Raw genomic sequence first — 86040 nt, 5'->3', positions numbered from 1 at the left:
TCGCGCGGCAGCTTGGCGAGCGCATCGCCTGTCTCGCTGCGATCGAGTTTGCGCGCGCCTGGCAGAGGAGTATCGCGGGTGGGAGAGGGTTTGATTGCGCGCCCCATTTCGCGCATCACAGCGTTCACGACTTTCTCGGCGATCTCGCGATGCGTCGTCAGCTTACCTCCGGCAACCGAGAACAATCCCGCGGCGCTGCGCAGAATCTCCTCCTCGCGCGGCACCGATGACGGCGCGCCCTTGCCTTCCGCAACCACCAGCGCGCGCAGACCGGCAAAGCTCGCGACGACGTCGTCAGCCGTGAGCTTGATCCCGGGCAGGCTCTCGCCGAGCACGCCGAGTAGGTAGGTGATGTCGCCGGGCTCGGCCGCGACCGCGGCCGGATCGCCGGTATAATCGGTGTCGGTCGTTCCGACCAGCACGTAGCGATCGTGCGGCATGACGAAGACGATGCGCCCGTTCGAATCGCCCAGCACCAGCGACTCGCGCACCGGGATCATTGCGCGCTGGAACACGAGATGGACGCCCTTGGTCGTGCGGATACTGGGATTCGCCGCGGGATCGTCCATGCGCCGTATATGATCGACCCAGGGTCCGGCAGCATTGACAAAATGTCGCGCGCGCAGCTCGCAGGCCGCGCCGCCGCGCAGGTCGCTCACACTCGCACTGGCGAGGAATCCGTCGCGCCTGGCGAATCCCTCGACGGCGGTGTAATTCGCGATCGCCGCGCCATGCAGGCTCGCGTCGAGAACATTCTCGAACGTGACCCGCGAGTCTTCCGCCCACGCATCGTAGTAGAGCGCCCCGCCCTTCAATCCGCTGCGGCTGAGTGTTGGCTCGTATTCGCGCACGCGCGCCGCACCGAGACTTTCATGACGCTCGCCGCGCGGAGTCCGCGCGAAGAAATCGTAGAGGAAAAGTCCCATCGCCATCGTGAAGCGGCCGAAGCCGCGCCCGCGATAGACGGGAAAGAGGAAGCGAATCGGCTTGACGAGATGAGGCGCAGTACGACGCCGCAGCCGTTCGCGCTCGCGCAATGCGTGAAAAACAAGGCGAAGCTGGCCCTGCGGCAAGTAGCGGAAGCCGCCATGAATCAGCTTCGACGATCGCGAGGACGTTGCGCCGGCGAAGTCGCCGCGCTCTATCAGCGCAACCTTGAGCCCGCGCATCGCAGCGTCGCGCGCGATGGCGGCGCCGTTGATTCCGCCGCCGATTACGGCGAGATCGAATTCTTGGTCGCGGAACCGCTCGAGACTGCGCTCGCGATTTAACCCTGACGCCACGCTACACGACGAATCTTCCGCTCAATGATGTTCGCTTGTCAGTAAGCGTCTGGCCCGGAGGAACGCTGTCCAACATGTCCCCCGCAACGTAAGCCTGATTCATGGCAATTAAATAGCGAAGCCGCCCCCCGCACGAAAGGGTCGAAGCGCGACTTCAAAATGGTTGCAATGAGTGCAACCAATTATCTGTGCCACGCAAGGCCTCATCTCCCACGACTGGTATCAAGCTCGACAGCCGTGCTCGATCGCGACTCAAAGCCTTGGCCCAGGCCAAAATCGGTCTCAGCAGTGGCTGATGAAAGAAGCGATCGAGCGCTACCTCACCGAAGAGGAAGAAAACGAGCGCGTCATGAGGGACACGCTCGAACGTCGGGAGCAATACCTCGAAACCGGCGAGACGATCCCTCACGCAACAGTTGAAGCCTGGTTGAAAACCTGGGGAACCGATCGTGAACGGCCACGGCCGCGCGCAAGGGACTGAGATGGTTGCCTAAAGCGCTCTTCGATCTGGAGAGATTACGCACATTTCTAGCTAAACGAAGTCCCGAGGCCGCCGCGCGCGCCTCCCAATTTTGATCGTGCGCAACGGGCATGGACGCGAACGACGAACGATGACCTGAGGCGCTCAACTCCGCGCGAGCGCCCGTACTACGGCGGCGGCCATTTCGCTGGTGCTGGCTTTGCCGCCTAAATCGCGCGTCAGGGTGCGGCCGGCGCGGAGGACGGCACTTACCGAGGCGCGGATTTTATCGCCTTCGCGCGGATGGCCGAGATAGTCGAGCAACATCGCGCTTGAGAGGATCGCGGCGACCGGGTTTGCGATGTTCTTGCCGGCGATGTCGTTAGCGGTGCCGTGGACGGCCTCGAAGATCGCACCCTTGTCGCCGTAGTTCGCACCCGGCACGAGGCCGAGTCCGCCGACTAGCCCCGCACATAGATCCGAGACGATATCGCCGTAGAGATTTTCCAGCAGCAATACGTCAAACGCGGCCGGCGCTGTCACGAGCCGCATGCAGGCCGCATCGACAATCTGCTCGGTGTACTTGATCTCGGGATACTGCTTCGCGACGGCGCGCGCGCATTTCAGAAACAGGCCGTCGGACAGCTTCATGATGTTGGCTTTGTGAATCGCGGTGAGCGATTTGCGGCCGGTGCGGCGCGCGTAATCGAAAGCGAACTTCGCGATTCGGGTCGAGGCCTTGGCGGTGATGATCTTGATGCTCTCGACAACGCCCGGCGCAACTTCGTGCTCGATACCGGCGTAGAGATCCTCGGTATTTTCGCGCACCACAGTCAGGTTCACGTTACGGAACGGCGACGGGATACCGGCGAAGCTGATCGTCGGGCGCAGGTTCGCGTAGAGGTCGAAGGTTTTGCGCAGCAGCACGTTGATCGAGCGAAAGCCCTCGGCGACACGCGTTTCGAGCGGACCCTTGAGCGCGACTCGCGTCCGCAACATCGATTGCAGCAAGTCTTCCGGCACGGGATTGCCGAAGCGGCGGAAGGCGTTGGCGCCGGCGGCCTGCCGATCCCAGTCGATTTTAATCCCGGTCGCCGCAATCACTTCGACCGCTGCGCCGATCACTTCGGGTCCCACGCCGTCGCCCGAGATCAGCGTCACCTGGTGGCTGCCCGCGGCCGCGCGCCGCGCCTTAATCAACTTTACTGGTCGCTTTCCGTTGCTCCGCACTGCACTCCCGTTTCCGGCGCTAGCTCTGATTCACGAGCCCGATAAACACGTCGGTGACGTTAGTTCCAGTCGGACCGGTGACGAGCGAGTCGCCGAGTTGTTTGAAGAAAGTGTATGCGTCCGCACGACGAAGCGCATCGGGGGCGCTCAGCGAGAGCGCTTCGGCGCGCCCGAGAGTGTCGGGGAACACGTAAGCTCCAGCGGCGTCGGTCGGCCCATCGATACCGTCGGTGCCGGCGCATAGCGCTGCGATATTCGCATTGCCGGCGAGCTCAATCGCAAGCGCGAGCGCCAGATGCTGCGCGCGTCCGCCGCGGCCCGAACCGCGCACGGTGACTACAGGCTCGCCTCCCGATAACACGCAGACATTCTTGTCGCGAATCGAGCGTAAATAGTGTGCCAGCGTGCGCGCGAGATCCGCAGCTTCGCCGGAGAGCGCGGGAGCACGCATCACGGTATGGCCGAGATCGCGCGCGGCGACTTCGGCGGCATCGAGCGCGGTCGAGTTGTCGCCTATGATCATGTTAGTCACGCGCGACATGATCGGATCGCCGCTCTTGACCGTCTCGGCGATCTCGCCCGCGACTCCGCGTTCGAGAGGATCGCGAACGGATTCGGGCGTGCGGCCCCATATAGTGCGACGCTTGAGCACTGCGATCGCATCGGCGAACGTCGTGGGGTCAGCCGCGGTAACGCCCGAGCCAATCGTGGCGAGATCGTTGCCCGGAACATCCGACAGAATCAATGTGAGCACTCGCGCACCGTTGATTGCCCGCACGAGCCCGCCGCCCTTCACCTGCGACAGATGCTTGCGCACGAGATTCAGCTCGCGGATGTTCGCGCCGGCGCGCAGCAGGAACTTTGTCGTCGCGATCTTGTCGGCAAGGGGAACATCAGTGACCGGCTTCACGAACATCGCGGAGGCACCGCCGCTCAGCGCGACGATCACGAGATCGTCGGGCTGAGCTTGTGACAGCATCGCAAGAGCGGCATCCGCAGCGGCGACGGATCGCTCGTCGGGCAGCGGATGCGCGCCAACCAGGAACCGCACTCTCGAATCGGATTGCGGCGTCGCTAATCCTTCGGGCACAACCGCGATTGCGCCGGTAAGCTTCGCGCCGATGCTCTTCTCAGCTTGCAGAGCCATCGCGCGCGCAGCCTTGCCGATAGCGAGGAGAAAGATGCGTGGTGATCCGGCGAGCATCGAGTCGATTTCGTCGCTGGCCAGCGCCTTCGCGATCAATGCTCCCGGCTCGACCGCATCAATAGCGGCGCGATAGATCTTTCCAAGATCGGCATGCGGCGGAGTGTTCGGCCTCGTCGCCATCTCAAATCTGCGGAGCGCTCTTCGAAATAACCTCGCCCGCACGGCGGGAGAGGTCGCGCGGCGCCGCGCTTGCGATTCTTTTTCGCAAGTACCGTGAGGCGCGGGTGAGGGTGCAGCGCTCGAAGCTCGCACCAATTCTCGCTGCGCACATTCTGGCGCGCTCACGCCGCGGCACCCTCACCCGGCCGGCAAGCAGCTTGAACTCAGACATCTCAAGCTGCTCGCCAGCCGACCTCTCCCGCTTTGCGGGCGAGGTTATTTCGGAATTCGATGCGGCAGATATCAACTTTTGGGGCGGAGGGTTTTGATGGTGCCGTCGGCGTTGGCGATTAGCACTATGTCGGACATGCCGATGAAGATTCCTGTGCCGACCACCCCTGGGATCGCGAGCAGGTCGCGGTCGAGCTTGGCGGCATTCGCGATCGGCTTCAGTTTGCAATCTAAAATAAAATTGCCGTTATCGGTCCGGAACGTCTGACCATCTTTCTCGCGCAGCAGCGCTTTCAGACCGAGCGATTTCACTGCGCGCGTGACAAGAGGCAGCGCGAACGGAACGATCTCCACCGGCAGGCTGCCGCGCGTTCCGAGGCGCGGCACGACCTTCTCCTCACCCACGAGCACCACGAAGCGGCGCGACGAGGCGACTACGATCTTTTCCCGCACCAGCGCGCCGCCATAGCCCTTGATCAGGTTGAGGCGCGAATCGACTTCGTCGGCGCCGTCGAAATCGATATCGATGCGAGCGACGTCGCTCAGCTCCACCACCTCGATTCCGACCGAGCGTCCAAGCTCCGCGCTCCCATTCGAGGTCGGCACGCCCCGCACCTTGACCCCACTCTCACCGAGCGCCTTGATGAATGCGCTCGCGGCGCGGCCCGTGCCGAGGCCCAGCACCTGGCCCGGTTTGACGAGCTTCAGCGCATAGCGCCCTAGAGCATCGAGTTGTTTTTCGCTCGCGGCAGGCATCGACAGTCAGTGAACTCTAGCGATGACCTTGCCGCAACAGGTTGATGAACTCGTGACGGGTCTCGACATTGGTACGGAACACGCCGAGCATCGCCGAGGTCGTGACAAAGGAATTCTGCTTCTCGACGCCGCGCATCCGCATGCACATGTGCTCGGCCTCGAGCACCACGGCAACGCCCAGCGGATCGATCTCATCCATCAAAGTACGCGCGATCTGCGTCGTCATCCGCTCCTGCACCTGGAGGCGGCGGGCGAAGATCTCGACCATCCGCGCGAGCTTGGACAACCCGACGATCTTGCGATTCGGCAGGTAGGCGACGTGCGCCTTGCCCATGAACGGCAGCAGGTGATGCTCGCAGAGCGAGTAGAAGTCGAGGTCCTTGCACAGGATCATCTCCTGGTAGTCTTCCTCGGTGAAGAGCGCGCCGTTGATCGCTTCCTTGGGATCCTTGCGATAGCCGGCGGAGAAATACTCGAACGCCTTGGTGACGCGCTGCGGTGTGCGCTCGAGGCCTTCGCGATCGGGATCCTCGCCCATGAAGCGCAGGATCGTGCGCACCGCCTCTTCGACTTTTTCCCGCTCGAGCTTTTCGCGCGACGCACTGGCAGATGGCTTCGCGTGGCCATTGGTGGCGACCCGGTTCATTTGAAGTTCTCCTTGCGCCAGGCGTTGAACTTGAGCGCGAGTTCGATAGCGAGCGACGGCCCTCCGCCGCTCATAATATTGAAGCCAGCAACCTCGCCTGCCAATGAAGTCATTAGCGCTAAATTGGATGCGAGAGAATCGGCGCGCACCTCTTCTTCGGACTTGCCCGCGTAGCGATCGAGATGCCCGCTCGCGCTCGAAAGGTCTTTCACATTGACCTTCATGTAGGCCGCCATCGCTTCGCGCTTGATCGGCAGGATCCCGAGCACGGTCTTGAGCTTGTGATCATTGGCGCGCGCGAGGAAACTCCGCGCCGTTTCGAGATCGAAGATCGGCTGCGTGATGATGAACTTTGCACCGGCTGTGGCGCGCCGCTCGAGCAGCTCGAACTCGCGCTGGATATTTTTGCGATTCGGATTCGCGACCGATCCGGCGAAGATCGATGGCGGGGATTTCAAAAGCGCTTTGCCCTCGCCAGTGTCGCCGCGATTCAAATCGGCGATCATCCTGAGCAAGCCGAAGGAGTCGATATCATGGCTCACCGCCACTGTCCCGTCGGCCCCGGGCGGGATCTTGTCGCCGGTCAACGCAACGACCGCGTCGATTCCAAGCGCGGCGCCGCCCAGGAGATCCGATTTCAGCGCGAAGCGGTTGCGATCGCGGCACGACATGTTAAGCACGACCGGGATCCCGAGACGCGCCTTGATAATCGAGCCGAAGACCAGCCCCGACATCTTCACCTTTCCGAGCGAATTGTCAGTGAGATTGATCGCGTCAACGTGCCCGACAACTTCGGCGAGGTGCTTTAGCAAAGGCTCGGCGTTGCTGCCGCGCGGCGGCGAGACTTCGATCCAAAGAACCGGAGCGCGGGAGTTCAGACTTTCGGCAAGTGAGGCCACGTGGTGTCCCGCATTTCGGGATGAGGCAGCCGGTCGGCGATGCTGGCGATCAGGCCTGGCGGCGCTCGCTCGCCTTTACCTTCTGATACTTACGGTAGTCGTACCCGGTCGCCATCGCCATGAGAAGGGGTTCCATCCCACCCTCGCGCTCGCGGCGTAGAACGCGCAGGCGATCGAAGAACTCGCGGAAGTCCTTGTTGGCGCGCTGAACATTCTCGCCGCCCTGCTGGAGGAAGAAATCGTGCAGGCGCGTGATCGTGAAGCGCAGCGAAGAGAACCTGAGCTCGTTGGGAAATGCGTCCCATTCGGCAAGCGATAGCGTGCGCACCGACTCGTAGCCGGTGAGCAGAAAACGGAAGCGATCGAGCGAGTACTCGCCATTAACGAAGCACAGCGCGTTGACCGCAGTCGCGATATCGAAGATGAACTTGCCGCGGCAGGCCGCCTCGAAGTCGAGGACCGCCGTCAATTTCTCGCCGCGAAACAGCAGATTGTCGGCGAAAATATCGCCGTGAATCACGCCCTTTGGCAGTTTGCCCTCGAGGTAGCGCGTCAGGTACTCGATTTCGTCGTCGAGCGTGCGGCAGATCTTGCGAAAATAATTCGGCAGCTTGGTGCGGACGGTCAGATAGAGATCCGCGATTCGCTCGAAGCTGAAGCGGTTGTCGATACCCTTCTTATACGCCTTGCCGATGACGTGCAGATCGCCGAGCGCGTGGCCGATGGTCTCGAGCTGAGTGGGCTTGAGCTTTTCGGCAACGATCAACCGCCCTTCCTGGTATTTGAAGAGCGAGACGCACTTGTTGTTGTAATTGCGATAGAAGCGCCCCATCCGATCCTGCATCGGATGCGGGCAGGGAAAGCTATGCTTGCGCAGGAACGACAGCAGATCGATTTCGCGCTTCAGCTCGTTCTCGCTCTTGACCTCGTCGATGCGGAGCAGGAATTTGCCCTTGGCGGTTTCGAGCAAATAGTTGGAGTTGACCGAGCCTTCGGTGATTCCGCTTGCGGAGCCGACGCGGCCTAAGCCGTAGTCATCTGCCAGCTCCTTGAGAAACGGTTTGCTGAGCTCGGTATATACTGCCATGAAGGCGCAACGAACTGAGGTTCGGCGCAAGTCTAGAGCCAACCGGATAGTTCGTCAACTAGGGTCCGAAAAATCTCTTGAACGATCGGTTTTTTCGCCGCGAGCGCCCGCTTTCGATTGCCAGGAACCAACGACGCGAATATGAGGACTCAGATGCCAACCTCGAAAAAGACCAGCAAGCAAGCAAAGCCCCTGACGAAACCCCTCGCGATCAAGAAGACTGCGGCGGACACCTCGAAGGCGAAGAAGGCAACCGTAGCGGGTGCCTCGAGCCTCGAAGGACGCAAGGCGCCTTCATTCATGCTCGCCGATCGCCAGGGCAATCGCGTCAAGCTCTCGGACCTCATCGCCAAGGGAAATGTCGTCCTCTATTTCTATCCCAAGGACATGACGCCCGGATGCACGACTGAGGCGTGCAGCTTCCGCGATAATATTGGCGCGATTCGCAAGCTCGGCGCGGAGGTCGTCGGCATCAGCGGCGACTCCGAGGCCTCGCATCAGAAGTTCACCGACAAATATGCGCTGAACTTCCCGCTGCTGGCGGATACCGATCTGACGGTCGCCAAGGCCTACGGCGTTTACAAGATGAAGTCGCTCTATGGGCGGCAGTTCATGGGCATCGAGCGCACCACGTTCGTAATCGACAAGTCGGGCGTCGTCCGCAAGGCATTTCCGAAGGTCAAGGTGAACGGGCATACCGATCAAGTAGTCGAGGCGCTCAAAGAGCTGCGCTGAATCCCGCTTCAGCAGTACGAAGCTCTGAACTCTTGGGGATTTTGAAGAGCCTCTCCCGTTGCGGATTGCCGCCATGGTAGCAATCGGGGGAGAGGCTATAAAAGGCGATCGTTCGCAGAGAGAAATTAAACAATCAGGAGGCGGCTTCGGTCGATGCGCCCTGCTCGAGCAGGTTTTCGCGCAGGAAGTTGCGCAACTCGGGCTCGACCCGCTTGCCGAGATCGTCGGACGCGGTCGGGTAGTAATACGTCCAGACCTTGGCGCCGCGAGCGCGGAGCGCGTCGGCCAGGCGCGCGGCCTGCTTCACCGGAATCCGGCGATCGCTCTGGCCGTGCATGATCAGCACGCTCACGTCCATCCGCTCCGGCATGTTCTCGATAACGTCACGGCGGCGCAGCGCCTTTTTGCTCGGCCATACCTCGCGCAGGATCGAAAGCTTGGTGCGCAGCGGCGCCTCGGGCCAGAACTGGACCATGTCATACGCGCCTGATTGCAGGATCATCGCGCGCGGCCGCGTGTCCGAATCCATCAGGAGACCCGCGGCGACGGCACCGTTGCCAAGGCCCCATACGCCAATGCGATTCGGATCGACGTCGTCACGCTTGGAGAGCATATCGAACGCCCGCCGCGCGGCCTCGACCGATTGCGGCCCCGCAAAGCGACCCGGCCCCGACGACTTGCCGTAACCCGGGATATTTACGCATGCGACGTGGATACCCATCGTCGACACGCGCTCGCTCATCCCGACGCACTGGTCCATCCGCTCCCCGCTGCCGTTGAGCACGAGCAGCGTCGGCAGCCGTCCCGGGTCAGCACTGCGCGTCAGGTATCCTTCGATATGGAACTGATGGGCGCCGAGGGCGATATCGTAGTTGAAGGGCTCGACGTTGCGATCGCGAAGAACGGAATCGCGTCCGAGGCGGCAGGCCGACAATGTAAAGATGATCGCAATCGCGGTGCACACGGCGACGGCGCGGCGCGCGATTTTGGTCACAGGATTTTTTATCTTGGACGGCAGAGGGTCGAGATCCGCCGCAGCAGACACTTCCCCATTAGTCCCCAAGCCTTGGGTCATAGCGAGCCGCATACTACAGCTTATTGTACGACTTTGGAATGATCGCGAGGTGGCAAGTCTTAACGCCGTGCAGTCGACAGGAGCATTGAATCGCTCCAACCTTTGGCTGATACTCCTTGATTCGCACGGATATTCAGGGCGGATTTACAGAAGTCATGGCAAATCAGGCGGCATCGGCAATCGATTGGACGAAAAGCGGCGGCGTAATCCCGGTGATAACGCAGGATTACGCGAGCCACCGCGTGCTGATGCTCGCCTACATGAACCGCGAGGCCTTCGAGGAAACGGTACGCACGGGCCGTGCCTGCTACTTCTCGCGCTCGCGTAACCGGCTCTGGCGCAAGGGCGAGGAATCCGGAAATTTCCAGACCGTGCGCGAAATCCGCATCGATTGCGACGAGGATACGGTCCTTCTAATCGTCGATCAGAACGGCGACGGCGCCGCATGCCACGTCGGCTACCTGTCAGATTTCTTTCGCAAGCTCAGCGACGACGACTGGAAGATCGTCGATGAGCGCCTGGTCGATCCCGCCAAGTACGGCCCCGGCTACGGGCATCATCCGGCCAAGAAAGCGGCCGAGTGATCGCGAATTAATCGTAGCAAGGCGGAGAGACTCTGATGGCGGCAAGTGAAAACGGACAGGTCCTGAAATTCGGCATCCCCAAGGGCAGCCTCGAGCAGCAGACGCTCGACCTCATGCGCAAGTCAGGATGGCGCATCAACGTCGGCTCCCGCTCCTACATCCCGAGCGTCGATGATCCGAGCCTGAGCTGCCGCATCCTGCGGCCCCAGGAGATGCCGCGCTATATCGCCGACGGCGACCTGGACGCCGGTATAACAGGCAGCGACTGGATCGTCGAAAACGACGTTAAACTCGTCGAGGTGCAGAGCTTCATCTATTCGAAGGTCTCGCTGCAACCAACCAGGTGGGTCCTGTGCGTGCCGAACAACTCGCCTGTGACGCGGCTCGAAGATCTCGAGGGCAAGCGCGTCTCGACCGAGATGGTCGCCTTCACGCGCCGCGTTTTCGCCGAGCGCAAGATCAACGTCGATGTCGAGTTCTCCTGGGGCGCTACCGAGGCGAAGGTAGCCGAAGGGATGGTTGACGCCGCTATCGAAGTGACAGAGACCGGCTCCTCGCTGCGCGCCAACGGCCTGAGAATCGTCGAAGAGCTGCTGACCTCGACGCCAGTGCTGGTAGCGAATCCGACCGCGTGGGCCGACGAATGGAAGCAATCGAAGATTCGTCAGATCGGCGTCCTGCTGCGCGGCGCCCTCGACGCCGAAAGCCGCGTCGGCCTGAAGCTGAACGTCGCGCGCGAGAACCTCGACAAGGTGATCGCGCAACTGCCGTCGCTCACCGCACCAACAATCTCCCAGCTCTACCCCTCGCCCCATCTCAAGGGCAAAGAATGGGTCGCCGTCGAAACCATAATCGCCGAGCACACCGCCCGCGAACTATTCCCCAAGCTCCTCGAAGCCGGCGCCGTAGGAATCGTCGAGTACCCGCTCAACAAGATCATCGGCTGACGCGAAAGTCGGCGGCACGGACGGAAGCGCGCTAAAGTCAGTTTAACCGTTTGACTGGTTGATATGAGTCGATTAGCTCAGAGTGGACGCTCCTCCGTCTCGCGATCCGCGAGCGGTGCACCGCTGCGACCTGATGTAGATATCGACGCCGACTTTTGCCAATGGCTCGATGCTCAGGCGGCGCCGCTACGCCGTCATCGCCCGGCGTTCCTCGATTGGGAGAACGTAGCCGATGAACTCGAGTCCACGAGCAAGAAAGATCGGCGAAAGCTCCGCAGCCATTTCGCGATCCTGCTCGCGCATCTGCTTAAGTGGCACCAGATGCAGGATCTCGGCCGCCGCGGTAGAAGCTGGAGGCAATCAATCCTGCTGGCGCGCGCGGGAATCGAAGACATCCTGAACGACTCGCCGAGCCTCAAGCGCACGCTCGACGAATCGCTCAAAGAGGCATATCGCCGCGCCCGTCGCTATGCAGCCAACGAGACCGGTCGAGCGATCGACAAATTCCCGAAAGACTGCCCCTGGCGCATCGAGCAATTAACCTCAGACGACTTCTTCCCGCGAGCCTAGATCTCCTCGCTGGATTGCTGCTGGAAAGCACTGAAATGCGAGGCGGCGAAAAGTACCCAGTTCCGATCGCATCCGCGCAGCGAGAAACACTGGTAAACTCTGACATTGCTCGCGGCATGGCGATTGCTGGTCCCCAATCACTATGCCCAACGAGAAAACTCACAGGCACCATCCGCAGGAACCTGAGCTGCCCCAGAATCCGGCGAACCCTGCCAGTCCGCACAATCCAATCGAGCCGCCAGATCCGCCTGTGCATCGGCCGCGCCCCGACATTGATCCGCCGTCGGACGAGCCGCCCATCCATAAAAGCTCGCCGGCGAGCTCGAAGGGTGCACGCGCTATAATTCTTTGAGCTCAGCGTCGAGACGTTCCGCCAGGAACAGCTTGAGCAGTGACTCTCTGAATCCCCGCCCGTTATTTCACGGGAGCGGGTGCGTGACGCGCGACCCTCGCGCGTCACGCAGGTGAGGGTTCTGAGCTGTCGAAACATCCGACGAACAGTGACTGCGAGTGCTCCAGTATCGCGATGATTCCGCACGCTCACCTGCCTTGCGCGCGATTCCGCGCACAAGGCGTTCCTCTCCAGTGAAATAACGGAGAGGGCTTTTCGGATTCCGCCGAGCACCCGCGTCGGTTCCATTTTGCAACTTAGTTGCCTCCTCTGATCCGTTGGCTTATAAGGCGATCGATGGCGTCCGCCCATATCGCTTCCCCTGCCGACGCACAGCCGTCGCGAGCTATTCGCGCGATTCTCGATCGCGCGCTCGCTGCCGATCGCCTCTCCGAAGCCGATGCCATCGCGCTAATCCAGTGCTCCGACGCCGATTTGCCTGCCGTTCTCGCCGCCGCCGGTGAGCTGCGCGATCGCGAGAAAGGCCGCGTCGTCACCTACTCGCGCAAGGTCTTCCTGCCCATCACCAATCTCTGCCGCGATCGATGCACCTACTGCACCTTCCGCAAAGACCCCGGCGACCCCGGCGCGTGGACGATGATGCCCGACGAGATCGCCGAATGGTCGCGGCGTGGCGCCGAGCTCGGATGCAAGGAAGCGCTCATGTGCCTGGGCGACAAGCCCGAGGTCGCATTCAAGGAATATCGCGAGACGCTCAAGTCGCTGGGCGTGCGCACGACGATCGAATACGTCGGCCGTGCCTGCGAGATCGCACTCGAAGAAGGATTGCTGCCTCACACCAACGCCGGCCTGATGACGCCGGACGAGATGCAGATGCTGCGGCCGCTCAACGCCAGCATGGGCCTGATGCTCGAGAGCGTGTCGCCGCGCCTGCGCGCGAGCGGCGGAGTCCATCAGGCGGCGCCCGACAAGGATCCCGCGCTGCGTATCAAGATGATCGACGAGGCCGGCGCACTGAAGATCCCGTTCACGACCGGGATCCTGCTCGGAATCGGCGAGACTGTCGCCGAGCGCGCGCAGAGTATCGTCGCGATTCGAGAGCTCAACGAGCGCCACGGCCATATCCAAGAAGTGATCATCCAGAACTTCCGCGCCAAGCCTGAAATCGCGATGGCCGATGCGCCCGAGCCCGACGCTTTTGAGATGGCGCGCGCGCTCGCGACCTCGCGCCTCGTGCTCGGTGCGAAGATGAACGTGCAGGCGCCGCCAAATCTCTCGCCCCGCCAGATCGAGCTTTTCCTCGAGGCCGGTATCAACGACTGGGGCGGTATCTCGCCGCTGTCGAAGGACTACGTGAATCCCGAAGCGCCGTGGCCGCATATCGAGCGCCTCGGCGAAGCATGCGCTCGCGTCGGTTTCGAATTGCGCGAGCGGCTGGCAATCTATCCCGAGTACATCAATGATGAGTGGCTCGACCCGGCGGTCGCGACCAATGTGCGCGCGATATGGGCTCGAACCGTCGGAGGCCAATCATGAATCTGGAGTACTGGAGAAACTACGTCGACGAGATCGAGGCGACGCCCGTCACGGCGCTGCTCGCGAAATCGTCGGCCCCGGTGCGCGCCGCGCTCGAGCGGAGCCTTGCGCGCGAGGAGCTCACGCCCGAAGAGGGCTTGATGCTCTACACCTCGACCGGAGACGACCTGCGCGCCGTTGTCAAGTGCGCCGATATCGCGCGGGCCGAGGACGTCGGCAACGAAGTCACCTACGTCGTCAATCGCAACATCAACTTCACCAATATCTGTTTCGTCGGATGCCAGTTCTGCGGCTTCAAGCGCCAGCGCTGGGAATCCGACGCCTACGATCACAGCGACGATAAGATCGTCAGCAAGGTCGCCGACGCCGTCGCGCGCGGCGCCACCGAAGTATGCATGCAGGGCGGGATCAACCCCGAGATGCCCGACTTCAAATATCGCGACCTGCTCGACGTAATTAAGCGCGCCTTCCCCGCTATCCACGTGCACGCCTTCTCTCCCATGGAGATCATGTTCGGCGCGCGACGCGTGCGAATGGACTATCCCGAATACATCGCGATGCTGCGCGAGCATGGCCTCGGCTCGATTCCCGGCACTGCGGCCGAAATCCTCGACGATAGCGTGCGCGAAATCCTGAGCCACAAGAAGGTCGATGTCGCGGCGTGGGTCGAGATCATCACGACCGCGCATTCGCTCGGCGTGCCTACCACCTCGACAATCATGTACGGGCATATCGAGGCGCCGCGCCAGGTCGTCAATCATCTGAACCTGCTGCGCACGATCCAGAAGCAGACCGGCGGCTTCACCGAGTTCGTGCCGCTGCGCTTCATCCATCAGAACACCGTGATGTTCCGCAAGGGGATGGTAAATCCTCCCGACAGCGGCACGCTCGACTTCCAGATGTACGCGTTCGCGCGGCTCTTCCTGCGCGGCTATATCAAGAACATCCAGACTTCATGGGTTAAACTCGGTGTTGATCTTGCCGCGCTGACGCTAAAAGCCGGATGCAACGACTTCAGCGGCACGCTGATGGAGGAGAGCATCACGGCCCAGGCCGGCGGCGAGTCCGGCGAGTTCGTGCCCGTCGACCTCATCGAAGACAAGGCGCGCGACATGGGACGCGTCGCCGTCGAGCGCTCCACAACTTACAAGAAGCTTTACGGCAGAAAGGCTCCCAATGGCGCGCGGCCCATCCCGGCTGCTCCTCTCGCGGCGGATAACCACGCTGGCGGGGGGAGTGGGTGCAGCTAAGTTCCTTCGCGGACTCGTTAAGCGCATCGACCCCGCGCGACTGACCGTTATCGTAAACACCGGCGACGACGAGGAGTTCTACGGACTCCACGTCTCGCCGGATATCGATACGGTCACGTACACGCTTGCGGGCGTGGTGAGTCGCGCCCAGGGATGGGGCCTCGAGGGCGAATCGTTCAACGCCCTCGACGCGCTCGGGCGCTTCTACGGCAAGCCGTGGTTCGGCCTTGGCGATCGCGATTTGGCGACGCATCTGTATCGCACACAGCGGATGCGCGTGGGCGCGAAGCTCAGCGCGATCACCAGCGAGATCGCGCGCGCGTTCAAGATCAAATCGACGATCCTGCCGATGAGCGACGATCGCGTGCGCACCTTCGTGAAGCTGCGCGGCCGCGATGCGATCCCGTTCCAGGAATATTTCGTGCGCGGCAGAGCCCGCGGTCACGTCGAGAAAATCGAGCTGCGCGGAATCGACAAGGCGCGCCCTGCCCCGCCAGTGCTCGATGCGCTGCGATCCTCGTCGGCGATCATTCTGGCGCCGTCGAATCCGTTCGTCTCGCTCGGTCCGATCTTCGGCCTGCGCGGCCTCCGCGATACGCTCAAGAAAAATCGCGCGCGCGTCGCCGCGATCAGCCCGATCATCGGCGGGAAGACGGTAAAGGGTCCCGCCGACAAGATGCTCCGCGGACTCGGAATGGAAGTGTCCGCCCTGGGCGTCGCACGGCTCTATCGCGATATCGTGGGCGTGTTCGTGCTCGATGAAGCCGATCGCGCGCTCGCGCCGAAAATCGAAGCGCTCGCGATGCGCCCCGTCGTCACCAACACCATCATGTCCACGCCCGAGCACGCCGCGCGCCTCGCCGACGTTGTTCTTACCGCTCTTTCGGTATAGTAGGCTTGCCTCTGATGAGATCGATCACAATCACCGCGGTCGAAGGAATCCCGATGGTCAAGGCCGGCGACGATCTCGCCGCGCTCATCGCCACGGGAATCGATTCGACCGGTATCAAACCCGAAGCCGGCGATATCGTCGTATGCTGTCAGAAGGTCGTTTCGAAGGCCGAAGGCCGCACTGTCTATCTCAAGGACATCGAGCCTTCCGAGTTCGCGAAGAACCTCGCCCAGCGCTGGGAGAAAGATCCGCGCGCCGTCGAGCTGGTGCTGCGGCAGACCAGCCGGATCGTGCGCAACGATCGCGGCGTGATAATCGTCGAGACCGGACCCGGATGGGTCTGCGCCAACGCCGGCGTCGATGAATCCAACAGCCTCGAAGATGAAACCGCGATCCTGCTGCCCGTCGATCCCGATCTCTCGGCCGCCAAGCTCCGCGAGGCGCTGCGCAAACGCTACGGCGTCGATCTCGCCGTCGTAATCACCGACACCTTCGGCCGCCCGTGGCGAGACGGCCTCACCGAAATCTGCCTCGGTGTCGCAGGCATGAATGCGATGCTCGATCTGCGCGGCAAGACCGACCTCGGCGGCCGCGAGCTTCATCACACCGTCGTCGCCATCGCCGACGAAATCTCCTGCGCCGCCGGCCTGCTGATGGAAAAGGCCGCCGCCGTTCCCGTCGTCATCGTGCGCGGCTACAATTACGAGCCCGCCGAAGGCAGCGCCAAGGTCCTGATTCGCCCGGCAGAGGCCGATTTATTCCGCTAACCTGTATCCAGTGAAACGAGCCAAAGCGACAGAACTTTCAGAGAGCTGCGCCAGCGACGCGATCATTCCCGCGCGCCTGGTGCAGGACGATCTCGCCACCACAGAAAAGCGCCTTGGAAAGTTGCTCGATTCCAACGAATCGATCATCTCGGAGATTTGCCATTACCTCGTCGATGCGGGCGGCAAGCGCCTGCGTCCGACTTTCATGCTGCTGGTCTATCGCGCATGCGGCGGCACCGACGAGGGCGTCGATTTCGCGATCGACGCGGGAATCGCGCTCGAGCTGATTCATTCGGCGACCCTCCTGCACGACGATATTGTTGACGGCGGGATGCTCCGGCGTGGCAAGCCGTCAGCATTCGCGCGCTACGGCTTCGGCCCCTCGCTGATCGCCGGCGACTACCTCTTCTGCCGCGCCTTCGAGCTGTGCTCGCGCTTCAAGGAGCACATGATTCGCACGGCAGCCGAGGCCTGCATCGAGCTGACCGAAGGCGAAGTTATGGAAGGCCGGATGCGTCACAACGCGGCGCCCGCCTACGACGATTACATCAAGGTCATCACGCGCAAGACCGCCTCGCTCTTCCGCGCCGGCGGCAAAGTCGCCTCCGACCTCGCGGGCGTTCCGCCAAAAACGATCGAAGCGATGACGCGGCTGGGCCTCACGATGGGCCTCGCCTTCCAGATGGTCGACGACCTCCTCGATGTGCTCGGCCCCGAAGAAAAAATCGGCAAGCCCGTAGGCTCCGACCTGCGCGAAGGAATCCCCTCGCTGCCAGTAGTATTGGCCGCCGCCAAAAACCCCAACCTGCGCCAGATGATCCACAGCGGCACCCAGATGGAGGGCGCCGCCTTCGACCGCGCCCTCGCAATCCTCCGCGACCCCGCAATAATCGCCGAAGCCCGCCGCCTGGCCAGCGAACAAGTCGCAATCGCAAGAGGCCTGATCTCAAGCCTGAAGCCCTCGCAATACCGCGACGGCCTGGCAGCTCTGATCGATGATCAAATAGATCGCGAAGTCTAAGCCGCAGCAGATCAAAAGTATCACCACAAAGGCACGAAGCCACAAAGGAGAAAATTCTTAAGGGACGCGGCCGCGGCGTCCCTCTTAGTGCCTTTATGTCTTACCTTAATGCCTTAGTGGTTAATCTTTCTGCCTCCTACGATCCCCGCTCACGCCATTCATTGAGCAACTCCGCCAGTTCATCGGCCGTACGCCCATAGTTATCAGGAATGATACCCTCATAACCCAGCCGCCGCCCCGGCCCGCGAAGCATCCTCTGCCCCTGGTACGAGGAATGAAAATCAAACACTACAGAATGCCTCAGGTCGGTCGTCCGCATCACGCGGAAGCGCACGATATCGCGCCAGCGAAAAAACGCCGACCGGAACGGCGACCGAATCGTAAACCCGTTGCGCTCAAGCCTCAGCCCTCCGCCGCCCCGAGTCAGGATCGTCGCGGCGACAAACACCATCACCGCAAAAACGATCGTGAACAGGACCCCCATAAATACCATCGACCACGCCGTCCCAAACCCGACAACGATCATGTAGATCCCAAACGCAACCCCGCCAAGGCCAATCAGCGCAAGCACGCCATATCGCAAAGGCCGCGCACTATAACTCAGTTCAAGAATTTCCGTCTGCGCCTTACTCATTTTCTGAATTGACTATTAGAGAAAACCCTTCTCGAAAGATCATCCGCAAGATCGAACAGTTCGCCCAGCCGAGCAAGCCTCGCCGAATAACCTCGCCCGCAAAAGCGGGAGAGGTCGGCTGGCGAGCAGCTTGAGATGTCTGTGTCTAAGCTGCTCGCCAGCCGGGTGAGGGTGCAGCGCCTCGAAGCCTTCCACAATGCCACTGCTGTTGCTTCAGCCAGTTCAACAGATTACCCCGTCAAAGACTCTGAACGCCCGCGCCTGCAACTTCCTCCAGCACGGGAAGGGAAACCAGAAAACCACGCCGCAACTTTGGCGGTTCGCAGTCTATTCTTTCAGGATGTTAGCACTGGTTTCATATCAAGCTCATTGCCTTCACGCCAAAGCGACCTTCGTCATGGTGAGCGTCGCTCACGATGACGGATTGTGAACACAGCCACACATGAAATTAGCCGATATTTAAAGTATTACTTGACATCCCCCACCTTAGTTCCCCTTTGACCAATAGCGAAAAAAAAGCGAATATAGGTCCATGGCTGCCGCGATCGCTAGCGCGTTGGATATCCGCTCTCTTGACCTCGCACTCCCGCAGCAATCGGCAGATTCCGGCAATCCTCAACGAACACTTGAATTTTCTGGCGTCTTCCACGGGCATGAGCTTACCCGCAAGGATCGCCGTCTAATCTCGGGGCTCGCCCCGCTCGACGCACTTCTCGAGGGCGGGATTCCGCGCGGCCGTATCAGCGAGGTCATCGGCGCGCCTGGCTCCGGCAAAACCTCGCTGGCCGCCGCCTTCGCCGCTTCATCTACCAGCCGTGGCGAGGTCGCCGCGTGGCTTGATGCGTCCGGCGCGTTCGATCCCGACAGCATGATGGCGGCGGGCGTCGAGCTGAAACGCCTACTCTGGGCCTCGTTCAAAAATACGCCCTCCTCCCGCCTCCCAGGCACGATGCCGTCGCGGCGCAACTCCGCGATCCTCAAAGCCGCCGAAATGATCCTCGCCGCGGGCGGCTTCGGCCTGGTCATAATCGACTTCGGCGAGGATACGCGCCCACTCCCGCAATCGCCTGCGCTTAGACTCGCGCGCGCCGCCGAGCGCAGCGGCGCCGCCGTGATCGCCCTCGCCGCATACAGGATGTGCGGGACGTTCGCCGCGCTCAGCCTCGCCGCGGGCCGCGCCGGAATCCGCTTCAGCCGCCTGACTCCCGCCTCGCCCGCGACCTTCGAGGGTCTATCGATCGAGGCCACCGTCGCGCGCAACAAGATGGGCGCGATGGGCCGCCGCACACGCCTCGACGCGCTCGTCGATCCGATCGCCGCCGACCCGCTCACGCCAATTGTCGCCCCCAGGGCCGCATCAACTTCGAATCTCCGACGATCGAGTTGACGAGGATTCACCATGGCCCGTATCGCATGCATCCTCGTTCCCGATTTTTCGATCGCGGCACTCATGCGCGCGAATCCCGCCTATGCCGACGCGGTGCTCGCGATCTCAACCACGCTCGCGCCGCATGGCGAGCTCGCCGCGGTTTCATCGCGTGCGCGCAAGCTCGGGATTCGCCCCGCGATGACGATCGCGCAGGCGCGCGCCGTTTCTTCCGATTTGCTCGTCGCGCTCCGCTCGCCCGCCGCCGAAAGCTCCGCGCATGCCGCGCTCGCCGACGCCGCCGAATCGGTTTCGCCCGCGGTCGAGCCGGGCCGCAATGACAATGGATGCGTCTGGGTCGACCTCAGCGGCCTCACTCGAATCTATGCCGATGAAAATGAAATCGCGGCTGAAATCCTGCGGCGGGTGCATCGTATGGGAATGGAACCCGCGGTAGGAATTGCCGCCGACAAGTCGCTCGCGCATCTGGCGGCGCGCGGCGGCGGCGTCCGCGTCATCGAAGCGGGCCGCGAGCGCGAGTTTCTCGACTGGATGCCGCTGGACATGCTCGGCCTTGGCCGCACCGCGCGCGGCGACGATCTCGAAACCACCCTCGCGCGTTGGGGTATCCGCCGTCTCGGCGAGCTGGCGCGGCTCGATCCCGACGCTATAGGCACGCGGCTCGGGCGCGAAGGCGTCGAGCTGATTCGGCTCGCGCGCGGCGCGGCGGCCTCGCCACTCGTGCCGCGCGGGCGCGCCGAAGTTTTCACCGAGGCGCTCGATCTCGAATACGGTATCGACAATCTCGAGCCGCTCGCATTCGTGATGCGCGCGATGCTCGAGCGGCTGGCCGAGCGGCTCGAAGTGCGCGGCCTCGCCGCGGGCGACATTCTTATTGCGCTCGGCCTCGAGGGTCATCGCACCTTCAGCCGCAACGTGCCGATGGCCGCCGCGACGACCGACGCGCGCGCGATGCTGACGCTGATCAACCTGAGCCTCGAGGCGGCGGCGCCGGAGGCCGCGGTCGAATCGATTCGACTGGAGATCACGCCGCGCGCGCCGCGGCCCGCCCAGGCCGACATGTTCCTGCCGCCTGCTCCCGCTCCCGATCGCCTCGAAACCACACTCGCACGCCTGGCCGCGCTATGCGGTCCGGACAACGTCGGCACGCTCGCCAGCGAAAATTCGCATCGCCCCGAGGCAATGCGAATCGCCAGCTTCACGCCGCCGCCCGCATCCCCAGTTTCAGAAAATGGCAATGCGAAAAACGTCACGCAGCTCGTGATTCGCGCGATTCGGCCCGCGCGCGAGATCGAAGTGATGTCCTCGCGTGGCATCCCGGAATTCGTGCGCGGCGACAACCTCGGCGCGCGTATCGTGTCGATCGCGGGGCCATGGCGGCGCGACGGCGAATGGTGGCGCGGCGCGCTCAGCGACCCGCCCGCGCAAATCGAGCAAGAAGAATTATCGGACAAGAAACTGTGGAACGCGATCCGCCGCCGCGGCGAAGTCAACGACGCTCTGCCAAGCTACCCCGGCAAGCAATGGAACGTAGCAGTTTCAACGCCCGCGCCCGGAACCTGCTACCAATCCGCCGCGCCTCCGATCGCATTAAATTTGAATCCGGCCTCGCCCACGTCCAACGAGCTGCGCAAAACCGAATCCCCACACGGCGGCCGCATGATGTGGAAGCATCCCAGAGACGTCTCCGCCGAAAATCTGAAATCTCTCGCCGCCGAGCACACCCAGAATGGATCGCACCGCAGCTCTACTCTTTCAGATCCCTCTCCTTCGTTATCTGAACCCTCTCCTTCTCCGTCTGTCCCCTCTCCTTACCCTAGGAGAGGGCAAGGGAGAGGTCCCACGTCGGCCGCCCCACTTCCATCAAAATTTTCAGCCAACCCTCACCCGGCGCAGACTGCGTCAGCGCCGCCCTCTCCCTGGTCAGGGAGAGGGACAGAATCGGCGCGCGACATGAGAGAAACACCACGCGGCTACATCCGCGAGTACTACGAATTCGCCCTAGAAGACGGCGGCGTATATCGCGTCTATCGCGACATAAAAACTGAACAATGGTTCGTCGACGGAATATATGACTAATGACTAGTTATCACGAAGCATCCACTCCGAAAAAACCCTCCCGGTCAGGGAGAGGGAATCAAAAGCCGGGAGCGGTCATGAGCAATAGCAATATGAAATCTCACTCGAATACATACTTCGTCGATTCAAACAAGGATGAATAGTTCATCCCTGAATTATCAATGTTTCACGTGAAACATCACATGCGAACTGAATAATCGTGCCGTCGTCCGACTATATCGAACTGCGCACGCGCAGCTCCTTCAGCTTCCTCGAAGGCGCGACCACGCCCGAGGATCTCGCCGCGCGCGCCGCCGAGCTCGGCTATCCCGCCCTCGCACTCGGCGATCGCGATGGTATGTACGGGCAGCCGCGTTTTTTCCAGGGCGCCAAAAGTGCCGGTATCCACGCGATCGTCGGCGCCGAGCTGACCCTCGATGACAACTCGCGCCTCTACGTCCTCGTTCCCGACCGCGAGCGCTATCGCAACCTCTGCCGGATGATTACCAACTCCAAGCTCCGCGTCCTCAACGAGGGCAGCGGCAAGCCGCCCGTCTATCCCGCCAAGGGCGAAAGCCGCATCACGCTCGACGAGCTGGAGCGCTTCGGCCCGGGCCTCATCTGCCTCGCTGGCGGCGCGATGAGCCCGCTCGCGCGGATGCTCGTGCGGGGCGCCGATCCGCTGCCGATGGCCGATCGGCTCGGCGCGATCTTCGGCAAAGGGAATCTCTACGTCGACCTGCAGCGGCATCTCGATGCGGCCGAGGAGCGGCTGAATCGCCGTCTCGCGGCGCTCGCCGCGGCAGCGAAGCTTCCGATCACGGCCACCAACGACGTATGCCACGGCGGCGCCGATCGCGAGCTGCTCGACGCTCTTACCTGTATCCGGCTCGGCACGACGCTCGAGGAAGCCGGACGTTCACTATGGGTCAACAACCAGCGCCACCTGAAATCGCGCGTCGAAATGACCGAGCTGTTCCGCGATTTGCCCAAGGCTGTCGCCGCTACGCGCGCGATCGCCGAGCGATGCGCCTTCAGGCTCACCGACATGGGCTATCGCTTTCCCGACTACCCGCTGCCGCCGGGAGAAACGCCCGACAGCTATCTGCGAGTACTCACATACGCGGGCGCGCGCGACCGCTGGGGCAACGCGCTCGACGATCGCACGCGCCGCCAGCTCGAGCATGAACTCGAAGTCATCGCACGCCTCAAGCTCGCCGGCTACTTCCTCATCGTCTGGGACATCGTCCAGTTCTGCCGTGAAAACCGAATCATGGTGCAGGGCCGCGGCTCGGCCGCCAACAGCGCGGTCTGCTATGCGCTCGCGATCACGGCCGTCGATGCGGTCAAGATGGAACTCCTGTTCGAGCGCTTCCTGTCGGAGGAACGCGGCGAGTGGCCCGATATCGATCTCGACCTGCCGAGCGGCGAGCAGCGCGAGCAGGCAATCCAATACGTATATCGCCGCTACGGCGAGCGCGGCGCCGCGATGACCGCGAACGTGATCACGTATCGCACGCGCAGCGCCGTGCGCGAGATCGGCAAGGTGCTGGGCTTCGCGCCCGAGCAGGTCGATCGCCTCGCCAAGCTCAACCAGGTTTACGAGTTCCGCGATCGTCACGACGACCTCGTGCCTCTCTTGAAGCGCGGCGGCGTCGATGCCGAAGCGCCGCGAATCCTGCAGCTCGTCGATCTGGTGCGGCGTATCCAGAGCCTGCCGCGCCATCTCGGGCAGCATAGCGGCGGCATGGTGATCGCGGCGCAGCCGCTCGACGAGATCGTTCCGCTCGAGCCGGCCTCGATGCCGGGGCGCGTCGTCGTGCAATGGGACAAGGACGATTGCGCCGACCTCGGGATTATAAAGATCGATCTGCTCGGACTTGGGATGCTGGCGGCGCTCGAAGAGGCGATTCCAATTATTCGCGAGCACGAGGGCGTCGAGATCGATCTCGCGCATCTGCCGCCGGACGATCCCGATGTGTATGCGATGATGCGGCGCGCCGACACTGTCGGAGTTTTCCAGATTGAGAGTCGCGCGCAGATGGCGACGCTGCCGCGGATGAAGCCGGAGAAGTTCTACGACCTGGTCGTCGAAGTCGCGATCATTCGTCCGGGGCCGATCGTCGGCAAGATGGTGCATCCGTATCTGGATCGCCGCAACAAACGCGCACCCGTTGAGTATGCGCATCCTTCGCTCGAACCGATCCTGCGCCGCACGCTGGGCGTCCCGCTTTTCCAGGAACAGTTGCTACGAATCGCGATGACTGCGGCGGGTTTCAGCGGCGGCGAGGCCGAGGAGCTGCGTCGCGCGATGGGCTTCAAGCGCTCCGTCGAGCGGATGGAAAAAATCGAGGAGCGGCTGCGCGCCGGAATGGCGCGCAAGGGCATGAGCGGCACGGTCGCCGACGATATCGTGCGATCGATCACGTCGTTCGCGCTCTATGGTTTCCCGGAATCGCACGCGGCGAGCTTCGCGCTGATCGCATACGCGTCGGCGTACCTGAAGTATCATCATCCGGCGGCGTTTTTCGCCGCGATGCTGAACTGCTATCCGATGGGCTTCTATCATCCCTCGACGCTGGTGAAAGACGCCGAGCGCCACGGCGCGTCGATTCTGCCGGTTGATGTGACGAAGTCCAACTGGAGATGCACGGTAGAGTGCGTCCCCTCGCCGTCTGATTCTGCTCCCTCTCCTTCTCCGTCTGCCCCCTCTCCTTATCCTAGGAGAGGGCGAGGGAGAGGTGATGCATCCGAACCTCCACGCACAGGTGCTGTTCCACAACCCGCAGTCAACCCTCAGCCGGCGCGCGCGCTGCGCGCGCCGGCCTCTCCCTGGTCAGGGGGAGGCACTGCCGGACGCGCCGCAGGCGCGCCCGGGTCACGGCGAGCTGCGCTCGCCGCGACGCCATCCGATGCTCTCCCTGCGGGAGAGCATCAAGCCGCACCGCCGCAGGCCGGGCCGCAGCGCCACGCGCTGCGGCTCGGCCTGCGTTACGTCGCGGGCCTGCGCGAGGAAGTCGGCAGTCGAATCGAAGCGGCGCGCGATACGCGCGCCTTCGATTCGATTGCCGACTTTTCGGCTCGCGTCGGCCTCAACCGCCGCGAGCTGGACGCCCTCGCATACGCCGGCGCGTTTGCCGCCTTCGGCGGCACGCGCCGCAATGCGCTGTGGAACGCCGCGGCGCTCGAGCGCGATCCGCAAAGCCTGCTCGCGCGCGCACGCCCCCAACCGGCGCAGTCCAATCTCCCCGCGATGGGACCGCTCGACGAAACGCTCGCCGACTACGCCGCAACCGGCGTCACCGCCGGGCCACATCTGATGACCTATCTACGCGCCAAGCTGAAAGTGCGCGGCGTGCTGAGCGCCGAGGAGCTCCCCCATGCGCGCCACGAGTCGTGGGTCAAAACCGCCGGCGTCGTTATCGTGCGCCAGCGCCCCGGCACCGCGAAGGGCTTCCTGTTCATCACGCTTGAAGATGAAACCGGCATCGCAAATCTGATCGTCACGCCCGACCTGTTTCAGAAGCATCGCCTGCTGCTACGCAGCGCCGGAATCCTGCTCGCCGAGGGTGTGCTGCAACAGGTCGACGGCGTCACCGCGATTCGCGCGCGCCGCTTCGCGGAAATTCATTTGCCCGGAACAATTCCGCCCTCGCATGATTTTCATTAATCGCGTATTTCACAAATTGGGGCGTGCGGGGTTGAACCAACCGAACGCCAACTGCACGTATCGGAGATTCACATGACGAAAGACGCTCAGCGCGCGAAGGCCCAGGCGTTTCGCGCGATGCATGACCGCTCGCGAGTGCTCGTGCTGCCCAACGCATGGGACGCCATGAGCGCGCGATTCATCGAAGAAGCCGGTGCGCACGCAATCGCGACCACGAGCGCCGGCGTGGCTTTCTCACTCGGCTATCCCGATGGCGAATACGCACCGCGCGAGGAAATCGTCAACGCCATCGCGCGAATCACGCGCGTTATCGATGTGCCGCTGAGCGCCGATATCGAGTCGGGCTTTGGCACGACTGCGGGTGAAGTTGGTCAAACAGTTAGTCAGATCATCGAGGCGGGGGCCGTGGGCATAAATCTCGAAGATTCGACCGGCGATCCCGCGCAGCCGCTCTATGATCTCGAGACCGCCGTCACCCGCGTCAAAGCTGCACGCGCTGCCGGCGACGCCACCGGTGTTCCGCTCGTGATCAACGCCCGCACCGACGCCCTGATTGCGATGAAGGGCGAGCGCGAAGCGCTTCTCGCCGAAGCGATTCGCCGCGCCAACGCTTTTCGCGAGGCTGGCGCTGACAGCCTGTTCCCGCTCGGTCTGAACGGCAACGACGAAATCGCGCGTGCCGTTCGCTCGATCAATGGGCCGATGAACCTGATCTTCCGTCCCGGCATTCCAACCGTCGCCGAACTCGCGAAGCTTGGCGTTGCACGGCTCAGCCTCGGCACCGCGATCACGCTTTCCGCACTGTCCGTGACGCGACGCATCGCGAATGAGGTGCTGACGAGCGGCACCTACTCCGCTCTGGGCGATGCCGTCAGCTATCCCGAAGCTAACAAGTTGATGGCTTCGCGAAACTGACCGACATCACTCGGGCATGAATGACGGGCTGCCGGTCTTTGCCGTCTGACCTCCGTCGGCGACGAACGCGGCGCCCGTCACAAACGACGCGAGATCGGAAGCGAGGAACAGCACCACGTTGGCCATCTCCTCCGGCTGGCCCAGCCGCCCCATCGGAATCGCCTGGTTGAAAGCCGCAGCGAAGCCCGGTTGCTCGAGCGCGGGCGCGAGCAGCGGAGTGTTGATTGCACCCGGGCAGATGCAGTTGGCGCGAATACCGTCGCGCGCGTATTCGACCGCCGCTACGCGCGTGAGATTGATCACACCAGCCTTGGCCGCGTTGTAGGCGGCGATTCCGTAATCGGCGCGCAGTCCGGAGATCGACGCGGTATTGACGATCGCGCCACTGCGCTGCGCGCGCATGATCGGAATCACGACTTTCATCGCGCGGAAGACCGCTGTAAGCCCCACGTCGATCATCGAACTCCAGACGCTGTCGTCAACGTCAGCAAGTCGCGACGAGACTGTCGTACTCGTCTGCGCGGCTGGCATTCCAAACGCATTGTTGTGCAGGAAGTCGAGGCGGCCGAACTCGCGATGCGCCCGCGTGATCATCATCTCGATATCCGCGCCGCGCGTCACGTCGGCGACGATCGCGATCGCCTTGCCACCCGCGGCGCGAATCTCGCCCGCGACCTTCTCGGCATTGTCGCCGTTGATATCCGCGACTGCGATCGCGCCGCCGCGCTTCGCAAACCCGATCGCCGTGGCCCGTCCGATTCCCGAGCCCGCGCCTGTCACCAATCCAGCCTTGCCGTTGAACTCCATCATCGCTGTCTCCGTCGCGTCCGCGTCGATGCGGCGCCATCCGCTCGGTAGCAGGCCGCGGGCCGTTTGTAAAATCGCTACCGCATCGGCTTGGGGATGCGCTACGCTCGCCGAGCTGGGATCAACTTCGCGATGCGAGTGTGAAAATGAGACTGAAAGGAAAAGTTGCGTTGATAACCGGCGCCGGCTCCGGGATGGGACGGGCGGCGTCAAAGATTTTCGCCGAGGAAGGCGCGCTCGTCGCGGCCGTCGACATCAATGGCGAGGCGGCCGCTGAAACGGCGCAGCTCGTGAAGAGCGCGGGCGGCAAGGCGATCTCGATGCGCGCGGATGTGTCGAACTCCGAGGACGCGCGCGCGATGGTAGATGCGGCGGTGCGCGACTTCGGCGGCCTCGATGTCATCTACAACAACGCCGGAATCGAAGGCGAGTCGGGTTTTCTCGCGCAGCTCAGCGAAGAAGCGTTCGACAAGGTGATCGCGATCAACCTGCGCGGCGTGTGGCTCGGGATGAAATACGCCCTGCCCCGCCTGATCGATCGCGGCGGCGGCGCGATTATCAACACCGCGTCGGTAGCGGGCCTGGTCGGAATCAAGGGCGCGGCGGCATATTGCGCGGCCAAGGCCGGCGTCATCGCGCTCACGCGCGTCGGCGCGATCGAATACGGCCGCTACAACATCAGGGTCAATTGTATCTGTCCCGGGGTGATTCACACTCCGATGGTCGATCGCATCACGGGACCCGCCGGAATCCGTCCGCAGTTCATCGAACGCAGCTCCGTATTCGGCCGCGTGGGCACTGCCGAGGAGGTCGCGCGCACCGCGCTTTTCCTCGCGAGCGATGAGGCGACATTCGCGAGCGGCGCCCCGTTTATCATCGACGGCGGATGGGTCGCGAGCTGAGGGAAGGTCATCATGGCAACACAACTAGTTAGCAGACGGCTCGAAGGCAGGGTCGCGATCGTCACCGGCGGCGCCAATGGCATCGGGCGCGCGATCGCGCTACGGCTCGGCTCCGAAGGCGCAGCTATCGCGATCGCGGATATCCAGACCGATGCAGCGCGGAAAACTGCGGCCGAGATCACGAGCCAGGGCGGGCGCGCGATCGGCGTGAAGCTCGATGTCACAAGCCTCGACGACGCCGTCGCGGCTGCCGACCGCGTCGAACGCGAGCTGGGTCCGATCGACATCCTCGTCAACAACGCCGGGTGGGACGAGCTCAAGCCTTTCGTCGATACGACGCCGGAGTTTTGGGACAAGGTGATCGCGATCAACTACCGCGGTGTTTTGAACCTGTGCAAGGCGATCGTGCCGCGCATGCAATCGCGCGGCGCAGGCGGCAAGATCGTATCGATCGCGTCGGATGCGGGCCGCGTCGGTTCGACCGGCGAATCGGTGTATGCGGGATGCAAAGCCGCGATCATCGGCTTTTCGAAAACGATCGCGCGCGAGCTCGCGCGCAATCAAATCAACGTCAACGTCGTATGCCCCGGGCCCACGGAGACCAACCTTCTTCGCGCTGCCATGGCTGGCCGCGAAGGCGTGCTGAACGCGATGGCGAAAGGTATTCCGATGCGCCGTCTTGGCCAGCCCGAAGATCTCGCGGGCGCGGTCGCGTTCTTCGCCTCATCGGACGCCGACTTCGCAACCGGCCAGGTCATCAGCGTGAGCGGCGGGCTTACGATGGTGGGATAAACCGTGTTGCCCGCGCGCATTGCAGGTGATATCTGAACGATAGTTCAGAACGAGGTAGTCGCCCAAGGTGGGTTCATGAGTCAGCAGGTGAGCGAAACCAGTCCGATCAAATTCACGAGTCCTGAGGGCCTGCCGCCGGACTACAAGGATCTGCTCGTCAGGATGCTCTCGATCCAGTCGCGGATCGAATCCGAATACATGCTCGCGCCCGAGCGCACGCTGATGAAGCCGCTCGCGATGGCACCGACGCCCGAGGACAAGGCGGAGTACGCCGCGTTCTGGTCCGACGAGGTGCGTCATGCCAGCTACTGGATGAAGCTGCTCGAGGACCTCGGCACCAATGTTGACGCGAAGTTTATGGCGACTCCGATGCCGATCTATATCTTCGAGCTGCGCGACCAGGCTGAGGACTGGATCGAGTACGGCCTGTTCAGTTTCTTCGCCGATCGCCAGGGCGCCTACATGGGCGGCGAATGGGTCGGATGCAGCTACGAGCCGCTGGCGAAAATTGCCGACCGTGTGCATCGCGAGGAACTCGGGCATGCCGCGCTCGGTTATCGCTTGATGCGGCGCTACATTCAGCGCGAGGGCGACCGCGGCCGCGCGCTGCTGATCAAGCATCTGGCGAGATGGTATCCGGCCGGGCTCGACATGTTCGGCAATTCGGGATCGAAGCGGCAGTTCGATTACGTGCGATGGGGCCTGCGCAAACGCACCAACGAGCAGATGCGCGACGACTTCACGGCCGAGGTCAACAACCTGCTAACAAAGCTCGATATCCCGATTCCCGACGCGACGGCGGGACGCCGCTACAGCTAGAGCAGCGCCGAGGAGTCGGGCATATTATCTCGACACCGACTCTTCGCACCGGGGGCATCATAACTTGCGCAAAACAATCGCCGAAGAAACCAAGCGCGTGGTGAAGCTGAAAGCCGCGACGCGCGCGCTCAAACCCGAAGATCGCTACGACGCGAACATCGATCTCATCCTGCGCTCCGCGGCGGCCGTATTCGCGGAGAAGAGCTTCGGCCTCGCCTCGATTCGCGACATCGCGGCCCGCGCGCGAATCTCGTTCCCCCGCATCTACTATTACCTGCGCAACAAGGAAGAGCTGCTGTTCCTGATTTCGAAGCGCGCATTCGAACAGTTGCTCTCGACCGCCGAAGAGCGTGCTGCGGAAGCGGCCGACGCCGAGCTGCGCCTGCGCGCCTTCATCCGCAACCATCTCGAATATCACATGACCAACCTGGCCGAGATGAAGGTGCTGGTGCGCGAGGCGGATTCTCTGACCGGGCGTTATGCGGCGGATATCGCGCGGCTCAAGCGCGATTACTCGCGGCTGTGCCGGCGGCTGCTCGATCAGTACGCGACATCGCTCGGCACGGTGCTCGATCGCGAGCAGGCGCGGATCCTGACCTCGCTGCTGTTCGGTGCGATGAACTGGTTCTACACCTGGTACGAGCCGTCGCGCGATTACGATCAGCGTGGGCGGATCATGGACGAATGCTTCCGCATGGTCGCCGGCGCGATCGGCGTCCGCGCATAGCTTCACTTGGAAAATGCTCGAAGGATGCAGTCCCTACCCTGACGAGTTCTCCGCGCGCTACGTGCGCGAGGGTTACTGGAGTGACGAGACGATTCAGCAAGCGATCGCCGAATCGGCGCAGAGAATCATGCGTGCGAATCCGCATGCGATCGCAGTAAGCGATTCGTCACGCGCGCTAACTTTCAGTCAGCTAGTGAGCGAAGCCGCCTCGACAGCGGCGTTGCTCGAGCGAAGCGGTATCCGCCGCGGCGATCGAATCATCGTTCAGTTGCCGAACTGCGTCGAGTTCGCGAGTTTGTTCCTGGGAAGTCTCGAGATCGGCGCAATTCCTGTGATGACGTTGCCGGCGTTCCGGCGTGCGGAACTTGAGTATCTAGCTTCATTTTCGAAGGCGAAGGCGATCGCGATTGCGCCAACGGTTCGCGGTTTCGACCACGCTGCGTTAGCGCGTGAACTGCGGTCCCAACTCGCCTCGCTGGAAACTATCTTCACGATTGAGTCTGCGCGCGATTGCGTGTCGCTTCGCGAGGAGATTGGCGGCGCGCCGTCGCTCGGTTCGCGACGCGGCGATCCATTCGATGCCGCCCTGTTCCTGCTCTCGGGCGGCACGACCGGGATGCCGAAGCTGATCCCGCGGACGCATGCCGACTATCTCTACAATGCACGCGCCTCGGTTCGCGCGTGTGGGTTGAGCGCGAATTCACGGCTCCTGCTTGCTCTGCCGGTTGAGCATAACTTCCCGCTCGCATGCCCCGGCCTGCTCGGCGCGATGCTCATTGGTGCGCGCGCGGTTCTTTGTGCGGCAACGCAGCCCGCGGAACTGTCGCGCACGATCGACGAACAACAGATTACTCACTTTCCGTGCGTGCCGACTCTCGCGATCGGTCTGGCTGCGCTTCCGCCTGAATCGCGACACGCTCTTCGCTCGCTTCGTGTGATCACTGTCGGCGGACAGCGGCTCCAGGAGCCGACGGCGCGCGAGTTGATGCGGCTCTATCCAGATCTCCACGTGCAGCAGGTTTTCGGCATGGCCGAAGGTCTTATCTGTATGACCTCACCCGATGACAGCGACGAAGTCGCATCGTGCACGCAGGGACGGCCGCTCTCGCCTGCCGATGAAATCAGAATTGTCGATGCTCTTGGCGAAGATGTCGCGCCAGGCGCGATGGGCGAGCTGTGCTGCCGCGGGCCGTACACCATTCGCGGCTATTGGAACGCGGCGGAACGAAATCGCGAGGCCTTCACCGACAACGGCTTCTATCGCACCGGCGACCTGGTGCGGATGCATCCGTCGGCCAACCTCGTGGTCGAAGGACGGGTGAAGGATCTAATCAATCGCGGCGGCGAAAAGATCAGTGCCGAGGAAGTCGAAGCGCATCTGCTGGCGCATCCGGCGGTTCGCGCTGTCGCCGTGGTGTCGATGCCTGATCCGACGCTGGGCGAGCGCGCCTGCGCGTTTATCACGATCGAAATCGATGCGGAGCAGCCGTCGCTGGAAGATATTCGCGAGCTGCTGTCGGCGCGCGGCGTGGCGCGCTTCAAATGGCCCGAGCGGCTCGAGATCGTCGCCGAGCTGCCGCTTACCAACGTCGGAAAAATTCAGAAGGCGGAACTGCGCCGCCTGATTGCGGAGCGCCTCGGCGCCGAAACCGCTTCTCAGGCCGAGCGCGCGGCGCGCTGAGCGAGGAGACTCACGATGGACATCAAAGAAGGAACGCGGCAACTCAAGGCTCTCATCGAACGCCTCGAGCGCAACGGGCGCACGCTCAAATCACATCCTACTATCGACAAAATCGAGCGCGGCGAGCTCACGATGCCGCAGCTGCGGCATTGGGCGACCCAGCTCTTCGCCGGCAACAAGGGCCACAACGCCAATATCCTCGGGCTCATCTACGCGAAGTGCGATGATTTCCCCGCACGCAAGGCGATCGTCGAGAACCTCATCGAAGAAGAGTTGGGACGCGTCTCGGGTGCCAACCGATCGCATCCTGAGCTGTACCTCGAATTTGGCGAAGCGATCGGAATCCGGCGCGACGAACTCCTGCAGGCGAATATGACCCCCGACGCGACCGCGATGATGCACTGGATGTACTGGCTGGCGGATTCGAAGCCGTGGTACGTGACGCTGGCGGGAATCAGCCTCGGCTCCGAGCTGTTTAATCCCGACGCATACGAGCGCGTGATCGACGGCCTCAAGCGTAACTACAAGTTAACAGACGAGGATCTGCTTTTCTTCAGCGTGCATATCAAGGTCGATCGCGATCACGGCGACTCCAGCGCCGCCTCGATCTTCAATGCCATCCCGGAGAGCGCCGCCGCCGAGACGCTGTGGGCAGTGGAGACCCATATCGAGCTGATGCGGCGGCTGTGGTCGGACATCGACCCGCCCAAGGCCTGAGCCTGACGCCGTCGAAAATAGCGCTCGGCCTGCTGGTTGCGGGCGTCGCACATCCTCTCGACGCGTTCGCCGCGGTGGAAGCGATACGTTTACTACACGCTCATTTGGAAGAAGCGCTCAGGCGCGACTCTGACAATGCGCTGGCGGTACGAACAGGATTACTACACGCACGACCCGCGCGGCTGGACGGAACCATTGATGATGTGGAACGGCCAGACCGGCCTGCTGAGCGTCGATATTTAACTGGTCCTCTCCCACGATAGGGAGAGGGGACCAGAAGACACTGTCGACAGGCAGTCAATTCGAGTTTTGCAAAGCCTCCCGGGTCAGCAGAAACGCGCCGCGGGACGGGCGGTTGGGAAGCGCTTCACGTACTGGAAGAACAGCGCGAGTGCCTTGTCGGCATCGATCAGCAGCCCCTCGCGCATCTTTATGGTGCTCATGATCGGCTGGTCTTCTTCGATAAGCCGATGAAAGAACGCCTGCCCCATCGCGATTTTCTGATGACGCTCTTCGTCAGTGCCTTCGGCTTTCGGCGTCGCGGTAACCGACCATCCGTGCGTGCGGCCGTCGGGCGTCGGCGTTCCGGTTGCCATCGAGAGGATACTCATGCCGTTGAGCTTGCCGCTGAGCGCGATCGTGTTGGTGCCGGTGACCCGAATCGACTGGTCGAAAATGCCGAGATTCGGATCTTCGAACCTTACGTCGTACTCGATTCGATGGTCGCCGACCTCGATCTTGTCGGGATCGCATTCGATCTTGAGGCCATGCAAAACGCGCAGATGCTGGAAGTCCATCGAATTGGTGAACGGCACCCACGGCTCGACCGGGAGGTCGAATGCCTCAACGGTCCGATAGTCGAGTTCACTTTCTGTGAAGTGCGGAAACTCCGGAACCTCGAACAGCGGCTTCGTGCCATTGAAGGCCCAGATGAGTCCCCACTTCTCGGCGGTGGGAAACTTGAAGAGCTTCGCCGCCTTGGGGATTTTTTCAGACGCTGGAATCTTGGTGCATACGCCATCGGGACCGTATTGCCAATGATGAAACGGGCATCGAAGATCGGCGCCTATCACTTTGCCGAGCGAGAGGTCGGCGCCAAGATGACGGCAGAACGCGCTCATCACAGCGGGCGTCCCGTCCTCACCGCGATAAACGACGGCGCGGCCCTCGAGGAAGTCGCGACCGATCGCCTGTGCCGGAGCGACTTCGTCCGCGCGCGCAATCGCATACCAGCACTGATGAAAGCCCGGATGCTGCTTTATGGTGGCGGTGCGCGCACGCGAACGTACAGTTGCGGCCATCGTTGGTCCCCCCGATGCCGGCTAAGGGCGGCGCAGGTCCTGGATGATTTCCTTGAGCACGCCGCGATCGTGATCGTTGCGGATTGGCATGTCGAATGACAGACGGTTAACGCCGGCGAAGCGTTTTTTTATCACGCTCGCGATTTCGTCGTAGGTGCCGACCGCGGCGAAGCCGTGGACCATCTCCTCGGTCACGAGCTTCGCCATCTCGCGCCATTTCTGCTGGACCGACAGCTTGTGCAGCTCTTCGGCCGTGTCGCCCCATCCGTCGATTTCGAAGCTCGAGCGATACGATCGCGTCGAGCCGTAGAATGCGATCGTCGATTTCATGTTCTCGACTTGTTTCGCGAGGGCGTCCTTGTCTTTGGCGGCGCAGAGGAAGCCGCCGCCGCCGATCTGGAAATTGGCCCACTCCGACGCGGGACGAGCCGACTTGTCGAAGCCCTTTTTCAGATGCGGGAACGCGATCTGATCGAGATACTTGCGCGTCACGATTCCGTGCAGGCGCACGCCGTCGCAGACTTCGCCCGCCACCTCGAGCATCCGCTCCTGCACAGCGGCAATCAGCACCGGGATATGCGGATGCGCCTGCGGCGGGGGCGAGAAGTTAGGCGTCATCAGGCTCAGGTTGTAATGCTCGCTGCGAAAGTTGAGCGGCTCTCCCGTCTGCCAGGTGCGCCATACCGCGCGCATCGCACCGACGTAGTCCTTCATGCGCTGCGCGGGCTTCGACCACGGCATCCCGAAGCGGCGCATCACGTGACCCTTCACCTGCGAGCCGATTCCGAGCACGAGGCGGCCGCCGCTCATGCGTTGAAGGTCCCACGCGGTGTAGGCGGTATCGACGGGACTCTTGGTGAAGCACAGCGCGATACCGGTGCCGAGCTCGATTTTGGCGGGCTCCTGCGCGGCGATCGCGAGCGCGAGATAGGGATTGTGCTGCGTCTCGACCGCGATGATCGTGTCGTAGCCGAGCGATTCGGCATCGCGAACCTGGTCGCGAATGGTAGACCAGGTCGGCTCGGGGCGCTTGCCGCCCTCCTGCATCTCGGGCGTGTAGGGAGTTCCAAAATTGAGGCCGCGTTCGATTTTTACCTGTGCCATGCGGCGTTTATCGCGTCCGGCCGGGCGAGGTGTCAAGCCGCGCGAATCGGAATTGACGATTTTTCTTCGTCATCAGTTTGCAGGCCGATAAGAATCTCGTAACTCCGCGCGGCCATAATCAAGCTGCGGAAGAGCATCCCGACGAGGCGGATCCTCTGCGACATGACAATTCATTGCATGGGGCGGTGCAGTTTCGGCCGCCCTTTTTCTTTGCGATTATGCCGGCAGGAAAATGAAAACGATCACGTGCTACACGGATTACAAATCGCCGTATGCGTACCTTGCGAAGGATCTGACGTACGAGCTGGAGCGCGATTTCAAAATTGAGATCGGCTGGCTGCCGTACGTGCTGGATATTCCCAGTTACCTTGGCAGCGCGCGGCTCAACGAGCGCGGCGAAGTAATCGAGCAGTCGCGCAACGCGCATCAATGGCGGCGGGTGCGCTACTCGTATATGGATTGCCGGCGGCAGGCGGCGAAGCGTGGTCTGATTATTCGGGGCACGCAGAAAATCTGGGACTCGTCGCTCGCGGCGATTGGGATGCTATGGGCGAAGCGGCACGACGCATCGGTGGTGCGCGCATATCACGACTATGTATTCGAGCATTTCTGGAAACGGGAACTGGATATTGAAAATCCGACATTGATTGCCGACGTGCTCGCGAAAGGAGGCGCATCGACAAACGGCCTCAACGAGTTTCTCGACGATGAAGGGCGCGGCGAGCTGGTGAAGATCCAGGCGGCGGCGGAGGATGCGGGCGTGTTCGGCGTGCCGAGCTTTCTTGTCGATGGCGAACTGTTCTGGGGCCGCGAGCATCTGGAAGATATCCGCGCGAAGTTATCTGGACTCGAGCGCTGACCAATAGCCACTGGAGTACTTAGTCGAATCTGCTTCTGAACCCCTTCCCGCTCGCGAAGAGAAGTTCTATCTCCAAGTAGTCACCGTAATTTTCGAAGTGAGGCTATTAAAGCGCGCGTTCCAGCAAGATTTCATCGTCGTAGTGGCCGTCTATCTTTACCTGGCGGGCGAGGTGGCCGCATTCGCGAAAGCCGAGGCTCTTGTAGAAGGCTTGCGCGCCAGTATTCGAGGCGCGCACGTAGATGACGAGCTTTTCGTAGCCGGCGTTGCGCGCGAACTTGAAGGTCGCGTTTGCCAATTCCTCACCGACGCCGCGGCCGCGCGCGTCGCGCAATATGAATGTGCCAAGTTGGCCGACGTGCGCTGCGGATGCCATGAACTTCGACCACAGGTCGAGCGTCTGAAAGCCGACGATGCGCCCGTCATCTTCCGCGACGAATATCGATTCACGTTTATCAAGGCTGGCGAGGTAGGCAGTCTGCTCCTCTGGAGTGAAGGCGCGATCGACCGCCGAATAGACTCGCTCGGCAACGATCGCCTGCCAGACTTTGGAGATGCCCAAGGCGTCATTTGGCGCCGCGGGCCTGATTCGTACCTTCGCCAAGGTTGGAATTGTCATGAGATCGGGAAGCCTTCGCCGTCGCGGGTTGCGATGAGCGCGCGTGGCAGTGCGAGCAGCATCGGGAATACAAGCACCGTCGCTAGCGTTGAGAGGATCATGCACAGGCCGAAGCCGTTGCGCTCGTAAAGAGCCGAGCCCAGCAGGTCGGCGCCGAACTGCGCGATGAAGAAGGCGGATGAGCCGAGCATCCGCCCCGTGCCCTCGAGATCCTTCGGGCACGAGCGCATCAGCAGATCGAAGTACGTCGCGTTGGCCATCCCGAACGCGAACCCCGCGATAGCTGACACGATCATCGCCTGTGACACTGTGTGTACCCAGTAGGGCAAGGGGGTCGAGGCGACGTTGATGATCGTCACGTACCAGAGCAGCTCTTCGAGCGTCATCCGCTTGCAGAGCCACGCATAGAGTACCGCGCCGACCGCCTCCATCCCGAACAGCACCGCGACGTAAACGCCGAAGGCCTCGCTCGTCATCTTGAGATGGCTCGTGAAGAAGTAGAAGAGCGGCGTCACCCATCCGGGACTGAACGAGGTGAAAAACAGGATGACGATCACGATGCGCAGCGAGCGCTCGCGCAGCATCGCACCGGCCGTTTGTAACGTTTCGCGCAGGCTGCTTCTTACTGGGGCTTCCGCGATTTGGAGCGTCGGCCTGAACGCCTCGTAGAGGATCGCGCAACTCACGACGGCGACGATCGCGAAGGTGGCGCGCGGCGAGACATGGCTCGCGAGCCATCCGCCGGCAAGCGCGGTAACGACTTGCGGCAGGACCAGTGCCGCATAGGTGACGCCGCTCAACCTGCCCGTCATCAGGCGCCGCTTGCCCGCGATCGTCATCGAAGCCTGGAGCGACGTCGAGGCCATCTGGAACGCCGAAGACGCCAGCACGATCGTTATCGTGAGTTGGACGTACGAAACCGAACCGCGCACCAGTGTCATGTAGAAGAGCGCGCCCAAGAGCGCTCCCGCGGCGAGGTAGCCGCGATCCCGCAACCCAAAGACGTGGTGATCGCGGATCAAGCCGAAAACGAATCCCAGCAAGAGCGGGAGGTTGGTGATGAGTCCAAACAGCGCCAAACCTTCCGCGTCGAGATGGAGCCGGTCCTTGAGGAAGAACGCAACCGGCAAGCTCGCGAGCCCGGTCGGAGCAGCGAATGCGAGCAGCGCGGTCAGAGCGGAGAAGTATAGAACGAGCCGCTCGGCGTCGCCCTCGTTGGCGTCGATATCGCGCGCGGGTTCCGCTGGTGAGCTGCTCATCGATTAGAAGGCGCGCAGGTCCAATGCTGGGAAATCAACGATACGCGTATTTACACTGAATGACGGCGAATGGGAAAAGGATCGGTATTGGCTCAGATGCGGGCGGGGGATCGGCAATGTCACAGCGGGTGAACTACGACCAGATCGCGGCGACCTTTGATGCACGCTACGCGGGCGGTATCTATGCCGCGCTGCTCGATACGATGCGCGAGTTCGTCGCGACGCGAGCGCCCGCCACGGTGCTCGAAGTGGGATGCGGGACGGGATACTGGATATCCGCGCTACGCGATTTGACGCGCCGAATCGTCGGCCTCGATTATTCGCGCGAGATGCTCCGCGCAGCGCGCGAGAAAAATCCGGCCACACCATTCGTTCGCGGGACAGCGACCGCCCTGCCTTTCAGGCGCGAATCGTTCGACCTGATCTTCTGTATCAACGCGCTTCATCATTTCGGTGATGTCGATGGATTCGTAGCGGAGGCGCGGCGCCTGATGCGGCCCGCTGGCGCGCTCGCCGTGATCGGCATGGATCCGCATCATGGGCGCGACCAGTGGTGCGTTTACGAATATTTCCCGGAGACGCGAGCGATTGATCTGGAGCGCTATCCCTCTTCAGGGGCGATCGTCGATGCGATGCTGAAGGCCGGATTCGATCGCGTCGAGACGAGCCTAGCCTGCCGATTGTCCGCAATCCGTCTGGGACGGACCATCCTTGAAAACCCGGGGCTCCGCAAAAATGGATCCTCGCAGATGGCGCTGCTGAGCGACGGTCAGTATGCAGCCGGAATCGCGCGTATTGAGTCCGCGATTGAACGCGCGCGCGGCGGCCCTGAACCGATCTTCGAGGCCGATATCGCGCTGATGATGGTGTGCGGGACGATTCGCGATTGAGGCACCCGCACCCGATTCAGGATGGTGACAATCCGGGCGCCGGGAACTTCCGGCAGACCTCGGTAACCTCGGCGGCGATTTTTGTCAGCGCAGTTTCGTTGCCCGCGTTTGTGATCGCGTCATCCATCCACTTCGCGATGAGGCGCATCTCGGTCTCGCCCATCCCACGCGATGTGACTGACGGTGTACCGATGCGCAGACCGCTCGGGCTGAAGGGCTTGCGCGGATCGTATGGGACGGTGTTGTAGTTCGTAACGATGCCGGCCTTATCCAGAGCCTGCGCGCCTTTCTTGCCAATCACTTTCTTGCTGGTGAGATCGATCAGGATGAGGTGATTATCCGTGCCGCCTGAGACAAGCTGGAAGCCGCGCGCGAGCAGCTCGTCGGCGAGCACCTTGGCGTTGCGCACGATTTGCTCGGCGTAGCGTTTGAACTCGGGAGTGGCGGCTTCCTTCAGCGCGACCGCGATCGCCGCCGTCGTGTGGTTGTGCGGGCCACCCTGCAACCCTGGAAATACTGCCTTGTCGATCGCGGCCGCGTGCTGCTCGCGGCAGAGGATCATCGCGCCGCGCGGACCGCGGAGCGTCTTGTGCGTGGTAGTCACGATCACGTCGGCATATGGCGAAGGATCGGGATGCACGCCGCCGACGATCAGGCCCGCGACGTGTGAGATGTCAGCGAGCAGATAGGCACCGACTTCTTTTGCGATCTCGCTGAACTTGGCGAAGTCCCATAGCCGCGGATACGCAGTGCCGCCGGTGACAATGATCTTCGGCCGCTCACGAAGCGCCATCGCGCGAACTTCGTCGAAATCGATGCGATGCGTCTCGCGATCGACGCCGTATTGCGCGGGCCGCCAGAATTGTCCCGTGATGCTGACGTTCCATCCGTGCGTCAGATGGCCGCCGTGCGGAACCGAGAGACCCATGATCGTATCGCCCGGTTTCAGCAGGCCGAAGTAAACCGCGAGGTTTGCGGGCGAGCCCGAGTACGGCTGAACGTTGGCGTGATCCATCTTGAACAGCGCCTTGGCGCGCTCGATCGCGATGGTCTCGACCTGGTCAACGTAGCGCTGACCCTCATAGTAGCGACGCCCCGGATAACCTTCCGAATATTTGTTGGTGAGGATCGAGCCCGTCGCCTCGAGCACGGCCTTGGACACGTAGTTCTCCGACGGGATGAGGCGGATCGAGTCGATCTCGTATCGTTCCTCGTCCTTGATCAGGTTGTAAATATCGGGGTCAGTTCGCTTGAGCTCGTCCACGCCGCACCTCCGGGTAGACCTCCAAGGGTATAGGCGTAAGGCGAGCGAGGCAAAACACGGCGTCGCTCAGGTCTGCACAGCGAAGATCCGGCTACTGCAAATCCGGCGGCGTGACCTTTGCGATCCAGGCGCGGAAGTCGCCGTCGTAACCGACTTGGCGCTGGCGAGTGCGCACGCGCGCGAGAACCGCCTCGATCTCCTTGGGTGTGAGCTTGGGCCGCGAATCGATTACGTCCGCGATGCGGTTGGCACTCTCCTCGGCCGCCTTCTTCGCACCGGCGATGAGGTCGATCTCTTCGTCGGAGAGTCCCAGGTATGCCTCCGCGATTCGGATTCCGATCTCGGTGCCGCTCTCGAGCGAATCCTTGATGTTGCCCTTGCCGGTAAGCACATTGCCCGCGGCGAAAACCGACGTCGGGCCTTCGATCAGAAGGCCGCTCTTCGAATCGATGTAGGTGTAGACTTCGCCCTTCTGCGGGATGCCGGGAATCGGTTCCGGGATGCTGCCGATCGAGCTGATCGTCATTTGTGCGCGAACCGCCTCACTCGGGCCGCCGGCGAGCCGCACCTGCCCGTCGACGAGCTCGGTGCGCCCGAACTGCACGCCAACCATCTTATCGTGCTCGACGACAAGCCCGGTCGGCACGCTGAGTTCCTGGAACTCGAAGAGGTACTTACGCTGTGCCTTTTCCAGAATCTTGGCGCGCGCGGCTCTGAGCGCGTCGGCCCGCTTCGGCGGCGCATCGGGCGGTATATCCGACAGCGGCATATCGAGCACGCGACGCCGGTAGTAGAGTTTGCACGGCGCGACGCCAAGGTCCGACCACTTGAGGTTGTGCTGCGCGAGCACGGGTTCGATTCCCTCGCGCTCGAGCCTGATCATGTCTTCGCTGATGCCCTGCTTGGTGAGCGCGGTGAGAGCGTTCTCAATCTGCAGAACCTTGACGACGTCGATCGAGGCAAGCCCGCCGCCCACGACGATCGCGCCGGGAGTCAGCTCATAGCGCGGGCCGTCGTAGGTCTTTTCGAGGTAGTGATTGAACCAGTAGATGAGCGGATTCTGATAGACGAGGCCGTTGTCGACAAACCTGTCCGCGCCCTCGACCGGGAAAGGCCGGTCGCGCCACGCGCCATGCGTCAGCACGATTCCATTGAGGCCCCATGCCGTGCGCAGTTCCTCAAAGCTCAGATCGCGGCCGAGCCGGGTGAGCGGTACGTAGTTGATATTGGGATGGTCGAGGCGTTCGTCGATGAGCTCGTACTCATCGCGCCGCTGCTTCGCATGCCATCGCGGGAGGCCGTCTTCGATCTTGCCGTAGGGCCGCGCGTTCTGCTCGAAAACGATCACGCAGGCGCCGCGCTGCGCGAGGATTCGCGCTATCTCGGAGCCTGCGGTTGCTCCGCCGACGATTGCCATCACATGGCGTGGGGCCGAACCTGCATCAGTCATAAGGGACTACCTGCTTATAGTCTGGCCGCGATGGGTGCAAGGCGCGGCGCATCGCGACGATGAAAGCGGTTTTCGACCCGCGATTCCAGTCCGGATTTAGCAAAAATCGCTCGTTTCGCGGGAGCAGCTTGCGCACTCGATCCTCAAATGGTTTCCTTAGCCATGTCATGATCAGGCTTAAGCACGGCCTCAAGGCCCTCGCCTGCATCGCAACCGCGACGCTGGTCGCTGGATGCGGCGAGTTGTACTCGGCGAATGTCGATACGGCCATCGGCGAGCAGCGCACCGTCCCTTACTCGGCGCACGACGCGTTCATCAACACCAAGGACGCATTGATGGAGCAAGCCCTCCTGGCCAACGCCACTCCCGACAACAACGAGCTCACGACGCAGTGGCGCGACGCCGAGTCGGTGGGTTTCTGGGGAAGCCTCGTCAACAAGCATCCACGATATCGCTATGAGATCCAGGTCGTACCCGAGAGCCCCAATCGGAGCACGATCGTGGTCAACGTCCGCACCGAGGACATCCCGGATAGCGACCTCGATAAGTACAAAGCATCGACGCGGCTCGACTTGTTCGACAAGATCGATCAGATTGCCGCGAAGAATCCACCGACCACCGGGACACCGAAGGAAGGCGGGGTCAACTACAGTCTGCTGCCTGGCGAGGATCTGCGGGCGCTCTCAAAGCGCGTGACTGGCAGCCCCGCAAACTGGCAGACGATCGCACAAGACAACGGTCTCAAGTCACCCACCGATACGGCTGGAGTCAAATCCGTATGGGTGCGAAACACCTTGCTCAAGCCGACCTCGTCGGCACTGCAACTGGATCAATAATCGATGGAGATTGTCTGCGCCGGCGAGCGCACCTTGTCACGCATGCGCTCGGCCGCGACTCTGGGGAACCTACTCGTTGGGGTAGGAGGCCTCGGACTCGTCGTACTCGGGGCAGAGACCCGAGGGGCTAACGGCGGCTACGACTGCCAGAAACTGCTCGAAAGTCATCTGCAGATTCACGAATCCGCCCTGGCAGAAGACCCATCCGTAATAATCGAGGATCTCGTCCGGGATCATTACCGGCAGACGCGGCAGAGTCGAAACCAGCGGGAACGGATGGGGATCGCCAAGGTTCACATCCTCCCAAACGTCGGACTGAACTAAGGTGGCATCGCCGTCAATGACACTGCCTTCACGGAGGGGGATGACTTTGCCTCTAACGCTACGACTTACAGGCGTCATAAGTTCGCTGACCTCCCGAACCTTTGTGGACCCTCCCAGATGCCGGACACGACCAGTATTGTTAAGCCTACGGACCGCCGGGTCAAGCGTACCGAAGGTATCCGATTATGCATTAGATGCTGTTCCCGACCGCTCGGTTAATCGGCCGCAAATTGTTGCACGTCTGCACCTACTCGGTAAATAGCTGAAATCCTTATGCTTTCTAACCCTCAAGCAATCGTCCTCGGCATCGTTCAGGGCCTCACCGAGTTCCTGCCCGTCTCGAGCTCGGCGCATCTCGTAATAATACCTTGGCTTTTGAATTGGGAAGATCCCGGCCTGGCGTTCGACGTGGCGCTTCATCTCGGCACTTTGCTCGCGCTCCTCATCTACTACTGGCGCGATTGGCTCGACATGGGATTGTCGCTCGCGAGCGGACAGCAGATGCCGCGGCGGCTGTTGATGCTGTTGATAATTGCCTCGGTGCCGGGCGCCATCATCGGCGTGCTATTCGAGAAAGAGGCCGAGACGATTTTTCGCACCCCGGCTCTAATCGCCTGCACCCTCGCGATCATGGGCATCGTCCTGTGGCTCGCCGACATCTACAGCACCGACAAACGTAAAGTACGACAGATGACCGTAGTCGATGCGTTCCTGATCGGTCTCAGCCAAGCGCTGGCGATCGTGCCGGGCGTTTCGCGCTCGGGCGCGACGATCACGATGGCCAGGCTTCTCGGTCTCGCACGCGAAGATGCGGCGAATTTCTCGTTCCTGATGGCGACGCCGATCATCGCCGGCGCCGGGATGCTCGAGTTGCACAAGGCGCTCAAAGGCGGCCTCACTTCGCAGCTCGGTCTCGGCTTCCTCGCCTCAGCATTCTTCGGCATTCTCTCGATCGCTCTCCTCATCAGATACGTTCGCACGCATACCTACCGGCCGTTTGCGATCTATCGGATCATCGCGGGCGTGATCGTGATCCTGGTGGCGCTGACGATCCGATGAGCGCGACTTCGCCGAGCGCCGCCGCGCATCTGGCGGCCGCCGCCGAGGCTCGTCATGCGCGCCGCGCGCGGGCGTTCCGAATCGGCATCCTGAGCGCGATCCTGAGCACGATCCTTGGCGCGGGGCAGCCGGTCGCGATGCGCTTTGGCGCGGTGCACCTCGACCCCCTGCTTTTCTGCTCGGGATGCGTGATCGTCGCCGCGCTCTGCTCCATCGCCTGGCTGTCGATCAGCGGAAACCTCAGCACCATCTTCGATCCGCGCTTCAGAACGCGGCTCTGCCTGATGGGCCTCAGCGGCACCGTGATGACGAGCCTCACCGTCACTTACGGCCTCGCAAAGATAAACGCCGTGCTGGGCGTGCTGCTGCTGCAGAGCGAGCCGGTATATTCGCTCGTGCTCTCCACGATTTTTGTAGGCGAGCGCCCGTCGCTGCGTCAGGTCGCTGCGACTGCCGTGATTCTGATCGGAATCTCGTCGGTATTTGGCGGCGGCTCCCTATCGCCGTGGTGGGCCGCGGGTCTCGTGTTTATCACGCCATTCTTCTGGCAGACCTCGCATGTCATCGGGCTCAAGGTGATGCCGCCGCTGTCGCCCGCGACGGTCACCGGCGCGCGCTTCATCTACGCCTCGATGTTCATGACGGCGCTGCTCCTGGTGTTCCGCGCCGCCACCGTTCCGCAGCTCGCCAATCCGCAAATGCTCGCCGTCACGATCTTCACCGGCGTGCTGATCTACTTCTTCGGCGCGCTCACCTGGTACGGCGCCATCAGCCGGCTCTCGCTCGCGTGGACGACCGCGCTGGTCGTGCCGGGAATCCCGCTCTTGTCGATTCTGTTTGCTGTGATCTTCCTCGGCGAGCATGCGACGCGCCGCGAGGTGATCGGAATCCTGATCGCGATCTCAGGCGTGCTCGGTCTCGTGCTCGGCGCCGAGGGCCATCGGACGCATCATGACGAGGTCGAAATCGCCGAATCGATCCATCAGCCGCTCGGCTAGCCAGTTCCATTTGACTGCCGGGTGCCACGTGATCTTAAGTGGCTTGAAATCCAAGCCGCGCCGCGCGCGCGAATATCGAGGACACATCCGATGGCCCGAATCATAAGGCACGAAAAAAACGGCCCTTACGAAGTTCCCGAAGGAACCGAACTGCCGCTCTACATCTGCGCCTGCGGCCTCTCCAAGAACAAGCCGTTCTGCGACGGCTCCCACAAGATCACGCGCGACGAGAATCCAACCGACGTCTACATCTACGACGGCAAGGATCGCGTCCTCATCAAGAACGAATACTAATTTCGTCGAGTTCGATCTGCGATTGAATAGCCTCGCCCGCGGCTGACGCCACAGGCGGAAGTCGCACACCGGGAGAGGCCGCGGCCTGTGACGGCAGCCGCGGGAGAGGCTATTTTCAATCAATGCACTTCGACGCCACCGCAGATGTTTAGCGCCTGGCCGGTCATATAGCCGCCGTCCTTCGATGCGAGGAACGCGACGACATCGGCCACGTCGTCGCCGTTTTCCATCCGGCCCATCGGCACCTGCGCAACGAACGTTTGCAGCACCTGCTCGCGATTCAGATTGCGCGCCGTGCCGACCATGTTAATCAACCCCTCGAAGAGCTGAGTCTCGACGAAGCCGGGGCATACTGCGTTCACCGTGATCCCGAACTGGCCGAGCTCGAGCGCGAGGCATCGCGTGAGCCCGATCACGCCGTGCTTCGCCGCGCAGTACGCCGCCATCCCGGGCCCGCCGCGCTTGCCCGCGATCGATGCGGTGTTGATGATCCGCCCACCGCGGCCGCCCGCGATAATCTGCGGCGCGACGTGCTTCGCGCACAGGAACGTGCCGGTCAGGTTGATCGCGACCGTGCGATTCCACGCATCGAGTGAATGTTGCACGACGGGGCCGCCGCCGACGCCGCCACCCGCGTTGTTACACAGGATGTCGACGCGGCCGAACTCCTTGATCGCGGCGGCCGTCATCGCCTCGACCTCGGCCTCGTCGGTGACGTCGACTTTGACCGCGATACTGCGGCGTCCGAGCTTGCGGATCTCGGCGGCGACGCCTTCGAGCTCCTGCATCTGGCCGAACTTCGCATCGGGATACTCGCTCATCGCGCGGCAGTAGTCCGCCGCGACGACGTGCGCACCCTCGCGCGCGAGCCGGAGCGCGATCGCGCGTCCGATTCCGCGCTCGCGTCCGCATCCGGTAACGATCGCAACTTTATCTTCGAGGCGCTCCGCCATGACTCTTCTCCTGCGTGCGATGAAGGGCGCGCGCGCCCCTCCTGCTAATTTAATTTGGTGCAGGTATGTTAGTCGCGGTAGCTGAACTTGCAAATGGATGACCGAAACGAAGCGGGCGACGCACTCGACGAGCCCGCTGCGAACGCGCCCGAAACACGAGAGGCACCAGCGCCCGATTCACCGCGACTCGAGCCGCGCCCCGCGATCCCGCGATGGCTGAGCGCGATCGCCGAGCCGCACAATGCGCTGCCGATCCTCATCATCATGACGGTCGCGCTCTACCTCGTGAACCTCGGCGGCTATCCGCTCTATACCAAGGGCGAACCGCGCGAGGCGGTGACGATTTACAACATGACGCATGGCGGCGGATTCATCCTGCCGCAGCGCGCCGGCGTCGAGATACCGTCGAAGCCGCTGCTGATGCATTGGCTGGCGGCGCTCATCTCGCTCGTCGGCGGCGTGACGGAATTCACGGTGCGGCTGCCGTCGGCTGCGTTCGGAATCGGTGGCGTACTGGTCTGCTATTTTTATGGCCGCCGCATCTTCGACAACCTGAGCGCATTCTTCGCGGCGCTCATGATGGCGACGACGTTCCAGTATTTGCAGGCGGCGACGGGCGCGCGCGTCGATATGACGCTGACGTTTTTCATGGAGGTCGCGTTCTTCGAGTTCATCATGATGGCCGAGGGGCTGACGACGCGGCGGATGCTGCTGTACGTCGCGATCGCCTGCGCGATCCTGACCAAGGGACCCGTGGGTGCGGCGCTACCCGGCGCGGTCGCGCTCGCATGGATCGCGCTTTATCGAAAATGGCCGCTGCTGCGCGACCTGGCTCTCGTGCGCGGCGCGATTGTTGTCGCGATCCTTGCCGGGGGATGGTACGTCGCGGCGTTTATCGTCGGCGGGCCCGCGTTCTTCGAAAAGCAGATTCTCGCGGAGAACCTGTTTCGCGTCGTCGGCAGCGCCACCGTTCACGAGCCGCACGCGCATCCGTTCTACTACATGGAATTCGCGCTGCTCGCAGGCTTCCTGCCGTGGACGATCGTGATGCCGATTCCGGCCCTGCAGGCGCTCCGCCGCCCGCGGCCGATCGACCAGCGCCTCGCGTACTTTCTTTTGTGGTTCGCAATCGTGCTCTTTTTCTACAACATCCCGCAGAGCAAGCGCGGCGTGTACCTGCTCGCGCTTTATCCCGCGCTCGCGACGATCGCGGGGATATACATCGTGAGCGCAATCACCAATAGCGCAAGTGGCGTGAAAACCTGGGTCAGATGGATGCAGAAGCTTTCCGGATCCGCCCTGGCGATGTGCGCCGCTGGCGCACTCGGCGCGCTGACACTACTTGCATATCAGCAGGACCGGCTGCATCAGATAATCTACGCGGCAGGTATCCAGAATCCCGGCTTCATGCCTGCGCTCGCGACTGCGGTGAGATCGCACGCCAACGCCGCCGTCGCAATCCCGGCGCTCGCACTCGTGCTCGGCATCTGGATGCTGGCGAGGCGGGCCGCAATCCAGCGCCTCGTCGTGCCGATCGCCCTCGCGATGACGCTGATCTCGCTCGCCACGAACATCATCGTCGTGCCGGCGATTGCTAACACGTTGTCATTAAAAACATTTGCGATCGATACGATGAAAGAAGTCGGCAGCGATCCGATTGGCTACCTCGAAATCCTGAACTACGACGTGGCGTTTTACAGCGGCCGCAACATGCCGATCCTCCACACCACCAATCCCAACCTCCCCGACTACCTGATCGCCTGGCGCTCGATCTACTTCGCCTCGCCAGTGTCGCTACAGGACCGCTACGAAATAATCCTGACCAGCAACCCCACCGAACTAGACGGCAGTGACGAAATGGTCCTGCTTCACAAACGCAAAGCCCCCGCCGAAAAGCCCGAGCAAAATCTCACCTGAAGATCAGGACAGCTTTTGTTTCCTCGATGCGCTCACGGCGGCGACCAGGCGCGGGAGGATTTCGGCGGAGCCTCCGCGGAGGCTTATGTCGCAGAATCGGGTGATTTCGGATTCGTAGAGATTTACTTCGATCAACGTGCCGCCGCGTTCTTTTACTTCGATGGCGAAGCCGGCTGCGGGGTAGACGGTGGCTGAAGTGCCGGCGACGATCACGAGGTCGGACTGGGCGGCGTGGCGCGCGCACTGGTTGAGCACGTCGGTCGGGATCGGCTCGCCAAACGAGACGGTGTCGCTCTTGAGGATGCCTTCACATTTCGGGCAGATCGGCGGCAGCGCTTCGAGACTGATTTCCTCGCGCTGGAACCTGCGGCCGCAGTCGATGCATCGGATCAGGGTCCAGTTGCCGTGAATCTCGGCCAGTGACTTCTGGCCTGCCTGGCGATGCAGATCGTCCACATTTTGTGTAATTACGAACCGCAGCACGCCCATCGTCTCGAGCTCGACGAGCGCCGCGTGCCCCGGATTCGGCTTGGCAACGGACAGCGGCTTGTAGAGCTCGTCGTTGCGGCTCGCGAGGCGCTCTTCCCACGCCTTCTTGGGGTCGGCAAGAAAGCGCTGGAAGCCGTTCGTCGGCGGCTCGCCGTATTTCGTCCAGAGTCCGCCCGGGCCGCGAAACGGCGGGATCCCGCTTTCGACCGACATCCCCGCCCCCGTCAGTGCAATCGGATAACGCGCCGCGAGCAAAACCTCGGCTGCAGCTTTGATTTCTGAATCCGTGGCCTTGACTGGTTCCTGTTCCATTGGATTCGCCTTCGCGGACTATGCGACCGCGCACGAGATGAATGTGAACGCATACAGGGTGAGACCTGCCGCTTCGGCGCGAATCGTGAGCGCGCCGGAGTTCACCGAGTCGTTCGACACCAGCGAATACATCCGCGGGCGATCGACGGTGACAAACGCACGCCCGCCTTCAAGTCTCACATCGTCGCCCGGCTTCTCACCTTCGCCCAGGATCAATTCGGCACGAATCGAGAGACCGGGCGGCGGCGCCATCACGAGGTTGACGTCTTTCGAGGTGTAGCGAATCGCAAGCGACGCACCCGCCGCGTCAGCGTGCGCGGCTTCCTGCTCGACACGCCATCGCCCGCCGAGGAACGCCAGCCCTTCCATGTGACGTCCGGGATCGGTGTAGTCGTAGGCGGTGTCCTTCGCAACTCCACCAGGATTTCCGAACTGTCCGCGCGCGTGGCCGAGATAAAGCTCGGGCGTAACGCGATAGCACACCGCGCCGGGACGGTCGCTGTCGCGCATCGGCGGCATCGGCGGCGGCAACTCGATCGCAGGATTCAAATCGCGCAGTGCCTGCTGAATCGCGATTTCGCTTTCCTCGTATGCGCCTTCGCCGAAGTGGTAGTAGCGAATCCGCCGCTTGGCATCGACGAGATATTTCGCCGGCCAGAAACGGTTCGTGTAGGCGCGCCAGATCGCGTATTCATTGTCGAGCACTATTGGATACTCGAGACCGAAGCGCCGCGCTGCATCGACGACGAACGAGCCCTCACGCGCGAATGAAAACTCCGGCGCATGCACTCCGACTACGACGAGCCCCTTGTCGGCGTAACGCCGATGCCACTGCGCAACGTACGGCAACGTGCGGATACAATTGACGCAAGTAAAATCCCAGAAATCGACCAGCACGACAGCCTTGTCGCGCAACGCGCTGAGCACGACGGGCGCGCCCTGCACCCACGTTCCGCCCTCGAATTCCGGCGCATAAATCGTTTCCTGAAGCTTCGGCATTTGCTTTACGCGCGAAAGCGTAGCACAGGCCTCATCGCACGATGAACCCCGAGTTTGACGCGAGACAATCGGCGCGATACTGAGGCGGCATGGCGGGTCACGAGAACATCGAAGTCGTCGCGATCACGACGCCGGCGCAATTCGAGCAGGCTTATGCGATTCGCCGCCGCGTCTTTATCGAAGAGCAGAACGTGCCTGAAGCAATCGAGCTCGATGACGACGATGCGCGCGCCTTCCATGCGCTCGCGCTCATCGATGGCGCTCCGGTCGGCACAGGCAGGATGCTGCCGCATGGCGAGCACGAAATCAAAATCGGCAGGATGGCGGTGCTGCGCGAGCTGCGCGGCAGCGGAATCGGCCGCGAGATCCTGGAATTTCTGATGAACGCGGCACGCGCGCGCGGTTTTCGCGTGGCTGTGCTTCATGCGCAACTCACTGCGGAAGGTTTCTACCTGCGCAGCGGCTATATTCCGATCGGCGACGTGTTCGAGGAGGCAGGAATTGCACATCGCAAGATGGAACGGCCGCTTTGACGCGTTGACTGATCGTTAAGCGGAGGATTTCGCCGATGCTCGATCACATGGAACTATTTGTTTCCGATCTTGCGTGTAGCAAGGATTTCTACGCCCAGGTGCTGGCACCGCTCGACTTCAAAATCATTTATGAACTGGAGAACGCTATCGGGTTCGGCGACGATTCATTTCCCTCGTTCTGGATCCACGTCGGCGAGCCGCGCAATCGATCGCACTTTGCGTTCGGCGCGAAAGACCGCACTGCCGTCGACGCGTTCTATCAAGCCGCGATCGCGGCGGGTGGTATCGACAACGGCGCGCCCGGGATTCGCGCCCAATATACTCCGACCTACTACGCCGCGTTCATTTTCGATCCCGATGGCAACAATATCGAGGTGGTCTGCCGGAAGGGCTAACGCGCTCGCACGCGCGACGACGCTCTGACGCGCTTGGCCCCGATGAACACTCGATAAGAAGGATCGGCCGCGAAGTCAGCCATCGTCCAGATCTCGGGACGTCCGACTTTCTTCGCCAGATGAATCACCTGGCCTTCACCGAGATAGACGCCAACATGCGCGCCCCACGCGCGACCGTCGCGGCTGAACAGCAACAGATCGAGAGGGCGGAGTCGCTTCGCGATCGTCGTCTGCTCAGCATCGTCCCATAGCTCGCTCGAACGAAAATTCGGAACCGTCCTGCCGAAGTGCCGCAGTAGCTCGAATGCAAATCGCTGACAGTTCGCGCCGTCGCGCAGGTCCGAAGCCTTGATGGCACCTGGATATCGAGAGCCGTCGTAGGGGACCGACAAAAACCGCGCTGGGATCTTCAGAGTGATTGGCCTGCTGCGCCGCGCCTTCATTCGAGGCTGCGCGCGAAGTCTTCGATCACTTGGGCGACAGCGGCCGGCATCTCGAGCAGAACATGATGATGCGCACCCGGGATCGTCACCGCTTGCGCGCGCGGATTGGCGATGGCGGCGCGCTCGAGGCCTTCCACCGTCATGATGCGGCTGTTCTCCGCACGCACCAGCAGGGTTGGGATCGTCACAGCGGCGAGAGCCTCGACCACGTTCATGCCGTCGCCGCCGAAGAAGCTGTCGCGATCGAACTTCAGCGTCCATCGCCCTTCATCGGTGCGCGCGAGACTCTTCTCCGCGACGGTGCCGAGGATCTCAGGCGCGATCTCGCCTTCATTCGGCATCAGGCGATAGCGCGCCTTGGCGGTTTCAAGATCGGGATAAGTAACGACAGGTAGGCTCTTCAGGCGGCGCAGATAACGATCGCGGCCGCGGCTCGACACGATCGCGGAATCGATCACGATCGCGCCGCGCGCGGCATCAAGATGCTTCGCGGCATAGGCGAGGACGCTCAACCCGCCCATGCTGTGCCCGACGATGATCGGGCGACCGTGCAGTTGCGAATCATGTTCGATGAAGCGCGCGAGGTCCTGGGCGTATTCGCGCGGCGCGTACGCTGGTGGCTGAACCCATTCGCTGTCCCCGTGGCCGCGCTGATCGAGCGCGACGATTCGAAAGTCGCGCGAGATCGCGCGCGCGACCGCCTCCCACCACCAAGCATTGGCCGAGTTGCCATGCAGCAGGATCAGCGTCTGTTTCGCGTCCGAATTCCATTCCAGGTAGTGCAGCCGCGGCGCGCCGTCGAAAAGATGCTGATGCGGTTCGGTCACTTAAGCTTGTCGAGAAACTTCTTCATCGCGGCGATCAAACCGCGCGGATTGTCGAGCATCGCATGATGGTACGAATCGTCGATCTCGGCGAGCTCGCCCTTGGGCATGGCTTCGACCATCTTGCGCGCCTGATCGATCGCGAGCAATGGGCTCTTCTTGATCTTGATGAGCAGGGCGGGGCAGGTGACGCGATGCAGCGACTCCCACATCGTGAGCGGCTCGCGGATCATAGTGCGGCGATCGATTTTGTGAATCCATTTACCGTCATCGACCTGTCGGTAGGTCTTGCGCGCGACGTGCTCGAGGATCTCCTTGCTCGCCAGCGTCTCGCGCGGCAGGACCTTGAAATTCGACACCGCCTCATCCAGCGAGTCGAAGCGGCGCCCCGGGCGCTCGGCATATTTGCGCAGGAACTGAACCGACGCCTCGCTGTAATCGGGCGGGCTGTCGATCGCAACCAGGCCGCGCAGCTTATCGGCGTGCGCCGCCGCATAAACGAGCACGTTATGCGCGCCCATCGAATGCCCGACGAGGATTGGCGGACCGAAGTTCCATTGATCGATCACCTGGTCGAGATCCGCTACATAATGGCGTGAGCCATAGGCCCAATCCGCGGGCCATTCGCTTTCGCCGTGGCCGCGCTGGTCGATCGCGAGCGCGTGGAAATCGTCGATAAAGGCGGGCGCGACGAAGTCCCACCAATGCGCGTGAGCCGAGCCGCCGTGGACGAAGAGCAACGCGGGCTTGCCCGCGCCGCCGTAGTCAACGCAATTGAGCAAAAGTCCGTTGGCCTTAAATCGATGCTGCTTCATCCCGTTGCTCGCTCTCAGAGAGCCGCTATCGCGATGGAAATCGGGCGACTTTGATTCGTGCGCCATTCATGGCACGATTCTAACAGCGTCCCGAAAGCTCCACCTGAAGTCATGCCCCGTCGTTGTTCCGCACTTTCGCTTATCACGCTCGCTGCGGCAACTGTCTTATCGATCTCGATCGCGTTACGCCCCGCTCGGGCCGACGATGCCAACACCGCCAAGGCGCGGGAGCTGGTGCAGGCCGCGATCAAGATGCAAGACAGCAACGAGGCGGTGAAGCTACTCTGGCAGGCGACTGACATCGATCCGACATACGCCGACGCCTACGTTTACCTGGGGCTCTACTACAACTCGCGATCGGACTTCGCCAACGTCGTCAAGGTCTATCAGAAGCTGGTCAAGAACCAGCCCAACCAGGTCACCGGCTATCTGAACATCGGTGAGGCCTACCTGTCGTTTCAGCCCCCCAAAAATGACGACGCCCTGACCTATTTTCGTAAGGCATATGAAGTCGATCCGAAGAACTCGTTTGCGGCTCTCAGGATGGGAGAGATCTACGCATCGACGGGAAACCGCGACGAAGCTGTGAAGTATCTGCGTGTGGCGCTGGCGGACAGCGTCAAGAATCCCAACGTCTCGGCCGAGGCAGAAAAGACCCTCAAGCAAATCGGCGCACTGTAGGCCTATTGCCCGAGGTTAGTTGCGTAGTCACGAAGCGCTTCGAGGAGCATCGTCAGCGTATCGCCAACCTCGCGGCGCACCTTCTCCTTGTCGTCCGCTTCGGCGATCATGAGCGCGGCGGCATCGAACGCGCCCGTCAGCAAGGTGGCAACCGGTTCGACCGGCACTACACGCGGTACGTCGCCAGAATCCATCAGTGCCTCGATCGAGGCCTTTATCAGGTTGGATTCGAGAGAACCGATGGAACCCAGGATTTCGCGACGGCGCTCAGCGCTCAACACGCTGCGACCATCGATCAGCATGATGCGATAGACCTCAGGCCGCGTGCACGATTTCAGCCAAGCCTCGCGGCCGTCGCGGATTCGATCCCACAGGTTATCGCCGTGCGCAGCGGCCGCGAGCGTGATGCCCAAGGTCTCGCGGGCGACAAACTCGAAGACCCGCGCGAAGAGCGCCTCCTTGTCCTTGAAATGATGATAGAGGGCCCCGCGAGTGACGCCCGCCGCCTGGACTAGGTCGCGAATCGAGGTGTCGGCGTAACCTTTGGTCGCAAAAAGCTTACGCGCGGCCGTCACGATCGCATCGCGAGTTTCCTCGGCGCGATGATCGCGGGAATGCGATACAACTTCCTGGGCCATGTCGAGAGTAATCTTTATTCAGGGCGCCGCGTCAGCGCAAGTAATATCCAATCGTAACCACCAATAGAGCGCATTTTCATTGATTAACAGTTAAATGCAAATCACTTTGGTCAATAGCGGGCAAAAAAGGACAAAATCTGAAATTCACGCAACTTGATTAAATTAACTTAAGTTGGCAAAGCGTTCATTTAAGTTTGATGTTGACATACCGAACGCCGGTATGTAGAAGACTACCACATTGAACTCGACGGATAAGCCAAAGGGGGGCGTAACCGTGAGAGTGAAAAATTGCCTGACGGCCAGGTCAGATACTGGCGCTAGTGGATCGCTCAACCATTTCCTTCCTGCGGCGGTCTCGCAAACCCGAACGATGAATTCACCCAATGAGGCGACTGTCAGCTAAAGCCGCTTGAGCGAGATCGCATCCAAATATTGTTGCATAGGTCCTTATCGCGCCGGCCAAACTGTGACCCGCGCAAAGGCAGATCAATGAATCAGAAGATGAAAGAGTGGATCCTCGGTTTCCCTTGTAGCCGCTGCACCTTTATGGGTGACGAGAATCTCGGAACCGTGCTTGTCCTCGGCCAGGACGACCGGGGCGAGTTGCAAGTAATCGCCTTCTGCTACGATTGTGCGCGCGTCATGATGAACCAGCGGCGCAAGCCTATCGCCAAGCGCGCCAGCGCTCCGGCATCGGCGCCAGTCGGCGACCGTTCGCGAGTGATAAAGCTCGAAAGACGTCCAGCTCCTTCCGAAAACAACACGAAATCTGCGCGCCCGCCCGCATAGAGAGCGGGTCCGAGACGGCGAGCTAATCGGCAGACTCTGTCGATCTTAGTTGCCGGCTGGCGATGGCGACGGGCTCGCAGCTGGGTGCTCGACTTCGGCTTCCTTGCGGCTTCCCCACGGCGGGGCAAAATCGCGATCGAAGATCGCCTGCTGATCAGGAGTCAGCACATCCCTGACCTTGTCGTACGACTCCCACATCGCGGCGCGTCGAGCACGGAAGAAGTCGCGCCGGATATCTTCGATCTTGTCGCGCGTGTTGCGAATGATTTCGGTGACCTGGTCGCGCTGCGCCGACGTGAGATGCACTTTATTGTCCAGCCGACCAACAAAGCTGCCGGCTGGCACCCTCAAGATTCGCATTCTGTAGGCGAGTGTGCTGATCGCAAACCCGATCAGCACGCTGGCAATTGCAGTGATCGCTATCGACCAGAGATTGGACTTATCCGGCAAAGTCGTTGCCCATCACCGAGGTGTCAGCCGCGGGTAAGTCGAGCGCCGATTCCGAATTGGTGATTTCGTCAGAGTACGAGCTAACTGGCACCGTCACCGAGAGATAGGCCGCCGCGCTGGCCATGAAGAGGACCATGACGCCGGCGCACATCGCCACCATCTGGCGCTGCCAAGTCGATCCGCGCGAGACCATCGCGCCGCGCCGCGCCAATGCTCCAACTCTGCGCTCGATCGCGATGCGCCCGCCGGGCTCGGTCGCCGAATAGAGCACCGGCGCCGTCAGCGCAAACACGCGAAACGCATGATCGCACTTGGCGCAGCTCTTGAGATGCGCGAGCAGCTCCGCGCGGCGCTCTTCCGTCGCGGTCTTGCGCCACAGCGCGGGAAATTCTTGTCGAGTCTCGAAACAATTCATCTGATTCACCTGTCGCGTCCCGCCGCCAGCATCCGCTCCGCCTGTTTGCGCAGCGATTGTCGAGCGCGAAACGCACGGATTTTTACTTTGGCCTCGCTCCAGCCCATCGTTTGGGCGATCTCGGCCACGCTCATGTCCTCGCTTTCCTTCATCACCATCACCATCCGATCCTCGGGACGCAAGGTATCGAGCAGCCGATGCGCCAGGTCGTGAGCCTCGCGCCGCTCCTCCGCGTCGCCCACGAGGTCTTCCGGCGACGCATCGTTGACCAGATGCATCCACTGCACTTCTGGAGCGTTGAAGTCGCCGACCAGCTCTTCGGGACGGCGCCGCCGTCTGCGCAACTCGTCATAGCACAAGTTGATTACTATCGAACGCAGCCAGCCGCCGAACGGCATCTCGCGGCGATAACTGGCCAGCGCCGTGTAAGCCCGGATAAAGCTCTCCTGGGCCAGGTCCCGCGCCATCTCAGGATCGGAGAAAAAGCGCTGGCACAGCCGTTCGACGCGCGGCCGATGCCGTGTCGAAAGCTCGTTGAAGGCGCCCGCATCCCCGGCAAGAACTTCGCCTATCAGCTCCTCGTCAGGTTTAGCCGTCAAGCTCCAAGCGATCTTCCTGCTCGCCAATCGCCCACGCATATCTGCCTGTAAGTACGTTCAGGAATAGCGGCGGTTACGCAGGCTCTCAATGATGGGTGCCGAAAAAATGTGCAGCCGCGATTTACCATTCCCGCGGCGGCGCCACGAATCCCGCATGCTCGACGTCTTCGGGCGTATCGAGGTCGAGCACCACGCCGGGATCGTCAACATCAACATAGCTCACGCGCGACGGGTCTGCATTGACGACCGCCCGCGCGCCTTCGGTATCGGAAGCATGGATCAGCTCGTCGAAGATCGACCGATCGAAGATCACCGGATGCCCTCGGCGCCCCTGGTAGCGCGCGATCACGATCTGCTCGCCACCCCGGCCGTAGCTCGACAGCACGGCACGGAACGTGTCCACTCGAACGGTAGGATGATCCGCGAGATGGATCATTATGCCGTCGATATCGCTTCGCACCGCCTCGATCCCGGCCTGCAGCGAGGAGAGCTGCCCGCGCATAAAGTTTCGATTCTCGACCACACTCACGCGCGGATCGAGCGCAATCGCCGGCCGGATCCGTTCCGCATGGGCACCGAGCACGACCACGACTCGCGGCACCACTTCGAGCATCGTCGTAATCGTCTGCTCGACGAAGGTCCGCGCTCCGATCTTCAGCAGCGGCTTCGGATAGCCCATGCGGCGCGACTCGCCGGCCGCCAGAAGAATTCCCGCGACTCGCGCCACGCTCTAGCTCTTCTTCCCCAGCCGCCCGGATTTGACGCCCAAAGTGAGCTCATCACGCAGGCCAAGCCGCCGCTCGCGCACGATCTCGGCCATGATCGCGAGCGCAATCTCCTCCGGCGTCTCGGCGCCGATATCGAGTCCGAGCGGAGCGTGAACTTCGTTCAGCCGCTCCACCGGTACGCCCGACTCGCCGAGCCGCTCGAGCATCGCCTTTACCCGGCGCCGCGATCCGATCATCCCAACGAAGCCGCACGGCGAAAGCAACGCGGCGCGAACCGTTTCCTCGTCGAAGGCATGGCCCCGCGTCACCGAGACCAGGTAGCAGTGCGTATCGAGCGAAAGCGATGCGACGGCCTCGCCGAACGCGCGCACGATAATCTCGTCAGCATCGGGAAAACGCTCGCGATTGGCAAATGAGGCCCTGTCGTCGATCACGGTGACATGAAAGCCCAGCATCGCGCCGAGCTGGCTTAGCGGCTGCGCGATATGACCGCCGCCCGCGATTATCAGCCGCTGCGCACCGACGATCGGATCGATGAAAACCCGCGGCGACGTGCCGTTCGCAATGTGAGTGACCTGCCGTACTCCGCCGTCGCTTTCGATTTCGAGAAGTCCAGCAAGCGCATCGCGAGTGCGCGCAACGATTCGTGTGAACGCCGGCAGTGGAATCGCAAATGGCGCGGACCGAGCTTCATCAGCTGGATCGATCACGGCACGTGCTCCGACCGGAGCTTCGCTGCGCCGCCCTGCTTCGATCACCGTAAGCAGACTGGCGGGACGGCTCTCGGCCGCAGCTTCGGCGAGCTTGCGGGCGGTGTCGATATCGCGCTCAGGCGACCAGATATCGACCAGGACATCCATGATCCCGCCGCAGCTTCCGATCTGCTGCTGATCGAAATCTCCGGTGAGGTCGACTTCGGCGAGCCGCGTGCCGCGGCCTTCATCGAGCAGCAGGCGCGCTTTACGAAAAACCTCGGCCTCGCCGCATCCGCCGCCGATCGTTCCGAACTGCCCATCAGTCCGCACGATCATCTTGGCCCCGACCTCGCGCGGCGTGGAGCCGCGAACATTGATCACCGTTGCAAGCGCAAAGCGCTGACCGCGCTCGAGCGTGCCGAGCGCCTCAGCCCAGATTTGATCCGGACCATTCATCCATATCCACAACTATCAGAACGGTCCCGAGCGGAAAAACCCGCGCGCCATCGGCGGATTCAGTCGCTGAGGTTGTCGAGGATCGTTTTGGCCGCCAGCAGGTCGCTCTCGGCGGTCTGGTAGTCGCCTTTGGCGATAGCGGCTTCGCTGGTTTGCTCGAGCTGCGCGGCCTTGGAGAGTTGTGCGCGCTTGGCGTCGTCAACCGGTCCCTCGTCGCGAACGTGGGCGAGGCGCAGGGAGACTTCGCGCTCGAGGCTGACGACATCAGGCGGCGCCGAGCCCGCATTGGCGAGCATTGCGCCGCTAAGGGTGATCGCAGACAGAACTATCGCAGTTGCTCGCGCCGAATGTTTCATCGCGAGCCGAAATTCTGAATCACCACGCTCCCGCGCGCAACGGCGCGGCTTAGAAAAGACTGTCGACTCCCGAATCCCTGCCGCCGTCGACGCCCGCTTCTGCCGGCTCGTGATTGCCGCCGTCGAGGCCGTAGCGCGCGAGCATCCGGTACAGCGTCGAGCGCGACACTCCAAGGAGATCAGCGGCGCGGCGGCGATTGCCGTCGGTCTCTTCGAGCGAGCGAATCAGAGTCCGCTTGATTACTTCGTCGAGCAGGAACGGCCAGGTTTCCTGGCTCGCAGATTTCGGCGAATGCGCTCGCGGCGCGACGTGTTCAATTTCGTCGTGCTGCTCACTCGGAACGAGAATCGCATCTTCGCCATCGACGATATGCTCGGGCAGGTCCTGGATCAGCACCACGTCGGAGTCCGTCAGAATCACCGCGCTTTCGATCGCATGCGCCAGTTCGCGCACATTGCCCGGCCACGGGCACGACGTGAGCGCATTGAGCACCGCGCGCTCGACGCCGATGATGTTCTTGCCGCATAGCCGGTTGTAGTGCTCGATGTAATACGCGATGAACGAGGGAATTGCTTCGCGCCGTTCGCGCAGCGGCGGATTGAAGATCGCCGCCGTGTTGAGGCGATAGTACAGATCGTCGCGGAACTGGCCCATCCGCACCATCGCGCGTAGATCGCGATTCGTCGCCGCGACCAGGCGAATATCAACTTTGTATGTATGCGCCGAGCCGACAGGCTGCACTTCGTGAGCCTCGACCGCGCGCAAGAGCTTCGGCTGCAGCTTGAGCGGCAGGTCGCCGATCTCATCGAGAAAGAGCGTGCCGCCATTGGCCGAACGGAAGTAGCCGATCGAATCTTCGCGCGCATCGGTAAACGCGCCCTTGATATGCCCGAAGAGCTGCGACTCCGCCAGCGACTCGACCAGGTTCGAGCAATTGAACGTAACGAACGGCCCGTTCGGAACTGGTCCGAGCGTATGCAACGCGCGCGCGACGAGCTCTTTGCCGGTACCGGATTCGCCGTGAATCAGGACGGTCGCCTTGTACGGCCCGAGACGCAGAATCGTCTTGAGCACCTTGCGCATCTGCGCCGAGCGGATCACCATCCCGCCAACGCGCTCGGAGCCCTGCGCGAGATGCTCGAGCGTGACGATATCGCCCGAAGCTGCACTGCCAGTTTCGATTTGCTCGTTGTCTTCCAGGTCCGACCGCTGCGCAATGTTTGCCTGTTCCACGTCTTTGCTCACGCCCCCTGCCGCGGGAGTGTCCCAATTATTTCCCGAGGTCATACACCTGATGAGCAAGCGGCAGGCCACGTATCCGATAACGGGACACTGTTCGACGTTCAGCTATATCTCGCACTGAGTTGCGGGTCCCGGGACGAATCCGATTTGTGAACACTCGCGACAGTCGAGCTGTCTCGAATCGGAACAGCAGCGAACAAATCAAACGCCGAGGATATCGGCCAACACCTGCGCCGCATGATTTCGCGGATCGACCTGCGGATAGACACGCTCGATCCGGCCATTCTCGTCGATCACGAAACTGATGCGCTCGGCGTGTCGGGCCTTGGCATCGCCGCACGCGCCATATGAGAGCGCGACCTTGCGATCCAGATCGCTGAGCAGCGGAAAAGAGAAGCCGTGCTTGCCCGCGAACTCTGCATTCGTTTCGACGGAATCGAAGCTGACGCCGAGAACCTGCACATTGGAATCGTCGAAGTAACTCTGATGGTCGCGCAGGCTGCATCCCTCGCTCGTGCATACCGGCGTCCCCGCTTCGGGATAGAACCACAGGAACACCTTGCGCCCGCGCATCGCCGCAAGGCTCACATCACCACCGCCGTGAGCCGGCAGCGTAAAATCGGGGGCGAGGTCTCCCGGCTTGAGCATCGCGTCGTCAGTTCAGAAGCCCGCGCAATTGTGCGAGCGCCGAGCTGCACGCGGGATCCTCGGGCGCGAAGCGCAGCGCGCCTTCAAATTCCTCGATCGCCTTGCGTACCATGCCCTTCAGCGCATAAACGCGGCCGAGATTCATGAACGGAAAATGCTTCGGCTCGTAGCGCTCGGCCTTCTTCGCGCGTTCGAGCCAGTCGATCGCCGCATCGAGCTCGCCCTTCTCGATCAGGTACGCGCCGATATCGTTGTAAGGATTACCGAAGGTCGGATCGACTTCGATCGCGCGCTTGCACTCTCCGATCGCCGCATCGAGCTTGCCCTGCCCCTGGTAAGCCCAGCCGCGAAAGGTGTAGGCCTCGGCCGTCGGAAACATCTCGATACTCTTGGTGTACAACTCGATCGCGCGGTCGAGGTCGGATCGCTGGTGATGCTCACAGCCTTCGTTCCAGAGTTCCAGGGCGCGCTGCTTGAGAAACGAATCGGCCATGGCATCAGCCTTGCGCCGGGTCAGCGACAGGGTCAAGAGCGAGCCGGTCACTGGCGGTTACTATTGGTTGAGCGTTCGCAGAACCTGGATCATCGCGGGACCGACGATCACCGCCATCATCGCCGGCAGCACGAAAAGCACCAGCGGAAAGAGAATCTTGACCGTGGTTTTCTGCGCGGCTTCCTCGGCCCGGATCCGGCGCGTGGTGCGCAGAGAATCCGAGATCGAGCGCAGTGCAGGCCCGACCTGCGCGCCGAGTTGCTCACTCTGGATCAGCGTCGCCGATAGCGGCTTGATGTCCTCGACCGCGGTGCGCGTCGCGAGGTTGCGCAGCGCCTGTCCCAGCGTCGCGCCCGCACTCAATTCGCCTGAAACGATGGCCAGCTCCGAACCGATCTCCTGCTGTTGCCGCTCAGCCTCGCTGCCGACGATCTTGATCGCTTCCGATAATCCGAGGCCCGCTTCCACGCACACGACCAGCAAATCGAGGATGTCGGACAGTTGACATGAGATAGCGCGCTGTCGATTTCCGGCCCGATGCCTGACGTAAAAAAGCGGGACGAACAGCCCGGCGCCGGCGCCGACCAACGCCGCCAATAGTGGTCTGATCCCGCCTGCGCCATGCGCGATTGCCGCCACCAGCGCCGCCGCCCCGAGCAACGCCATCAGTCCGAGGCGAATAAAGTTGAAGGTCGAAACGTCTTCGGAGCGAGCGAACCCCGCACGCGCCAGCACGGTTTGCAACTTTTCCGCTTCCTCGGCATCGAGCTGCGGCTCAGGCAGATGCCGCACCACCCATCGGAACAGCCCCCGCGCAAACGAATCCGAATTGATCTCCTCGTCGGTCGGATTGCCGTACGCGACCCGCATCTTCACCGCGATATCGGCGATCCGATCTTCGAAGATTCGCCGCGCACCGAAGATCGCGGCGTAGAGCGCGGTCGCGGCCGCCGCCACCAGCAGGAAGATCGTCAGGCTCACGTAGAACGAGGTCATCATCTCAATATCGCACCCGCAGCAGGCGTCGAATCGTCAGGAACGCGAGCCCATCGAGAAAGATCGCGGTCTTCAAAATTTTTAGCCCGGTCGGGTCGTAGAAAAGCATGTGCGTGTAATCGGGCTGGATAATACTGAACGCGGCCAGGATCAGCGCCGGCAGAATTCCCACCACGATCCCGCTCATCCGCGACTGCGCCGTCAGCGCGTGAATCTGCTGCTGCAGGCGCTGGCGGTTGCGCACGATGTCGGACAGCCGCCCGATGATCTGCGCGAGCGAGCTGCCGACCTCCGCCTGCACTTTCACCGCGACGACCAGCAGCCGCAGATCCTCCTCGGGCACACGTTTCAGCATTTCCTCCAGCGATCGCGGCAGCGGCAAGCCAAGGCGCGTCTGCTCGATCACCGAGCGCATCTCGCTGCCGATCGGGTCGGGAAACTCATCGACCACGACCTGCAGTCCGCGCATCAAGGAGTGACCTGCTTCGAGCGATGACTTGATCAGATCGAGCGCCGGCGGGAGCTGGCGCACAAAGTTGCGCAGCCGGCGGCGGCGCCGGAAGCGAATATAGAAAATCGGCAGCGCGCCCAGGGCTGCGCCCATCGCGAGCGCAAACAATTTGTCTTTCCAGACCGCCTGCCCGGCCGCGAAGCCCGCGCCGAACATCAGCACGATGATCAACAGCACGTCGGCGACCGAGGCATAGAGCCCCGCCTGCCACATCTGCTCTTCCAGCCGCTGCATCACGTCGATCCGATAAATTCGCGCGAACAGCTCGCTGGAGGCCGGCTTGCGCCGGCCGCTGCGGATTATGTCGACCGCGACGGCCATATCGGGCCGCGCCATCTGCCGCAACACTTCCCTGCTGACCGTGGGTTTAGCGCCGCGCAATAGCAGGAGCGTCAGAACTCCGAGCAGGACCAGCCCCGCCGCGCCGAACGCGATTCCGATATCCGGCATCAGCATCACACAGTGCGCGCGTCGGTCCTGAAGCCGACGGTTTCCAGCCGCTGACCATAGACCGAGCGGATCCCGGTCGAGCGATAGTAGCCGGCGATCTTGCCTTGAACGGAATGATCGGTGCGGACAAATTCGTAGAGATCCTGCATCATGATCATCTCGCCTTCCATGCCGCTGACCTCCGAGATTTTCAGCACCTTGCGCGAGCCGTCCGAGAGCCGCGAGATATGAACTATGAGATTGACCGCCGACGCGACCTGCTGGCGCATCGCGCGCTGCGGTATCGATACGCCCGACAGCAGCATCATCATCTCCAGGCGCGACAGGCACTCGCGCGCGCTATTGGCGTGAATGGTGGCGATCGATCCGTCATGACCGGTCGACATCGCTTGCAGCATGTCAAAGACTTCCGCGCCGCGAACCTCGCCGACGACGATCCGATCCGGCCGCATACGCAAACAGTTGCGCACCAGGTCGCGCTGCGTAACCTCGCCTCTGCCTTCCAGGTTCGCGGGCCGCGTCTCCAGGCGCACCACGTGTGGCTGCTGCAGCGAAAGCTCGGCGGAATCCTCGATCGTCACGATCCGCTCGTCCTCGGGCACGAACGCGGAGAGGCAGTTGAGCATCGTGGTCTTGCCCGAACCGGTGCCGCCGCAAACGAGAACGTTGAGCCGCGCCCGCACTACCGCCTGCAGAAACTCGACCAGCTCCGGCGAGAGCGAGCCCTTCTCGACCAGCGCGCCGATATCGTAACGCCGCTTGCCGAAGCGGCGAATCGACAGCGCAGGCCCATCAAGCGCGAGCGGCGGGATAATCGCGTTGATACGCGAGCCGTCGGGCAGGCGCGCATCGACCATCGGCGACGCCTCGTCGACGCGGCGTCCGACCCGCGACACGATGCGCTCGATGATCAGCATCAGGTGCTGATCGTCCTGGAACGCAACCTCGGTGGTATGCAGCTTGCCCTGCTTTTCGACGTAAACCTGCCCGTGGCCGTTGACCAGGATATCGGTGATGTCGTCGTCGCGGAGCAGCGGCTCGAGCGGGCCCAGGCCCAGCAGCTCGTTCTTGATTTCATCGACCAGGCGCGCGCGATCGCCTTCGGTCAGGAGGCGGCCCTCTTCGTTCAGGATCTCATTGATCGCGGCGGTAACTTTGCCCGAGACCATCTGCGGCTCGAGCGCCTCGAGCTTGGAGATGTCGATCGACTCGAACAGCTTGTTATGAATCTTTACTTTGAGACGGCGCGAGCTTTCCACCATCGCATCCTTGCGGCGTCTGAGCGTCGCACCGATCAGCGATCCTCCCGCGGAACCGGCTTCGCCGGCTTTACCCGCGCCTCCCTGGGCAAGACGGTCCGCAAGCCGCATCAGCGTCCTCCGATGGCGGAAAGTAGCCGCGACAACATGCCGGAACGCTCATGCGCGGCAGCCTCGCCGGCCGGCATGATCCGTCGCGTCAAGTCCACGACCGCGCGGGCGACGGGCGAATTAGGCGAAGTCTGGAAAATATCCGTCGCCGTCAGCTCGCTACGCTCCACCGTGCGCGCATCGGACGGAATTCGCGCGAACAGCGTGCGCCCAAGCGTGCCTTCGATCTGCTTGTCGCTCAGCGGATGCGAGGGCTGATAGTTGTTGAGCACGAAGCGCGGCTCGAGCGAGGTGATGCCAAGCCGCTCATACAGATCGATAAAACGCCACGCGCAGCGCGCGGAAATCACCGTCTGGCGCAACACATAGAACAGATAATCTGAACGCTCCCACGCCGCCACGGCGTTTTCATCGATATGCCCGCCGCAGTCGACGATCACGTAATCGAATAGCTGGCGCATCAGCTCCAGAACGGTGCCAACCGTGATATCCGAAACCAGCTCGCATTCCTCGATGCGCTTGGGCGCGGCCAGCACGTACAGCCCCGACGGATGCTTGGTGAGCGCCGATTCGAGTTGAATCGAATCCATCTTCTGATCGAGCCGCGCGAGCGGCAGCATCGTCACTTCGGGCTCGATATTGAGCGCAACCGAAAGTCCGCCGGTCTGCAGATTCAAATCGACCAGCGCCACGCGCTGATCGAAGACATGGCGCAGCGCGAGCCCGATATTCGCGGCGAGTGAGGTCACGCCCACGCCGCCGACGACGCTGGTCAGCGACACGATCACGCATCCGTCGCGGCGCTCGGCGCGCCACCGGTCCTCGCTGATCTTGAGCAGCGCGCAGGTGGCGTCGCCCACGTCGAGCGGCAGAAAAATGATCTCGTCGGCGCCGGCTCGCAGCGCGCGCTTCATCGTGGTCGGGTTCTTGCCGCTGATGAGCGCGATAATCACCGGGCGTGGCGAATGCGCGGCGCGCTCCTGCACATAATTGAGCGCGTTCTCCTCGGCGCCATCGAACACCACCATCATCACGTCGGCGGCTTCCGGAGCCTTGACGTTTTGCGTCGGCGACGGCGCCGGCGAAGCCTCCTCGATCGCGAGCGGCGGCTCGCCGAGCGTGGTTAGCACCTCGCGCACCATGGCGCGCTTTTCCGCCGTGATTCCCACCAGCAGCACTTTGAGCGCGCCGCGCGGGGTTGATGTCCTTGAGCCTAGCGATGGCACCGCAGAGAGCCTCCCTCTTCGCCTAGAATCGCGGCCGCGCCGGGTCGGGTGGATACACGGGCGCGGTCTTGATGTCCTGGTAGCTGAAGTCCGGGACCCTGGTTGGATCGAAGACTTCGCCGTTGCGCGGCAGCGCATTGACAATCTGTGGCGTCACGCTCATCACCAGGTCTGTGTCTTGATCCTGCCAGCTCGTATTGCGGAACAACCCGCCGAGGTACGGAATATCGCCCAGGTAGGGAACCTTCTGCACGGTGGCGGTCTTGGTATGCAGGATGAGCCCGGCGATGATCAGCGTCTGCTGATCGCGCATCCGCACCAGGGTCTCTGCGCGCCGCGTCACGAACGCCGGGATATTGAAGCCGAACATCTGCACGCCATGCGCGTAGTCGGGCTCCGATACTTCAGGCTTGACCAGCAGCTCGATCGAATCGCTGCCGACAACGGTCGGAATGAATTCGACCGAAGTTCCGAACTGCTTGAACACGATCGAAGTGTTGAGCGCCTGCGCGATCACGATCGGAATTTCGCCGCCCGACAGGAACTTGGCCTTTTCGCCCGAATTCGCCAGCATGTGCGGCTCGGCGAGAATTCGGCCAAGCTCGTGCTGCTCCAGGAACTGGAAGAAGGTCTGCGTTGCTAACTGTCCGTTCTGCGTAGCGAGTCCGTAGGTCAGATTCGACGAGAGCAGCATCGGCATCAGCTGGCCGCCCGGAAAGAGCGTCGTCGGCGTCGAACTGCCGCTCGACGATCCCGAGGCGGAATACGGAGTGCCGACGTTGCCCGGCATCCCGACCAACGACACTCCGGCATTGGCCAGCGCGGTCGTGATATTGATGCCCTGGTTCTCGATCTTGCTGCGGTTCAGCTCGGCGACGATCACGTTCAGCATCACCTGCTGCTTGCCGCTGGGATCGATTCGCACCTGGCGTTCGACGTACTGGCCCCGGTCGTCCCACACCGCGAGCGTGGTGAAGCCCGGCTCGTGACCGATAATGTTGATTTGATAAGGATTGACGACCTGTACGTCGGCGACTTTCGAGTCCGCGACGGAGATTCGCGTGAGTCTGCGCGTGAAGTCGACCACCTCCGAGGTACCGGTCATCAGCGTGACCGAATCTTCCGGCAGGTAATGAACGCCGCCATTGACCGACGGTGAAGAATAGCCCCGACCGGAAGCTAGCACCGTCGGGTCGTTGCGATATAGCCGCGGCGCAACGCTCTGCGCCTGGCTCGGCATTACTGGTATCGGCGCATTCGCCGCATTCGCTACGGGAGACGGCGACGCTGGAGCCGCGTTGACGATCGACGTGTCAGTCAGATCGACCGACGCGCTTTTGAAATCCGCCGGCGCGGTCATTCCCGCTCCGGGCCGCGGTGCGAGCGTCATGTCCGTACTCGCCGCGGGCGCTTTGCCGGGAGCAAGGGGCGCTTGCGGCTTGGCCAGGGCCATGACGTTTACATCGTAGGCAACCTTGAGTCCGTTGGCGCGCTGCACTGTGATATCCCACGCGCCTGCTTCGGCGCCGACCAGCACGATCTTTCCCGGCGTCTCCGTATGCATCAGCAACGCGTGCGGATTGTCGATAACGACGACCGTGGGCGCCGAATTTGGGTTGAGCTGGCCAATAACGAAAGTCTCGCCCGCGTGAATCATCACTGCCTGATGCGGCACCGGCTCGGCTGCACCGCTCATCGAGGCCGCGAGGATTATCCCGGCCGCGGCCAGCAGCAGCATCCAGCTCAGCCGCTCACACATCTTGATGTTCATCGTCGTGTTACCTCGGGCACCAGATGCTCACGGGATTTCGATCGTCTTCGGCGCCGGCTTGTAGCCGGGGTCGCCGGGCTTGAGCGCGGACGGCAGGGCTACGGCCACAGGATGCGGCGCCGATGCCGCGGCTGCGGCTAACGATCCGAGTGTCGACAGCGATGGCGGTGGCAGCAGCGCTCCCGGCGCCGGCGATGCCGCGGTGGTCTGAGCTCCGCCGCCTGAACCAGCGTTCGAGTCATCTCCCGAGTTGTCGCGCTCAGATGGCAGCGGCTGGAATCCCGCGCCTGGCGCGGCGTTTCCGTATCGCGAATCAGCCGATCCCATGCGAATGAAGGAGAGCGCCTCGGTGCTGTGCCCGTCGCGCATGATCTCGACGGTGAGCGGTTGAGGGCCGCGCGCATCCGCGTGCCGAAGCGGCGGCGCCTGCCGCTCGAGCATCGGCAACTGACCGGAACCACCATGCAGCAGCTCGCCGATCGAGATGCCGCTGGTGGCGGCGATTGCGTCGTCGCCATACTTGCGCATCGCCAGCCGTATCGTGCCCTCGCGTGTCGCAAGCGTAAGTTTTTCTGCTTCGATTGGGGTGACCAGCAAGGTCACGACTTTCACGACTTCGGGCTGATCCTGGTTGTGCTCGATTTCCTGTGCGACCGCGACAACTTCGATATCCTGTAACACCAGGCGCGAGAACGATGGCTCGCCCTGCCCCGTCGACGAAACCGCGACGAGCACGTCGACATGAGCGTGCGGCTGGACGAACCCTGCGACGTCGGAAACCTCGTCAACCGCGACTGACATCGCGCGCATCCCGGCCGGAATCAAAAGCGGCAGCACGCCCGCGCTCTTCTCCCCGCTAAACAGCTTGCCATCGACCAGCGGCTCGCCAACCGAAATATCTGTTTTTGTATAATCGCCCAGCGCAGCCTGCGGATCGTTGAACGCGCCCGGCGGGACGCTGTCGCGCGACCATCGCGCAAGCTTGATCGCGCTGCTGTCGATTTTGGATCCGATAGGAAGGTCGCGTGCAGCCACGACTATGTCGACGGTGCGCGCAAGTGCGCGTGCGACTTCCTTGTCGCGCTTTTTCAGCGCGGAGAAAACCATCAGCGCCGCCAGCATCGCGGCGAGCCCCGCGATGAATACGAACACGATTGGTCTTCTCATTGGAGGCCCCCTTTTGCCTGCCGTCGAGCCCGTGCGCTAGCCAGCCTCGCGCTCAGCACCGACTAACATCCAGCGCAGACGCAGTGCGCATTCGCGAGCCATCGTATTGCCACCAGCGATCACAAATGGAATCAGCGAAGATGGTGAGAGGAAGCGCTCGCCCACGAGCAGGTCCGGCGAACGACGGCGATCCCGCTCCCGGTCGGTAATCGCCAGTGCCTGCGCAACTTCATGCCAGGCGGCCGGGCGGAGCGCCCCGCCGCTCTTCAGTGGCGTTCCGGTATTCACGGCGTCTTACCCTGAATCACGCACCAGTGAGCGTGTTCTTCACGTTGGTGATCAGAGTGTTGATGCCGCCTTCGAGGCTGGTATAGGCCGTGTAGCCTGCCACCGCGATTGCCGCGATGATCAACGCATACTCAGTCATCGTCTGCCCCTTGTTCGACTCACGGATCCGAACGAACAGTTTGGTAATAGAATCCATCGTACTTCTCCTTGCCGCGAACTCATCGCGAGCTTCGAATCTCGATCCCCTTCAGCATCTGCCGAAGTTTCATCCCGGATGTGCGGTCGCCTGGCGATCACACATACGCAGCACTGTTAATGAGAAGTGCAGAGGTTATGCCAAGAGACCGAGCGGTGAGTATCGCGTCGAGTCGACACATCACTCGATTCAATTGCGATACATGATCCGAAACGTGTTCGGCGGCGGCACAATTAGGGACATGGCTGATGTATAAAGAGAGGGACAGTTGACTCGATCCACCCAACTCGGCAGCGGATAGATAATCAAGTTTATTCAACGATAGACGAAAGAGTTTTTGAAATAGAAATGGAGTGGTCAGACAGACTCTGATCAAGATTGCCATCAAGTGACTAATGGCATAGGAACTTCGCCTATTTCGTTTGCCTATTTCACGCCACGGTCACTGTGTAACAAGATGTGTACTGTGTTCCGTCACCGCTCCATAATAGGACGGCTCGTTGATCTTCGATTAAATCAGCAAAACGAAAATGCCAGGAACGCGGGAAATGCTTAGGCAGATGCATCGTGCGCCGGAAGCCACCAACTTTCATCCAGATGGCGCGAAAGCAATCTTTATTACTCGTATTGACCTTTGCGCGTTCACGCATTACTCTGGTCGCCAAGCGCGCACGTCGCAAACAGGGGGGATAAAGCCGACCAGCAAGCAAGATTAGTCACTGACTCACCATTCCTTAGGTTAGCCAAGGCTTTTGGTGGCTGTTCACAGTTGGTCAGAAGATGCTTGCTCATGGTCTATGGCTATTGCTGGCCTCTCCAATTTGTCTGTGCTCGCGTGCCGATGACACGACTCTCGATTTGGTCCGGATGACGCTACCACTGGACGAGATCGATGATTGGGGGGAGAGTAATGAATAAGCGGCTACAGGAGTGGGCGCTCAGTTTTCCCTGTACTCGGTGTGCATACCTCGGCGTCGAGAAGTTGGGGACGGTCCACGTTCTCGGCAAAGATGACAGGGGCGAGCTGCAGATCATTGCATTTTGCTATGACTGCGCCCGCGTCATGATGAGCAGCCGGCGCCCTCGGCCTGATAGAGTCGGCCCCAAACCGTTGCTTCCTGATGCTCGCACTCAGCCAGTCAAGCTCAATCTCCGCCGGGCCGCGGCGCTAAACCCACGAGCGCAAGCCGAGACTTCAACTTCGTCGGCCATTCTGGAAACACGGCGTCAAGTCGGTCAGCTTCGCAATGGAGTAGCGCAACTGCTCGAGACCATCGGCAGCCTGAAATCTTCGAGCGCGAGTTGGAAGCAGGTCGGTCCCGCCGTGGTGAGCGTCGTCGAGGCGCGACGAGCGCCGGAGGCCAAGTCGTGAATCGTTTTTGACGTAACCCGCGGAACGCCGAGCAAACGTCGATGGCGGACGAGTCGGCCGCAGACAAGCGCAATCTGCTACTGATTGGGATCGGTGCGTCGCCCAACGCAATCGAGGCTCTCAAAGATCTTTTAAGCCTGGTCGAGACGGACCGCGCGAGCGCCTGCGCCATTGCCATCCCGGTTTGGGCTGGTCAGGATAGCAAGCTCTCGCGATTGCTCCGCGCGAACCCGCCATTGCCTATCACCCAGCCTCAGGACATCGAGCGAGTCGACGCCGAAGGCATATACCTGTTCTCGCCTGACAAATACCTCGTCGCGATCAATGACGTTCTGAAGATGCTCGGTGCGGATTCGGTTAGGATCGACAAAATCGTCGCCGGCGGTGGAGGAGCTCCCGAACTCGAACACGAGTTGCAGCGAATCAGAGAGCAATTGCGCACCGCCGAGGAGCGTAATCAAACCGCCAGCCAGGAGCTGCGCTTGGTCAGCGAGGAAATGCGCTCGGCAATTGAAGCGCTCGAGACCGGAAAACAGTCGCTCGAGGCTATCAACCGCGAACTGGTGACGCTCAGCCAGGAATATAAGGAAAAAATCGACGAAGCCGCCAGGGCCAGGAGCGATTTGCAGAGCCTGCTCGGAGTGGCCGAAAGCGCCGCGATCTTTCTTGATCGTGCGTTAAGCCTTTACCTTTACACGTCGCGAGCGCAGCAAATCTTGAACATCGCACCCGCCGACATCGGTCGCTCGTTCGCCCGCTTCGCCAACCGGTTGAACTACAATGACCTGGAAGCGGACGCCGCGAAGGTAATGCGTTCGCGAACGCCGATAGAGCGCGAACTCCAGACCTTAGACGGCGATCGCTACCGCGCGTCGTTGCGGGCGTACTGCACCCCAGACGAAAAAATCGAAGGAGTGATGCTGCGCCTCGCGCGCCTCTGAGCAGCAACGCCCATAGCCTGCGAATATCGAACGCTCAGTCGCTGGCGGCGGGAGCGTTGCCGAAGTACTGCCCTACTTCGAGCATCCAACGCTCGACGCGATCGAACCCCACCACATAAGCGACACCCGCCGCCACGATCGCGAACACGACGAACGCTGCTAACTGCCTGTGTACTCTGCTCACCGGCCCTTCAGAATTGCGACGATAGGATTATTGACGCGCCAATGCCAGCAACGTGCGACTTTGCATCGGTTTCGCGCGCCGCATTCGTTCCCTGGTGTCGAAACAGGCCGGCCCCGATGTCAGCATCTGCCTATCGGACTGGCGCTCACGATCATTTCGCGATCATAATCCGAGTGAACTAACGATTGGGGATGCTCATGGTCGCAGCACGCGGACTTTCACGCTGGGGAACCAGGATCGTTGGCGCTTGGATCGCGGCGTGTCTCGTCGCCGTCTCCGGATGCGCACCGATCGCGCTTACTACTGCGCGCGAGAAAATGTCACGCGGCGAATACGCCGCGGCGCACCAACAACTCGTGGAGTTGTCAGAGCGCAGCGACCTTTCGACGACTCAGCGCCGCGAGGTCTATGACGATCTCTGCCTTTCTGAATTCATGATCGGCCGGCCCGCCTATCCGCTCTCCGAACAGCGTATCCGATGCTCCGCCGCTGCGGCTCAACCCGGCAGCGACAGCACTACAGTGTTGGCCCGAATCGACGCCAGGATTCGCGATAACGCGGCACACGAGGTCGAAATCGCGCTCGCAGCCGGCAATTTGTCGGCGGCGGAAATCGCCGCGATCAACTACTTGAACGCACCCGGGGCAGATCGCGCGGAGATTGAAAAATGGACGCCACAGATGTGGGTGCTGGCAGACCGCGAGATTACCGAACGCGTCACCGGCGGTAAGAAACGCGTCGCGTCGGCGGTCGCCGGGCTGCGCAGCGAATATCCGAACATCAAGGGCATGAGCAAGACCTCGTTCGAGCAATGGGCACGAAAGTCAGCGAACGCGGGCGCGACGCAGCTCATCGCGCGCAATCAGCTTGATGATGGAACAATGACCTTGTGGGTCGCCAACGACGCGCTCCCGACCGCCGCGCTGCATCTCGATGAGTTCGCAACGGTCAACAGCGCGCTGGCGGTGCGATGCGGTTGCTCGGCACGCACGCGCGTCAGCGGCAGCAACGATCTGCCCGTCTATCTGGTTTATCTGGACGCCGACCTCGGTCAGTCCGACGTGTTTATCCTGCCGGGCGCGCGGATGGGCGAGCCCGAAACCGCGGCGCAGTAGCAATCAGGCAGAACCTCACCACAACGGCGCGCGGCCGCTAAGGATTTCTTCATATTAGTGACGGCGTGCCTTTGTGGTGATTTCGTTCTGGTCTATCCTGAATCGATTCAAAGCCAGGGAGAATCGATAAATGCCTCGCGTCTATCTATGCATTCTGTGCGGTGAAAGGATCGACGTCAGCGATCAGTCCGGCGACGATTACGTCGTCACGCGCGTCGAGCACGATGAGAACCCGATGGAATGCGCGCACCTGAGGTGCGAGCTCGAACGCGTGAAGCACCGCTTCGGAAAAGCTCGCGAACTCGACTAACACCGGATCCGCATGAACCTGAAGTCCGCTACGCGATTAAGAAATTCGCGATCATTGCCGTGTCTTCGTGGGGCAGGATATGGCAGTGGAACACTGATTTGCCCTTCCACTGTTTGAAACGCATGCGCACCTTGGTTTCCGAGAATGGCGGCAGCCAGAGGGTGTCCTGGATGCGATGATAGTTACGGTCCCACGGCGTCCCCATCACTTCGAATGAATTGACGTGGATGTGAAACGGATGGATGCCGTCGGAATGGTTATTGAGCGTCCACTCCTCGGCCGTACCCAGGCGCACGTTCTGATCGATTCGGGTCTCGCGGTAGAGTTGCTCGTTGATGAGAAACTCGTAGCCGGTGAGGATGCGCTTGCTGGCAAGGCGCATCGTGAAGAGGATGCGGCGGCGCGTCGCGATTTCGTGATCCTGGATCAGCGGGTACTCGCGCGCGGGCTGCGGCAGCTCCTTGGGAATCGCCATCGCCGTCTGGGCTCCGGCCACGACGAATTTGGCCAGCGCGAACGACGGCATCGCCATCATCTCGCCCATCGCCTCGCTCAGCACGGTGGGTGAACCTTGCATTTGCGGCAACGTCCGCAAGGTCGCCGCGAGTGGATGGCGCGGCGCGCGAATCAAAAGCTCGATCCGATTGCCAGGCGCCATCTTGATTGCGGACCTGGGACTGGTAGCCGCCAGCGCAGGCTTCAGGAGGTTCACGCCATCCTGCCCGATCACGTAGACTTCGAGCTCCGGCATCACGAGCTGCATCGGGATACCGTCAGTGCCATTGAGAATCCTGAGCCGCATCACCTCGCCCGGCTTCATGCGGTACGTCTTCAGCGCGCCGGGATTGAGCGTCGGTTGCTTGGTTCGTCGATCGATCATGAGCGCCGGCTCGCCGTTGACCGTCAGCAATTCGATCTGGGTCATGAAGGCGAAGCCACCCTGATCTGGTTCCTTGTAAGCGATCGGCTCCCATCCCCACTTTCCATCCGGCAGCGGATTGATTTTCGGATTCTGGATCGCCAGCAGCTCATCGCGCGCGGCCTTGATTTCGGGAACCTCGTCGATCGGTCCTTTGACGAGCACAAGCCCGGCCATCCCGCCGCCGACCTGCACAGTCGCGGAGCCATGATGATGCGGATGATACCAATAGAGCCCCGAGGGATGATCGTCGGGAATCTGGAAGTCGTAGGTGAGCGATTCGCCGTGATTGATCGCGATGAAGGCCGACGCGGGATTGCTGGTACCGACCGGCGCGAAGAGATGCGGCACGATCTGCATCCCATGCATGTGCAGGTTCGTCGTATTGAAATCGTACGGATTGTTTTCCGGATCGACGCCGAACGCGGGCGTGGCGGGCGGGTTCGGCGGCAGGCTGTTCGACAGCGTCACGCGGAGCATGTGCCCGGGCCGCGTGACCATCAGCGGACCCGGCAGGCTCGCGTTGTAGGTGCGCGTGCGCATGCGAAATCCTGCGAGCGTGCGCTCGGAGTAGGCGACGTTGAGCGCGTAAGCATCGACGCCCTCCTGCGCTGACGCACGCGCGCTGGGCCAGACCCCGAGCATCGCGGCCGAAGCGATCGCGGCGCCGCCCGCAAGCACTTGTCGCCTGGAAACAGGACGAGGATTCATCAGCACAGCCTCCGGATGCGCCAAGCTAATCGTGATCGCGCATCTAAGCGCAACTCGAAACTCGCGTCGTTGACAATATGGAACCTGCGAGTAACATATCCTCACGATGTCGATTGATCGCACCATCGCCGCGCTCGCCGATCCCACCCGCCGCGAACTCCTGCATCGGCTCGCGCGCAAGCCGTGCCGCGCCGGCGAGCTCGCGCGCGGTTTCGCGATAAGCCGCCCCGCCGTCGTCAAGCATACGAGGATGCTCACGGGCGCGGGCCTCATTCGCGCGCGCAAATCCGGCCGCGAGCGTATCTACGAGCTCGCCCCCGAAGGCCGCACGGCGCTGACTTCATTGATAAAGAAGCTCGAGGAAATGAGCGCGTTCTGGGACGCCGCGCTCGACGCATTCAAGCGCTACGCCGAAGAGAACGGCTGAGCGCTTTCCGGGCGCATTCGGATCATAACGAACGTTCAGAAAACCCTGTCGCTATTGAGCGAACTTCAACTGACCCGGGTTCGCGCGGTTAGGACTTTTGCGCCCGATCGTGGCATGCTAGACGCCTCGCAAGATTTTGCCGGAGGACATTGAACGTGGATTTCAGCATTCCGCCAGACATAGAGGCTTATCTCAAAGAACTCGACGATTTCATCGAGCGCGAAATCAAACCGCTCGAGCGTGAGAACGATAACATCCGATTTTTCGACCATCGCCGCGAATGGGCCCGCACCGATTTCGAGAACGGCGGTCTGCCGCGCCACGATTGGGAAGCTCTCCTCGGCGAGATGCGTAAGCGTGCCGACAAGGCCGGGCACTATCGCTACGGGCTGCCCAAGGAATACGGCGGCAAGGACGGCACCAACCTGGGCATGGCGATCATCCGCGAATACCTGGCGGCCAAGGGCCTCGGCCTGCACTGCGATCTGCAGAATGAAAGTTCGGTCGTCGGCAATCTTCCGACCGTGCTGATGTTCCGCGACTTCGGCACCGAAGAGCAAAAGAAAAAGTGGATTCCGGGAATCCTCGACGGCTCGCTGCGCGTCGCGTTCGGCCTCACCGAACCCGGTCACGGCTCCGACGCGACCTGGATGGATACGCGCGGTGTGCGCGACGGAGACGGATGGCGCATCACGGGCGCCAAGATGTGGAACACGGGCCTGCACGTCGCGACGCACGACTTCGTGTTCACGCGCACTTCGGGCAAGGACGGCAGTCCGCGCGGTATCACCTGCTTCATCGTCCCGGTGAAGAGCGAGGGCATCAAGATTGAAGAGTACCTCTGGACCTTCAACATGCCGACCGACCATCCGCGCGTGTCCTTCAACAATGTTTACGTTCCGGCCGGCGAAATCCTGGGCGATCCTGAAAACGGACTCGCCGTGGCGCAACATTTCGTGCATGAGAATCGCATCCGGCAGGCGGCCTCGTCCCTCGGCGCAGCGCAATACTGCATCAACGAGAGCGTGAAGTACGCCAAGGATCGCAAGCCCTTCGGCAAGCCGCTCGCGAGCAACCAGGCCATCCAGTGGCCGCTCGTTGAGCTGCATACCGAGGCCGCGATGCTGCGCGAGCTGATCCACAAGACGGCATGGCAGATGGATCACATGCCCAAGCCCGAAGTGGCGCTCAAGCTTTCCGACAAGGTCGCGATGTGCAATTACCGCGCGAACCGCCTCGTCTGCGACGCGGCGGACCGTGCGATGCAGGTGCATGGCGCCATCGGATACTCGCGGCACAAGCCCTTCGAGCACATCTTCCGGCATCATCGCCGCTATCGAATCACCGAGGGCTCCGAGGAAATCCAGATGCGGCGCGTGGCGCAGTACTTGTTCGGATTCTTCAAGGACGGGCGCGTGCCGTCGGAGGGATGATCTGCGAAGCGCATGAGCAATGAGGATTTTGTCGCGCGGCTTGAGGCCGCGGTGGCGCGTCATATCGGCGCGCCGGGCACGATTCATAACTTTCAGCGGCTGACCGGCGGCGCCAACAAGACGACCTATTCGTTCGACGCCGACATCGGCGGCAAACGCGAGCCCTTCATCCTGCAGGTGCCCGCGCCGGCGCCGCCGCCCGACCCGAACGATCCGCTCGCGGAGTATTCGGTGCGCATCACGGGCGATCAGGATGCGCGCCTGATGATCGCGGCGGTCAAGGCGGGCGTGCCCGCGCCGCGCGTGCGAGCGATATTGTCAGAAGCCGATGGCGTCGAGGTCGGATGGGTAACCGAGCGTATCGAGGGCGAGACCCTGATGCCGCGTATCCTGCGCGAGGATCGCTACGCGAAGGCGCGCACGCTGATGGCGGCGCAGTGCGGCGAGATTCTGGCCGGCATCCACAAGATCGATCTGGCCGAAGTGCCGTTCCTCAAGTACCTGAGCGCCGCGCGCCAAATCGAGTCCTACCAGTTGACGGCCGACATGCTCGGACTCCGCCTGCCCGCGTTCGAACTCACGCTCCAATGGGCCAAGGAGAATCTGCCCGTCAATCCGCGTCACACCGTCGTGCACGGCGATTACCGCGCCGGCAACTTCATCGTCGGCGAGGAAGGGATTCGCTGCATCCTCGATTGGGAGGGCGCGCAATCGGGAGATCCGATGCAGGACATGGGATGGCTGTGCGTGAAGACCTGGCGCTTCGGCGGACGCGGACCGGTCGGAGGCTTCGGCCGCCGCGAGGATCTCTTTGCCGCGTATGAAAAGGCCAGCGGCCACCGCGTCGATCCGCTGCACGTGCGATTCTGGGAGGCGTTTGGCTCGACGCGCTGGGCGATCGCGAGCCTCCGCCTCGGCACGCGCGGGATCGAAGAGGTCGATATCGAGCGCAGCACGATCGGACGACGCATCGAAGAACCGCTGTGGGATTTTCTCGCACTGGTTGAAGGCCGCGATTAGATAACAGGAAGTTAACGCCTATGCCGAAGAGCATGCCCGAGGCGACCTTGCTGCTGAAGGCCGCCGTCAAGTACATCGAGAACGAGTTGTTGCCGACTCTCGACGGCTACCATCGTTTCAAGACCCGCGTCACGGCCAACGCGCTTAACACCGTGTATCGCGAGCTGACGATGCGCGCGGAGCAGGAAGCCGGGGAGCGAAAGCGCCTGGTCGACTTGCTCGGCCACGACGGCAGCGTCGAAGAGCTGAGCGGCGAGCTATGCGACAAGATTCGCAGCGGCGCGTTCGCGCTCGACGACACGAGGATGCGCGATCACGTGCGGCAGTCGCTGAAGGACGCGCTCGAAATCAACAACCCAAAGTGGCTCAGCCGCTAACGGAGATAATCAAACCAAATGGCTTACGAACAGATTCTTTACGATGTCTCGGACAACATCCTGACCATCACGCTCAACCGTCCGGAGAAGCTCAACGCGTTCACCGGCCAGATGATGAACGAGATGATCGACGCGTTTAATCGCGCCGATGCGGACGACAATATCCGCGCGATCATCGTGACTGGTGCGGGGCGCGCCTTCTGCGCGGGTGCGGACCTCTCGGCGGGCGCGAAAACCTTCGACTACGAAGCGCGCGAGGATCGTCCGGATCGCAGGCCGAAGCGCGATGCGAAAGGCGAGATCGATCTCAGCGACGAGTCGATCCGCGACGGCGGCGGGCTGCTGACACTGCGCATCTTCGAGAGCAAAAAGCCGGTGATCGCCGCGGTCAACGGACCCGCGGTCGGCGTCGGCGTGACGATGCAGCTCGCGATGGATATCCGCCTCGCCTCGGAGAACGCGCGCTTCGGTTTCGTGTTCGCGCGCCGCGGGATCGTGCCCGAGGCGTGCTCGAGCTGGTTCCTGCCGCGAATCGTCGGAATCTCACAGGCGCTGGAATGGACTTTCTCGGGCCGGGTCTTCCCCGCGCAGGAGGCCTTCGACGGCGGCCTCGTGAAGAAGGTTTACAAGCCCGAGGAGCTGATTCCCGCGGCGCGCGCGCTCGCCAAGGAGATCGCCGACAACACGGCGCCGGTCGCGGTCGCGCTCATTCGTCACATGATGTGGAAGATGCTCGGCGCGGACCATCCGATGGAAGCGCACAAGGTCGACAGCCGCGGGATATTCGTGCGCGGCGCGTCCGCCGACGTTCGCGAGGGCGTGACGTCATTCCTCGAAAAACGTCCCGCCAAGTTCCCCGACAAAGTCACCACCAATATGCCGTCATATTTCCCGTGGTGGCAGAATCGCAAGTACAGCTAAAAACAAAAGGGCGCGGGAGTTGTGATGCTCCCGCGCCCTGCTCTTTCACTTGTCGATCTAATCTAGCTCGTACCCTGGCCGACCAGCAAGTCACCCTGAGTGCCGTTGCTGGCATTGCTCGGTAACAGGAGGGTTGACACTCGTTGACCGGGTGACAACGGCTTAAACTCGAGCTCGACTCCGCACTTGCCTTTGGCCGCCAGCGTTCCACCCGCTGCGCAAGGCAGCAGTCCCTTGACGGTGGTCACATTGGGGATGATGACGAAATCGAAGTTATCGCCGCCCTGAACTCTCAGGTAGCCCAGCACCAACGGACCTGTTCCAGTGTTTTGCACGGTCACCGTTAGCGGCTTTGAGACGGTCCGGAGCTTTATCTTGCCCGCGAAGCCGGTTTGTGTCGGCGCCGTCACTTTGCCGGTACTGGTAAATCCCAGCCGAGTTGCGAATCCGTTCACGATCGGCGCCGTCGAGGTGTTGCCGAACTTCTTTTGCGCCGGGTTCAAGAGTGGGAAGTCGCTTGAAAATGTCAGCCCGGCAAGGAAAGTATCGCCATTGCTGCTGGCGCCGATTCCGGTGATTTCGTCGTAATTTCCTCCGCCGAGCGACGACGCGAATTTGAAACTCCCGCTCGACTGAAGAATGTAGAAGTACCCATCTGACTCGCGATAATTGCCCGCGAACAACTTGCCGTTTGTCACCGCGAGCGGGAACATGCAGCACGGCTGACTGGCCGAATCGATACGGCTGAAGGTGGCAGCCGCGTTGGAGCTCTTCCAGAGCGTACCCATGCGCTGATTGTCGCCCACACCTGCGTAAACAATGGCCGGATTCGAGCTTGCGTCATCCACCGCGACGTAGTTGAAAACCGAGTTCGGCACGACCGCCGTTTGCCGCAGATTATTGATGAAACCATCATTGCTGGCGATCACGCCGTCTCCGAACGTGCCGGCATATACGGTGTATGGGGTGGTAGTGGTATCGATCGCCATCGACAGGATGACGTCGGAATTGACGTTGGTCGGCGCGAATGTAAACCCGGAGTCAGTACTGACAAAGATTCCCTTGTCGGTACCGATATAAAGGATGGCGTGCTTCACATCCTCGATGCCGGAAAAGACTTGCGTACGCTGCCCCGCTCCCGCGATGCCGGTCGAGGCCGCAAAGGTCGCGCCCTGGTTGGTGCTGATATAGAACCCATTCTTGTTGCCTTGCCATACCAGCACGTTGGAACTTGGTGACCCGGGATTCGAAATGAGGCCGCCGGTCAGGTCCGACGCAACCCAGTAAGAATTAGCCGGCAAGCCGGAGCCAGCGGGCAGCGAGCTTATGGCTCCGAACGATTGCCCGCCATCCCCGGAGGTATAGAGCTGATTATTAGCGGTTACGTAGACTGGTTGCGGTCCGGTATGGCCGAACGTCTTGGCGATCGCGATCGCCGACACCTGAGCGCTGAGAAAGGTCGTCACGGAGAAAAACGTCTTGCCCAGGTCGGTGCTGCGGTACAGGCCCATCGTATTGGTGCCCGCATAGATTATCGTGCCGCTGGGAATTTGATTGGTCGGGATTGTGTTATCGATCGCAAGCGCTTGGGGACTCACTGAGCCAAAAGTCGATTTCCAACCCGCATCGGATATAATCGAGAAGGTCTGGCTATTGGTGGTGCTGGTAAACAGCCCGCCGTTGATCGCGGGCGTCGGCTGCAGCGGCTCGGTTTGACTGGCCTCCGATACGCGGAAGGTGGTGCCGCCGATATATTGCTGCCCCGACGAGTCCATGCCGACCGCGAATGCGTCGTCAAAACCGGTGGTGCCTATATAGTTGATGCTGTTGATACCGCTGCGCGAATCAATCTTCGCGATGAATCCATCTTCCAGACCGCCGAATGCACTTCTGGAATTTGGCAGGTCCGCCGAGAACGTATATCCGCCCACGGTAGCCGCGCACGGAACTGTGCAGTTCGATCCCGTCGCAATACCCGTCGCCACATCGATACTGCTGCCGCCGAGAAAGCGCGAGAAAATCAGCGACTGTGATGACGCCTTGGTCGTGTCGAAGGTCGCAACGATCGCATCGAGTATTCCGCCGAACTGCGGGATAGTCACTGGCGCCGATCCGCCGCCGCCGCCTGCCACCCAGACCGTGCCGGTTACACCACCGTAAGCCGCTCCGTTCAGGAAGGTCACGCCGGTCGGCGTGTTTGCGCTTGGGGCGGGGCCGCCGAAGTATGTCGAATAGGACATCGTCGGCGAACCACCCGTAGTCGTGGGGGGATCAATCCGGGTCAGGAAGCCGGAACTGACAACGCCATTACTTGGATTCTCGGTCTGGTACGCATTGCTGATCGTAGTCGGGAAATCGTCGGAAAACGTTTGCCCGGTAATATATGCGGTGCCGCCCGGCTCCGCCGCGACGCCCATGCCGAGATCATCGCCGCTGCCGCCGAGATACATCGAATAGCGAATCGAGTTGCCGGCTGGATTCAGCGACGTCAGGAACGCGTCGAATCCGCCGCTCAGGCTGCCGCCGCCCGACGTTACCGGGAAATTCGCCGAGTCCGTGTACCCACTGATGTAAGTGTCGCCGGCGGTATCGAACGCGATACCGGTTGCGACATCAGTCTGGCTTCCGCCGAGGTAGGTCGAATAAACGAGCGCGCCCGTAACATTCAGCTTGGTCACGAACGCGTTGTCGATACCGTTCAGCTGCTTCTGCACGCCGCCCAGCAGTGGAAAATTGCTGCCGCAGCAGGTCCATCCGGTGATATAAGCATTGCCCGTTGGATCGACGGCAATCGCCTGAACCTCGGCGATCGTACCGCCGAGAAAGGTCGAATAGAGTATCGAGGGATCGATGACCAATGGCTTGGTATGATCGTAGTCGCCCAGAGCAACGGTCACTTTCGATTTGTCGCTCAGGACGTAGCTTGCTTTCACCGGCCGGCGCTCGGCGCCATCGGCCTGGTAGGCCACCGGCTTGCCGATAACGCCACGCTCACCGCCCACGCTGGCAATGAGATTTCCGTCGCGATCGAGCCGCAGTGAATCGGCGCCATCGAACTTCATCTTCACCGCACTCGGGTCGGCGCCAGGGGCTATATCGATGTCGTACTCGAGTCGTCCATTGGTGCCGTAGAAAGCCAGATCAATTCCGGGATAGACGGATTCATACTTGACCCGTCCAAAGGAATTGATCCCCGTATGCCACTTCGATCGATCGTTTCCAATCAAATAGTTAGTCGTGCCGGGAAGGCGATCGGTCGCGGCCAGCGTCGGACGCCTGGCGGAACCTTCAAATGAGACTTTGAACGCGGCTGTGCGCACCGCGCGAGAATCGCGCGCGAGCATTCTCAGCCCGGGACGCGGATCGACAGACCCCTTGGTTCTGCCGGGCGTCGTATCCTGCCGGCTGATTGAAATAATCGCGCCATCGCGAGTGAGAAAAACAGATACCGGGCCATTGTGCGCCAGGTACCGAACTGAGCGATCGGTCTGTCCATTGTTGGCTTCGAATCCCAGCGGCAGCTTGCCGTACGAACTGAGTATCGCGGCATGCTGACTTACCGGCGCTGCGGATGCGATTGCGGGACGCACAGCGCGCTGCGGTTGGATCGGATTTCGTGCCGGTTGCGAGGCTATTGACGCTCCCAAAAGGAGCCCAACTCCTACAACGAGGAATACTCCGCCGACGATGCGGGTTGGTGCATACTTATGCGCGGAAACGGATTGCATAGTGCTACTCCTGACACGAGACGCGGCGGGACCTGCAGGTCGGATCAGGATCCCGCTATGTCTCGTTAAACCAGTTGAACGTCCGTCGCCAGCCTAGAAATTGAAGTAGTAGGGTACGTAGAGGCTGATCTGATAGTTTGGCGCGGATTCAGTCGCGCCGATGCCGGCCTGGATATACGGAAACAAGTTATGCGTCGCGGCCCAGGTTGCCCCGAATATAAACTGCGCGGCGTTGGTGCTGCTCTCGGGTATCGTGTTCCACGATCCTCCACCCGTGGCTCTGACCTGGGACGAATTCGTGATCAAGTCCTGTACTTCAGCCATCACGCTGAAGCGCTCGTTGAGCGCAAGCGTTCCGCCGAGCGTGTAACTGAGCGCATTGCCCGGTGCGACGGTGCCGGGCGTTCTCTGGTTTTCGACGGTGCTGATGTCATTAACGTGCTGATCGAACTCGTAGAAGAACTGGCCGCTGCCGAAGAGCACGATAGGGTCGAGCTCGCGGATGATCGAGAAGCCGCTCGATACACCCCAAGTGCCCTTGCCGGTCGGAAGATTATTCGGAAACTTGAGGTTAGTATTGCTGGGATCGGTGATCAGCTTGATTCCGTATGGACTGGTACCGGTCGGCGCGGAGAACTGAGTATTCCAGATCAGATTCGGGAACCATCCGTGTTGGTTCAGTAACTGCCAGTAGAAGCCGCCGCCGACGTCGCCGAGCCCCCATTTGTTAACCGTGGCCTGAGATTCGTTCGCGGTTGAGAATTGAACGCCCTGTGATTTGAAAGACGTCCATTCGAACAGGTAGGGAACGCTGACGTTCAATTCAAAATTGCGCGTGAACGCATAATAGATCTGCGGATTCCATTGGAAGATATTCGATTCCGTGCGCTGGACACTGATATCGCCGAGGAAGATCGAATTGAACGCAAGGAAGCCGTTGAGCACGACATCCCTGTTGTCGGAATAGGCGTAAGTGAACTGGGGATAGAAGGTAAGACCGGGGCGAAACAGCGCATTCTGCTGCAGATAGGCGGCCTGGACGCTGATCGGTACCGCCGGGGTTTTTCGCGAGCCGCTCGAAGCTTGCACTTCCGGTGTGGCGGCGGCTCCGCCGGCCGCTGGGGTGGCCCCCGCAGCAGGCTGAGCCACGACGAACGATCCGGTGTGGCCCGGCGGAGTTACAGCAGCCTCACCAGGGACGGCTTTCCTGCCAGTCTTGGCATGAATGGCGGTCTGCAGGTCGCGGAGCTGATTCTCCATCGCCTGCATCCGCTGCCGTTCTTCGACAAGTTGCTCTTCGAGCTGTTGACTGCGCTGCTCAAGGATCTGGTCGGCATTTGAGGTTGTGGCTGGACTGGTTTGAGAAAAAGCCGATCCGGCCAGCATCGGTATCGCGCCAGCTACCCCAATCGCGAGCGCAATGCCCCTATTCCGCACGAACGTTCTTAGCATCCGACCTGCCCCTTGCTGCTTTGCCGCACCCCGCACCCCCAGCCCGCCACCGCTGCGTTACCGATTGGTTCTCGCCTATACAATCTGGCGTGACCGGTTACGCTTCGTATCTCAATGAAACAGAACCGGCAGACTCTGAAGTATCCCGCTCAACCCGGCTTCGCTCCCCACCCCCGGCTCGGTCTGGACTTGCAACGACAATGTGTTCACCGCGCTCGTGAGGTTCGCATCGAGATTGACCGCCTGCTGAATCGATCCGTTTCCGATTTGCTGATCGGCTACGCCGACGCCCGGCATATCGACGCTAACCTCGATTCCATTGTTGTCCGTAGAAACCTTGCAGCCGGTGCACGGCGTGCTGGCTGGGAAGCCGGTGCCCTGAGTACCCGCACCGGTCGAGGCCAAATCGACCACGGCTACGTTGTGTCCCTGGTTATCCGAGCCACTGATTTGGACCGTCTGCTCAACGCCCCCGGTCAGATTGTTGGGTGGCACCGAGATGGCGATGCCGCCGGTCGGAGTCGAGGAGGTTCCAGTCCCGGCCTGTTGCGAGGTGAGAGTTTCGGAGATCACCGAGGTCGGCTGCCCATTCTTGAAGTTGACGCCAATCGTGTAGCCCGCTGTCTCGGTAGTGCCGTCCGACGCCTGCAGCGTGCTCTCCGCGGTGATGCCGAAAAAAATAATTGAGCCGTTGCTCGGAACGAATTTTCCCCGCATTCCGCCGAGTTCGCTGTCACTGATCGGTTGAGCTTCTGCCGCAGTCAGGCCAAGGTCCGGCATCGCGGCCGATGCGACCCGCGCTCCGCCGCTGATCGCCAGGATCGCCGCGAGCGCCGCACCGCCGCCCAGGATTACTAACTTCATAGATGCCTCCCACCCGCTACGCACGTGAAACAGCCTGAAATCATTTGCCCTGGCCAATGCTGATACCGGTGCTCACGCTGAGTATCGACATCTGTTGCAAGGTGAGCGGGTTGAGTTGTGGTATCAGCACCCGCGCCTCCTCCTTGGTTCCTAGCGGCCGTTCCACGACTGCCAAAGGATTATCCGGAATATAGCCAGGCCCTACAACAGCAAAGACGACCTGTTGCACCCAATCATTCAAAAAAGATTCAAGAGGCATGATTCGGTTGCCCAAGGCGGGATCGGCAACGTAAACGTAGTCTGGGTTCGCTTTGCGCATTACGACGAAGTGCTCATAGCCAGCCATGTTGAGCAGAACTATCACCGGCACCTTGAGATCGAAGAGCGCTTGGGGCTGCAGCTTGTAGCCCAAACCGTGGTAGCCCAAAGTGTCGAGAAATGTTGCCATATCCAGCAGCGAAAAGCCTCGCTTCCGGATAGCTTTCTTATCGCCGACCGCATACATCGCACGGAAAACCTCGTTTTCCGAGGTGAGGTTCATGCCGTATTCGTACTTCAGCACGGTCGAGAGCGCGGCCGCTCCGCAACTGAAGTCATAGCCTTGTGGGACGAGATTGTGGAAGCGCTGGTCTTTAAAGGTCTCTATGCTCGTGTAAATTGGCGCACCACCGGGCAGAACCCCCGCCATAACGGTATCATTGGTCCTGGCCGATCCGTCGTTACAGGAGACCGCAATAACAACAAGTGTCAGCGTTGCAACACTTACAATGCAGGTGAAGCTTCGCTTGGCACAGAGCAACATCGATATTTCAGTTTCCCTTCGTGTTGCCCCATGCTCTCAGCAGGAGGATGAGGCGGGTCGGAGGCCGCCCGAGAGCGGCCTCCGACCTCGATTACATTACGCTGCTTAGGCTTAGTGTCCCAGCGTGATGTTGTTAACCTGCTGGTTAGCAGTACCAGCCGCCTGGTTGAACGCAAGCGCTCCGGAAACCGAGCCGAAGGTGGTTCCACTGGCAGCCGCACCCATAGTAGCCGAATCCGAACCGCTCTTGAACAGCTCAGTGATCGTACCGTCGTTCGCGATTGTCTGGCGGCCTTCGTTCTCAATCGCGTTCGAACCGGCGCTCGTGCCGCCGGCGCCAGTCACTTCGGCGACCGTCGACAGGTTGTTACCCTGCTGGTTGGCGATACCCGCTACCTGGTTGAGCGCCACGCTGCCCGAGATACCGTTCGCGATAAAACCGCTACCCAGAGCGATAAACGGCGTTCCGGTCGCATCGGTGATATCGGCCGGGCCACTGACGGTCGTGGTCTGCTCAAACGTGAACAGCGACGACACGGAAGTGCCGGTACCATGCGTGCCAGTGAGAGCGGTCGAGCCGGCATCCTGACTCGCGTCGATGTGCACAAACACCACCTGGGCGTTG

89 protein-coding genes are annotated in these 86040 nt (G+C 61.7%); 39 read left to right on the top strand and 50 right to left on the bottom strand.

All coding sequences use genetic code 11. The features are described 5' to 3' along the window. Window positions 1-1283 (bottom strand): glycerol-3-phosphate dehydrogenase/oxidase (locus VMA09_04315; protein HUA32803.1); only part of this gene is annotated, 1283 nt, incomplete at its 3' end. Between the two features lie 295 nt (window positions 1284-1578). Between VMA09_04315 and VMA09_04310 the strand changes: the two genes are divergently transcribed. Next, the gene (locus tag VMA09_04310) at window positions 1579-1764 is read left to right on the top strand and encodes a hypothetical protein (protein ID HUA32802.1); all 186 of its coding nucleotides are present in this window, start codon (window positions 1579-1581) and stop codon (window positions 1762-1764) included. 144 nt (window positions 1765-1908) lie between these two features. Here the strand turns inward: VMA09_04310 and VMA09_04305 are convergent, their stop codons facing one another. From VMA09_04305 to VMA09_04280, 6 genes are all read right to left on the bottom strand, one after another. Further along, window positions 1909-2943: an isocitrate/isopropylmalate family dehydrogenase gene (locus VMA09_04305; GenBank protein HUA32801.1), complete on the bottom strand. Its 1035-nt coding sequence runs from the start codon at window positions 2941-2943 to the stop codon at window positions 1909-1911. 49 nt (window positions 2944-2992) lie between these two features. After that, window positions 2993-4300, bottom strand: coding sequence for a DUF4147 domain-containing protein (locus VMA09_04300; GenBank protein ID HUA32800.1), 1308 nt, complete (start codon window positions 4298-4300; stop codon window positions 2993-2995). A 282-nt stretch (window positions 4301-4582) separates the two neighbouring features. Next, complete coding sequence (gene rpiA / locus VMA09_04295; GenBank protein ID HUA32799.1) at window positions 4583-5266, bottom strand: ribose-5-phosphate isomerase RpiA; 684 nt, start codon at window positions 5264-5266, stop codon at window positions 4583-4585. Between the two features lie 16 nt (window positions 5267-5282). Further along, on the bottom strand, window positions 5283-5912 hold the full coding sequence (gene folE, locus VMA09_04290; GenBank protein ID HUA32798.1) for a GTP cyclohydrolase I FolE: 630 nt from the start codon (window positions 5910-5912) through the stop codon (window positions 5283-5285). Further along, window positions 5909-6811: a methylenetetrahydrofolate reductase gene (locus VMA09_04285; GenBank protein ID HUA32797.1), complete on the bottom strand. Its 903-nt coding sequence runs from the start codon at window positions 6809-6811 to the stop codon at window positions 5909-5911. Before VMA09_04285 ends, folE begins: the two co-directional genes overlap by 4 nt. Window positions 6812-6860: 49 nt before the next feature. Continuing rightward, entirely contained in the window at window positions 6861-7898 is a 1038-nt protein-coding gene (locus tag VMA09_04280; protein HUA32796.1) for a homoserine kinase, read from the bottom strand. A 153-nt stretch (window positions 7899-8051) separates the two neighbouring features. Here VMA09_04280 and bcp point away from each other — a divergent pair, with 153 nt between their 5' ends. Next, window positions 8052-8633: a thioredoxin-dependent thiol peroxidase gene (gene bcp / locus VMA09_04275; protein HUA32795.1), complete on the top strand. Its 582-nt coding sequence runs from the start codon at window positions 8052-8054 to the stop codon at window positions 8631-8633. Window positions 8634-8766: 133 nt separating this feature from the next. Here the strand turns inward: bcp and VMA09_04270 are convergent, their stop codons facing one another. Continuing rightward, window positions 8767-9627: a prolyl oligopeptidase family serine peptidase gene (locus tag VMA09_04270; GenBank protein HUA32794.1), complete on the bottom strand. Its 861-nt coding sequence runs from the start codon at window positions 9625-9627 to the stop codon at window positions 8767-8769. A gap of 236 nt (window positions 9628-9863) precedes the next feature. On the opposite strand from VMA09_04270, the gene hisI reads away from it, so the two are divergent. The 8 genes from hisI (at window position 9864) to VMA09_04230 (ending at window position 17627) form a co-directional block, all read left to right on the top strand. Then, window positions 9864-10292 carry a phosphoribosyl-AMP cyclohydrolase gene (gene hisI / locus VMA09_04265; protein HUA32793.1) on the top strand — a complete coding sequence of 143 codons (429 nt, stop codon included), beginning with the start codon at window positions 9864-9866 and terminating at the stop codon, window positions 10290-10292. 35 nt (window positions 10293-10327) lie between these two features. After that, complete coding sequence (hisG, locus tag VMA09_04260) at window positions 10328-11239, top strand: ATP phosphoribosyltransferase (GenBank protein HUA32792.1); 912 nt, start codon at window positions 10328-10330, stop codon at window positions 11237-11239. Between the two features lie 63 nt (window positions 11240-11302). Continuing rightward, on the top strand, window positions 11303-11809 hold the full coding sequence (locus VMA09_04255; GenBank protein ID HUA32791.1) for a DUF29 domain-containing protein: 507 nt from the start codon (window positions 11303-11305) through the stop codon (window positions 11807-11809). Between the two features lie 688 nt (window positions 11810-12497). Continuing rightward, window positions 12498-13697, top strand: coding sequence for a 7,8-didemethyl-8-hydroxy-5-deazariboflavin synthase CofG (gene cofG / locus VMA09_04250; protein HUA32790.1), 1200 nt, complete (start codon window positions 12498-12500; stop codon window positions 13695-13697). After that, on the top strand, window positions 13694-14947 hold the full coding sequence (cofH, locus tag VMA09_04245) for a 7,8-didemethyl-8-hydroxy-5-deazariboflavin synthase subunit CofH (protein HUA32789.1): 1254 nt from the start codon (window positions 13694-13696) through the stop codon (window positions 14945-14947). The genes cofG and cofH overlap by 4 nt, the downstream gene beginning before the upstream one ends. Beyond that, complete coding sequence (gene cofD, locus VMA09_04240; GenBank protein ID HUA32788.1) at window positions 14934-15839, top strand: 2-phospho-L-lactate transferase; 906 nt, start codon at window positions 14934-14936, stop codon at window positions 15837-15839. The genes cofH and cofD overlap by 14 nt, the downstream gene beginning before the upstream one ends. A 14-nt stretch (window positions 15840-15853) precedes the next feature. Then, on the top strand, window positions 15854-16606 hold the full coding sequence (cofE, locus tag VMA09_04235; GenBank protein ID HUA32787.1) for a coenzyme F420-0:L-glutamate ligase: 753 nt from the start codon (window positions 15854-15856) through the stop codon (window positions 16604-16606). Between the two features lie 10 nt (window positions 16607-16616). After that, a complete protein-coding gene (locus tag VMA09_04230; GenBank protein HUA32786.1) occupies window positions 16617-17627 on the top strand; it encodes a polyprenyl synthetase family protein in 1011 nt (336 codons plus the stop codon). A gap of 136 nt (window positions 17628-17763) precedes the next feature. Here VMA09_04230 and VMA09_04225 read toward each other — a convergent pair whose 3' ends face one another. Further along, complete coding sequence (locus tag VMA09_04225) at window positions 17764-18261, bottom strand: hypothetical protein (protein HUA32785.1); 498 nt, start codon at window positions 18259-18261, stop codon at window positions 17764-17766. Window positions 18262-18793: 532 nt separating this feature from the next. Here VMA09_04225 and VMA09_04220 point away from each other — a divergent pair. From VMA09_04220 to VMA09_04205, 4 genes are all read left to right on the top strand, one after another. After that, window positions 18794-19648, top strand: a complete 855-nt coding sequence (locus tag VMA09_04220; protein ID HUA32784.1) for an ATPase domain-containing protein — start codon at window positions 18794-18796, stop codon at window positions 19646-19648. Between the two features lie 12 nt (window positions 19649-19660). Then, on the top strand, window positions 19661-21727 hold the full coding sequence (locus VMA09_04215; protein ID HUA32783.1) for a DNA polymerase Y family protein: 2067 nt from the start codon (window positions 19661-19663) through the stop codon (window positions 21725-21727). Window positions 21728-21926: 199 nt separating this feature from the next. Continuing rightward, window positions 21927-25376 (top strand): error-prone DNA polymerase, encoded by a 3450-nt coding sequence (locus tag VMA09_04210; protein ID HUA32782.1) that lies wholly within the window; start codon window positions 21927-21929, stop codon window positions 25374-25376. A 72-nt stretch (window positions 25377-25448) separates the two neighbouring features. Continuing rightward, window positions 25449-26291 carry an isocitrate lyase/phosphoenolpyruvate mutase family protein gene (locus VMA09_04205; GenBank protein ID HUA32781.1) on the top strand — a complete coding sequence of 281 codons (843 nt, stop codon included), beginning with the start codon at window positions 25449-25451 and terminating at the stop codon, window positions 26289-26291. Window positions 26292-26297: 6 nt separating this feature from the next. On the opposite strand, the gene VMA09_04200 is transcribed toward VMA09_04205, so the two are convergent. Then, window positions 26298-27098, bottom strand: coding sequence for an SDR family NAD(P)-dependent oxidoreductase (locus VMA09_04200; protein ID HUA32780.1), 801 nt, complete (start codon window positions 27096-27098; stop codon window positions 26298-26300). Window positions 27099-27244: 146 nt separating this feature from the next. On the opposite strand from VMA09_04200, the gene VMA09_04195 reads away from it, so the two are divergent. From VMA09_04195 to VMA09_04170, 6 genes are all read left to right on the top strand, one after another. Then, window positions 27245-28000, top strand: coding sequence for a glucose 1-dehydrogenase (locus tag VMA09_04195; protein HUA32779.1), 756 nt, complete (start codon window positions 27245-27247; stop codon window positions 27998-28000). A 12-nt stretch (window positions 28001-28012) separates the two neighbouring features. Beyond that, on the top strand, window positions 28013-28792 hold the full coding sequence (locus VMA09_04190) for a 3-oxoacyl-ACP reductase family protein (GenBank protein HUA32778.1): 780 nt from the start codon (window positions 28013-28015) through the stop codon (window positions 28790-28792). A gap of 75 nt (window positions 28793-28867) precedes the next feature. Beyond that, window positions 28868-29611 (top strand): Phenylacetic acid catabolic protein, encoded by a 744-nt coding sequence (locus VMA09_04185; GenBank protein HUA32777.1) that lies wholly within the window; start codon window positions 28868-28870, stop codon window positions 29609-29611. A 64-nt stretch (window positions 29612-29675) separates the two neighbouring features. Continuing rightward, entirely contained in the window at window positions 29676-30338 is a 663-nt protein-coding gene (locus VMA09_04180) for a TetR/AcrR family transcriptional regulator (protein ID HUA32776.1), read from the top strand. 13 nt (window positions 30339-30351) lie between these two features. Next, a complete protein-coding gene (locus tag VMA09_04175) occupies window positions 30352-32019 on the top strand; it encodes an AMP-binding protein (protein HUA32775.1) in 1668 nt (555 codons plus the stop codon). Window positions 32020-32034: 15 nt separating this feature from the next. Continuing rightward, window positions 32035-32736 (top strand): iron-containing redox enzyme family protein, encoded by a 702-nt coding sequence (locus tag VMA09_04170; protein ID HUA32774.1) that lies wholly within the window; start codon window positions 32035-32037, stop codon window positions 32734-32736. A gap of 326 nt (window positions 32737-33062) precedes the next feature. Here the strand turns inward: VMA09_04170 and VMA09_04165 are convergent, their stop codons facing one another. Genes VMA09_04165 through VMA09_04155 form a run of 3 tightly spaced genes read right to left on the bottom strand, consistent with a single transcriptional unit; the run spans window position 33063 to window position 35305 of the window. Beyond that, window positions 33063-34037 carry a Rieske 2Fe-2S domain-containing protein gene (locus tag VMA09_04165; GenBank protein HUA32773.1) on the bottom strand — a complete coding sequence of 325 codons (975 nt, stop codon included), beginning with the start codon at window positions 34035-34037 and terminating at the stop codon, window positions 33063-33065. A gap of 21 nt (window positions 34038-34058) precedes the next feature. Further along, window positions 34059-35141, bottom strand: coding sequence for a TIGR03617 family F420-dependent LLM class oxidoreductase (locus tag VMA09_04160; protein ID HUA32772.1), 1083 nt, complete (start codon window positions 35139-35141; stop codon window positions 34059-34061). Window positions 35142-35173: 32 nt separating this feature from the next. Further along, a complete protein-coding gene (locus VMA09_04155; protein ID HUA32771.1) occupies window positions 35174-35305 on the bottom strand; it encodes a hypothetical protein in 132 nt (43 codons plus the stop codon). Between the two features lie 68 nt (window positions 35306-35373). Between VMA09_04155 and VMA09_04150 the strand changes: the two genes are divergently transcribed. Beyond that, on the top strand, window positions 35374-36000 hold the full coding sequence (locus VMA09_04150; GenBank protein HUA32770.1) for a DsbA family protein: 627 nt from the start codon (window positions 35374-35376) through the stop codon (window positions 35998-36000). Window positions 36001-36106: 106 nt separating this feature from the next. Here the strand turns inward: VMA09_04150 and VMA09_04145 are convergent, their stop codons facing one another. Both VMA09_04145 and VMA09_04140 read right to left on the bottom strand, forming a co-directional pair. Further along, entirely contained in the window at window positions 36107-36619 is a 513-nt protein-coding gene (locus VMA09_04145; GenBank protein HUA32769.1) for a GNAT family N-acetyltransferase, read from the bottom strand. Next, window positions 36616-37878 (bottom strand): MFS transporter, encoded by a 1263-nt coding sequence (locus VMA09_04140; protein ID HUA32768.1) that lies wholly within the window; start codon window positions 37876-37878, stop codon window positions 36616-36618. The genes VMA09_04145 and VMA09_04140 overlap by 4 nt, the downstream gene beginning before the upstream one ends. A 116-nt stretch (window positions 37879-37994) precedes the next feature. Between VMA09_04140 and VMA09_04135 the strand changes: the two genes are divergently transcribed. After that, window positions 37995-38768 (top strand): class I SAM-dependent methyltransferase, encoded by a 774-nt coding sequence (locus tag VMA09_04135; protein HUA32767.1) that lies wholly within the window; start codon window positions 37995-37997, stop codon window positions 38766-38768. Window positions 38769-38784: 16 nt separating this feature from the next. Here VMA09_04135 and glyA read toward each other — a convergent pair whose 3' ends face one another. After that, window positions 38785-40032, bottom strand: a complete 1248-nt coding sequence (gene glyA / locus VMA09_04130) for a serine hydroxymethyltransferase (protein ID HUA32766.1) — start codon at window positions 40030-40032, stop codon at window positions 38785-38787. Window positions 40033-40123: 91 nt separating this feature from the next. Continuing rightward, complete coding sequence (locus VMA09_04125; GenBank protein ID HUA32765.1) at window positions 40124-41482, bottom strand: hypothetical protein; 1359 nt, start codon at window positions 41480-41482, stop codon at window positions 40124-40126. A gap of 167 nt (window positions 41483-41649) precedes the next feature. Here VMA09_04125 and VMA09_04120 point away from each other — a divergent pair, with 167 nt between their 5' ends. Beyond that, the gene (locus VMA09_04120; protein ID HUA32764.1) at window positions 41650-42318 is read left to right on the top strand and encodes a hypothetical protein; all 669 of its coding nucleotides are present in this window, start codon (window positions 41650-41652) and stop codon (window positions 42316-42318) included. Between the two features lie 69 nt (window positions 42319-42387). Here the strand turns inward: VMA09_04120 and VMA09_04115 are convergent, their stop codons facing one another. Continuing rightward, window positions 42388-42615: a hypothetical protein gene (locus tag VMA09_04115; GenBank protein HUA32763.1), complete on the bottom strand. Its 228-nt coding sequence runs from the start codon at window positions 42613-42615 to the stop codon at window positions 42388-42390. A 300-nt stretch (window positions 42616-42915) separates the two neighbouring features. Here VMA09_04115 and uppP point away from each other — a divergent pair, with 300 nt between their 5' ends. From uppP to VMA09_04100, 3 genes are all read left to right on the top strand, one after another. Then, complete coding sequence (uppP, locus tag VMA09_04110) at window positions 42916-43701, top strand: undecaprenyl-diphosphatase UppP (GenBank protein HUA32762.1); 786 nt, start codon at window positions 42916-42918, stop codon at window positions 43699-43701. Beyond that, on the top strand, window positions 43698-44699 hold the full coding sequence (locus VMA09_04105) for a DMT family transporter (GenBank protein ID HUA32761.1): 1002 nt from the start codon (window positions 43698-43700) through the stop codon (window positions 44697-44699). Before uppP ends, VMA09_04105 begins: the two co-directional genes overlap by 4 nt. 90 nt (window positions 44700-44789) lie before the next feature. Then, window positions 44790-44993, top strand: coding sequence for a CDGSH iron-sulfur domain-containing protein (locus VMA09_04100; GenBank protein HUA32760.1), 204 nt, complete (start codon window positions 44790-44792; stop codon window positions 44991-44993). Between the two features lie 119 nt (window positions 44994-45112). Here the strand turns inward: VMA09_04100 and VMA09_04095 are convergent, their stop codons facing one another. After that, window positions 45113-45946 (bottom strand): SDR family NAD(P)-dependent oxidoreductase, encoded by an 834-nt coding sequence (locus VMA09_04095; GenBank protein HUA32759.1) that lies wholly within the window; start codon window positions 45944-45946, stop codon window positions 45113-45115. 93 nt (window positions 45947-46039) lie between these two features. Between VMA09_04095 and VMA09_04090 the strand changes: the two genes are divergently transcribed. Further along, window positions 46040-47863, top strand: coding sequence for a glycosyltransferase family 39 protein (locus tag VMA09_04090; protein HUA32758.1), 1824 nt, complete (start codon window positions 46040-46042; stop codon window positions 47861-47863). Window positions 47864-47866: 3 nt separating this feature from the next. On the opposite strand, the gene VMA09_04085 is transcribed toward VMA09_04090, so the two are convergent. Both VMA09_04085 and VMA09_04080 read right to left on the bottom strand, forming a co-directional pair. After that, window positions 47867-48664, bottom strand: a complete 798-nt coding sequence (locus tag VMA09_04085) for a Sir2 family NAD-dependent protein deacetylase (protein HUA32757.1) — start codon at window positions 48662-48664, stop codon at window positions 47867-47869. A gap of 18 nt (window positions 48665-48682) precedes the next feature. Next, window positions 48683-49663, bottom strand: coding sequence for a redoxin domain-containing protein (locus VMA09_04080; GenBank protein ID HUA32756.1), 981 nt, complete (start codon window positions 49661-49663; stop codon window positions 48683-48685). An 89-nt stretch (window positions 49664-49752) separates the two neighbouring features. Between VMA09_04080 and VMA09_04075 the strand changes: the two genes are divergently transcribed. Both VMA09_04075 and VMA09_04070 read left to right on the top strand, forming a co-directional pair. After that, on the top strand, window positions 49753-50196 hold the full coding sequence (locus tag VMA09_04075; protein ID HUA32755.1) for a GNAT family N-acetyltransferase: 444 nt from the start codon (window positions 49753-49755) through the stop codon (window positions 50194-50196). Between the two features lie 35 nt (window positions 50197-50231). Further along, window positions 50232-50591 carry a VOC family protein gene (locus tag VMA09_04070; GenBank protein ID HUA32754.1) on the top strand — a complete coding sequence of 120 codons (360 nt, stop codon included), beginning with the start codon at window positions 50232-50234 and terminating at the stop codon, window positions 50589-50591. On the opposite strand, the gene VMA09_04065 is transcribed toward VMA09_04070, so the two are convergent. From VMA09_04065 to VMA09_04055, 3 genes are read right to left on the bottom strand one after another with little or no spacing between them, the layout of a single operon-like run. After that, a complete protein-coding gene (locus tag VMA09_04065; GenBank protein ID HUA32753.1) occupies window positions 50588-51034 on the bottom strand; it encodes an NlpC/P60 family protein in 447 nt (148 codons plus the stop codon). The genes VMA09_04070 and VMA09_04065 overlap by 4 nt on opposite strands. Further along, on the bottom strand, window positions 51031-51861 hold the full coding sequence (locus tag VMA09_04060; GenBank protein HUA32752.1) for an alpha/beta hydrolase: 831 nt from the start codon (window positions 51859-51861) through the stop codon (window positions 51031-51033). The genes VMA09_04065 and VMA09_04060 overlap by 4 nt, the downstream gene beginning before the upstream one ends. Continuing rightward, entirely contained in the window at window positions 51858-52673 is an 816-nt protein-coding gene (locus VMA09_04055; protein ID HUA32751.1) for an alpha/beta hydrolase, read from the bottom strand. Before VMA09_04055 ends, VMA09_04060 begins: the two co-directional genes overlap by 4 nt. A gap of 111 nt (window positions 52674-52784) precedes the next feature. Between VMA09_04055 and VMA09_04050 the strand changes: the two genes are divergently transcribed. Next, on the top strand, window positions 52785-53354 hold the full coding sequence (locus VMA09_04050) for a tetratricopeptide repeat protein (protein ID HUA32750.1): 570 nt from the start codon (window positions 52785-52787) through the stop codon (window positions 53352-53354). Between the two features lie 2 nt (window positions 53355-53356). Here the strand turns inward: VMA09_04050 and VMA09_04045 are convergent, their stop codons facing one another. After that, entirely contained in the window at window positions 53357-53992 is a 636-nt protein-coding gene (locus VMA09_04045) for a helix-turn-helix domain-containing protein (GenBank protein ID HUA32749.1), read from the bottom strand. Between the two features lie 489 nt (window positions 53993-54481). Between VMA09_04045 and VMA09_04040 the strand changes: the two genes are divergently transcribed. Further along, window positions 54482-54781, top strand: a complete 300-nt coding sequence (locus VMA09_04040) for a hypothetical protein (GenBank protein ID HUA32748.1) — start codon at window positions 54482-54484, stop codon at window positions 54779-54781. A 45-nt stretch (window positions 54782-54826) separates the two neighbouring features. Here VMA09_04040 and VMA09_04035 read toward each other — a convergent pair whose 3' ends face one another. The 17 genes from VMA09_04035 to VMA09_03955 form a co-directional block, all read right to left on the bottom strand. Continuing rightward, the gene (locus VMA09_04035; GenBank protein HUA32747.1) at window positions 54827-55087 is read right to left on the bottom strand and encodes a hypothetical protein; all 261 of its coding nucleotides are present in this window, start codon (window positions 55085-55087) and stop codon (window positions 54827-54829) included. A 133-nt stretch (window positions 55088-55220) separates the two neighbouring features. After that, window positions 55221-55646 carry a hypothetical protein gene (locus VMA09_04030; protein ID HUA32746.1) on the bottom strand — a complete coding sequence of 142 codons (426 nt, stop codon included), beginning with the start codon at window positions 55644-55646 and terminating at the stop codon, window positions 55221-55223. Between the two features lie 5 nt (window positions 55647-55651). Next, window positions 55652-56245 (bottom strand): RNA polymerase sigma factor, encoded by a 594-nt coding sequence (locus VMA09_04025; GenBank protein ID HUA32745.1) that lies wholly within the window; start codon window positions 56243-56245, stop codon window positions 55652-55654. Window positions 56246-56366: 121 nt separating this feature from the next. Next, window positions 56367-56972, bottom strand: coding sequence for a nucleotidyltransferase family protein (locus tag VMA09_04020; protein HUA32744.1), 606 nt, complete (start codon window positions 56970-56972; stop codon window positions 56367-56369). 3 nt (window positions 56973-56975) lie between these two features. Continuing rightward, a complete protein-coding gene (locus tag VMA09_04015; protein HUA32743.1) occupies window positions 56976-58124 on the bottom strand; it encodes an XdhC family protein in 1149 nt (382 codons plus the stop codon). A gap of 59 nt (window positions 58125-58183) precedes the next feature. Next, window positions 58184-58480, bottom strand: coding sequence for a hypothetical protein (locus VMA09_04010; GenBank protein ID HUA32742.1), 297 nt, complete (start codon window positions 58478-58480; stop codon window positions 58184-58186). 49 nt (window positions 58481-58529) lie between these two features. After that, window positions 58530-59714, bottom strand: coding sequence for a sigma-54 dependent transcriptional regulator (locus tag VMA09_04005; GenBank protein HUA32741.1), 1185 nt, complete (start codon window positions 59712-59714; stop codon window positions 58530-58532). A 210-nt stretch (window positions 59715-59924) separates the two neighbouring features. Further along, window positions 59925-60371 (bottom strand): peroxiredoxin, encoded by a 447-nt coding sequence (locus VMA09_04000; protein HUA32740.1) that lies wholly within the window; start codon window positions 60369-60371, stop codon window positions 59925-59927. Between the two features lie 7 nt (window positions 60372-60378). Continuing rightward, window positions 60379-60864: a tetratricopeptide repeat protein gene (locus VMA09_03995; protein HUA32739.1), complete on the bottom strand. Its 486-nt coding sequence runs from the start codon at window positions 60862-60864 to the stop codon at window positions 60379-60381. A gap of 60 nt (window positions 60865-60924) precedes the next feature. Then, window positions 60925-61863, bottom strand: coding sequence for a type II secretion system F family protein (locus VMA09_03990; protein HUA32738.1), 939 nt, complete (start codon window positions 61861-61863; stop codon window positions 60925-60927). Between the two features lies 1 nt (window position 61864). Then, window positions 61865-62821: a type II secretion system F family protein gene (locus tag VMA09_03985; GenBank protein HUA32737.1), complete on the bottom strand. Its 957-nt coding sequence runs from the start codon at window positions 62819-62821 to the stop codon at window positions 61865-61867. A gap of 5 nt (window positions 62822-62826) precedes the next feature. Beyond that, window positions 62827-64191 carry a CpaF family protein gene (locus tag VMA09_03980; GenBank protein HUA32736.1) on the bottom strand — a complete coding sequence of 455 codons (1365 nt, stop codon included), beginning with the start codon at window positions 64189-64191 and terminating at the stop codon, window positions 62827-62829. Next, entirely contained in the window at window positions 64191-65417 is a 1227-nt protein-coding gene (locus VMA09_03975) for an AAA family ATPase (GenBank protein HUA32735.1), read from the bottom strand. Before VMA09_03975 ends, VMA09_03980 begins: the two co-directional genes overlap by 1 nt. 22 nt (window positions 65418-65439) lie before the next feature. Next, window positions 65440-67188 carry a pilus assembly protein N-terminal domain-containing protein gene (locus VMA09_03970; protein ID HUA32734.1) on the bottom strand — a complete coding sequence of 583 codons (1749 nt, stop codon included), beginning with the start codon at window positions 67186-67188 and terminating at the stop codon, window positions 65440-65442. A gap of 27 nt (window positions 67189-67215) precedes the next feature. Continuing rightward, on the bottom strand, window positions 67216-68355 hold the full coding sequence (gene cpaB, locus VMA09_03965) for a Flp pilus assembly protein CpaB (GenBank protein ID HUA32733.1): 1140 nt from the start codon (window positions 68353-68355) through the stop codon (window positions 67216-67218). A gap of 36 nt (window positions 68356-68391) precedes the next feature. Further along, on the bottom strand, window positions 68392-68643 hold the full coding sequence (locus tag VMA09_03960) for a hypothetical protein (GenBank protein ID HUA32732.1): 252 nt from the start codon (window positions 68641-68643) through the stop codon (window positions 68392-68394). A 16-nt stretch (window positions 68644-68659) separates the two neighbouring features. After that, complete coding sequence (locus tag VMA09_03955) at window positions 68660-68839, bottom strand: Flp family type IVb pilin (GenBank protein HUA32731.1); 180 nt, start codon at window positions 68837-68839, stop codon at window positions 68660-68662. 1413 nt (window positions 68840-70252) lie between these two features. Here VMA09_03955 and VMA09_03950 point away from each other — a divergent pair. Further along, on the top strand, window positions 70253-71152 hold the full coding sequence (locus tag VMA09_03950) for a PAS domain-containing protein (GenBank protein HUA32730.1): 900 nt from the start codon (window positions 70253-70255) through the stop codon (window positions 71150-71152). 34 nt (window positions 71153-71186) lie between these two features. On the opposite strand, the gene VMA09_03945 is transcribed toward VMA09_03950, so the two are convergent. Beyond that, window positions 71187-71336, bottom strand: coding sequence for a hypothetical protein (locus VMA09_03945; GenBank protein ID HUA32729.1), 150 nt, complete (start codon window positions 71334-71336; stop codon window positions 71187-71189). 197 nt (window positions 71337-71533) lie between these two features. On the opposite strand from VMA09_03945, the gene VMA09_03940 reads away from it, so the two are divergent. After that, window positions 71534-72451 (top strand): hypothetical protein, encoded by a 918-nt coding sequence (locus VMA09_03940; protein ID HUA32728.1) that lies wholly within the window; start codon window positions 71534-71536, stop codon window positions 72449-72451. Window positions 72452-72596: 145 nt separating this feature from the next. Here the strand turns inward: VMA09_03940 and VMA09_03935 are convergent, their stop codons facing one another. Further along, window positions 72597-72764, bottom strand: coding sequence for a hypothetical protein (locus tag VMA09_03935; GenBank protein ID HUA32727.1), 168 nt, complete (start codon window positions 72762-72764; stop codon window positions 72597-72599). Window positions 72765-72789: 25 nt separating this feature from the next. After that, a complete protein-coding gene (locus tag VMA09_03930; protein HUA32726.1) occupies window positions 72790-74391 on the bottom strand; it encodes a multicopper oxidase family protein in 1602 nt (533 codons plus the stop codon). A 106-nt stretch (window positions 74392-74497) separates the two neighbouring features. On the opposite strand from VMA09_03930, the gene VMA09_03925 reads away from it, so the two are divergent. The 5 genes from VMA09_03925 (at window position 74498) to VMA09_03905 (ending at window position 78569) form a co-directional block, all read left to right on the top strand. Next, complete coding sequence (locus VMA09_03925; GenBank protein HUA32725.1) at window positions 74498-74818, top strand: metalloregulator ArsR/SmtB family transcription factor; 321 nt, start codon at window positions 74498-74500, stop codon at window positions 74816-74818. Between the two features lie 155 nt (window positions 74819-74973). Further along, a complete protein-coding gene (locus tag VMA09_03920) occupies window positions 74974-76251 on the top strand; it encodes an acyl-CoA dehydrogenase family protein (protein HUA32724.1) in 1278 nt (425 codons plus the stop codon). Between the two features lie 12 nt (window positions 76252-76263). Beyond that, on the top strand, window positions 76264-77271 hold the full coding sequence (locus tag VMA09_03915; protein HUA32723.1) for a phosphotransferase family protein: 1008 nt from the start codon (window positions 76264-76266) through the stop codon (window positions 77269-77271). A 20-nt stretch (window positions 77272-77291) separates the two neighbouring features. Then, complete coding sequence (locus VMA09_03910; GenBank protein ID HUA32722.1) at window positions 77292-77648, top strand: DUF6285 domain-containing protein; 357 nt, start codon at window positions 77292-77294, stop codon at window positions 77646-77648. Between the two features lie 18 nt (window positions 77649-77666). Then, window positions 77667-78569 carry a crotonase/enoyl-CoA hydratase family protein gene (locus tag VMA09_03905; GenBank protein HUA32721.1) on the top strand — a complete coding sequence of 301 codons (903 nt, stop codon included), beginning with the start codon at window positions 77667-77669 and terminating at the stop codon, window positions 78567-78569. 62 nt (window positions 78570-78631) lie between these two features. Here VMA09_03905 and VMA09_03900 read toward each other — a convergent pair whose 3' ends face one another. Continuing rightward, window positions 78632-82297: an SBBP repeat-containing protein gene (locus VMA09_03900; GenBank protein HUA32720.1), complete on the bottom strand. Its 3666-nt coding sequence runs from the start codon at window positions 82295-82297 to the stop codon at window positions 78632-78634. 93 nt (window positions 82298-82390) lie between these two features. After that, entirely contained in the window at window positions 82391-83446 is a 1056-nt protein-coding gene (locus VMA09_03895; protein ID HUA32719.1) for a hypothetical protein, read from the bottom strand. A 15-nt stretch (window positions 83447-83461) separates the two neighbouring features. On the opposite strand from VMA09_03895, the gene VMA09_03890 reads away from it, so the two are divergent. Further along, complete coding sequence (locus tag VMA09_03890) at window positions 83462-83638, top strand: hypothetical protein (protein HUA32718.1); 177 nt, start codon at window positions 83462-83464, stop codon at window positions 83636-83638. Window positions 83639-83860: 222 nt separating this feature from the next. Here VMA09_03890 and VMA09_03885 read toward each other — a convergent pair whose 3' ends face one another. The 3 genes from VMA09_03885 to VMA09_03875 all read right to left on the bottom strand — a co-directional run. Next, window positions 83861-84613: a hypothetical protein gene (locus VMA09_03885; protein HUA32717.1), complete on the bottom strand. Its 753-nt coding sequence runs from the start codon at window positions 84611-84613 to the stop codon at window positions 83861-83863. 40 nt (window positions 84614-84653) lie between these two features. Then, the gene (locus VMA09_03880; GenBank protein ID HUA32716.1) at window positions 84654-85301 is read right to left on the bottom strand and encodes a C39 family peptidase; all 648 of its coding nucleotides are present in this window, start codon (window positions 85299-85301) and stop codon (window positions 84654-84656) included. A gap of 225 nt (window positions 85302-85526) precedes the next feature. Continuing rightward, window positions 85527-86040, bottom strand: a 514-nt coding sequence (locus tag VMA09_03875; protein ID HUA32715.1) for a hypothetical protein, incomplete at its 5' end; no start/stop codon positions are given.

Source organism: Candidatus Binataceae bacterium (assembly GCA_035508495.1).
Lineage (GTDB): Bacteria > Desulfobacterota > Binatia > Binatales > Binataceae > JASHPB01.
This window is presented reverse-complemented; position numbering and strand designations above follow the sequence as displayed.

Excerpts from the sequence above, each read along its gene's own strand:
- hisG (HUA32792.1), top strand. The coding sequence starts at position 10,328 with ATGGCGGCAAGTGAAAACGGACAGGTCCTGAAATTCGGCATCCCCAAG.
- VMA09_04215 (HUA32783.1), top strand. The coding sequence starts at position 19,661 with ATGGCCCGTATCGCATGCATCCTCGTTCCCGATTTTTCGATCGCGGCA.
- VMA09_03885 (HUA32717.1), bottom strand. The coding sequence starts at position 84,613 with ATGAAGTTAGTAATCCTGGGCGGCGGTGCGGCGCTCGCGGCGATCCTG.
- VMA09_03955 (HUA32731.1), bottom strand. The coding sequence starts at position 68,839 with ATGGATTCTATTACCAAACTGTTCGTTCGGATCCGTGAGTCGAACAAG.
- VMA09_04095 (HUA32759.1), bottom strand. The coding sequence starts at position 45,946 with ATGGCGGAGCGCCTCGAAGATAAAGTTGCGATCGTTACCGGATGCGGA.
- VMA09_03950 (HUA32730.1), top strand. The coding sequence starts at position 70,253 with ATGGCGGACGAGTCGGCCGCAGACAAGCGCAATCTGCTACTGATTGGG.
- VMA09_04105 (HUA32761.1), top strand. The coding sequence starts at position 43,698 with ATGAGCGCGACTTCGCCGAGCGCCGCCGCGCATCTGGCGGCCGCCGCC.
- VMA09_03990 (HUA32738.1), bottom strand. The coding sequence starts at position 61,863 with ATGATGACCTCGTTCTACGTGAGCCTGACGATCTTCCTGCTGGTGGCG.
- VMA09_03995 (HUA32739.1), bottom strand. The coding sequence starts at position 60,864 with ATGGCCGATTCGTTTCTCAAGCAGCGCGCCCTGGAACTCTGGAACGAA.
- VMA09_04135 (HUA32767.1), top strand. The coding sequence starts at position 37,995 with ATGTCACAGCGGGTGAACTACGACCAGATCGCGGCGACCTTTGATGCA.
- VMA09_04080 (HUA32756.1), bottom strand. The coding sequence starts at position 49,663 with ATGCCGAAGCTTCAGGAAACGATTTATGCGCCGGAATTCGAGGGCGGA.
- VMA09_04045 (HUA32749.1), bottom strand. The coding sequence starts at position 53,992 with ATGGCCCAGGAAGTTGTATCGCATTCCCGCGATCATCGCGCCGAGGAA.
- VMA09_04300 (HUA32800.1), bottom strand. The coding sequence starts at position 4,300 with ATGGCGACGAGGCCGAACACTCCGCCGCATGCCGATCTTGGAAAGATC.
- VMA09_04140 (HUA32768.1), bottom strand. The coding sequence starts at position 37,878 with ATGAGCAGCTCACCAGCGGAACCCGCGCGCGATATCGACGCCAACGAG.
- VMA09_03910 (HUA32722.1), top strand. The coding sequence starts at position 77,292 with ATGCCGAAGAGCATGCCCGAGGCGACCTTGCTGCTGAAGGCCGCCGTC.
- VMA09_04090 (HUA32758.1), top strand. The coding sequence starts at position 46,040 with ATGGATGACCGAAACGAAGCGGGCGACGCACTCGACGAGCCCGCTGCG.
- cofH (HUA32789.1), top strand. The coding sequence starts at position 13,694 with ATGAATCTGGAGTACTGGAGAAACTACGTCGACGAGATCGAGGCGACG.
- VMA09_04125 (HUA32765.1), bottom strand. The coding sequence starts at position 41,482 with ATGACTGATGCAGGTTCGGCCCCACGCCATGTGATGGCAATCGTCGGC.
- VMA09_03985 (HUA32737.1), bottom strand. The coding sequence starts at position 62,821 with ATGCCGGATATCGGAATCGCGTTCGGCGCGGCGGGGCTGGTCCTGCTC.
- VMA09_04195 (HUA32779.1), top strand. The coding sequence starts at position 27,245 with ATGAGACTGAAAGGAAAAGTTGCGTTGATAACCGGCGCCGGCTCCGGG.
- VMA09_04055 (HUA32751.1), bottom strand. The coding sequence starts at position 52,673 with ATGAAGCAGCATCGATTTAAGGCCAACGGACTTTTGCTCAATTGCGTT.
- VMA09_04190 (HUA32778.1), top strand. The coding sequence starts at position 28,013 with ATGGCAACACAACTAGTTAGCAGACGGCTCGAAGGCAGGGTCGCGATC.
- uppP (HUA32762.1), top strand. The coding sequence starts at position 42,916 with ATGCTTTCTAACCCTCAAGCAATCGTCCTCGGCATCGTTCAGGGCCTC.
- bcp (HUA32795.1), top strand. The coding sequence starts at position 8,052 with ATGCCAACCTCGAAAAAGACCAGCAAGCAAGCAAAGCCCCTGACGAAA.
- VMA09_03905 (HUA32721.1), top strand. The coding sequence starts at position 77,667 with ATGGCTTACGAACAGATTCTTTACGATGTCTCGGACAACATCCTGACC.
- VMA09_04015 (HUA32743.1), bottom strand. The coding sequence starts at position 58,124 with ATGAATGGTCCGGATCAAATCTGGGCTGAGGCGCTCGGCACGCTCGAG.
- VMA09_03925 (HUA32725.1), top strand. The coding sequence starts at position 74,498 with ATGTCGATTGATCGCACCATCGCCGCGCTCGCCGATCCCACCCGCCGC.
- rpiA (HUA32799.1), bottom strand. The coding sequence starts at position 5,266 with ATGCCTGCCGCGAGCGAAAAACAACTCGATGCTCTAGGGCGCTATGCG.
- VMA09_04200 (HUA32780.1), bottom strand. The coding sequence starts at position 27,098 with ATGGAGTTCAACGGCAAGGCTGGATTGGTGACAGGCGCGGGCTCGGGA.
- folE (HUA32798.1), bottom strand. The coding sequence starts at position 5,912 with ATGAACCGGGTCGCCACCAATGGCCACGCGAAGCCATCTGCCAGTGCG.
- cofG (HUA32790.1), top strand. The coding sequence starts at position 12,498 with ATGGCGTCCGCCCATATCGCTTCCCCTGCCGACGCACAGCCGTCGCGA.
- VMA09_04225 (HUA32785.1), bottom strand. The coding sequence starts at position 18,261 with ATGAGTAAGGCGCAGACGGAAATTCTTGAACTGAGTTATAGTGCGCGG.
- hisI (HUA32793.1), top strand. The coding sequence starts at position 9,864 with ATGGCAAATCAGGCGGCATCGGCAATCGATTGGACGAAAAGCGGCGGC.
- VMA09_04085 (HUA32757.1), bottom strand. The coding sequence starts at position 48,664 with ATGGAACAGGAACCAGTCAAGGCCACGGATTCAGAAATCAAAGCTGCA.
- VMA09_04310 (HUA32802.1), top strand. The coding sequence starts at position 1,579 with ATGAAAGAAGCGATCGAGCGCTACCTCACCGAAGAGGAAGAAAACGAG.
- VMA09_03970 (HUA32734.1), bottom strand. The coding sequence starts at position 67,188 with ATGAACATCAAGATGTGTGAGCGGCTGAGCTGGATGCTGCTGCTGGCC.
- VMA09_04280 (HUA32796.1), bottom strand. The coding sequence starts at position 7,898 with ATGGCAGTATATACCGAGCTCAGCAAACCGTTTCTCAAGGAGCTGGCA.
- VMA09_04100 (HUA32760.1), top strand. The coding sequence starts at position 44,790 with ATGGCCCGAATCATAAGGCACGAAAAAAACGGCCCTTACGAAGTTCCC.
- VMA09_03900 (HUA32720.1), bottom strand. The coding sequence starts at position 82,297 with ATGCAATCCGTTTCCGCGCATAAGTATGCACCAACCCGCATCGTCGGC.
- VMA09_04165 (HUA32773.1), bottom strand. The coding sequence starts at position 34,037 with ATGGCCGCAACTGTACGTTCGCGTGCGCGCACCGCCACCATAAAGCAG.
- VMA09_04175 (HUA32775.1), top strand. The coding sequence starts at position 30,352 with ATGCTCGAAGGATGCAGTCCCTACCCTGACGAGTTCTCCGCGCGCTAC.
- VMA09_04070 (HUA32754.1), top strand. The coding sequence starts at position 50,232 with ATGCTCGATCACATGGAACTATTTGTTTCCGATCTTGCGTGTAGCAAG.
- VMA09_04075 (HUA32755.1), top strand. The coding sequence starts at position 49,753 with ATGGCGGGTCACGAGAACATCGAAGTCGTCGCGATCACGACGCCGGCG.
- VMA09_04120 (HUA32764.1), top strand. The coding sequence starts at position 41,650 with ATGATCAGGCTTAAGCACGGCCTCAAGGCCCTCGCCTGCATCGCAACC.
- VMA09_04255 (HUA32791.1), top strand. The coding sequence starts at position 11,303 with ATGAGTCGATTAGCTCAGAGTGGACGCTCCTCCGTCTCGCGATCCGCG.
- VMA09_03915 (HUA32723.1), top strand. The coding sequence starts at position 76,264 with ATGAGCAATGAGGATTTTGTCGCGCGGCTTGAGGCCGCGGTGGCGCGT.
- VMA09_04010 (HUA32742.1), bottom strand. The coding sequence starts at position 58,480 with ATGAAACATTCGGCGCGAGCAACTGCGATAGTTCTGTCTGCGATCACC.
- VMA09_04040 (HUA32748.1), top strand. The coding sequence starts at position 54,482 with ATGAATCAGAAGATGAAAGAGTGGATCCTCGGTTTCCCTTGTAGCCGC.
- VMA09_04170 (HUA32774.1), top strand. The coding sequence starts at position 32,035 with ATGGACATCAAAGAAGGAACGCGGCAACTCAAGGCTCTCATCGAACGC.
- cofE (HUA32787.1), top strand. The coding sequence starts at position 15,854 with ATGAGATCGATCACAATCACCGCGGTCGAAGGAATCCCGATGGTCAAG.
- VMA09_04145 (HUA32769.1), bottom strand. The coding sequence starts at position 36,619 with ATGACAATTCCAACCTTGGCGAAGGTACGAATCAGGCCCGCGGCGCCA.
- VMA09_03940 (HUA32728.1), top strand. The coding sequence starts at position 71,534 with ATGGTCGCAGCACGCGGACTTTCACGCTGGGGAACCAGGATCGTTGGC.
- VMA09_04030 (HUA32746.1), bottom strand. The coding sequence starts at position 55,646 with ATGAATTGTTTCGAGACTCGACAAGAATTTCCCGCGCTGTGGCGCAAG.
- VMA09_04150 (HUA32770.1), top strand. The coding sequence starts at position 35,374 with ATGAAAACGATCACGTGCTACACGGATTACAAATCGCCGTATGCGTAC.
- VMA09_03930 (HUA32726.1), bottom strand. The coding sequence starts at position 74,391 with ATGAATCCTCGTCCTGTTTCCAGGCGACAAGTGCTTGCGGGCGGCGCC.
- VMA09_04185 (HUA32777.1), top strand. The coding sequence starts at position 28,868 with ATGAGTCAGCAGGTGAGCGAAACCAGTCCGATCAAATTCACGAGTCCT.
- VMA09_03980 (HUA32736.1), bottom strand. The coding sequence starts at position 64,191 with ATGCGGCTTGCGGACCGTCTTGCCCAGGGAGGCGCGGGTAAAGCCGGC.
- VMA09_04160 (HUA32772.1), bottom strand. The coding sequence starts at position 35,141 with ATGGCACAGGTAAAAATCGAACGCGGCCTCAATTTTGGAACTCCCTAC.
- VMA09_04000 (HUA32740.1), bottom strand. The coding sequence starts at position 60,371 with ATGCTCAAGCCGGGAGACCTCGCCCCCGATTTTACGCTGCCGGCTCAC.
- VMA09_04205 (HUA32781.1), top strand. The coding sequence starts at position 25,449 with ATGACGAAAGACGCTCAGCGCGCGAAGGCCCAGGCGTTTCGCGCGATG.
- VMA09_03880 (HUA32716.1), bottom strand. The coding sequence starts at position 85,301 with ATGGCGGGGGTTCTGCCCGGTGGTGCGCCAATTTACACGAGCATAGAG.
- VMA09_04220 (HUA32784.1), top strand. The coding sequence starts at position 18,794 with ATGGCTGCCGCGATCGCTAGCGCGTTGGATATCCGCTCTCTTGACCTC.
- VMA09_04155 (HUA32771.1), bottom strand. The coding sequence starts at position 35,305 with ATGTCGCAGAGGATCCGCCTCGTCGGGATGCTCTTCCGCAGCTTGATT.
- VMA09_04050 (HUA32750.1), top strand. The coding sequence starts at position 52,785 with ATGCCCCGTCGTTGTTCCGCACTTTCGCTTATCACGCTCGCTGCGGCA.
- VMA09_04065 (HUA32753.1), bottom strand. The coding sequence starts at position 51,034 with ATGAAGGCGCGGCGCAGCAGGCCAATCACTCTGAAGATCCCAGCGCGG.
- cpaB (HUA32733.1), bottom strand. The coding sequence starts at position 68,355 with ATGAGAAGACCAATCGTGTTCGTATTCATCGCGGGGCTCGCCGCGATG.